At 74.0% G+C, this 115,343-nt stretch carries 93 protein-coding genes, 1 tRNA gene and 1 pseudogene (2 of these 95 running past the window's edge); 43 read left to right on the top strand and 52 right to left on the bottom strand.

Annotated features, from left to right (window positions below):
- From LV78_RS17010 to LV78_RS16980, 7 genes are all read left to right on the top strand, one after another.
- Nucleotides 1–13,242, top strand: partial view of a toxin glutamine deamidase domain-containing protein gene (locus tag LV78_RS17010; RefSeq protein WP_253846209.1) — the 3' end only. 17,991 nt of this gene lie to the left of the window's left edge; only the last 13,242 of its 31,233 coding nucleotides appear in the window; its start codon lies beyond the left edge, outside the window; the stop codon is at nt 13,240–13,242.
- Nucleotides 13,239–14,516, top strand: coding sequence for a YrhB domain-containing protein (locus tag LV78_RS17005; RefSeq protein WP_253846208.1), 1,278 nt, complete (start codon nt 13,239–13,241; stop codon nt 14,514–14,516). Before LV78_RS17010 ends, LV78_RS17005 begins: the two co-directional genes overlap by 4 nt.
- Before the next feature lie 456 nt (nt 14,517–14,972).
- Nucleotides 14,973–19,364, top strand: coding sequence for a hypothetical protein (locus tag LV78_RS17000; RefSeq protein ID WP_253846207.1), 4,392 nt, complete (start codon nt 14,973–14,975; stop codon nt 19,362–19,364).
- Between the two features lie 220 nt (nt 19,365–19,584).
- The gene (sdhC, locus tag LV78_RS16995) at nt 19,585–20,007 is read left to right on the top strand and encodes a succinate dehydrogenase, cytochrome b556 subunit (protein WP_015805146.1); all 423 of its coding nucleotides are present in this window, start codon (nt 19,585–19,587) and stop codon (nt 20,005–20,007) included.
- Between the two features lie 2 nt (nt 20,008–20,009).
- Nucleotides 20,010–20,426 (top strand): succinate dehydrogenase hydrophobic membrane anchor subunit, encoded by a 417-nt coding sequence (locus tag LV78_RS16990; RefSeq protein ID WP_253846206.1) that lies wholly within the window; start codon nt 20,010–20,012, stop codon nt 20,424–20,426.
- A gap of 22 nt (nt 20,427–20,448) precedes the next feature.
- On the top strand, nt 20,449–22,200 hold the full coding sequence (gene sdhA, locus LV78_RS16985; protein WP_253846205.1) for a succinate dehydrogenase flavoprotein subunit: 1,752 nt from the start codon (nt 20,449–20,451) through the stop codon (nt 22,198–22,200).
- Nucleotides 22,200–22,982 (top strand): succinate dehydrogenase iron-sulfur subunit, encoded by a 783-nt coding sequence (locus tag LV78_RS16980; protein WP_015805149.1) that lies wholly within the window; start codon nt 22,200–22,202, stop codon nt 22,980–22,982. The genes sdhA and LV78_RS16980 overlap by 1 nt, the downstream gene beginning before the upstream one ends.
- Before the next feature lie 235 nt (nt 22,983–23,217).
- On the opposite strand, the gene LV78_RS16975 is transcribed toward LV78_RS16980, so the two are convergent.
- Nucleotides 23,218–25,308 carry a D-alanyl-D-alanine carboxypeptidase family protein gene (locus tag LV78_RS16975; protein WP_253846204.1) on the bottom strand — a complete coding sequence of 697 codons (2,091 nt, stop codon included), beginning with the start codon at nt 25,306–25,308 and terminating at the stop codon, nt 23,218–23,220.
- Nucleotides 25,309–25,368: 60 nt separating this feature from the next.
- Between LV78_RS16975 and LV78_RS16970 the strand changes: the two genes are divergently transcribed.
- Together LV78_RS16970 and LV78_RS16965 are read left to right on the top strand one after the other, a co-directional pair.
- Complete coding sequence (locus tag LV78_RS16970; protein ID WP_253846203.1) at nt 25,369–25,596, top strand: SCO4848 family membrane protein; 228 nt, start codon at nt 25,369–25,371, stop codon at nt 25,594–25,596.
- 28 nt (nt 25,597–25,624) lie between these two features.
- A complete protein-coding gene (locus tag LV78_RS16965) occupies nt 25,625–25,972 on the top strand; it encodes a hypothetical protein (RefSeq protein ID WP_015805152.1) in 348 nt (115 codons plus the stop codon).
- 152 nt (nt 25,973–26,124) lie between these two features.
- Here LV78_RS16965 and yhjD read toward each other — a convergent pair whose 3' ends face one another.
- The 10 genes from yhjD to LV78_RS16915 all read right to left on the bottom strand — a co-directional run bounded on the left by yhjD (nt 26,125) and on the right by LV78_RS16915 (nt 35,038).
- Nucleotides 26,125–27,144: an inner membrane protein YhjD gene (gene yhjD / locus LV78_RS16960; RefSeq protein ID WP_253846202.1), complete on the bottom strand. Its 1,020-nt coding sequence runs from the start codon at nt 27,142–27,144 to the stop codon at nt 26,125–26,127.
- Nucleotides 27,145–27,287: 143 nt separating this feature from the next.
- On the bottom strand, nt 27,288–28,307 hold the full coding sequence (gene trpS / locus LV78_RS16955; protein WP_253846201.1) for a tryptophan--tRNA ligase: 1,020 nt from the start codon (nt 28,305–28,307) through the stop codon (nt 27,288–27,290).
- Nucleotides 28,308–28,328: 21 nt separating this feature from the next.
- Nucleotides 28,329–28,592: a hypothetical protein gene (locus LV78_RS16950; RefSeq protein WP_253846200.1), complete on the bottom strand. Its 264-nt coding sequence runs from the start codon at nt 28,590–28,592 to the stop codon at nt 28,329–28,331.
- Between the two features lie 186 nt (nt 28,593–28,778).
- Complete coding sequence (locus LV78_RS16945) at nt 28,779–31,295, bottom strand: bifunctional FO biosynthesis protein CofGH (RefSeq protein ID WP_253846199.1); 2,517 nt, start codon at nt 31,293–31,295, stop codon at nt 28,779–28,781.
- A gap of 146 nt (nt 31,296–31,441) precedes the next feature.
- Nucleotides 31,442–31,789, bottom strand: coding sequence for a HepT-like ribonuclease domain-containing protein (locus LV78_RS16940; protein WP_253846198.1), 348 nt, complete (start codon nt 31,787–31,789; stop codon nt 31,442–31,444).
- Nucleotides 31,779–32,087, bottom strand: coding sequence for a nucleotidyltransferase family protein (locus LV78_RS16935; protein WP_253846197.1), 309 nt, complete (start codon nt 32,085–32,087; stop codon nt 31,779–31,781). Before LV78_RS16935 ends, LV78_RS16940 begins: the two co-directional genes overlap by 11 nt.
- Nucleotides 32,088–32,128: 41 nt before the next feature.
- Nucleotides 32,129–32,923 carry an exodeoxyribonuclease III gene (locus LV78_RS16930; protein ID WP_253846196.1) on the bottom strand — a complete coding sequence of 265 codons (795 nt, stop codon included), beginning with the start codon at nt 32,921–32,923 and terminating at the stop codon, nt 32,129–32,131.
- 9 nt (nt 32,924–32,932) lie between these two features.
- A complete protein-coding gene (locus tag LV78_RS16925) occupies nt 32,933–33,148 on the bottom strand; it encodes a hypothetical protein (protein ID WP_253846195.1) in 216 nt (71 codons plus the stop codon).
- A gap of 95 nt (nt 33,149–33,243) precedes the next feature.
- On the bottom strand, nt 33,244–33,576 hold the full coding sequence (locus LV78_RS16920) for an SH3 domain-containing protein (RefSeq protein WP_253846194.1): 333 nt from the start codon (nt 33,574–33,576) through the stop codon (nt 33,244–33,246).
- A gap of 241 nt (nt 33,577–33,817) precedes the next feature.
- Nucleotides 33,818–35,038 carry an NADP-dependent isocitrate dehydrogenase gene (locus LV78_RS16915; RefSeq protein ID WP_253846193.1) on the bottom strand — a complete coding sequence of 407 codons (1,221 nt, stop codon included), beginning with the start codon at nt 35,036–35,038 and terminating at the stop codon, nt 33,818–33,820.
- A 139-nt stretch (nt 35,039–35,177) separates the two neighbouring features.
- Here LV78_RS16915 and LV78_RS16910 point away from each other — a divergent pair, with 139 nt between their 5' ends.
- Entirely contained in the window at nt 35,178–35,984 is an 807-nt protein-coding gene (locus tag LV78_RS16910; protein ID WP_253846192.1) for a metal-dependent hydrolase, read from the top strand.
- A gap of 101 nt (nt 35,985–36,085) precedes the next feature.
- On the top strand, nt 36,086–36,565 hold the full coding sequence (locus tag LV78_RS16905) for a hypothetical protein (RefSeq protein ID WP_253846191.1): 480 nt from the start codon (nt 36,086–36,088) through the stop codon (nt 36,563–36,565).
- Nucleotides 36,566–36,673: 108 nt separating this feature from the next.
- Here the strand turns inward: LV78_RS16905 and LV78_RS16900 are convergent.
- Nucleotides 36,674–36,746, bottom strand: a tRNA-OTHER gene (locus tag LV78_RS16900).
- Nucleotides 36,747–36,816: 70 nt separating this feature from the next.
- Between LV78_RS16900 and LV78_RS16895 the strand changes: the two genes are divergently transcribed.
- The 9 genes from LV78_RS16895 to LV78_RS16850 all read left to right on the top strand — a co-directional run bounded on the left by LV78_RS16895 (nt 36,817) and on the right by LV78_RS16850 (nt 44,043).
- Nucleotides 36,817–37,929 carry a J domain-containing protein gene (locus tag LV78_RS16895; RefSeq protein WP_253846190.1) on the top strand — a complete coding sequence of 371 codons (1,113 nt, stop codon included), beginning with the start codon at nt 36,817–36,819 and terminating at the stop codon, nt 37,927–37,929.
- A gap of 57 nt (nt 37,930–37,986) precedes the next feature.
- Nucleotides 37,987–39,753 (top strand): serine/threonine-protein kinase, encoded by a 1,767-nt coding sequence (locus tag LV78_RS40790; protein WP_308208725.1) that lies wholly within the window; start codon nt 37,987–37,989, stop codon nt 39,751–39,753.
- Between the two features lie 79 nt (nt 39,754–39,832).
- A complete protein-coding gene (locus tag LV78_RS16880) occupies nt 39,833–40,030 on the top strand; it encodes a hypothetical protein (RefSeq protein WP_253846189.1) in 198 nt (65 codons plus the stop codon).
- On the top strand, nt 40,027–40,458 hold the full coding sequence (locus LV78_RS16875; protein WP_015805168.1) for a hypothetical protein: 432 nt from the start codon (nt 40,027–40,029) through the stop codon (nt 40,456–40,458). Before LV78_RS16880 ends, LV78_RS16875 begins: the two co-directional genes overlap by 4 nt.
- 304 nt (nt 40,459–40,762) lie before the next feature.
- A complete protein-coding gene (locus LV78_RS16870) occupies nt 40,763–41,548 on the top strand; it encodes an ABC transporter permease (protein WP_253846188.1) in 786 nt (261 codons plus the stop codon).
- Nucleotides 41,541–42,338 (top strand): ABC transporter permease, encoded by a 798-nt coding sequence (locus LV78_RS16865; RefSeq protein ID WP_253846187.1) that lies wholly within the window; start codon nt 41,541–41,543, stop codon nt 42,336–42,338. The genes LV78_RS16870 and LV78_RS16865 overlap by 8 nt, the downstream gene beginning before the upstream one ends.
- Nucleotides 42,335–43,288 carry an ABC transporter ATP-binding protein gene (locus LV78_RS16860; protein ID WP_253846186.1) on the top strand — a complete coding sequence of 318 codons (954 nt, stop codon included), beginning with the start codon at nt 42,335–42,337 and terminating at the stop codon, nt 43,286–43,288. The genes LV78_RS16865 and LV78_RS16860 overlap by 4 nt, the downstream gene beginning before the upstream one ends.
- A gap of 39 nt (nt 43,289–43,327) precedes the next feature.
- Nucleotides 43,328–43,723 carry a bacteriophage spanin2 family protein gene (locus tag LV78_RS16855; protein ID WP_253846185.1) on the top strand — a complete coding sequence of 132 codons (396 nt, stop codon included), beginning with the start codon at nt 43,328–43,330 and terminating at the stop codon, nt 43,721–43,723.
- 128 nt (nt 43,724–43,851) lie between these two features.
- The gene (locus tag LV78_RS16850) at nt 43,852–44,043 is read left to right on the top strand and encodes a DUF1918 domain-containing protein (protein WP_253846184.1); all 192 of its coding nucleotides are present in this window, start codon (nt 43,852–43,854) and stop codon (nt 44,041–44,043) included.
- Here the strand turns inward: LV78_RS16850 and LV78_RS16845 are convergent.
- The 3 genes from LV78_RS16845 to LV78_RS16835 form a co-directional block, all read right to left on the bottom strand.
- The gene (locus tag LV78_RS16845; RefSeq protein WP_372494928.1) at nt 44,040–44,852 is read right to left on the bottom strand and encodes a TetR/AcrR family transcriptional regulator; all 813 of its coding nucleotides are present in this window, start codon (nt 44,850–44,852) and stop codon (nt 44,040–44,042) included. The two genes, LV78_RS16850 and LV78_RS16845, sit on opposite strands and share 4 nt — an antisense overlap.
- Nucleotides 44,853–45,605: 753 nt before the next feature.
- Nucleotides 45,606–46,418 (bottom strand): inositol monophosphatase family protein, encoded by an 813-nt coding sequence (locus LV78_RS16840; RefSeq protein WP_253846183.1) that lies wholly within the window; start codon nt 46,416–46,418, stop codon nt 45,606–45,608.
- 86 nt (nt 46,419–46,504) lie between these two features.
- Nucleotides 46,505–47,494 (bottom strand): malate dehydrogenase, encoded by a 990-nt coding sequence (locus LV78_RS16835; RefSeq protein WP_253846182.1) that lies wholly within the window; start codon nt 47,492–47,494, stop codon nt 46,505–46,507.
- Nucleotides 47,495–47,653: 159 nt separating this feature from the next.
- On the opposite strand from LV78_RS16835, the gene LV78_RS16830 reads away from it, so the two are divergent.
- Nucleotides 47,654–48,268: a pentapeptide repeat-containing protein gene (locus LV78_RS16830; RefSeq protein ID WP_253846181.1), complete on the top strand. Its 615-nt coding sequence runs from the start codon at nt 47,654–47,656 to the stop codon at nt 48,266–48,268.
- Between the two features lie 117 nt (nt 48,269–48,385).
- Here the strand turns inward: LV78_RS16830 and LV78_RS41625 are convergent, their stop codons facing one another.
- From LV78_RS41625 to LV78_RS16810, 3 genes are all read right to left on the bottom strand, one after another.
- Nucleotides 48,386–52,210, bottom strand: a complete 3,825-nt coding sequence (locus tag LV78_RS41625; protein WP_308208724.1) for a glycohydrolase toxin TNT-related protein — start codon at nt 52,208–52,210, stop codon at nt 48,386–48,388.
- Nucleotides 52,211–52,292: 82 nt separating this feature from the next.
- Nucleotides 52,293–53,816, bottom strand: coding sequence for a TNT domain-containing protein (locus LV78_RS16815; RefSeq protein WP_253846180.1), 1,524 nt, complete (start codon nt 53,814–53,816; stop codon nt 52,293–52,295).
- Nucleotides 53,813–54,328 (bottom strand): type 2 periplasmic-binding domain-containing protein, encoded by a 516-nt coding sequence (locus LV78_RS16810; protein ID WP_253846179.1) that lies wholly within the window; start codon nt 54,326–54,328, stop codon nt 53,813–53,815. The genes LV78_RS16815 and LV78_RS16810 overlap by 4 nt, the downstream gene beginning before the upstream one ends.
- 252 nt (nt 54,329–54,580) lie before the next feature.
- Here LV78_RS16810 and LV78_RS16805 point away from each other — a divergent pair, with 252 nt between their 5' ends.
- The 3 genes from LV78_RS16805 to LV78_RS16795 are packed head-to-tail and all read left to right on the top strand — an operon-like array spanning nt 54,581 to nt 56,761.
- Nucleotides 54,581–55,567, top strand: coding sequence for a DMT family transporter (locus LV78_RS16805; protein WP_253846178.1), 987 nt, complete (start codon nt 54,581–54,583; stop codon nt 55,565–55,567).
- Between the two features lie 16 nt (nt 55,568–55,583).
- Nucleotides 55,584–56,441 carry a bifunctional methylenetetrahydrofolate dehydrogenase/methenyltetrahydrofolate cyclohydrolase gene (locus LV78_RS16800; RefSeq protein WP_253846288.1) on the top strand — a complete coding sequence of 286 codons (858 nt, stop codon included), beginning with the start codon at nt 55,584–55,586 and terminating at the stop codon, nt 56,439–56,441.
- 20 nt (nt 56,442–56,461) lie between these two features.
- The gene (locus LV78_RS16795; RefSeq protein WP_253846177.1) at nt 56,462–56,761 is read left to right on the top strand and encodes a DUF3017 domain-containing protein; all 300 of its coding nucleotides are present in this window, start codon (nt 56,462–56,464) and stop codon (nt 56,759–56,761) included.
- A 170-nt stretch (nt 56,762–56,931) separates the two neighbouring features.
- Here LV78_RS16795 and LV78_RS16790 read toward each other — a convergent pair whose 3' ends face one another.
- The 9 genes from LV78_RS16790 to LV78_RS16750 form a co-directional block, all read right to left on the bottom strand.
- On the bottom strand, nt 56,932–57,087 hold the full coding sequence (locus tag LV78_RS16790) for a hypothetical protein (RefSeq protein ID WP_253846176.1): 156 nt from the start codon (nt 57,085–57,087) through the stop codon (nt 56,932–56,934).
- Nucleotides 57,087–57,380: a hypothetical protein gene (locus tag LV78_RS16785; protein WP_253846175.1), complete on the bottom strand. Its 294-nt coding sequence runs from the start codon at nt 57,378–57,380 to the stop codon at nt 57,087–57,089. The genes LV78_RS16790 and LV78_RS16785 overlap by 1 nt, the downstream gene beginning before the upstream one ends.
- 1,646 nt (nt 57,381–59,026) lie before the next feature.
- Nucleotides 59,027–60,598, bottom strand: a complete 1,572-nt coding sequence (gene purH, locus LV78_RS16780; RefSeq protein WP_253846174.1) for a bifunctional phosphoribosylaminoimidazolecarboxamide formyltransferase/IMP cyclohydrolase — start codon at nt 60,596–60,598, stop codon at nt 59,027–59,029.
- A complete protein-coding gene (gene purN, locus LV78_RS16775) occupies nt 60,595–61,230 on the bottom strand; it encodes a phosphoribosylglycinamide formyltransferase (RefSeq protein WP_253846287.1) in 636 nt (211 codons plus the stop codon). Before purN ends, purH begins: the two co-directional genes overlap by 4 nt.
- A 144-nt stretch (nt 61,231–61,374) precedes the next feature.
- Nucleotides 61,375–63,222, bottom strand: a complete 1,848-nt coding sequence (locus LV78_RS16770) for a cell division protein PerM (protein ID WP_253846173.1) — start codon at nt 63,220–63,222, stop codon at nt 61,375–61,377.
- 109 nt (nt 63,223–63,331) lie between these two features.
- Complete coding sequence (locus tag LV78_RS16765; RefSeq protein WP_253846172.1) at nt 63,332–64,030, bottom strand: DUF5336 domain-containing protein; 699 nt, start codon at nt 64,028–64,030, stop codon at nt 63,332–63,334.
- Nucleotides 64,031–64,213: 183 nt separating this feature from the next.
- The gene (sucD, locus tag LV78_RS16760; RefSeq protein WP_015805190.1) at nt 64,214–65,104 is read right to left on the bottom strand and encodes a succinate--CoA ligase subunit alpha; all 891 of its coding nucleotides are present in this window, start codon (nt 65,102–65,104) and stop codon (nt 64,214–64,216) included.
- Between the two features lie 5 nt (nt 65,105–65,109).
- Nucleotides 65,110–66,279 carry an ADP-forming succinate--CoA ligase subunit beta gene (gene sucC, locus LV78_RS16755; protein WP_253846171.1) on the bottom strand — a complete coding sequence of 390 codons (1,170 nt, stop codon included), beginning with the start codon at nt 66,277–66,279 and terminating at the stop codon, nt 65,110–65,112.
- A gap of 238 nt (nt 66,280–66,517) precedes the next feature.
- Nucleotides 66,518–68,164: a hypothetical protein gene (locus LV78_RS16750; RefSeq protein WP_253846170.1), complete on the bottom strand. Its 1,647-nt coding sequence runs from the start codon at nt 68,162–68,164 to the stop codon at nt 66,518–66,520.
- A gap of 2,201 nt (nt 68,165–70,365) precedes the next feature.
- Here LV78_RS16750 and LV78_RS16745 point away from each other — a divergent pair.
- The gene (locus LV78_RS16745; protein ID WP_253846286.1) at nt 70,366–71,040 is read left to right on the top strand and encodes a M23 family metallopeptidase; all 675 of its coding nucleotides are present in this window, start codon (nt 70,366–70,368) and stop codon (nt 71,038–71,040) included.
- Here LV78_RS16745 and LV78_RS16740 read toward each other — a convergent pair.
- Together LV78_RS16740 and pcrA are read right to left on the bottom strand one after the other, a co-directional pair.
- Nucleotides 71,015–71,344, bottom strand: a complete 330-nt coding sequence (locus tag LV78_RS16740) for a hypothetical protein (RefSeq protein WP_253846169.1) — start codon at nt 71,342–71,344, stop codon at nt 71,015–71,017. The two genes, LV78_RS16745 and LV78_RS16740, sit on opposite strands and share 26 nt — an antisense overlap.
- Nucleotides 71,345–72,220: 876 nt before the next feature.
- The gene (gene pcrA / locus LV78_RS16735; protein WP_253846168.1) at nt 72,221–74,563 is read right to left on the bottom strand and encodes a DNA helicase PcrA; all 2,343 of its coding nucleotides are present in this window, start codon (nt 74,561–74,563) and stop codon (nt 72,221–72,223) included.
- 235 nt (nt 74,564–74,798) lie between these two features.
- Between pcrA and LV78_RS16730 the strand changes: the two genes are divergently transcribed.
- Nucleotides 74,799–75,092: a chorismate mutase gene (locus LV78_RS16730; RefSeq protein WP_253846167.1), complete on the top strand. Its 294-nt coding sequence runs from the start codon at nt 74,799–74,801 to the stop codon at nt 75,090–75,092.
- Nucleotides 75,093–75,291: 199 nt separating this feature from the next.
- Here LV78_RS16730 and LV78_RS16725 read toward each other — a convergent pair whose 3' ends face one another.
- Entirely contained in the window at nt 75,292–76,356 is a 1,065-nt protein-coding gene (locus tag LV78_RS16725) for an arginase family protein (RefSeq protein WP_253846285.1), read from the bottom strand.
- Nucleotides 76,357–76,441: 85 nt separating this feature from the next.
- Here LV78_RS16725 and LV78_RS16720 point away from each other — a divergent pair, with 85 nt between their 5' ends.
- The 6 genes from LV78_RS16720 to LV78_RS16695 all read left to right on the top strand — a co-directional run bounded on the left by LV78_RS16720 (nt 76,442) and on the right by LV78_RS16695 (nt 83,385).
- Nucleotides 76,442–76,759, top strand: a complete 318-nt coding sequence (locus LV78_RS16720) for a hypothetical protein (RefSeq protein WP_253846166.1) — start codon at nt 76,442–76,444, stop codon at nt 76,757–76,759.
- 116 nt (nt 76,760–76,875) lie between these two features.
- Nucleotides 76,876–77,811, top strand: coding sequence for a hypothetical protein (locus LV78_RS16715; protein WP_253846165.1), 936 nt, complete (start codon nt 76,876–76,878; stop codon nt 77,809–77,811).
- A gap of 188 nt (nt 77,812–77,999) precedes the next feature.
- On the top strand, nt 78,000–78,845 hold the full coding sequence (locus LV78_RS16710; protein WP_253846164.1) for a hypothetical protein: 846 nt from the start codon (nt 78,000–78,002) through the stop codon (nt 78,843–78,845).
- A 195-nt stretch (nt 78,846–79,040) separates the two neighbouring features.
- Nucleotides 79,041–79,922 (top strand): hypothetical protein, encoded by an 882-nt coding sequence (locus LV78_RS16705; protein ID WP_253846163.1) that lies wholly within the window; start codon nt 79,041–79,043, stop codon nt 79,920–79,922.
- Between the two features lie 271 nt (nt 79,923–80,193).
- Complete coding sequence (locus tag LV78_RS16700) at nt 80,194–81,594, top strand: serine/threonine-protein kinase (RefSeq protein WP_253846162.1); 1,401 nt, start codon at nt 80,194–80,196, stop codon at nt 81,592–81,594.
- A gap of 144 nt (nt 81,595–81,738) precedes the next feature.
- Nucleotides 81,739–83,385: a serine/threonine-protein kinase gene (locus tag LV78_RS16695; RefSeq protein WP_253846161.1), complete on the top strand. Its 1,647-nt coding sequence runs from the start codon at nt 81,739–81,741 to the stop codon at nt 83,383–83,385.
- Between the two features lie 7 nt (nt 83,386–83,392).
- On the opposite strand, the gene LV78_RS16690 is transcribed toward LV78_RS16695, so the two are convergent.
- Nucleotides 83,393–84,295: a LysR family transcriptional regulator gene (locus tag LV78_RS16690; RefSeq protein WP_253846160.1), complete on the bottom strand. Its 903-nt coding sequence runs from the start codon at nt 84,293–84,295 to the stop codon at nt 83,393–83,395.
- A gap of 82 nt (nt 84,296–84,377) precedes the next feature.
- On the opposite strand from LV78_RS16690, the gene LV78_RS16685 reads away from it, so the two are divergent.
- Together LV78_RS16685 and LV78_RS16680 are read left to right on the top strand one after the other, a co-directional pair.
- Entirely contained in the window at nt 84,378–85,319 is a 942-nt protein-coding gene (locus LV78_RS16685; protein WP_253846159.1) for a DMT family transporter, read from the top strand.
- A 170-nt stretch (nt 85,320–85,489) separates the two neighbouring features.
- Nucleotides 85,490–85,900, top strand: a complete 411-nt coding sequence (locus LV78_RS16680) for an SsgA family sporulation/cell division regulator (RefSeq protein WP_253846158.1) — start codon at nt 85,490–85,492, stop codon at nt 85,898–85,900.
- A 42-nt stretch (nt 85,901–85,942) separates the two neighbouring features.
- Here the strand turns inward: LV78_RS16680 and LV78_RS16675 are convergent, their stop codons facing one another.
- Both LV78_RS16675 and LV78_RS16670 read right to left on the bottom strand, forming a co-directional pair.
- Entirely contained in the window at nt 85,943–86,593 is a 651-nt protein-coding gene (locus LV78_RS16675) for a response regulator (protein WP_253846157.1), read from the bottom strand.
- Nucleotides 86,590–87,858 (bottom strand): annotated as a pseudogene (locus tag LV78_RS16670) (PspC domain-containing protein); the annotation flags it as partial. The gene LV78_RS16675 and the pseudogene LV78_RS16670, both read right to left, overlap by 4 nt.
- A 64-nt stretch (nt 87,859–87,922) precedes the next feature.
- Here LV78_RS16670 and LV78_RS16665 point away from each other — a divergent pair.
- The gene (locus tag LV78_RS16665; protein WP_253846155.1) at nt 87,923–89,197 is read left to right on the top strand and encodes a PspC domain-containing protein; all 1,275 of its coding nucleotides are present in this window, start codon (nt 87,923–87,925) and stop codon (nt 89,195–89,197) included.
- Nucleotides 89,190–89,393: a hypothetical protein gene (locus LV78_RS16660; protein WP_253846154.1), complete on the top strand. Its 204-nt coding sequence runs from the start codon at nt 89,190–89,192 to the stop codon at nt 89,391–89,393. Before LV78_RS16665 ends, LV78_RS16660 begins: the two co-directional genes overlap by 8 nt.
- Nucleotides 89,394–89,503: 110 nt before the next feature.
- Here LV78_RS16660 and guaA read toward each other — a convergent pair whose 3' ends face one another.
- Complete coding sequence (gene guaA, locus LV78_RS16655; RefSeq protein WP_253846153.1) at nt 89,504–91,063, bottom strand: glutamine-hydrolyzing GMP synthase; 1,560 nt, start codon at nt 91,061–91,063, stop codon at nt 89,504–89,506.
- A 98-nt stretch (nt 91,064–91,161) separates the two neighbouring features.
- Here guaA and LV78_RS16650 point away from each other — a divergent pair, with 98 nt between their 5' ends.
- Both LV78_RS16650 and LV78_RS16645 read left to right on the top strand, forming a co-directional pair.
- The gene (locus LV78_RS16650) at nt 91,162–91,878 is read left to right on the top strand and encodes a phosphotransferase (RefSeq protein ID WP_253846152.1); all 717 of its coding nucleotides are present in this window, start codon (nt 91,162–91,164) and stop codon (nt 91,876–91,878) included.
- 34 nt (nt 91,879–91,912) lie between these two features.
- Nucleotides 91,913–93,358, top strand: a complete 1,446-nt coding sequence (locus LV78_RS16645) for an aldehyde dehydrogenase family protein (RefSeq protein WP_253846151.1) — start codon at nt 91,913–91,915, stop codon at nt 93,356–93,358.
- Nucleotides 93,359–93,754: 396 nt separating this feature from the next.
- Here LV78_RS16645 and LV78_RS16640 read toward each other — a convergent pair whose 3' ends face one another.
- The 4 genes from LV78_RS16640 to guaB form a co-directional block, all read right to left on the bottom strand.
- The gene (locus LV78_RS16640) at nt 93,755–95,449 is read right to left on the bottom strand and encodes an FAD-dependent oxidoreductase (RefSeq protein WP_253846150.1); all 1,695 of its coding nucleotides are present in this window, start codon (nt 95,447–95,449) and stop codon (nt 93,755–93,757) included.
- Nucleotides 95,450–95,587: 138 nt separating this feature from the next.
- Nucleotides 95,588–95,794: a hypothetical protein gene (locus LV78_RS16635; protein WP_253846149.1), complete on the bottom strand. Its 207-nt coding sequence runs from the start codon at nt 95,792–95,794 to the stop codon at nt 95,588–95,590.
- 208 nt (nt 95,795–96,002) lie between these two features.
- Nucleotides 96,003–97,136, bottom strand: a complete 1,134-nt coding sequence (locus tag LV78_RS16630; RefSeq protein ID WP_015805217.1) for a GuaB3 family IMP dehydrogenase-related protein — start codon at nt 97,134–97,136, stop codon at nt 96,003–96,005.
- Between the two features lie 31 nt (nt 97,137–97,167).
- Complete coding sequence (guaB, locus tag LV78_RS16625; protein WP_253846148.1) at nt 97,168–98,679, bottom strand: IMP dehydrogenase; 1,512 nt, start codon at nt 98,677–98,679, stop codon at nt 97,168–97,170.
- A 123-nt stretch (nt 98,680–98,802) separates the two neighbouring features.
- Here guaB and LV78_RS16620 point away from each other — a divergent pair, with 123 nt between their 5' ends.
- Nucleotides 98,803–99,198 (top strand): DUF5319 domain-containing protein, encoded by a 396-nt coding sequence (locus LV78_RS16620; protein ID WP_253846147.1) that lies wholly within the window; start codon nt 98,803–98,805, stop codon nt 99,196–99,198.
- A gap of 141 nt (nt 99,199–99,339) precedes the next feature.
- Here LV78_RS16620 and LV78_RS16615 read toward each other — a convergent pair whose 3' ends face one another.
- From LV78_RS16615 to LV78_RS40785, 5 genes are all read right to left on the bottom strand, one after another.
- Complete coding sequence (locus LV78_RS16615) at nt 99,340–100,260, bottom strand: anti-sigma-D factor RsdA (protein WP_253846146.1); 921 nt, start codon at nt 100,258–100,260, stop codon at nt 99,340–99,342.
- Nucleotides 100,261–100,833: a sigma-70 family RNA polymerase sigma factor gene (locus LV78_RS16610; protein WP_253846145.1), complete on the bottom strand. Its 573-nt coding sequence runs from the start codon at nt 100,831–100,833 to the stop codon at nt 100,261–100,263. It abuts the gene before it with no gap.
- Nucleotides 100,834–101,996: 1,163 nt separating this feature from the next.
- Nucleotides 101,997–102,593 (bottom strand): response regulator transcription factor, encoded by a 597-nt coding sequence (locus LV78_RS16605; protein ID WP_015805222.1) that lies wholly within the window; start codon nt 102,591–102,593, stop codon nt 101,997–101,999.
- 80 nt (nt 102,594–102,673) lie between these two features.
- A complete protein-coding gene (locus tag LV78_RS41620) occupies nt 102,674–104,236 on the bottom strand; it encodes a hypothetical protein (RefSeq protein ID WP_308208723.1) in 1,563 nt (520 codons plus the stop codon).
- Between the two features lie 538 nt (nt 104,237–104,774).
- Complete coding sequence (locus LV78_RS40785; protein ID WP_308208722.1) at nt 104,775–105,704, bottom strand: MerR family transcriptional regulator; 930 nt, start codon at nt 105,702–105,704, stop codon at nt 104,775–104,777.
- A 266-nt stretch (nt 105,705–105,970) separates the two neighbouring features.
- Here LV78_RS40785 and LV78_RS16590 point away from each other — a divergent pair, with 266 nt between their 5' ends.
- Nucleotides 105,971–106,267, top strand: coding sequence for a WhiB family transcriptional regulator (locus LV78_RS16590; protein ID WP_041838582.1), 297 nt, complete (start codon nt 105,971–105,973; stop codon nt 106,265–106,267).
- Between the two features lie 174 nt (nt 106,268–106,441).
- On the opposite strand, the gene groL is transcribed toward LV78_RS16590, so the two are convergent.
- The 6 genes from groL to tsaB all read right to left on the bottom strand — a co-directional run bounded on the left by groL (nt 106,442) and on the right by tsaB (nt 111,984).
- Nucleotides 106,442–108,064, bottom strand: coding sequence for a chaperonin GroEL (gene groL / locus LV78_RS16585; protein ID WP_253846144.1), 1,623 nt, complete (start codon nt 108,062–108,064; stop codon nt 106,442–106,444).
- 84 nt (nt 108,065–108,148) lie between these two features.
- Entirely contained in the window at nt 108,149–108,442 is a 294-nt protein-coding gene (gene groES / locus LV78_RS16580; protein WP_015805227.1) for a co-chaperone GroES, read from the bottom strand.
- Between the two features lie 338 nt (nt 108,443–108,780).
- Entirely contained in the window at nt 108,781–109,578 is a 798-nt protein-coding gene (locus tag LV78_RS16575; RefSeq protein ID WP_253846143.1) for a hypothetical protein, read from the bottom strand.
- Nucleotides 109,579–109,800: 222 nt separating this feature from the next.
- A complete protein-coding gene (tsaD, locus tag LV78_RS16570) occupies nt 109,801–110,853 on the bottom strand; it encodes a tRNA (adenosine(37)-N6)-threonylcarbamoyltransferase complex transferase subunit TsaD (RefSeq protein ID WP_253846142.1) in 1,053 nt (350 codons plus the stop codon).
- Nucleotides 110,846–111,289, bottom strand: coding sequence for a ribosomal protein S18-alanine N-acetyltransferase (gene rimI / locus LV78_RS16565; RefSeq protein ID WP_253846284.1), 444 nt, complete (start codon nt 111,287–111,289; stop codon nt 110,846–110,848). Before rimI ends, tsaD begins: the two co-directional genes overlap by 8 nt.
- Before the next feature lie 11 nt (nt 111,290–111,300).
- Complete coding sequence (tsaB, locus tag LV78_RS16560; protein ID WP_253846141.1) at nt 111,301–111,984, bottom strand: tRNA (adenosine(37)-N6)-threonylcarbamoyltransferase complex dimerization subunit type 1 TsaB; 684 nt, start codon at nt 111,982–111,984, stop codon at nt 111,301–111,303.
- 69 nt (nt 111,985–112,053) lie between these two features.
- On the opposite strand from tsaB, the gene LV78_RS16555 reads away from it, so the two are divergent.
- Genes LV78_RS16555 through LV78_RS16545 form a run of 3 tightly spaced genes read left to right on the top strand, consistent with a single transcriptional unit; the run spans nt 112,054 to nt 114,101 of the window.
- A complete protein-coding gene (locus LV78_RS16555) occupies nt 112,054–112,437 on the top strand; it encodes a MerR family transcriptional regulator (protein WP_253846140.1) in 384 nt (127 codons plus the stop codon).
- Complete coding sequence (locus LV78_RS16550) at nt 112,425–112,730, top strand: thioredoxin family protein (protein WP_253846139.1); 306 nt, start codon at nt 112,425–112,427, stop codon at nt 112,728–112,730. The genes LV78_RS16555 and LV78_RS16550 overlap by 13 nt, the downstream gene beginning before the upstream one ends.
- Nucleotides 112,731–112,760: 30 nt before the next feature.
- The gene (locus LV78_RS16545; protein WP_253846138.1) at nt 112,761–114,101 is read left to right on the top strand and encodes an acyl-CoA synthetase; all 1,341 of its coding nucleotides are present in this window, start codon (nt 112,761–112,763) and stop codon (nt 114,099–114,101) included.
- Nucleotides 114,102–114,173: 72 nt separating this feature from the next.
- Here LV78_RS16545 and LV78_RS16540 read toward each other — a convergent pair whose 3' ends face one another.
- The 3 genes from LV78_RS16540 to LV78_RS16530 all read right to left on the bottom strand — a co-directional run.
- Complete coding sequence (locus LV78_RS16540; protein ID WP_253846137.1) at nt 114,174–114,695, bottom strand: AMIN-like domain-containing (lipo)protein; 522 nt, start codon at nt 114,693–114,695, stop codon at nt 114,174–114,176.
- A 61-nt stretch (nt 114,696–114,756) separates the two neighbouring features.
- Entirely contained in the window at nt 114,757–115,266 is a 510-nt protein-coding gene (gene tsaE / locus LV78_RS16535; protein ID WP_253846283.1) for a tRNA (adenosine(37)-N6)-threonylcarbamoyltransferase complex ATPase subunit type 1 TsaE, read from the bottom strand.
- Nucleotides 115,266–115,343, bottom strand: partial view of an alpha/beta fold hydrolase gene (locus LV78_RS16530; RefSeq protein ID WP_253846136.1) — the 3' end only. It continues 1,023 nt past the right edge of the window; 78 of the gene's 1,101 nt are visible here — the last part of the coding sequence; its start codon lies off the right edge, out of view; it ends in the stop codon at nt 115,266–115,268. Before LV78_RS16530 ends, tsaE begins: the two co-directional genes overlap by 1 nt.

Here is a 115,343-nt window from a genome sequence, read left to right as displayed (position 1 = left end):
GGCAAGTTCGGCGGGCTCGACGTCAAGCACGCGACGGAGAGCGACGCCTCGCAGGGCGGCGGGCACGCGTCCGGCACCACCAACAACGTCAAGAACCCCGGCAACCTGACCGCGCTGGTCGACTACGACGTGGAGTACCGCGTCGTGGCGACCGTGGACGGCAAGACGTCCGTGGTGGACGTGACCGTGCCGGACTCGGTGTCGGTGCGGATGCTGGGCGTGGACGTGCCGCAGGTCCTCGGCGAGGGGATCGACCCGGCGCTGGCGGGCGCGCAGAGCAAGGTCAAGGCGGCGGCGGGCGAGTGGCGCACGGCCGAGCTGGCCGTCGAGAAGGCCAGGCACGACGCGCAGGACAAGATCAACGACGCGGCGCCGAAGATCGCCGAGCTGGCGAAGGCCCGCGACGGGGTGGACGTCCGGGGCGCGGTCGCCGAGCGCGACGCGGCGATCCGGGCGCAGGCCGAGGCGCACGCCGACGTGCCCGTCAAGCAGAAGGCCGTCGACGAGAACCAGGGGGCCGTCACCGACCTGGAGGCCGAGGTCGCGAAGGGCCCCGGTCTGGTCGAGGCCGCCGACGCGAAGGCCGGGACCGACGCGCGGGCCGCGCGCGAGGCGGCGGAGGCGACGGCGGCCAAGCAGGGCGAGCTGCGCGACGCGCAGGAGGCGCTGCGGGCCGCCGAGGTCGACATCGCGGCGAAGGCGACGGCGGCGCAGCACCCGGACAGCTCGGAGGCGTCCGTCATCGCGCTGAGCGAGGCGGTGCTGCGCAGGCCGGGCCTGCAGACCAGGGTCGACGAGCTGGGCGCCGAGGTCGAGGTGCTCCAGGGCAGGCAGACCGAGGCCGAGGGCGTCCGCGACACCAGTCAGGCCCAGGCCGACGCCGTCCGGCAGAAGCACCGGGACGACGTCGCGGCCCTGGAGACGGCTCAGCGGGACCTGGACACGGCGCGGACCGAGCTGGAGACCGCCGAGGGCCTCGCGGCCACGCGGGACTCCGAGGTCGAGACCGCCGCGAAGACCGCCGACGAGCGGGCGGCCCAGGTCGTGGCGAACGCGCTGAAGACCAACCTGCTGAAGGCGCAGATCGCCAAGGTCGAGGCCACCCTCGCCACCGAGCGCGCCAAGTCGGACGTCAAGCAGCTGGAGTGGTGGCAGGCCAAGCGGGACGTCGAGGCGAAGGTCGACGCGTACAACGACGCGCGCGCCACGCCGCCGACGACCGACGGCGGGACGCCGCCCGCTCCGCCCTCGGGCACGGCGGTGGAGACCCCGGTGCCGGTCCGCGAGTCGGAGGGCGTCGCCAAGGAGGACGCGGGCACCCCGAAGCCCACCGACCTCGGGTCCACCACGACCCGCGCCGAGGAGGGGTCGCCCCGCGCGGGCACCTCGAAGGAGCCGCACGGGAAGCCCCCCGTCTCCGCGGAGGAGCGGGCGATGGTGGAGACCGCCATCCGCGAGGCCGACCTGCGCGAGGCCACCCCCGGCGACACCAGGAGCGACGCCGAGCGCAGGGCCGATGAGATCGCGGCCAGCACCACCGACAAGGGCAAGGGCAAGGTCGACCCGGTCGCGCCCTCCGCCCCGCCGCGCGCGGGCAGGCCGGACCAGCCGGGCGCGACCCCGCCCGCCTCGGACCGCTCCGCCGACCACCGGTCCGGCCGCGAGCGCGCCTGGACCGGCGTCCCGCCCGAGGCGTCCTTCGACGTCGCCCCCGGCGGCAGGCTGGACGACGCGCAGCTCGCGAAGCTCGACGCGCTGGCCGCCGACCTGACCGAGAGCTCGGGCAAGCGCGCGGCCAACGGCTGGCTGCCGCCGGTCGTCGCCGTGGACGGCGCGCACGCCGCCGAGGTCGCGAGCAGGCTGCGCGACGGCGGCGTGGACGCCCAGGTGCTGCCTGGCGGGTCGAGGGACGGCGCGGACGTGCGGGTCGACTACGACCTGCGCCGCGCCGACGGCTGGACCCCGCCGCAGGTCCCGCGCACCGAGGTGGACCCGAGGGCCGCCCAGGTGAAGATCGACTTCCCGGACACCGAGAACGCGGCCTGGCCGACGTTCGCCAAGTCCGTGCTGGAGGACACCTCCTGGCGCAGCAGCACCGCCACGAGCGCGCCCTGGTTCGACGCGAAGGACCCGGCCACGCCCGAGCAGATCGCGCGCGGCAAGGCGACCGCGCCGATCACCTCGAAGATCCGGGGCGAGGACTCCGGCCTGATGGACAGCAGCCGGTGGGACGAGCAGGGCCTGGACGCCCGGCCGTGGCGCGCGCAGATCGCGTACGACACCCGGTCGTTCACCGTCGACGGCAAGCAGGTCCGGGACTTCGAGACCGTCATCTACCTGGACCCGTCCGGCCACCCGGCCGACGTGGTCGACGCGGTGAAGCAGCGGGCGGTCCAGGGTCTGAACAGCGTGTTCAACCACGGCAACCGGCTCCCCGGCGGCGAGCAGTTCCACGGCTCCGTGCGGTTCACCGACAACCCGGCCGACGCGCACAGCACGGTCAGGCTCGCCCCGGCGGGCACGCGGCCGAACCAGACCAGCTGGCCGGTCGACACCCCTCCCGGCGAGCTGGCGCACGAGATCGGCCACTTCTACGGGCTGCACGAGCAGTACCACACCAGCCGCGACGAGGACCCGAACGCCGAGAACCCGATCTTCAACCACCGCCCCGACGCGGCGCGGGTGCTCAAGTCCGTCGAGGACCTGCGGGCCGAGGGCGTCGTCGACGCGGAGACCAGGGGCGTCGACGGCCCGATGAACACCGGCCTGAACTCGCCGGGCGCGAAGGTCCTGCCGTCGAACCTGTGGCTGATCGAGAGCCGGATGACCGCGCTGCAGGGCGCGCCGGTCTGGACGCCGCCGGTCTCCGACGTGGCGCCGTCGCTGGACGCGCCCGCCCGCGTGGCGGACTCGTTCACCCGCGAGGTGTTCGCCGACCTGGACTCGCGCTTCCCGGCCGAGGCCACCCCGGCCGACCCGCGCAACTGGCTGGTCCCGCCGAACTACCACGACGGCGGCAAGTCGTTGTCCGCCAAGGAGCTGCGCGAGACCTACGGGATGCCCGAGGTCAACCAGCAGCGGTTCCAGCGCATGGCCGACCGGTTCGACCTGGTGTACGACGTGCGCCCGACGAACCCGACCGCCGCGCGCTGGCTGGCCGAGGGCGCGGTGCCCAAGCCGGTCGACGTCAAGGCCAAGACGATCACCCCGGTGGACGTGCCGCTGGGCGCGAAGGCCGAGCACGTGGGCCTGGTCGGCTTCTTCGAGCCGAAGCAGCCGGACGTGTCGGCGCTGAGCGCGACCGACGCGCAGGTCGTGCGCGACCGGTACGAGAGCAGGCTGGAGGAGTTCAAGCAGCTCGCCCCGGTCATGGCCAAGCACGCCGAGAACGGGAAGTTCACGGTGTCCCCGGACGGCGTCGTGCAGCAGGTGACGCCGGACGGCCCGAAGCACATCACCGGCGACCACGACGTGTACAACGTGCGCCGCCCGGACACCGGCGAGCAGCTGACCGCGTACGCGTACGACCTCGACGTGTACCGGTTGACCCACAACGACATGGGCGTCCAGCACGGCGCGCACATGTACTGGGAGCCGACCGACGCGTTCGGCCGGAAGATCTTCAGCGACATCGTGACGCGGCACCAGGGCGTCGAGCCGCTGATCCGGTTCGCGCCGGGGCAGCCGCCGGTGCTGGTGAACGCCGACCCGATCGCGCGCACCGCGACCGGGGTCGTGCCGGACGTGGAGATCACCCCGGCGCGGCGGGACAGCCTGGCCCAGGACGCCGAGTCCGCCGTCGCGGCGGTGCTCGACGCGGACGCCACCCGGCGGCCGAGCCTGGTCAACCAGGCGCCGGACTTCCCGAGGACGCGGCTCGACGCGTTCCGGAACTTCCTGTCCGCCCGCGAGGCGCACGCCGAGGCGGTGCGCACCGCCGAGCAGGCGTACGCGGACTTCGTCGCGGAGGGCTTCCAGCACCGCGAGCGGCTCGGCGCGGCGTGGGACAGCGCCGCGGTGACCTCGGTGGCGCGCGACCGCGCGGCGGCCGACCTGCGCGAGTGGGGCAACGACCCGGTGCGGACGCTGGAGGTCCTGGCGGCCACCACGCCCGAGGGCACCCCGCTGCCCAGCCGCAGGCCGTCGGAGACGCCCAGCCGGATCGCCCAGGAGTGGGCGGACTGGCGCGCGCCGGTCGACCAGGGCGGCGCCCGCACCCCCGGTTCGGCGCACTCGCCGGGCGCGCTGACCCCGGACACGGCCAGCGTCGCCGAGACCGTCGACTCGCAGGGCACCATCGACTCGGCGAGCACGGTCGACTCGCTCGGCTCGGACCGCTCGGACCGCTCGGACGCCACCGCGCAGCCCGCCACCCCGGTGGGCGGGACCCGCTCCAACCCGGAGCCGGTCGCGCCGAACGCCCCGTGGAAGCGCAGGCCCGCGGCCCCGGTGATCCCGCTGGTGCCGATGCCGCCCGCGAGCACCGGCCAGGTGCTCACCGGCCGCGACCTGCCCGCGTTCGTGCAGTCCAACGAGGCGCTGGGCTCGATCGTCGCCGGTGACGTGCGCGGCGCGGCCGACGTGGTCACCTCGCTGGGCAACGTCCGGCCGCAGGACGTCGAGGCGGTCACCAGGACGCTGGAGACCGAGTTCGAGACCTTCCTCAAGGGCGGTCGGAACTTCCAGGTCCAGATCGACGGCAAGTGGCACGAGGCGAACGTGCGGGCGCACCTGCGCCCGGCCGAGGCCCCGGCCGCGCTGCCGGTGACCGACCCGGACGCCGACGCGACCGCCGTGAAGCCGGAGGACGAGGGGAAGCCGAAGGAGACCGAGCACAAGGTCGACGTCGCCAACCAGTCCGGCCAGTCCGCGTCCACCACCAACGCGCTGACCACCGCGAACGACATCAGCGGCGGCGTGACGATGGGCGTGCTCGCCGGGCCGTACGGCTCGGTGGCGGGCAAGGCGCAGCTGGCGACGCCCGCCGTGACGCAGGGCTTCTCGGTGTCCACCGCCGACCAGCGCTCGGTGCGCTCCGGCGAGCAGGCGCAGGCCGTGCGCGCCGAGGTCGAGTACACCGTCACGCTCACCGACGCGTCGGGCAACATCTCCTCGCCGCCGTCCGTCGAGGGCAGCGTCGAGCTGATGGTGCCCGAGGACCTCGGGCTGCTCGCCTCGTCCGGCAAGACCGCGCCGCGCGTGGCGCTGACCGACCCGGACGTGGGCGCGAAGCTCGACCACCTGGTGGCCGAGGCCATCACGGGCGTGGACGCGAAGCGGGCGTTCGGCGACGTGGCGGCCAAGCTGCACCCGTCGATCACCAAGATCGGCTCGCCGGGCCGGACCGCGCTGCAGGACTTCCTGAGCGCGGGCTCGATCCGCTCCCACCTCGGCCCGATGCTGAACGGCTGGGTGACCTCGCCCGACCTGGTCAGCCCGGACGGCAGCACGGGCGGCGCGGTGCAGATGACCGCTCGCCTGCGCAGCGCCGAGCTGGTGGGGACCAACGACACGGCCTCGCTGCGGGTGCAGGAGACCACGACGACGGGCAACAGCCTGTCGGCGACCACCAAGGCGGGCTTCGACGCGACGGCGGGCCTCGGCGGGATCATCGGCCAGCCGGGCACGCTCACCGGTCAGGTCGGCGTCACCGGCACCTACTCGGCGCGCACCGCCGAGGGCTCGTCGGCGGGCGTCAGCGCGATGAACCGGGGCGGCCTGACCGTCAAGGGCGAGATCGGCCTGTACCAGGTCGAGGTGGACGTCGAGGTCCGCACGCCCAGCGGCGAGAACGTCGTCGTGCCGGTGACCGCGCACGTGCGGATGGGCCTGCCCGAGGCCGCCGCGCAGGGCCTGCCCACGCCGGGCGACACCCCGCCCGCGCTGGTCAAGCCGGACACGGCGGGCACCAGGCACGCGCCGCCGTACCTGGCGGACGCGCTGGCGGCCGGTGACGGCCGGGTCGGCTCGTTCACCGCCGCCAACCAGGTGCAGCCGCAGGTCGAGCAGGTCCTGCGGGACCTGCCGGGCTTCGCGAAGTTCCTGCCCGACTGGAACTCCGACTCGACCAGGCCGGGCGACCGCAAGGCGCACCGGTACGAGGACACCGCGCTGCGCCTGGACAACCAGCGCAAGCTCGCCCAGCTGTCGCCGACCGCGCTGCGCAGCAGCATGGACAGCCTGGTGGGGCCGGGCGTGCAGGTGCAGCTCAAGCACCAGAGCAAGACCACCGACACCTACGTCAACATCGAGGTGCGGGCCAAGGTCTCCAACACCGCGCACCTCGGCGAGGCGGCCGACCGGAACGTGCGGGCGGCCAACAGCACCAGCCCGAAGCTGGACAGCTCGACGTCGACGACGAAGGGCTTCAGCGCGGGGCTGGAGGGCCGGGTGAACGCGCCCTGGAAGGGCACGACGGCCATGGTCACCCCGACCCCGCAGGCCGGGATCAGGGGCACCTACAGCAAGACGGACAAGAACAGCGCCGGTCCCGCCGTCACCAGCTCGTCCACGGCGGGCGGCTCGCCCGACGCGCACCTGTTCGAGTCGGACGTGGAGTTCGAGATCGTGGTCTCGACCTTCACCCGGCCGAGGTCGTGGGTGCGGCGGGTGACGCCGGGCTCGCCGTTCCTGCAGGTGCCGGAGCCGAAGGTGGTCGCGCGCACCGGGACGGCGACGCCGCCCCCGGCCGCGCCGAACGCGACCGCGCCGAACGCAGCCGCGCCGAACGCGGCTGCGGGCACGACCACCGGCACGGCGCCGAACGCGACCGCCACGCCTGCCGCGACCCCGGCCACCGCGCAGCCCGCCACGTCGACCGCAGCCCCGGCGGCCACCCCGGCCGCGACGCCCGCCGCCTCCCGGCCGGGCGCCGCGCCGAAGGTGCTCACGCCGATCACGGGCAAGGTCACCACGTGGCTGCCCGACGGCGTCGTGATGAAGTCCGACCCGAAGGGCTTCACCCCCGGCCCCGTCGCGCCGAAGGCGATGGCCGAGCCGCCGTCGATCGGCGAGCTGGTCGGCCGCGCGGCGCAGGAGCGCGCCGAGGCGCCGGAGCTGCTCAGGGTCGAGGCGTTCACCGGCGCCAAGGACCTGCGCGACGAGGCGATCAAGGTCATCGACCGGGCCGCGAACGGCGACACCGCGCTCACCCAGCCAGGCACCGCCTCGCGGGCCCAGCTCGACCGGCTGTTCGCGCCGGAGAACCTGAAGGCCAACCTGCAGAAGCTCGTCGAGCAGGGCGTGCAGGAGCCCGCGCTGCGCTACGACCGGCGGATCACCGACCGGACCGGCGCGCTCGGCATGACCGTGAAGCTGGGCAAGCCGAAGCTGGTGTCGATCTCCGACACCACCCCGGCCGACCTGAGCGTCAGCGGCGGCTACAAGGCCGGCTACACCAGCAGCACGGCGAAGTCGGTGGACCTGACGGCGGGCATCGCGGTCTCCGCGCGCCCGGCGCCGGTCTCCGCTCCCCCCGGCACCGCCGCCCCGGTCTCGGGCCTCGCGGGTCCGGCCGTCACCGGCCGGTACACCGTCTGGGGCAAGTCCGAGACGCAGGGCTCGGAGCTGGCGGGCAACGTCGACCGCACCACCTCGCACCCGGACAGCGCGCGCACCGTGCTCGTGCAGTTCGACGCCGACGTGGCGCTGGTCGCCGAGAGCCAGAAGGCCAACGTGATCGCGGACGGGCGGCTGCGCACGGCGGGCGTCGACGTCTCGCTGCCCGGCGCGGTGTTCGCCAGGGTCACCGAGGCCGAGGCGCGCAAGCTGGGCGTGCTGCCCGAGCCCACCACGCGCGACCTGCCCACCGTGGACCGGCACCTCGCGCCGCCGAGGACGCTGGCCGCCGGTGAGCCGGGCGCGCTGGGCCTGAGCACGCTGGAGACCCCGCCGGACCTGTCCGCCGAGGTGAAGGCGCTCGTCGACGCGGTCAACGCGAAGACCGGCAGGTTCGTCGGCGACGCGCTCGTGCCGGACTCGGTGCTGCGCGACTCGATGAACAACCTCCAGCGCCTCGCCGACTTCACCTCGCCGACGAGCGTGAAGGCGCTCATCGACGGCGCGCTCGACGGCGGCGTGCCGCTGCTGCTGCACCAGCCGGGCGTGTTCGGCAAGGACACCTACCAGGTGACGCTGAAGGCGAAGGCGGGCACGCCGAAGTTCGTCGACGTGGTCAACGACGGCGTCGGCATCGACCACTCGGTCGGCGGCTCCAGCAAGACCTCGTCCGGCTTCGGCCGGGACAGCGGGTGGGGCGTCGGCGTGCGCACCAACGGCACCGTGATCCCCGGCAGCGCGCACCCGACGGTGTCCGGCAACACGGGCGCGTTCGTCTCGGCGAACATCGGGCAGTCCAAGAGCACCTCGGTCAACACCTCGCTGACCACCCAGTTCAGCGCCTCGCACAGCGGCGGCGGACCGGCGGCGCGCTACGACGTGCCGGTCGAGTTCGAGCTGGTCGTGGAGAAGGGCGACCAGGTCGTCGCGACCGCCGCCGGGCAGCCGCAGGACCTCAGGCTGCGGGCGTTCGCGGACAACCAGCGGATCGCGGGCGGTCCGGCCGCCGCGCCGTACTCGTCGACCACGACCAAGCGCCCGGCGAGCCAGGGCGCGGCGGACGCGGTCGCGGCGTGGCAGAAGGAGGGCGGCGCGGTCGCGCTGCCGCCGACCGCCACGGTCGAGAGCCTGCGGGGCGCGCGGGACCTGCGCGAGGCGGCGCTGACCGCGCTGCGGGACGCGGGCGCCAAGGACGGCATCACCGGCAAGGGCACCGGCACGCTGAACACGCTGCACTCCGCGCTGGCCTCGGAGACCCTGCAGCCGCACCTGCCCGGCATGACCGGCGGGGCGCTGGAGGTCCCGGCGCTGCACGAGGCGGCGCTGCTGCTGAGCCAGCACGCGGACGTGAAGGTCTACGCGCGGGTCGTCAACCCGACCCTGGGCAGCGTCAGCGACGGCGTGGGCATGGGCGGCTCGAAGGGGCAGGCGTACGCCAGCACCGGGGACGCGAAGGTCGCGATGGCGGCCGACGTGTCGGTCGGGGCGGCGGCGGGCACCGTGCTGATCAAGCAGGGGGCCGATCGCGGCGACACGATGAACCCGTCGTTCAGCGGCGTCGAGGTGAAGCGGTCCGCCGAGGACTCGCAGGCGCTGTCCGGCGGCCCGACCGACACCAGGACCGCCGACCGCAAGCCGCAGGGCACGTCCGGCCTGGTGGACCTCGACGTGGAGTACCGCGTCGTGGCCACCGTGGACGGGCGCACGTCCGTGGTGGACCTGTCGGTGCCGGGGTCGGCGTCGCTGCGGGTGCCCGCGGCCGAGGCCGAGGTGCTGCTGGGCCAGCGGTTCGGCGACGGGCTGGACAGCGCGCAGGCCGAGGTCAAGAAGGCCGACGAGGCGTGGCGCGAGGCCGAGAAGGCGGTCGAGAAGGCCAGGCACGACGCGCAGGACAAGATCAACGAGGCGGCTCCGGTGCTGGCGGAGGCCCGCGCCGACCAGGAGGCCGCGCGGATCAGGCAGGTCGGCGCAGGGACGCGGCTGCGGAACGAGGGCGCGGTGCTCTCGCGGGTCGAGCAGGCCGAGGCGGACGTGCGGGCCGTGCGGGACGCCGAGGCCGAGCGGGTGGCCGGGCTGCGAGAGCGGGCGGAGTCCGAGCGGGCGCTGGCCGTCGAGGCGGCGGGCGCGCGGGCGCGGGCCGAGGCCGAGCTGGTCGAGGCGAACCGGTCGCTGGCGGACCTCGGCCACGCGGCCGACCTGTCCAGGCCTGCGGGCGAGGTGGTCGCGCGGCTGCGCGGCACCCTGGACGTCGTCGGGCCGACCCCCGAGCGGACCGGCGCGGCAGTGGATGCCGCGCGGGCGCGTGGCGAGGACGTGTCGGCCCTGGAGGCCGCGCACGCCCTGGCGGAGCGCCGGGTGCGGCTCGTGGAGGCGGCGCTGGACCGCGCCGAGGCCGCGCAGCGGGCGGAGCGGGAGGCCCGCGCCGCCGGGGACCGGGCGGAGGTCGCCGAGATCGCGCTGGCCGAGGGTCGCGGGGTGCTGGACGCGCGGTCCGACGCACTGGCAGAGGCCGAGCGGGCGACCGCCGAGCGCCGGGAGGCGATCACGCGCGTCGAGGAGCAGCGGGACGCCGAGGGCGCCGCGATGGTGGCCCAGCTGGCGAAGCAGGTCGCGCAGCAGGCCCTGATCCGCGAGGTCGAGGCCGAGCTGCACGAGAAGCGGGCCGAGGCCGCGCTGAAGCGCGACGAGTGGTGGGCGGCGAAGGTCGCGGTGGAGCAGCAGGTGGACGCGTACAACGCCGCCCGCACCGCCCCCGTGGCCCCGGCCCTGCCGCCGACCGCGACGACCGCGCCCACCCCGCCGAACGGCGGCACGCCGCCGGGCGACGGGACCACGGGCGGCGGGACCACGGGCGACCGGGCGACCGGCGACGGGACCCCGGCGGTCGTGACGGCGGAGCCGAACGGGACGGTGGTTACCAACGGCACTGCGGCTACCAATGGGGCGGCGGTTACCACTGGGGCAGCGGTTACCACTGGGGCAGCGGTCACCACTGGGGCAGCGGTCACCACTGGGGCAGCGGTCACCAACGGCACCGCGGCTACCAACGGGGCAGCGGTCACCAACGGAACGCCTGCCACCAACGGGATGGCGACCACCAATGGCACGCCCGCTTCCAACGGGACGCCCGTCTCCAACGGCGCGGTGGTGTCCGACGGCGCGGCGGTGTCCAACGGCGCGGCGGTGTCCAACGGGACGCTGACGCCCGCCCCGCAGGTGTCCAACGGCGAGATCCCGAGCACCGCGCTGACGGCCGACGTCACGCCGGTGAGCGGTCCGCTCACCCCGGTGGCCGCCGAGCCCCTGGCCCAGCCCCAGGCGGAGCGCTCCCCGAGCGCCGAGCGCGCGGCGACGGGCTTCACCCCGATGGCGACCATCCGGGAGGAGTTCGACACCGAGTTCGCCGAGTTCGAGACCACCCACGCGGGCACCACGCAGGTGGAGACTCGCGAAGCGGCTGTCACCAGCGAGGTCGCCGCCACCAGCGAGGTGAGCGCCGATCTTCGCGAGGGCGACGGCCTCGACGCGGCGAACCAGCTGCCCGAGCGGTCGTTCGCGGTCGAGCCCGATGGCGGCTTCGACCCGGCGCGGGTGACCGCGCTGGCGGCCGACCTGCGGGAGACCAACGCCGTGCGCGAGCGGCAGGGGTACGAGCCGGTCGCGGTCACCGTGTCCGGGGCGCAGGCGGCCGACGTGGCCGACGCGCTGGCGCTGCACGGGATTCGGGTCACCGGGGTCGGGGGTGGCCGCGCGAACGGCACCGACGTGCACGTCGACTGGGAGTTGAGCGACGCGGTGTCCACCCCGGACCCGGTCGTCGCGGACACGACCACCCCGGACGCAGTTTCCACGGACCCGGTTGCCACGGACGCGGTTGTCGCGGACGCGGTTGCCACGGACGCGGCCGTCGTCGAACCGGCCGTCGTCGAACCGGCGACCACCGAACCTGCGACCACCGAACCGGCGACCACCGGGCCCACCGACGCCGAACCGGCCGTCGAGGGCGCGACCGTCGCGAGCTCGGTCGTCGAGGACTCGGGCGTCGAGACCGCCGCCGACGACCGGGCGACCGGCGCCCCGGCCACCGAGACCCCCTCGGCGGTCGACCCGGCCGCCGAGACGCCCGCGGTCGCGCCGGTCGCGGTCCCGCGCGGGCCGGTGGAACCGTTCACCGCGCCGCGCAGCCCCCGGTTGTCCCCGTCCGCGTTCGGCTCGCTGAACCTGCTCCCGCCGTCCTGGGCGGACCAGCAGGCCCTCTCCGACCCGATGGACCTCGACACCACGCCCGCCAGCCCGGTCAAGGACCAGGCCGACCCCGACGCGATGGACGTCGACCCCGCCCCGACCGCCGCCGAGCGGAAGGCCGAGCGCAACCGGGCCGCCGTCGCGCTCGCCGCCCAGCTCAACGCCGAGCAGGTCGCCGAGCAGGCCGCGCTGGAGCAGCGGCTCACCGCCGAGGCGGCCACGGCGGTCGCCGAGCTGGACGCCAGGCTCGCCCAGCAGCGGGGCGCCGCCCTCGCCGAGCTGGACGCCAGGCACGCCAACGAGATCCGGCAGGCCGAGCAGGCGGTGCTCGCGGGGCAGCAGCAGGAGCTGGCCAACGCGGTCGCCGCGTTCACCGCCCGCCAGTCCGCCGACTACCAGCGGGCGAGCCAGGAGCTGGGCAACCGGCAGCAGGCCCACCGCCAGCAGGCCGCCGCCGAGCTGGGGCGTCACCAGCAGGACGACGCGCAGCGGGCCCGGATGTGGATCCAGCAGCAGGTCACGCAGGCGCCTCCGGGGATGTTCGACCCGAACCGGGCGTGGAACGACGTGATGCAGCGCCACACCATGGAGCGGCAGCAGCTCGAGCAGCGGTTGAACGCCGAGCAGCACGCCGAGCGCCAGGAGGCCGAGCGGCAGGTGCTGGTGGGCCAGGCCGGTGAGCGGCAGCGGTTCGAGCAGGACACGCAGCAGGCGCAGGAGGCGCACCGGCAGCGGCTCGGCCAGGAGATCCAGGCCAGGCACGCCGCCGAGCGCGCCCAGGCCGAGCAGACCGCCGACCACGCGTCGGCGGACGAGCGCAAGCTCCTGCAGGACACCCGGGCCGCCGAGCACAAGGCGGCGAGGGACGCGCTCAAGAACGACCTGAACGCGCGGCACGAGCCGAGGCACCAGGCCGAGCTGGCCAAGTGGCTGCCGAAGAACGTGGTGCACATGGGCGCGTTCCCCGACCCGGTCGCGGCGCGCGCCTGGGCCGACCAGAACGTGCCCGGCCTGGCGGTGGTGAACCGGGACCCGTACGACGCGGGCACCCCCGGCCACAACTACAACTGCACCCGCTGCGTGGTGGCCGTGGACAAGACCCTGCGCGGCGTGCCGACGTCGGCGACGCCGCTGTCGGCGTCGACCCTGGACCCGTACGTGCAGCGGCACGCGGGCGCCGAGCTGGTGACCGTGGAGAGCTTCCACGACCTGATCGACTACCTGGAGGGCGGGGAGGGCAGGCACATCACGGTCGCGGTCAGCCGGTACGACGGCACCGGGCACGTGACGAACGCCTGGAACGCGGGTGGTTCGATCGTCATGTACGACGGGCAGAGCCACCGGCCGGGCCGGATCGACCGGGACGCGAGGCTGATCCAGTACATCCCGCTGCCGGACCTGCCGGTCCAGGGCGGCCAGAGCGCGACGGGGCAGGCGTGACAGAGGTGCGGAGCACGGCCGAGCGGTGGCTCGACCACGTGTACGGCGGCGCGGTGGCGCCAGCGGGCGACGCCCTGCTGGTGACACCCGCCTACACCGTGTTCGGGTGCCGCTACACCGGCTCGGACGAGCCGATGCTGGCCGCCGCGCTGGCGGTGCCCAACGACGGCGGGCAGCCGTTCCCGCTGCCGAACGACGACCCGTTCTCGGTGCTGGACCTGGTCGACGGGCAGCCGGTGGCGCGCGCGCTGACCGACCCGGCGGACTGGGTGTGGCGGCTCAACGCGCGCGGCGCGGTGGTGGCGGTGGACGCGCTGGTGGACCGCAGGCCCGCGTCGGTGGTGCCGTGGCGGCCGGAGCACGAGCTGCCCGGCTGGTGGGACCGGTTGCGCGCCTGGCACTTCCCGCACGCGGAGGTGTCGGCGGTCCCGGACTGGGAGAGCGCCATGGCCGCGCTGCGCGAGGGCGGCGAGGACACCAGGGGCGTGCTGTGGGTGCGCCGGGAGCTGGCGGGCGTCGAGGTGACCGGGCACCTGCTGTACGCGCACCACGGGCCGGACGGCGTGGTGGTGCTGGACGGGATGCGCGGCGGCCCGGCGGACCTGGAGGTGGTGGCGGTCAAGGAGCTGGTGCTGGCCCGCTTCCACCGCCCGCGCCCGCCGGTGGAGCTGCTGGGGTTCGAGGCGGCGGTGCGGCGCGCCGAGGAGCACCTGGCGCGGACGTACGGCGAGGGCGAGGTCGTGCTGGTGGACCCGTCGCCGGAGGACGAGCTGAGCCGGGGCTGGTTGTTCGCCTGCACGACGGCCGCCTACCGGGACAGCGACGACCTGCGGTACCAGATGCTGGACGCCGCGCTGGTGGTCCCGAAGGAGTCGGACCGGATGCCGTTCGCGCTGCCGAACGCGGACCCGTGGCCGTGGCTGGAGCGCTGGGACGCCGGTGACGCGGCGGGCCTGGACGCGCCGCCCGCGCCGCCCGCGCCGTCGCACGCGGCCTGGATCGGGCACACGGCGGCGGAGCTGGGCCAGGTGACCGGGGTGAGCACGCACCTGGGCTGGGCCGGGGTGTTCGGCGAGTTCGCGGGCATGGAGGTCGGGCGGACCGCGCTGGTGTGGGTGCGCCGCCGGGACCGGCGCGGCCGGGAGACGGTGGGGCACCTGCTGAACGGGCGGCGCGCGGAGGGCGGGGTGCAGCTCGCGGACGGGACGCGGTCGGAGCGGCCGGTGCTGACGGACGAGGGGTTGCTGGGGCTCCACGTGATCCACTACCGCTAGTCGCGGGCCTTCCCCGCCTCGTGGGAAAAATTGTCTCGTTCGAGCGACTAGCATGGGTGCAGATCCAGTACTACCTCCGTACCTCCGGTGCCGCCTGGAAAAGCTCGGGCGCCCGTGAGGACGGCGCTAGGCGACCCGGCAGGCGTGGTGGGGACCGAGACCAACAGCACATCCACTTCCCGGTTCATCGAAGGCAAAATGCCCCCGGTGACCGACGCCCACGGCTCGCGCCGCCGCACGGCGGACGCGGGCGCGACGACGCAGGCGGGACGGGCCGCACCCTCCCGCCAGCCGTGGGCGCCCGCGAACGCGGGCGTTGACGCTGAGTCACCGACTCAGCATCTGGCGTCATCCGGACAGGGTGAACGCCCCGCGGCGGGCCGTCAGGCTGCCGGAAGCCGAACCCCTATGCCCGGCGCGCAGCAGGCCACGACGCACCTGCCGAGGTCGGGCCAGGTGACCCAGAGCGCGACCGGCCGCGCCGCGCTCCAGTCCGCCGCCCGCCAGTCCACCGCCGCCCCGTCCGCCGCCTCCCCGTCACCCTCGGACGCGCGGACCTCGTCCCAGCACGCGGTCCCCCCGGCCACCGCCCACCCGGCGCCCGCCGCCGCCTCGGCCCCCACCGCCGCCTTCCCCGCGCAGCACCCCGCCAAGGCCCCCGCCCCGAGCGCCGCCTGGTTCGACCCGGACTCCCCCGCGCAGCCCGACTCCATCGCCGAGGTCCGCGCCGCCACCCCCGCCACCGCCTGGGTGCGCGGCGACGGCGACGGCCCGCAGGAGGTCCCGGTCACCACCCCGGACGGCACCACCTACCCGTGGCGCGGCCCGATCGCCTGCGACATCAGGGACTTCACCGCCGACGGCTCCCCGGTGCGCGACTTCACCGTGCGGCTGCACCTGGACACCCTGGCCCCCGACCTGGAGGCCCGCGCCTGCCTGGGCGTGGAGGAGCTGTTCAACCGGGGCAACCGGCTGCCCGGCGGCGAGCAGTTCCACGTCACCGTCGAGTTCACCGACAGCCCGACGTCCGCGCACGCCAGCGTCGTGGTCACCGGCAGCGGTCGCCCCGGCCAGCTGACCTGGCCGTCCGGCACCGGCAGCCGCAGGCTCGCGCACGAGGTGGGCCACTTCCTCGGCCTGCCGGACACGGCGGGCACCGCGCCCAGCGCGGTCGGCGAGCTGCGCCCGGCCGACCTGTGGCTGGTCGACCACCTGACCCGCGCGACCGCGACCGCCACCGAGCCGGTCAAGGGCGGCTGGGGCACCGGGGACGAGCCGCAGGAGCAGCGGCTCACCCCGCAGCGGCTGCGGGACGAGTTCGGCGTGCCGCCGGTGGACCAGCTGCGGTTGCAGGCGCTGGCGAAGAACACCTCGCTCAGCTTCGACGTGCCCACCGCGAACCCGGACGCGCTGGCCTGGCTGTTCCAGGGCGCCGTGGTGCGCCCGGAGGGCCTCGGCGGGCGGACCGTCACGGACCTGGACCTGCACCTGGGCGCGCGCCCCGAGATGATCGGCCTGCTCGCGCACTTCGCGCCCGCCCAGCCGGGTGAGCTGTCCGGGCTGGACCCGGCGACCGTGGAGCGGGTGCGGCAGCGGCACAGCACGCGGGTGGAGGAGCACGCGGCGCAGGAGGCCGAGTTCGCCGACCAGATCGCGTCCGGCTGGGTGCGGCTGCGCGAGGGCGGGGTCGTCGAGGTCGCCACGACCGAGGGCTTCCGGCCCGCCGTCGACCTGAACGACGCGTTCCACCTGCACCTGGCGGGCAGCGCCGACACGCTCGTGGTGGACGACCGGGAGCTGGCCGCGCTGGTCCCCGGCAGGCACCAGCGCGGCGCGTACCGGGTGGACGACCGGGGCACCGCGACGCCCGTGCTGCCCGCGACCGTGGCGCAGAACCCGATGCTGCGGTTCCGGCCGAACGCGCACCCGACGCTGGTGCCGCCCGGCGAGGAGCTGGTGGTGACGGCGGAGCGGCTGCGCGCCGAGGGCGGCGAGCTGAGCCTGGCGGTGCTGGAGCTGCCGCTGGCCCCGCACCGGCTGGCGACGCTGCTGCACGAGGCGCACGGCATGGCGGTCCGGTTCGGCGGCCCCGGCTCGGCGCCCGCCGTGCCGGACGTGGCGCACCTGGCGCTGGTGCTGCACGACCAGGGCGGCACGGCCGCCGAGGCGGCGGCTCGGGCGCTGGCGACGACCGCCGAGGACCGGGACGTGCCGCTGGTGAGCACGGGCCTGATCGGCGCGGTCGGCGGCTCGGGGCGGCCCGCGAACAGCGAGGACGGCAACCTGGCCGAGGTGCGCCCGGTGTCGGTGGCGTTCCCGAGGGGCTCGGCGGTGCCGGAGCTGGGCGCGGAGGCCGCGATGGAGCCGATCGCGCTGCGCCTGGCGCACTCGGCGGTGTGGCGGCACGCGAACGGGCTGGCGCCCGCGCGGATCACCGTGACCGGCTACGGCAACACCATGCCCGGCGTGTTCGGCAACGCGCTGGAGACCGGCCAGGCCCGCGCGGACGCGGTGACGAACCTGCTGCGGCTGCTGGTGTCCCGGCAGCTGCGCAGGCTGGTCGGCACCGGGTCGGCGGCGCCGCTGCCGGAGATCAGCGCGGTGTCCGGCGGGACCGACCTGTCCGGGGCGGTGCACGACGAGGGCGCGCCGGAGCTGGAGCGCCGCCGCCGCGCGGTGATCGCGGTGGCCCCCGCGCCGGTGGCGCCGAAGGAGTCGACCGAGTCGGTCGACATCCGGCACGCGATCAGCGCGACCGAGCGGCGGCTGGTGGTGGCCAGGGCGCTGCTGGCGACCGGCCGCCGGGAGCTGGCGCTGCTGGACACGACGCTGCGCGCGCGGGTGGAGACGCTGCTGGTGGCGGGCGCCGGTCGGCACAGCGCCGACCTGAGCGGGCCCGGCGCGGAGCGGGTCGTGCTGGCCGAGCGGGTCTCCGGGCTGGAGCACGGGCTGGAGCGGGAGAACGCGCTGCTGGGCGTGTGGCGCAGGCTGCTGGAGCAGGCCCGCTCCGGCGCGCTGGGGCTGCCGCGCGGCCCGTCGGCGGCGCACCGGGTGCTGGAGTGGGCGCAGCGGGTCGGCGCGGTGCGGGACGCGCTGGTCGACCAGGACGCGCGCGGGCACCGGGACCAGACCGTGGGGCAGCACCTGGGGCGGGTCGCCGACGTGCTCGACGGCAGGCCCCGGTTGTCGCCGGGCGGCAGGCTGATCCCGGCCGCGTCCGGGGTGGACCGCCTGACGCCGCCGCAGCGCGACGCGGTGGCGCTGGCCGCCGCCGTGGACAGCGCGGCGGCGGACATGGCGGCGGCGTGGCGGGACCTGCCGCTCAAGCCGGTGCTGGCCAGGCAGGTGCTGCGGGCGGGCGTGCCGAGGCTGCTGGAGGGCGACGGGTCGCCCGCGGGCAAGGAGGTCGTGCGGCTGGCCGTGGCATTGGTGTCGGACGACCCGCTGCGCGCGCACCTGGCCGGGGCGCTGGACGCGACCACGGCGGCCACCAGGGTGGTCGCGGTGGCCGAGCAGGCGGGCATCGCGCCGGTGGAGGCGTTCGACCTGCTGCGGCTGCGCTGCGAGGCGGAGCTGCTGGCCGAGGCGTGGGGCGAGGTGTACGCGGGCGTGCTGCGCCCGGAGGCGGGCGCGCGCGGCGGGTTCGCGCTGGCCGCCGACGTGGACCCCGGTCCACGGCCGGAGCGGCTGCGCAGGCTGGTGCACGTGGTGCGGGACGCGCTGGGCGCGGGCGGCGAGAACGGGCTGCTGGCGCTGTCGCCGTCCTCGGCGGAGGTGCTGCGGGAGCTGCGCGAGGCGCTGCCGACCGCCTCGTCGGCGCAGCCGCGCGAGAACGGCGCGCCGAGGCGGCCGTCGACCGACCCGGACGTGGTGCCGTTCCCCGGCTCGCCCGCCGCGGGCGCGCTGACGCCCCGGCAGCACCTGCTGCTGCGGTCGGTGCGGCTGCGCAGCGAGGCGGGCGCGGAGGCGCTGCGGCAGGAGGTGCTGGCGCGGTTGTCGCCGTTGTGCGGCAACCAGTTCCCGGAGGCGGTGCTGGAGCGGGTCGAGGACTGGTTCGCGACCGCGCCGATCACCGTGACGCTGCGGGCGCGCGACGTGCTGGCGGCGGACGCGGGCGGGGCGCTGCGGTTGCGCGGGGCCCGGTTGCCGGTGCCCGCCGAGGCCGGGCTGCGCCGGGTGGACCGCAAGAGCCTGGAGGGCTTGCGGGAGACCGGGTTCGACCTGTCCGGGCCGCAGGCGACGGCGGAGCGGGCGCGGCGGCAGGCGGCGCACCTTGAGCAGCTGCTGGCCGGTGACCACGCGTTCGCGTTCTGGACCGCGCCGGGCGGGTCGGTGGGCCCGGTGGGGCGCTACGAGTGGGACGCGCAGTGCGTCGACCGGCGGGAGCTGGGGCCGCTGGTGGGCGAGGTGACCGGGCTGGTGCACCCCGACCACTCGCACGCGCTGCGGCTGCGGGCTGACCCGCGCCGGGGCGAGGCGCACCTGCTGCTGAAGCTGGAGGCGAGGCGGCGGGCGTACTTCAGCCACACGGGGCGGGGCGCGCCGACGTCGAGCCCGGTCGAGCTGCTGCACGCGCTGCTGTCCGAGGGCGGGGTGGGCGAGCGGCACGCGCGCGCGGTGCTGGCGGCGGCCACCGGTCAGCGGCCGGAGGGGTCGCACGACGCGGTCTGGCAGGCGACCGCGCCGGTGATCGCGGCGCACGTGTGCGGCGGGATCGACCTGTCCCGCGACGTCGAGCGGCTGGCCCTGCCCGCCAGTGGTCTGGACAAGTCGACGACCACGAAGCTGCGGTCGGTGGCGGGCGCGCACGGCGTCCCCGTGGTGGAATACGACCCGGAGGGCCGGTAGGTCCCTCGCCCCCGCGTGACGACCCGCTCCTCGTTGAGGTGAGGGTCACCCGCCGAAGGGGTGCACGGGAACACGGACAGCCATCAAGCCGTGTCTCGTCAGTCACAGACAGGTCCGACTATTGGGACGCTTGCCTCTTGCGCGACTAGCATCCCGTGCGTCAAGGTCCCGCCCACCTCGGCTCACGGGACCAATCCACCACTGACGCTGGAGGCCGTGAATGGCCGGCACCACCGCAACCGGGCGGGCGGGCAGCTCCCGTGGAGGCGGAACGCTCTACCGAGGCGACTTGGGCATGTGGTCCTGGGTCGCCCACCGCATCACCGGCGTTCTGACCTTCTTCTTCTTGTTCGTGCACGTTCTGGACACCGCGCTCGTCCGGGTGTCCCCGAACGACTACGACGCGGTCATCGAGACCTACAAGACCCCGCTGGTGAACCTCTTCGAGGTCGGCCTGGTCGGCGCGGTCCTCTACCACGCCCTCAACGGCGTCCGGGTCATGCTGGTCGACTTCTGGGCCAAGGGCCCGAAGCACCAGCGCGCGATGCTGTGGACCATCCTCGGCATCTGGGTCGCGGTCATGATCCCCGGCACGTACTTCATGATGGTCCGCACGGTCACCGAGATGTTCGGGGGTCACTGATCATGAGCGAACTGGCTCTCGACCGCCCCCGCTCCCCGCGCAGGCCCGCGGCGCGGCGCAGCAACTTCGAGCTCTACAGCTGGTTGTTCATGCGCCTGTCCGGCGTGGCGCTGCTCGTGCTGGTGCTCGGCCACCTGTTCATCATGAACATCCTCGACGGCGGCGTGCACCGGATCAACTTCGGCTTCGTCGCCGGTCGCTGGGCTTCCCCGTTCTGGCAGATCTGGGACCTGGCCATGCTGTGGCTGGCCCAGATCCACGGCGGCAACGGCCTGCGGACGGTCATCAACGACTACGCCCGCAAGGACGCCACCCGCTTCTGGCTGAAGATGCTGCTCTACGTGTCGATGGTCCTGATCATCGTGACGGGGACGTACGTGGTGTTCACGTTCGATCCCGGCATCGCCACCACCAACTGACCCGGCGCGGGAGCACACCGACATGCAGTTCCACAAGTACGACGTCGTGATCATCGGGGCTGGTGGCGCGGGTATGCGCGCCGCCATCGAGTCGGGCCAGCGCGCCCGCACCGCGGTGCTCACCAAGCTCTACCCCACCCGGTCCCACACGGGCGCCGCGCAGGGCGGCATGTGCGCCGCGCTGGCGAACGTGGAGGAGGACAACTGGGAGTGGCACACCTTCGACACGATCAAGGGCGGTGACTACCTGGTCGACCAGGACGCCGCCGAGATCATGGCGAAGGAGGCCATCGACGCGGTCCTCGACCTGGAGAAGATGGGCCTGCCGTTCAACCGGACGCCCGAGGGCAAGATCGACCAGCGCCGGTTCGGCGGGCACACCCGCAACCACGGCGAGGCCGCGGTGCGCCGCGCCTGCTACGCCGCCGACCGCACCGGTCACATGATCCTGCAGACGCTGTACCAGAACTGCGTCAAGCACGGCATCGAGTTCTACAACGAGTTCTACGTCCTCGACATCTGCATGACCGAGACCGAGGACGGCCCGGTCTGCACCGGCGCCGTGGCGTACGAGCTGGCGACCGGCGAGATCCACGTGTTCCAGGCCAAGTCGGTCGTGTTCGCGACCGGCGGGTTCGGCAAGGTCTTCAAGACCACCTCGAACGCGCACACCCTGACCGGCGACGGCATGGGCATCGTGTTCCGCAAGGGCCTGCCGCTGGAGGACATGGAGTTCTACCAGTTCCACCCGACCGGTCTCGCGGGCCTGGGCATCCTGCTCACCGAGGGCGCGCGCGGCGAGGGCGCGATCCTGCGCAACGCCTCCGGCGAGCGGTTCATGGAGCGCTACGCCCCCACCATCAAGGACCTCGCGCCGCGCGACATCGTCGCCCGGTCGATGGCCCTGGAGGTGCTGGAGGGCCGGGGCGCGGGTCCGAACAAGGACTACGTGCTGCTGGACTGCACGCACCTGGGCGCCGAGGTCCTGGAGACCAAGCTGCCCGACATCACCGAGTTCGCCCGCACCTACCTGGCGGTCGACCCGGTGACCGAGCCGGTGCCGGTGTACCCGACCGCGCACTACGCGATGGGCGGCATCCCCACGAACGTGCTGGGCGAGGTGCTGCGGGACAACGACAACGTGATCCCCGGCCTGTACGCCGCCGGTGAGTGCGCGTGCGTGTCGGTGCACGGCGCGAACCGCCTCGGCACCAACTCGCTGCTGGACATCAACGTGTTCGGCCGCCGCGCGGGCATCGCCGCCGCCGAGTACGCCTTGGCGCACGAGCACGTCGACCTGCCGGAGAACCCGGCGGCGAACGTCGAGGCCCAGGTGGCGCTGGCGCTGTCCGAGCACGGCCACGAGCGCGTCGCGGACATCCGCACCGAGCTCCAGGCCACGATGGACGCGAACGCGTCGGTGTACCGCACCGAGGACACGCTCAAGCAGGCGCTGAACGACGTGCAGGCGCTGAAGGAGCGGTACCAGCGGATCACCGTGCAGGACAAGGGCAAGCGGTTCAACACGGACCTGCTGGAAGCCGTCGAGCTGGGCTTCCTGCTGGAGCTGGCCGAGGTTCTGGTCGTGGGCGCGCTCGCGCGCAAGGAGTCCAGGGGCGGGCACGCCCGCGAGGACTACCCGACCCGCGACGACACGAACTTCATGCGCCACAGCATGTACTACAAGCAGGGTGAGGGCCTGTCCGCCGAGATCAGGCTGGACTACAAGCCCGTCACGTTCACCCGGTACCAGCCGATGGAGCGCAAGTACTGATGACCGCTACCGCTGAGGTTTCCACGGGTTCGCGCGGCTCCCAGCCCCCGGTGCCGGACGGCGCGATCACCGTCACGCTGAAGGTCCGCCGGTTCAACCCGGAGTTCGACGACGAGCCGCGCTGGGACTCCTTCGAGATCCCCGCGCTCCCGTCCGACCGGGTGCTGAACCTGCTGCACTACGTCAAGTGGTACATCGACGGGACGCTCACGTTCCGCCGGTCGTGCGCGCACGGCATCTGCGGCTCGGACGCGATGCGGATCAACGGCGTGAACCGCCTGGCGTGCAAGGTCCTGCTGAAGGACCTCATGCCGTCGGGCGGCAAGCCGACCACGATCACCATCGAGCCCATCAAGGGCCTGCCGGTCCACAAGGACCTGCTGGTCGACATGGAGCCGTTCTTCGAGGCGTTCAAGGCGGTCAAGCCGTACCTGGTGACGTACGGGAACGAGCCGACCCGCGAGCGCATCCAGTCCATCGCGGACCGGGAGCGGTTCGACGACACGACCAAGTGCATCCTGTGCGCCTGCTGCACCACGTCGTGCCCGGTGTACTGGACCGAGGGCACGTACTTCGGCCCGGCGGCGATCGTGAACGCCCACCGCTTCATCTTCGACTCGCGCGACGAGGGCGCGGAGGAGCGGCTGGACATCCTGAACGACATCGACGGCGTGTGGCGCTGCCGCACGACCTTCAACTGCACCGACGCCTGCCCGCGCGGCATCCAGGTGACGAAGGCGATCCAGGAGGTGAAGCGCGCGCTGCTGTTCAAGCGCGTGTGACGCCCGAGGCGCGCGAGCGCCGGAGGAGCTTCCAGGGGGCGGCCCCGGTCCGATTCGGACCGGGGCCGCCCCCTTCGCCCGTTCAGGGCGCTGCGGGGCGCTGAGGGGGTGGTGCGGGAGCGCGGGCGGTGGCCGGGCCGGGACCCCACGACCACGAAGGCCCCGGAGCGGGTGCTCCGGGGCCTTCGTGGTCGTGGGGCCGCCCCGGCTGCGCGCCGGAGCGGCCCGCGCTCGGTCAGTCCTGCTTCGGGTCCTGCTCGGCGCCCGGTTCCCGGCCCGGCTCGGGGGCCGTGGCCCGGCGGGGCGGCTCGTCCTGGTCGAACTGCTCGGCAGGCCAGCCGGGCACCTGGACGGAGCCCTCGCGCCGCACCGGCATGGTCCGGCCGCCCGGCGGCACGACCGGGGGCTGCGGCACGACCGGGGGCTGGGCGCTCGGGGGCTGCTGCTCGGCCGGGGGCTTGGGCAGCTGCTCCACCTCGCGGGTGGCGGGCTCCGACCTCGGCAGCACCGGGCGCGACTGGGTCAGCTCGCGCGTGGCGTCGGACGGCGGCGAGAGCTCGACCTCGCGGGTGGCGTCCGACGGCGGCGACAGCCGCACCTCGCGGGTGACGGCCTCCGACCTCGGCTGCGCGGGCGCGTCCTGCGGGGCGGCCGGGGTCCCCTGGTCGGGCGTGCCCGGCGCGGCGGTCGGACCGGTCTGGATCTTCGCCGGCTGCGGGCCCTGGGTGCGCACCAGCTGGGTCGGCGCGGACGGGCCGGTCGGGACCTGGCCCGCCGGGATCTCCCGGCTCGCCCTGCTCGGCTGCCCCGCCGGGCCCTGGCCCGCGAAGGCCTGCCCCGCCGGGCCGTGAGCCTGCGGAGGCCTGCCGCCGGGAGCCTGCCCGGTCGGGGACTGGCCCGCAGCGCCGTGGCCTCCGGCGGGCTGGGCGGTCGGGAACTCGCCGGGCGGCGGTGGGCCCGTGACGCCCGCCCCGCCGCCCGCGCCCGCCGGGGACGTGCCCGCGCCGGTCGGACCAGCACCCGCCGAACCGCCGCCGGTCCCGCCCGTCGCCGCAGCCGCCGCGGCGGCCCGCTTGGCGCGCGCCGCGCGTGCCCGCTTCGCCCGCAGGTACATCACCAGCCCGCCGAGCACCCCCAGCCCGGCGAGCGCCGTGAGCGGCCCGCCGACGTTGCCGAAGGCCTTGCCCATCGTGGACGTCGGCTCCTGGGCGTCCACCTGGGCCACGGCCTGGCCCGCCCCCGCCGTGAGGGTCGGGTTGGCCGCCGTGGTCTTCCGCTTGGCCTGCGGGGCGCCGTCGACCAGCTTGCCGACGCTGGTGCTCGCGGGCAGCGAGAAGCCGTAGTCGAGCAGCCTGGCCGCCTGGTCGGTGGTGCGCAGGGGCTGCTGCTGGGCGCGCAGCAGCACGGCCACGAGCCGCCTGCCGTCGCGCTCGGCCGCGCCCACGTACGTGTGCTGGGCGTCGTCGGTGAACCCGGTCTTGCCGCCGAGCGCGCCCGCGTAGGAGGTCATCAGCCGGTTGTCGTTGATGACCGGCTTGGTGCCGCCCTCCTCCGCCGGGAACTCGATGCGCTGGGTGGCGATCGCCCTGGCGAAGTCGGGGTACTTCATGGCGGCGCGGAAGATCAGCGCCACGTCGTAGGCGGAGGTGCTGGTGCCGGGGGCGTCGAGCCCGGACGGGGTGATGGCCCTGGTGTCGCGGGCGCCCAGCTCGGTGGCCAGCGCGTTCATCTTGCGGATGGCGCTGGGCAGGCCGCCGAGCCGCCTGGCCAGCGCGTTGGCGACGTCGTTGCCGGACGCCATGACCAGCGACTGGAGCAGCTGCTCGACGGTGTAGGTGTTGCCCGCCTTGAGCCCGATGCAGGTGCACTCCTGCTCGGTGTCCTCCTCGATCGCGGTCATCTGCGAGTCGAGCGGCAGCTCCTTGGCCGCCACCATCGCCAGCAGGACCTTGATCACCGAGGCGGGCCGCTGCCTGCCGTGCGGGTCGTTGGCCGCGAGCACGGCGCCGCTGTCCATGTCCGCGACGAGCCAGGTCTTGGCCGTGATGCCGCTGGGCGCCCTGCTGGTCCCCTCGGGCAGCACGGCGCCGCACTCGCCCATCCGGTCACCCCCGATGGGCGGGGAGGGGACCTCCAGCGGCTCCGGTGGGCGGGCGCCGTCGGGGACGTCCTCGGACGTGTCCACCGCCGGGGGCGGCGACACCCTGTTCTCGCACGTGGTCTGCTGCGCGCCCGCCTGCGGCGCGACGAGCGCGGCGTTGGCGAGCAGCGCGCACGCAGCCAGCACGAAGGCTGCTGCGGACCTTCGGGACGCGGGGTAACGCACCCGCCCAGGCTATCCACCCCGGTTGCGGGCGTCGCACCCACCACGTCCGATACTGAACGGGTGAAGCTCTCCCGAGGCATGTCCGCGTTCCTGCTGGCCTTCGGGATCTGGTCGTGGGTCATCTGGCCGAACTTCCTGCGCAACATCTGGAAGGACGAGCGCGCCTGGGACCCGGGGCCGACCGCGTTCTTCACCGTGCACCTGGTGCTCGTCATCGCGTCGCTGGTCTTCGGCACGATCATCGGCGTGCTCGGCGCGCGCGGCCTGCTGGCAGCCCGCCGCCGCTAACCCCACCACCACACCTGGAGGCTCCACCGTGGACTTCGTCCGCCTGCTGCTGGTGTTCCTGCACCTGCTCGGCATGGGAATGCTCGTGGCCATGTTCTTCATCCAGCGGCGCGTCGGCGCGAACGGGCCGCTGAACAAGGGCTGGCTGCACGGCAGCGGGCTCCAGCTGGTCACCGGCGTCGCGCTGATCGGCCTGGCGCCGCTGACCGGGCGCGACTACGACGTCGTGAAGATGGGCGTGAAGCTGGCGCTGCTGGTGGTGCTGGCGGGCCTGGTCGCGGTGAACCTCAGCAAGAAGCAGGTCGCGACGTGGCTGGCCCCGACCCTGGGCGGCCTGGTCGTGCTGGAGACCGCCGTCGCGGTCTTCTGGCGCTGATCCCACCCCGGCGCCGGTCCTCGCGGCGCCGACCTCCCACCGGGCGCGCGTGGCACCCCCACCGCGCCCGGTCCGCAGGCCCGCCCCGCCTCACGTCCGGCGCCTCACGTCCGGGCTCCCCACCTTCGGGCCCCCACGTCCGGCGCCCCAGCTCAGCGCTTGCGCCGGAACAGCGCCCCGATCAGCACCCCGGCCCCGAGCAGCCCGACCGTCGCGCCGGGCGTCGGCGCCTTCCGCACCTCGACCACCGGCCGGATCACCGCCGGTGGCGGCGGCTGCGGCGGGTCGCGCAGCACGTTCTCCTTCGCCGTCGCGGTCCACGCGGCCATGAACAGCATGAACTGCGCCAGCAGGTTCGCGAACACCAGGACGCCGAGCAGCGGCCCGAACGCGAGCCCGGTCGGCGAGGTGCCCACGATCCCCAGGTAGATCGACCCGCCCTGCTTGAGCACCTCGAACCCGACCGAGGTCACCGCGGCCCCGCGCATGGCGCTGCGCCACGACACCGGCTTGCGCGGCAGCTTCGCCAGCACCCAGAGGAACACCAGCCAGTTCGCGGCCAGGCCGAGCACGATCGTGCCCGCCCGCAGCACCGCCTCGGCCCACCACACGCCGTCCAGCCCGACCGCCCGCAGCACCAGGTGCGCGAAGCCGCTGCCGAGCGCGGTGATGCCGACCGACACGACCAGCGCGACCCCGAGCCCGATCAGCGCGAACAGGTCCCGCACGGCGGTCTTGACGATCGGCAGGTCGGCCTTCGGGTAGCCCCACTGGGCGGTGAGCGCGTCCCGCAGGTTCGTGATCCAGCCGATCCCGGAGTAGGCCGCGCCGAGCAGGCCGAACACGCCGACCGTGCCCTTGGAGTCGATGGCCTGCCCGACGACCTCGTTGAGGGTGTCGCCGAGCGAGCCGGGCACCGCCTCGGTGATCGCGGCGCGCAGGTCGTCCAGCAGGGCGGGCTGGGAGGTCAGCACGATGCCCGCGACGGCGAAGCCGATCATCAGCAGGGGGACCAGCGACAGGACGCTGAAGTAGGTGACGGCGGCGGCGTAGTGGGTGCCGTACCGCTCGGTGTAGCGGACGCCCGCCCTGACCACGTGGTCGAGCCACGGGTACCGGGCGCGCAACCGGTCGATCTTCGACTCCGCCGCGTCCGGCTTCGATTCCGCCACGTCCGAAAGCTAGTCGGCGCTCTGACCAGCCGCCACTCGGCATCCAGGTGATGTGCGCGCGATCTCCGGCGGGGCCGCAGAACGGCGGCGAGGCCGGCCCCCGAGCGGGGACCGGCCTCGTGCGCGGGGCGTCGCCGGGGGCGTCAGCCCGCCAGGAAGCCGACCTTCTCGTACGCGCGCGCCAGCGTCTTGGACGCGACCTCGCGGGCCCGCTCGGAACCGCGCGCCAGCACCTTGTCGAGCTCGGCGGGGTCGGCCAGGTACTCGGCGACCTTGGCCTGCACGGGCGTCACGAACTCGGTGAACACCTCGCCGAGGTCCTTCTTGAGGTCCCCGTAGCCCTTGCCGTCGTAGTCGGCGACCAGCTCGTCCACCGACCGCCCGGTCAGCGCGGAGTAGATCACCAGCAGGTTGGACACGCCCGCCTTGTTCTCCGGGTCGTACACGATGTCGCGACCGGTGTCGGTGACCGCCGAGCGGATCTTCTTGGCGGACCGCTTCGGGTCCTCCAGCAGCTCGACCACGCCCGCGGGCACGGACTTGCTCATCTTCGACGTCGGGTCCTGGAGGTCGAAGATCTTCGCGGTGTCCTTGACGATGTACGGGTCGGGCAGCCGGAAGGTCTTGCCGAACCGGCTGTTGAAGCGCTGCGCCAGGTCGCGGGTCAGCTCCAGGTGCTGGCGCTGGTCCTCGCCGACCGGCACGTGGTGCGCCTGGTACAGCAGGATGTCGGCGGCCTGCAGGATCGGGTAGGTGAACAGGCCGACGCCGATCGCCGACTCGGCGCGCGCCGACTTGTCCTTGAACTGGGTCATCCGGCTGGCCTCGCCGAACCCGGTCAGGCACTGCATCACCCAGCCGAGCTGGGCGTGCTCGGGCACGTGCGACTGGACGAACAGCGCGGACCGGTCGGGATCGATGCCGAGCGCGAGGAGCTGGGCCGCCGAGACGCGGGTGTTGGCCCGCAGCACCTTGGGGTCCTGCTCGACGGTGATGGCGTGCAGGTCGACCACGCAGTAGAACGCCTCGTGCGTGTCCTGCAGCGCGACCCACTGCCGCAGCGCGCCGAGGTAGTTGCCGAGGTGGAACGAGCCCGCCGTCGGCTGGATGCCGGACAGGACTCGGGGACGGCTGGCCGGTGCGGCTGCGGTTGCTTCGGACACGGGTGAAGTGTCCCAGCCGGGTCAGGCCGCCTTGGGAGCGGGCCTCACGTCGCCGGGGAGCGGCTCGACCGCTGTCGGCTGGACCTGGACCGGCACCGGCACGGGCGCCGGGACCTCGCGCTTGCGGAAGAAGCGGATGACGCCGAGCACCATGCCCACCGCACCCAGCCCCACCGCGCCGAACGCGACGGGGGCGTCGAGCGGGCCCGCCGCGACCACGGCGTCGGCCGCCAGGGCGGTGCCCTGACCCGCGAGCACCGTCAGCGCGCTGACCGCCACACCCACTGCTGCTGCACCACGACCGCGCACAGCCGTGCCTCCTCACCCACACCGCGTCACCGTTACGGGCGAACTTCGTTGACGGACGGCCGTGAACCTACAGAAGCTGTTGGGCTGCTGTGTTCCCTTCGGGTAAAACCCCGGCCAGCCGCAGACCCTAGCCACGGCTGACCAGGCGCTCGCACCCGGGGTCTACCCGGCGACCCCCACTGGGCCGTACGTCGTAGTGCGCTGGCGGGCGGGCCTGCCCGCGAGGGCGGCGGTGGCGGCGAGCTCGGCGGTGCTGCGCGCGGAGCCGTGCTCGGAGCCCGCCATGCGGCTGATGGTCTCCTCCATGAGCGTGCCGCCCAGGTCGTTGGCGCCGCCGCGCAGCACCTCGGCGGTGCCCTCGTCGCCGAGCTTGACCCACGAGCACTGGATGTTCGGGATTCGGCCGTGCAGGGCGATGCGGGCGAACGCGTGCACGGCGCGGTTGTCGCGGCGGCTGGGGCCGGGCCGGGCGACGCCCGCCAGGTAGATGGGGGCGTTGCGGTGCACGAACGGCAGGCCGACGAACTCGGTGAGGCCGCCGGTGCGGTCCTGCAGGCCCGCGAGGACGCGGAAGTGGCCGAGCCAGTGGCCGGGGTGGTCGACGTGGCCGTACATCATCGTGGACGAGGAGCGGATGCCCAGCTCGTGCGCGGTGCCGACGACGTCGAGCCAGGTCGCGGTGGGCAGCTTGCCCTTGGTGAGCACCCAGCGGACGTCGTCGTCGAGGATCTCGGCGGCGGTGCCGGGGATGGTGTCCAGGCCCGCCTCGCGCAGCTCGGTGAGCCAGTCGCGGACGCTGGCGCCCGCCTTGGCGGCGGCGCTGACGATCTCCATGGGGCTGAAGGCGTGCACGTGCATCCCCGGAACGCGGCGCTTGATGGCGCGCACCGCGTCGGCGTAGTACGTCACCGGCAGTCGCGGGTCGATGCCGCCCTGCATGCAGATCTCGGTCGCGCCCTCCAGCCAGGCCTCGTGGGCGCGCTCGGCGACCTCGTCGGTGGACAGCCGGAACGCGTCCGCGTCGCGCTCGCGCTGGGCGAAGGCGCAGAAGCGGCAGCCGACGTAGCAGACGTTGGAGAAGTTGATGTTGCGGTTGACCACGTAGGTCACGTCGTCGCCCACGGCGTCGGCGCGCAGGTCGTCGGCGAGGCGGGTCATGGCCTCCAGCGCGGGCCCGTCGGCGGTGAGCAGGGCCATGGCGGCGTCGGTGTCGTCGAGCAGCCGGTGCGGGGCGTCGGCGGCCAGGCGCAGGGCGCGGGCGGTGTCCTCGGGCAGGCGCAGGGCCGCCTTGGGCACGCTCAGCGCCGACCAGTCGCCGTAGACGCTGTCGAAGTCGCCGCGCCGGTCGCCGGTGCGGCCCTCGGTGTCGACGGCGGTGTGCAGGTCGGCGCGCCCGGTGGTGTCGGCGGCGTCGGGCTCCTGCCACTCGCGGCCGACCACGGGCGCGCCCGGCTGGGCCAGCCCGTCCTCGCCCGCGAGGGCGGCGACGTGCGCGGTGAGCCGGGTGTCGATCCACTGGCCGGGGGTGGCGCGGGTGTACCGGGGGTAGGCGGCCAGCCGCTCGCGCAGCTCGAACCCGGCCTCGCGGGTCACCTCGACGAGCCGGTCGACCTGCGGCCACGGCCGCTCGGGGTTGACGTGGTCGGGCGTGACCGGCGACACGCCGCCCCAGTCGTCGATCCCGGCGCGGAGCATGAGCCCGAACTCGTCGCCGACCAGGTTCGGCGGGGCCTGGACGCTGGTGGTGGACGGCATGACCAGCCGGGCGACGGCGATGGTGGCGGCCAGCTCGCTCAGGTCGGCGTCGGGCGTGGAGCGCATGGCGGTGTCGGACTTGGCCCGGAAGTTCTGGATGATCACCTCCTGCACGTGCCCGTACTGGCGCGCGACGGCCCGCATGGCCAGCAGCGACTCGGCCCGCTCGGCGATGGTCTCGCCGATGCCGATGAGGATGCCCGTGGTGAACGGCACGTTCACCCGCCCCGCGTCCGTGAGCACCCGCAACCGGACGGCGGGCTCCTTGTCGGGACTGCCGTAGTGCGGCTGCCCCTTCTCGCTCCAGAGCCGCTCGGAGGTGGTCTCCAGCATCATCCCCATGCTGGCCGCGACCGGCCGCAACCGCTGGAACTCCTCCCAGCTGAGCACGCCGGGGTTCAGGTGCGGCAGCAGCCCGGTCTCCTCCAGCACCGCGATGGCGCACGAGCGCAGGTAGTCGAGCGTGGACGAGTAGCCGCGCGCGTCGAGCCACTCCTTGGCCTGGTGCCACCGGTCCTCGGGCCGGTCGCCGAGGGTGAAGAGCGCTTCCTTGCACCCGGCGGCGGCGGCCTCGCGGGCGATGGCGACGACCTCGTCGCGCTCCAGGAAGGGCGCGTCGAGCTTGTGCGGCGCCGTGGCGAACGTGCAGTAGTGGCACCGGTCCCGGCAGAGCCGGGTGAGCGGGATGAACGCGTTGCGGCTGTAGGTGACGACACCGGGCCGCCCCTCGGCGAGCAGGTGGGCGTCCCGCACCTTGGCGGCGGAGGCCAGCAACGAGTCGAGGTCGTCGCCGCGCGCGTGCAGCAGCACGGCGGCCTCGGTGGCGTCGAGCACGGCCCCGTCAGCGGCCCGCCGCAGGGCGCGCCGCATGGCGGCGGCGCCAGGCGCCGGGGAGGGCGGGGTGATCGGGATGTCCACGGGCACGTCAACGAGCCTAGGCGGAGGGTATTCCCCGGCGGGCGCGGAGCGTGATGATCGCCGCAGGCGGTTTGAACCGGGGCGCGCTGGTCAAGGCGGGGCCGCAGAACGGCGGTGACGGAGCGGAGTCACCCGGTCGCAGCAGTCGCCGGTCAGCCACCGGCCCCGTCGAGGAGGTCGCGCAGCGCGGCCTCCAGGACCGGGACCTTGTCGGTGAGGGTCTGCCACACCAGCGCGTCGTCGACCGAGGCGTAGCCGTGGATCAGGATGTTGCGGAACGCGACGATCCGGTTGAGGTCGGGGACGCGCGCCGCGAGCTCGGCGTCGACCTTGCGGAGCTGGTTCAGCGCCTCACCGGTGATCTCGAACTGCCGCTCGACGGCCGACCGCAGCATGGGGTCGTCCCGGTAGTCGGCGAACGTCTTCCCGGCGCCGAACCGCAGCAGCAGGCCGACGGCCTGCCGCGCGTCCCAGAGGTAGGTGCGGGGGTCACGCGGCATAGACCTGCTCCCGGCTCTCCATCACCCGCTGCCGGAAGTACGGGTTGCGGATGCTCGCGCTGCTCACCAGGTCGACCGGCCGCCCGAAGAGCCGCTCCAGCCCCTCCTTCAGGGTGAAGTAGCTGCCGAAGTGGTCGAACCCCGGCCGGGCGTCGAACTCCACGAGGAGGTCGACGTCGCTGGACTCGGGGTCGAACGAGTCGCCGAGCGCGGAGCCGAACACGTCGAGGCGGCGGACCCCGAGCGCGCGGCACAGCTCGCGCACCTCGGCCAGCCTGGTCGCGATAGCCTCGTGCACGGCGCCACCTCCCACCCTCGATTGTGCCCGATCCGCCCGGCTCAGTCCCGGTACTCCACCGTCACCGGAGCGTGGTCCGACCACCGCTCCGCGTACGTCGCCGCCCGCTCCACCACGGCCGTCTCGGCACGGGCCGCCAACCCCTCGGTCGCCACCTGGTAGTCGATCCGCCACCCGGAGTCGTTGTCGAACGCCTTCCCCCGGTACGACCACCACGAGTAAGGCCCTTCCACGTCCGGGTGCAGGGCCCGCACCACGTCCGAGTAGCCGCTCGCGAAGACCGACCCGAGCCACTCCCGCTCGTACGGCAGGAACCCCGCCGACTTCTGGTTCGTCTTCCACGACTTCAGGTCCGCCTTCTCGTGCGCGATGTTCCAGTCACCGCACACCAGCACCTCGCGCCCGTCCGCCGCCGCCTTCTCCCGCAGCTCGACCAGGTACGGCAGGAACGCCGCCATGAACCGGTCCTTCTCGTCCTGCCGCTCGGTGCCCGCCTCCCCGCTGGGCAGGTACAGCGACCCGACCACCAGCCCGGTCAGCTCCACCTCCACGTACCGCCCGGAGCGCTCGAACTCCTCGACCCCGAACCCGACCCGGACGGCCGTCGGCTGCTCCCTGGTCAGCACGGCCACGCCGCTGCGGCCCTTGACCGCCGAGTGCGCGTGCGCCGAGTGCCACCCCTCGGGGTCGCGCACCTCGTCGGCCAGCTGCCCCGGTTCGGCCCGCACCTCCTGGAGGCACACCACATCGGCCCCGGTGGCGGCGAGCCACTCCAGGTAGCCCTTCTTGGCGGCGGCGCGCAGGCCGTTGACGTTGACGGTGGAGACGGTCAGCACCGGCCCAGCCTAGTCAGCCACCGTCCACCCGTGCGGGTAGCGCGCGCCGCAGCGGGCGCACTTCGCCACCAGACCCAGCATCAGCACCATCGGGCTGGACCCGTCCGGCGACGGCAGCCCGCGCACCGGGTGCCCGTCGAGGTCGGAGACCAGCTCGGGCCAGTCCGGCTCGCACGAGCAGGTGATGATCTCGTCGCGCTTGCCGCGCCGCCAGCTCAGGAACACCGGACAATCAGAGCACACCGGACGCTCGACCGGGGCCGCTCACCCCGAGTCAGCCGGTCACCCCCAGGGCAGCCGGTCACCCCGAGGCAGCCACCTCACCCGCAGTCCGCGCCCGCCGCCGTCGCCACGCCCCGCTGCGCGACCCACCGGTCGTCCGCCAGCAGCCGGAACCCGTTCTGCACGACCCGCTGCGCGTCCAGCACCGCCCCCCTCGGCGCGGTCGACAGCACCGGCAGCGCCGCGTCCGGCCCACCGCGCACCTCCAGCACCTCCACGGCCACCTCGACCCGGCACGGGTCGGGCGCGCCCGTGCCGAACCGCTGCCCGCCGCTGATCACGTACATCCCGACCGCGACCACGACGACCCCGAGCACGACCAGCCCGCGCAACCCGCGGAACGGCGCGTCCACGCGCATGGGCATGGGCATGGGACACCTCCTCACCCTGGGGTATAGCCACGCCCGCCCCCGCGCGGAACGCCCGAGCGCGCGAACCACCCGCCACGACCACCGGCCGGGCGTACCCCGGCGACCCTGCGTGACCGAACCCCGCCGCCCCGCGCCGGGAGACCCGCGGCCCGAACAGCCCCAACAGCCCCGGAACAGCCCCCGGAAAACCCAACGGGCCCGGCCGCCGAAGCGTCCGGGCCCGCCGAGAAGACGTGCGGCCTCAGCCCGCCATCTTCTTCTGGAGGTTCTCGTCCAGCGTGGCGAGGAAGTCCTCCGTGGTCTGCCACTCCTGCTCGCGGCTCACCAGCAGCGCGAGGTCCTTGGTCATCTTGCCGCTCTCGACGGTCTCGATGATGACCTTCTCCAGCGTCTCCGCGAACCCGGTGACCTCGGGGGTCCCGTCGAGCTTGCCGCGGTGCTTGAGGCCACCGGTCCAGGCGAAGATCGACGCGATCGGGTTGGTGGAGGTCGGCTTGCCCGCCTGGTGCTGGCGGAAGTGCCGGGTGACGGTGCCGTGCGCGGCCTCGGCCTCGACGGTCTTGCCGTCCGGGGTCATCAGCACGGAGGTCATCAGGCCGAGCGACCCGAAGCCCTGCGCGACGGTGTCGGACTGCACGTCGCCGTCGTAGTTCTTGCACGCCCAGACGTAGCCGCCCTCCCACTTCATGGCCGCGGCGACCATGTCGTCGATGAGGCGGTGCTCGTAGGTGAGCCCCTTGGCGTCGAACTCGGCCTTGAACTCGGCCTCGAACACCTGCTGGAAGATGTCCTTGAAGGCGCCGTCGTACGCCTTGAGGATGGTGTTCTTGGTCGACATGTACACCGGGTAGTTCCGCTGCAGGCCGTACGAGAACGAGGCCCGCGCGAAGTCCTCGATGGACTTGTTGAAGTTGTACATGCCCATGGCCACGCCGCCGTCGGCGCCGTAGTTGGCGACCACGTGCTCGATCGGCGCGGAGCCGTCCTCGGGCGTGAAGGTCACGGTCAGCTTGCCCGCGCCGGGGACCTTGAAGTTCGTGGCCTTGTACTGGTCGCCGTGGGCGTGGCGGCCGATGATGATCGGCTTGGTCCAGCCGGGGACGAGCCGGGGGATGTTCGAGATGATGATCGGCTCGCGGAAGACCACGCCGCCGAGGATGTTGCGGATCGTGCCGTTGGGCGAGACCCACATCTTCTTGAGGCCGAACTCCTCCACCCGCGCCTCGTCCGGCGTGATGGTGGCGCACTTCACGCCGACGTTGTGCTTCTTGATCGCGTTGGCCGCGTCGATGGTGACCTGGTCGTCGGTGGCGTCCCGGTGCTCGATGCCCAGGTCGTAGTACTCGAGGTTGACGTCCAGGTACGGGTGGACCAGCTTGTCCTTGATGAACTGCCAGATGATCCTGGTCATCTCGTCGCCGTCGAGCTCGACGACAGTCCCCTGAACCTTGATCTTGCCCATACTCGGGTGCGCTCCTCTCGCGGCAATGCAAGCAGGACAAGCGTACTGCTATGTCATGCTGCGTGCGCCACTCACGGGTGAAAAAGGGATCGGGCACCACAATGCCTTAACCTCCAGTCACGATCTTGGAGGGGGCACCATGTCGACCGGACCCACGCACGCCATGAGCGGTCTGCTGGCTTGGGCGGCGGTGACCGCGCTCGCCGAGAACCATCCCATCGGACAGCTCTCGCCGCAGAGCTGGACGGTCGGCGCGGTGCTCGCCACCGGCGCCGCGCTGATGCCCGACATCGACCACCCGTCGTCCACGATCGCCCGCGCGTTCGGCCCGATCAGCCAGGGGCTGTCCGGGGCGCTGAACACCCTCAGCAGCTGGGTCTACAAGCTGACCAGGACCAAGCGCGACTCCAACCGGGAGGGCGGGCACCGGGCGCTGACCCACACGTTCGTGTTCGCGCTGCTGTGCGCGCTCGGCACGACGGCGGTGGTGCAGCAGTCCCAGAAGTGGGCGCTGCCGCTGCTGATGTTCGCGTTCGCGGGCCTGGCGGTGCGCGGGATCATGAAGGACTGGTCGAACAAGCACGACGCGCTGCTGATCACCGTGGTGTCGGCGGGCATCACCGCGCTGTGCGTGATGTGGACCGCGCAGACCGCCGCGAACGCCGCCGCGCTGGGCATCGCGGTGGCCGTGGGCTGCGTGGCGCACTACATCGGCGACGCGATCACCGAGCAGGGCTGCCCGATGGCGTGGCCGATCCCGATCGCGGGCAAGACCTGGTACCCGATCGCGCCGCCGAAGATCATGCGGATGAAGACCGGCGGCGCCGTGGAGATGCGGATCGTCGGCCCCGCCGTGACGGTCGGCGCGGTGTGGCTGTCACTGGCCGCGCTGCAGAACATCGGGATGCTGCCGTTCCTCGGCTCGTTCGACCTGCTGCCGGTCTAGCGCCCCCTGGTCCGGGCGGGCCGGTCGAACCCGCCCGGAAGGGGAATTTCGGCCATTCGTCGGATATCTGAACGTCACCCGATCGGACTAATCTGCGACGCATGACCACGTGGCTCGGGGTGAACGCGGGACACGAGGACCCGGCGAGCGCCGAAAGCGCGGCGCTCGCGCTGCACGGATCGCTGCTCTACGAGGCGGCGGTGGTGTGCGTGCACGACGTCGGGCCGCACTGGGCGCTGTCGTTCCGGCTGCCGAAGGCGCCGTCGGGGAACGTGGTGTCCACGCTGGTGGAGCGCGGGTCCGGGATCGCGCTGCACGAGGGCGGGGTGGAGCGGCTCGCCGGGCCGTCCGAGCTGGTGGCCGGGGCGCTGCGGGCCGCGCTGGCGCACCGGGACCGGGTCGAGGGGGTCGCGCTGCGGTTCCCCGGCCAGCGGGCGCTGCACGGGCGGTACGGGGTGGCGGACGTGCTGGCGTTCAGCGCGATCGACGAGGTCCGGCCGCACGACGTGCGCAGCATCGAGGCGCGGGGGGACCTGCGACCCCGGTTCAGCGGCGGGCGGCTGGTGCTGGACTGCTCGTGAGGTGGAGCCCGCGAACCCCCGGCGCGGACCGGGGGTTCACGGGATTCGGCGGCTCGGGCGGCTCCACCACCGTGCGAGCTGCCCGATGTCGCGAAGCGACATCAGCAGCGAGCCGGACCGGATTCGAACCGGCGTCCTCCCCGCCGGGGCGGGGCGCGTCAACCGCTGCGCTACCAGGCTCTCACCGCACACCCTAGCCACGAGACGGACCTGTGGACACGGGATCGGCGCGGCGCAATAAGGTCTGCCCCGTGCGCGGGGTGGACTACTACGAGCTGCTGGGCGTGGAGCGCGAGGCCTCCTCGGCCGAGATCCGGTCCGCCTACCGATCGCTGGCGAAGGTCATGCACCCGGACGCCGGTGGATCTTCAGGGGGCTTCCGAGCGCTGCAGGAGGCATATGACACCCTGCGCGACCCGGCTCGGCGGCGGGCCTACGACCGGGGGTGGGCGCACCCGCGCTCCGGGCCCCGGTCCGGTTCCGCGAACCGGCCGCCAAGATCGGGAAGGCCCCCGTGGAACCGCCCGTTCGGCGACGATCCCGACTTCGTACCTCCGAAGCCCGACCTCGACCCGGACGACCTCGGCTGGTGGCGGCTGGTCGATCCGGGGCAGCGGGTCCGGTACGCCCCGGTCGCCTCGCCGGGCCACGCGCCCGCCCTCACCGCGCTGTGCGCCTGGTTCTTCCTGCTGCTCCCGGTGTTCGCGCTCGACCTGTCCCCGCTGGGCCTGGTGGTGTGGCTGGCGATGGTCGCCAGCGTGGCCGCGTGGGCGTTCCGGCTGGTGCGCCGCTACCTGGCCGCGACCCGCACGGACCGGGCGTTCGCGGCCGAGGTCGACACCGAGGTGGTGCGCGGCGAGGTGGACGACGAGCGGGTGTGCGAGCGGCTGACCGCCGACCTGCTGGCCGAGTACCTGACCCGGCTGCCGGGCGCGCGCGTGTTCCACGGCCTGGCCTGGCCGGACTCGGTGTTCGTCGACGTCGACCACGCCGTGCTGTGCGGGCGGCGGCTGGTGCTGATCGAGTCGAAGTCCTGGCTGCCCGGCCACTACCAGACCGGCGACGACGGCTCGCTGTGGCGCAACGGCCACCCGTTCCGGGGCGGCGGCACGCGGCTGCCCCGAGGGCTGGCCGAGTACCGGGACCTGCTGCCGCACCTGGAGGTGCGGGCGGTGCTGCTGGTGTACCCGAGCCGGGAGGGCGAGGTCACCACCGACCCGACCGACGGGGTGCTGGTGCCGCCGATGACGCCCGAGGCGTTCGTGGACGAGGTCGGCGCGTGGCTGGCCGAGGACCCTGCGGTGGTGGACCGGGAGGCGCTGCGCGCGATCGTCGACCTGGTGTGCGAGTCGGCCGACGACTGACCCCCGTGGCCGTCCGAACCCTCCGTGGCTGTCGGACCTCCGGGTTACAGTCCGCCCGTGCAGTTGCCGGGACTGACCGACATGACCCCGCTGGGCCAGGGCGGCTTCGCCACCGTCTACCGGGCGCGCCAGGTGCAGCTCGACCGCGAGGTGGCGGTCAAGGTGGACCACCGCGTCCTGCGGACCGAGCGCGACCGGCGGCGCTTCCTGCGGGAGGCGCACGCCGCCGCGCGGCTGTCCGGGCACCCGCACGTGGTGTCCGTGCACGACGCGAACTTCACCGCCGAGGGCACCCCGTACCTGGTGATGGAGCTGTGCACCGGCGGCACGCTCGGCGACCTGCTGCGCTCGAACGGCCCGCTGGACGGCGACCGGGTGCGCAGGCTGGGCGTGCAGCTCGCGGACGCGCTGGCCGCCGCGCACGGCGAGGGCGTGCTGCACCGCGACCTGAAGCCGGGCAACGTGCTGCTCGACCGGTACGGCACCGCCAAGATCGCGGACTTCGGGCTGGCCGCGCTGCTGGACGCCGACGGCGCGTCGTCGGTGACGCGGGACGCGCTGAGCCCCAGCTACGCGCCGCCGGAGGCGTTCGCGATGGTGCCGCCCACGGCGGCGGGCGACGTGTACTCGCTGGCGGCGACCCTGTACGACCTGCTGGCGGGCAAGCCGCCGAGGCCGGTGCCGTGGCCGATCGAGTCGTTCGACCACCTCGGCGAGGTGCTGCGCACGCCGGTCGAGCGGGCGCCCGGCTGCCCGGACGACCTGCACGCGGCGCTGGTGCGCGCGCTGGAGCCGGACGCGGCCTACCGGACCTCCAGCGCGGCCCAGTTCCGCGACGAGCTGGACCGGGGCCCGCTGCCGTCGCCGTTCTCGGCGCCGACCGCGCTCGCGGGCGGCCAGGCCCCGGCGAGCGGCCCGCTGCCCGCGCAGGACCCGCACGGCACGCCGCAGCTCTCGTGGCCGCGCGGCTCGGGACCGGGGCAGGTCCCCCTCCCGCCCGGCGCGACGCCGCCCGGCGGTGTCCCGCAGCCCGCGGGCGCACCGGGCCAGGGCACGCCCCCGCACGGCTCGCAGCCCCCGCAGCCGACCCCGCCCGGCGGCTTCCCGCACGGCCAGGGCCCCGGCCAGCAGGGCTCGTTCCCACCCGGCTTCTTCCCACCCGGCCAGGTGCTGTCCCCGCTCCCCCACGGCGGTCAGCCCGGCCAGCAGCACCCCGGTCCCCAGCACCCCGGCCAGCAGCACTCCGGCCCGCCCCAGTACGTCGTCATCCAGCAACCGCCCCGCCGCGCCTGGCCGCTGGTGCTGGGCGTCGTGCTGGCGCTGGTCCTGGTCTCCGGCGGCACCTGGCTGATCGCCTCCCAGCGGACCGGGCCCACCACCAGCACCGGTCAGGGCGACCAGGTCGGCGCCCCGTCCAGCAGCGCCCCCGAGGAGGACCTGCCACCGCCGAGGACGAAGGCCTGCGACACGGGCTTCTGCATCGCCGAGCAGACCTGCTACGCCGGGCTGGTGCAGATCGGCGGCATGGCGGCCACCGCCCGGATGCTCGGCGACTGCGCGAACGAGCACTACTGGGAGGCGTTCGCGGGCACCTGGTTGTCCGGGTCGATCCCGCAGGTCACCTCGGAGGAGCTGCTCCAGGCCCCCGAGGTCGCGAGCGTGTGCACCGAGGCGGCGATGCGGGCCAACACGCGCGCGGGCGTGGACACCACCGGCTGGGAGATCTCGGCGGTGGCCAAGTCCGACGGCGATCGCAACTACGTGCACTGCCTGGCGGGCAGGCAGGAGGGTGGCGTGGTCACCACCAGCGCGTTCGGCTCCTGAGCGCGACCGCCCCACCCGGCCCCCTCCCCGCTGGGCCGGGTGGATCATCGGGTTGCGCCCGCTCTCGTAGGCTTGGCCCATGAAGACCGTCCTGCCCCACCCGGCGCGGGGGGAGAACCGGAACGCGGCGCGGCGAGCGCCCGCAGGTCCGGTGCGCCCGCGCACAGCCCGCCGAACCGACTGGCGCGCGGACGGGGCCCCCGGCGGGTCGGCGGGCTCGCCCGCGACGGCGTTCACACACCCCGCGCCCACCACCCCCGTGGCGGTGCGGCCGTGAGCGACGCGAACGACTGGACCTGGATCAGGCTGGTGGCGCTCCAGCACGTCTCCGACGGCGCGCTGCCCGCCCGCCGCAGGATCGCCTGGGGCGCGGTCGGCCTGGCCGCCTCCTACGGCGCCGAGCGGTACAGCCACCGCCGCACCCCCTCCGTGGTGGAGCGCTTCACCCTGCGCGGCCACCTGCTGGAGCTGGGCGCGGAGACCCCGGACCACCTGGCAGCCGACGTGCTGTCGGAGACCGCGATGACCGCCGAGGAGGCCGCCGAGCGCGCGGCGACGGCCGCGCTGCCGAGGTCCGAGGTGAAGGTGCTGCGCGAGCACCGGAGCATCACCGCCGTGCTCGACGCGGTGGCACCGCTGGTCGACGACGCCGACCTGCGCGAGCGCGCCCGGCGCTGGGTCGAGGTGCGGGCCGCGCTGCCGTAGGCGCGACCGCCCCGGCTCCGGTTCGCTCGGGGAGCGCTCCCGACCGAACCGGAGCCGGCTACAACTTCCGATTGCAACCTCACCCGTACGGGACTCACCCGTCAGGTGGACTAATCCCCCGCGTGTTCACACCGCGTCGTCACCTCACCTGTCCCAGCGCGGAACACTGCGGTTCCCCACACCCCGCACAGGCATCATCACCCGTCTCCCGCAAGGCTTTTCACAGATATCGCTCATCCCGTCCCCGGTTCGGAGCAAGCGGCGGCTGTTCCACCCCAAAGGGGGCCGGCGAGTGCATAGGGTCATGAGGGTGCGCGCTTACGCCCGATTAGCGCTGGCCGGTTTCCGCCGCTACTCCACCTACCGGCGAGCAACCTTCGCGGGGATCGCCGCGAACGTGATGTTCGGCCTGCTCAGAACCGCCGTGCTCACGGCGGCGATCGCCCCCGTCGGCCATGGCGGGGGCTACGACACGACGGCGACTACGACGTACGTGTGGCTCGGGCAGGGCCTGATGGCGTTCGTGGTCCTGTGGGGCGACAGCACGCTCTCCGACCGCATCCGCACCGGCAACATCGTGGTCGACCTGTACCGCCCGTGGCACCTGCAGGCGGCGCTGTTCGCCCAGGACGTCGGCCGAGCCTGCCACGCCGCGCTGGCCCGGCTGCTGCCGCCGGTCGCGGTGGGCGCGCTGTTCTTCCCGTTCCGCTGGCCCGCCCCGGAACTGCTGCCGGTGTTCGCGGTCAGCGCGGCGCTGGGCCTGGTGGTGAGCTTCAACATCCGGTTCATGATCAACTGCACCGCGTTCTGGCTGCTGGACAACCGGGGCCTGCTCAGCGTCTACGGCGTGGTCATCCCGCTGCTGTCCGGCCTGGCCGTCCCGCTGGCCTTCCTGCCCGAGTGGGGCAGGGACCTGCTGTGGTCGACCCCCTTCCCGGCGATCCTCCAGGCCCCCGTGGACGTCTTCCTCGGCGTCGGGTCCCCGTGGCTGCTGCTGAGCCACCAGGTCGTGTCCGCGATCGGCACGAGCGCGCTGGGGCACCTCGTGCTGCGCAGCGCCGTGCACCGGGTGGTGGTGCAGGGTGGCTGAGCCGATCTACCCCAGGCTGGTGGGCGCCCGGCTGCGCGGGCAGATGTCCTACCGGGTCTCGTTCGCGCTGGAGTGCGTCGCCCAGGCGGGCGGGCAACTGGTCGAGCTGGTCGTGATCCTGGTGCTGTTCACCAGGCTCACCGACCTCGGCGGGTTCACCGTGCACGAGGTGCTGCTGGTGTACGCCCTGTCCAGCACGGCCTTCGGCATCGCCGACCTGACCGCGGGCCAGCTCGACGAGCTGCCGGTCTACCTGCGGGACGGCACGTTCGACGCGCTGCTCACCAGACCGCTGGGCACGCTGCCGCAGCTGATGGTGTCCGACATCCGGCTGCGCAGGTTCGGCCGGGTCGCGAGCGGCGTGGGGGTGACGGTGTACGCGCTGCTGCACAACGACATCGACTGGACGCCGTGGCTCCTGCTGCTGGCCGTCACCACCCCGCTGTGCGGTGCGGTGATCTTCGGTTCGGTGTGGGTGGCGGCGAGCACCGTGTCGTTCTGGTTCATCGAGGGCCAGGAGGTCGCGAACACCGTCACGCACGGCGGCAACGCCTTCGCCGCCTACCCCATCACCATCTACGGCCCCGCGCTGCGCAGGGCGATGGCGTTCGCGCTGCCGTTCGCGTTCATCGCCTACTACCCGGCCCTGGCGCTGCTGGGCCGCCCCGACCCGCTGGGCGGCCCCGGCTGGCTCGGCTGGATCTCACCGCTGATCGCGGTCGCGAGCGCCTGCGCCGCCGGGCTGGTGTGGCGCTTCGCGGTCCGCCACTACCGGGGAACAGGATCATGATCGAGGCGCGCGAGCTGTGCCGGGAGTTCACGCTCTCCCGCAAGATCGGCCGGTTCCGGCGGGAGCGGCGGGTCGTCACCGCCGTGGCCGGGGTCAGCTTCGACATCGCCGAGGGCGAGGCCGTCGGCTACGTCGGGCCCAACGGGGCGGGCAAGTCCACCACCATCAAGATGATCACCGGCATCCTGGTGCCGACGTCCGGCCGGGTGCTGGTGTCCGGGTTGGACCCGACCAGGAGCAGGCGCGAGGTGGCCAGGCGGCTGGGCGTGGTGTTCGGGCAGCGCACCCAGCTGTGGTGGGACCTGCCGCTGGTGGACAGCTTCGAGCTGCTGCGGGCCATCTACCGGGTGTCCGAGCGCAGCTACGCGCGGCGGCTGGCCGAGTGCGCCGACCTGCTGGAACTGGGGCCGTTCCTGGACACGCCGGTGCGGCAGCTCTCGCTCGGGCAGCGGATGCGCGGCGAGATCACCGCGGCGCTGCTGCACGACCCGGAGCTGCTGGTGCTGGACGAGCCGACGATCGGGCTGGACCTGGAGTCGAAGGAGCGGCTGCGCGAGTTCCTGGCCGAGCTGAACACCAGGCGCGGCACGACGCTGCTGCTGACCACGCACGACCTGGACGACATCGAGCGGCTGTGCCACCGGCTGGTGGTGATCGACCGGGGCACGGTGCTGGCCGACGGGCCGCTGAAGTACCTGCGGCACGAGGTCAGCCCGGAGCGGGTGCTGGTGGTGGAGCTGGCCGCGCCCGCCGACCTGGCCGGGCTGCCCGGCGTGGCGTCGGTGTCGGTCGAGCAGGGCGGGCTGCGGCAGCGGCTGGCGTTCCGGCGCGCGGACACCACGGCGGCGGCGCTGATCGCCGAGGTCGCGACGCGGGCCGAGGTGCACGACCTGGTCGTGGAGGAGCCGGAGATCGGCGAGGTGGTCCGGCGGCTCTACGCGCGCCGGTAGAGTCGGACGAAACGGACGAGCCTGAGACGGGGTACCACCATGCGCGCACGACGCACCGCCGTGACGTTCCTGCTGGCGCTCGGCGTGGTCGGGTCGGTGACGGCCTGCGAGACCGTGCAGCAGGCCAACGAGGCCGTGAACGACGCGAGCCAGGCCTTGGACAAGGTGACCCTGTGCACCGAGGCGCTGGCGCTGGCCGGGTTCACCCCGGACGCGACCGACCCGCAGAAGGCGCTGGAGGAGACCCAGAAGAAGGCCGAGGAGCTGGGCGCGCTCGCCGACAAGTCGGCGGACACCACGCTGCGCGAGGCCATCGAGGGCGTGTCCTCGACGATGGACCAGGTCACGCTGGAGGACCTGAGCCCGGCGTCGATCGCCGAGTGGTCGCAGGAGAAGCTGGACCGGGTGGCGAAGCTGACGTCCGCCTGCGCGTGAGCCGGTGAGGCCGGTCGGCGGCCCGGCCGCGTGCCGCCGGGGTGCGCCGAGAGGCCTGTGACCAGCGGGATCTTGTGCTTGGCGGTACTTTCGGGAGCTGTCCGATCGGATGGCGCCGGAGGTGCGGAGTGCACGCGACAGTGGGCGACGAGCTGCAGGTCCAAGGACACGTGGTCGGGATCCAGGAGCGGATCGGCGAGATCGTGGAGGTGCGGGGGCCCGAGGGGACCCCGCCCTACCTGGTCCGCTTCGAGGACGGGCACGAGGGGCTCGTGTACCCCGGCCCCGACTGCCTGGTCCGGCCCCGGCCCGGCGACTAGCCGCCCGAGACCAGCGACTCGACCTCGGCCCGGTAGAGCAGGGCCGGGTCGAACCCCATCAGCCCGAACTGGCCGGAGACCTCCAGGCTGAGCACGCCGTGCAGCCGGGTCCAGGCCCGCAGGGCGGTGAGCGGCACGGCCGGGGGCAGCACGCCCTCACCGCGCGCCGCGACCCAGCCCGCCAGTTGGACGTCCAGTTCGGACGGTTCCCCGGCGGGCGTCGAGCCGTCCCCCGCTCCGGGCGCGCTCTCCACTCCCGGTGGGCCTGCGGGGCCGCCGTTCGCCTGATCGGGCCGCACCCGGTCGACGGTAGTGGCGCTCGGGTTTTTCACGGTCCGGTCCGGTGCGGCGCGGTCCTGCGCGGCGGTCCGCTCGGCGTGGAGCTGCCCGAACACCAGCAGGAAGGCCCGCATGGCCCGGTGCGCGGTGGTCAGGGTGTCCTCGGGGGCCCGGTAGCCGGGGATTGGCGTGCCGTGCAGCAGCAGGTACCGGTGCGGCTGGGCCAGCGCCCACGCGCGCAGCCGGTCGGCGAAGTGCCGGACGCGCGCGGCCCCGTCCAGCTCCCCGGTGGCCGCGACGGCGGCGTCGGCGAGGGCGGCGAGGTCCGCGTAGGCGTCCCGGATGAGGTCGGTGAGCAGGTCGTCGCGGCTGCTGAAGTAGCGGTAGAGCGCGGGTCCGGTGATGCCCATGCGCTTGGCGATGGCGTTGACCGACACGCCCTCGACGCCCAGCCCGGCGAGCTGCTCCAACGCGATCCGCTTGGCCTCTTCCCTGGTCTCGGCGCGGTAGCGCTCACGACGGGCCTGCACCAAGGGGACCACCTCCTTCCACCCGGCGGGCCGCCGACCGGCCCCGCTCCTCGCGCACCCCCTCCACCCGGTTGGATGCTATAGCGGCGACGGAGACCCGAACGGCACGCGGATGCCCCGCCCGACGGCCCCCGAACCCCAGCCCGCCCGCCCGGAGGGGCAGGACCGGGACGATCGGCAGACGCCCCCCGAGCGGCCCTGAACGCCGCACGGGGCCGCGTGGGGACGGGGAAGGCCGACCGGCGCGATCCGATCGCCTGGAACGCGCCTCAAGGCCCGCAGGCGGCTCTCCCGCACGGGTGAACGAACCCGCCGACAGGCCCCGCGCGGCAGACCCGGCTTGGCAGGACCGGCGCGGGCACACCTCGCTCGGGCAGGCGGCGTCGAGGCGAGCGGCCTGCCGAGGCGGGCCGCAGCTCCGAGGGCGACCGCCGCGCCCCGGAAGGCCGTCTGGCTCACCGCACGCCCGCACCACATCCCGCCCCTGGCCCGGCGTCCTCGGCCCAGACACTCCCCCACCACGGCCACTCCCGGCCCAGCGCACCCGTCCCGGCCCAGTGCACCCGTCCCGGCCCAGCGCCCCGGACCGGGCGGGGCGGGTAGGTCGGCGGGTCGGGCAGGTGGGGCAGGTCGGCGGGTCGAATAGGTCTCGGGCGGGTCGGGCAGGGCGGCGGATCAGGCAGGCCGAGGCCCAGCGCCGCTGCGACGGCCCGCCCCAGCGCCCGGCCCCCGCCCCCGTCTCCGCCCCCCGGTTCAGCCGAGGATCGTCGTGATCAGCTCGTCCGCCAGCGCGGGCGTCGCGGCGGCGATGCCCGACCAGCGGCGGGACAGGTCCAGGTCGAACTCCAGCGGCCTGCCGCGCAGGTCCAGCAGGGCGCCGCCCGCGGCGGGCACGGTCACCAGGGCCGCGATCAGGTCCATCAGCCGGTGGGTGTCCGAGCCGGGGTCGGCGAACGCGTCCACCGAGCCCTCGGCGACGAACGCCGTCTCCAGGCAGGTCGTGCACAGCACCCGGATCCGGTCCGCCCGGTTCGCGACCCGCATCCAGGCCTCCTCCGTGCCCCGCTTGGGCCGCAGCAGGCACACCGACGCCCCGTCCAGGGCGGTGCGCCCGGTGGTGCGGAACGGGGTCGGCTCGCCGACCCTGGCCGCCCACGAGCGGCCGGTGTCGAACCACACCGTCAGCGCCTCCACGGGCTGGTCGTCGAGCACCAGCGCGCCCGCGTAGCAGGACAGCGGCACGCCCAGCGCGGCGTTGGCCGAGCCGTCCACGGGATCGACGCACAGCGTCGCCGCCGAGCCGTTGTCGACGAACCCGGCCTCCTCGGACAGCAGGTTCACCCCCGACTCGGCGCAGGCCTGGAGGATCGCGTCCTCCACGATCCGGTCGACGCGCATGGTCGGCGTCCCGTCGGCGCCGAGCGCGACCTCCTCGCGCAGCTCCAAGCGGGTGTGCCTGGCGCGCGCCTCGCCGTAGGCGCGCGCGGCGGCCCGCGCGGTCGCGGCCAGCGCGGGGTGGGTGTCGGCGGGGATCTGCGGCTGCGGCACGGGCCAGGGAGTCGTCACACCCCCAACATGCCACGGGGAGGGGCCGCCGCAGCGACCCCTCCCCGGAAGAGCACCGCGCCCGTGTCGGGGCGCGACCCGCGAACTCAGATCAGGCCGAGGGCCTTCACCGCGTCGCGCTCCTCGACCAGCTCGGCCACGGAGGCGTCGATGCGGGCGCGGGAGAACTCGTTGATCTCCAGGCCCTGGACGATCGAGTACTCGCCGTCCTTCACCGTCACCGGGAACGAGGAGATGATCCCCTCGGGCACCCCGTACGAGCCGTCGGACGGGATGGCCATCGACACCCAGTCGCCCTCGGCGGTGCCGTTCACCCAGTCGTGGATGTGGTTGAGGGCGGCGTTGGCGGCCGACGCGGCGGAGGACGCGCCCCGCGCCTCGATGATCGCGGCGCCGCGCTTGGCCACGGTCGGGATGAAGTCGTTCTCCAGCCACGCCTGGTCGTTCACGGCCTCGGCGGCGTTCTTGCCCGCCACCTCCGCGTTGAACAGGTCGGGGTACTGGGTGGCCGAGTGGTTGCCCCAGATCGTGAGCTTCTTGATGTCGTCGACCGACACGCCGAGCTTCTTCGCGAGCTGCGAGAGCGCCCGGTTGTGGTCGAGGCGGGTCATGGCGGTGAACCGACCGGCCGGGACGTCCGGCGCGTGCTGCTGGGCGATCAGGGCGTTGGTGTTGGCCGGGTTGCCGACCACCAGGACGCGCACGTCGTCCGCCGCGCCCGCGTTGATCGCCTGGCCCTGGGGCTTGAAGATGCCGCCGTTGGCCTGGAGCAGGTCGCCGCGCTCCATGCCCTTGGTGCGGGGGCGGGCGCCGACGAGCAGGGCGACGTTGACGCCGTCGAACGCCTTGGTGGCGTCGTCGGTGATGTCGATGCCGTCCAGCAGCGGGAACGCGCAGTCGTCCAGCTCCATCGCGGTGCCCTCGGCGGCCTTCACGGCCTGCGGGATCTCCAGCAGCCGCAGCCGCACCGGGACGTCGGGACCCAGCAGGTGGCCGGAGGCGATGCGGAACAGCAGGGCGTAGCCGATCTGGCCGGCCGCGCCGGTAACGGTGACGTTCACGGGCGTGCGGGTCATGGAGCCTTCCCGAAAGACGGATGCGGGCTTCAGTCCTCGGGGTCGACCACTAGGCAGGCAGGCCTGTCAGCGGCGGTCTCTACTCCGGGACCGCGCACCGGGCGGGGTTGCCCGGTGGTCCGGAGGTTACCAACCAACGGGCCGTGCGAGGGTGTGACAGTGGACAACCCGGAGATCGAACTGGAGCAGGTCGTCGGCGAGGACTACGCCGACGCCGTGCTGTACGAGCAGGTGTGGGAGCGGAAGTCGTTCGTGGGCTGCGACTTCTCCGAGGCGGACATGCGCGGCCTGGTGACCAGGGGCTGCACGTTCACCGACTGCAAGTTCACCCGCACCGACCTGGGCGACTCCCGGCACACCACCTCGGCGTTCCGCTCCTGCCGCTTCGACCGCGCGGTGCTCGGCGGGGCGGTGTTCACGTCCTGCTCGCTGCTCGGGTCGATGTTCGTGGACTGCTCGATGCGGCCGATCACCATCACCGAGACCGACCTGACCCTGGTCAGCCTGAGCGGCGCGGTGCTGCCGAAGGCGGTGCTGGCGGGGCTGCGGATGCGCGAGGCGAACCTGGAGTCGGCCGACCTGACCGGCGCCGACCTGCGCGGGGTCGACCTGACCGGGGCGCGGATGCTCGGGGCGAAGCTGGTGGACACCGACCTGCGCGGGGCGCGGTTGGACGCGAACGGCCTGGTGCAGGGGGTGCTGCGCGGGGCGAAGGTGGACCTGGACACGGCGGTGGCGTTCGCGGCGGCGCACGGGCTGGTCGTCCAGTCCTGACCGGACGGGCCCGGCGCGCGGCGTTCGGCGTTCGGTGTTCGGCGCCGAGACGCTGAGACGCCGAGGGGCCGGGACCGCTGTTCCGGTCCCGGCCCCTCGGCCGCTCTCGCGCTCCCGTCAGTGGACGGGCGCCTCCTGGTCGGCGACCTCGACCAGCGCGCCGTCCGCGAGCATGTCGTCGATCGTCTTGGGCAGCAGGTAGGCCGTGCCGCCGCCGGGCTGCTCGAACCACGCCACGGCGGTCCCGGTCAGCACCTCGACGCTGCGCCGCAGCCGGTACGCCCGGTACGGCCGGTTGATCCACGACGGCACCAGCGACCGGTGCGGGAACGGCGTCCCGATCTGGTAGACCAGGTTGCCCTCCCCGCTGCCGTAGCGGTCGACCTCGGTGCCCGCGGGCAGCTCGATCATCTGCTTGTGCCGGAACAGGGTCAGCGGCGGCTCGCCGTTCATCGGGCTGATCGGCCAGGCGCGGACCGCCGGGGCCGGAGCCGGGGACGCGGCGGGCGCGGGCTTGGGCGGGGTCGCCTCGGCCTGCGGCTCGACCGGCCGGGGGGCCTGCGGGCCGGGCCGGAACCCGTTGCCCCCCATCGGCGGGCGGGGCTGCTGCGGCGGCTGCTGGCGACCGGGCGGCGGCATCGGCGGGCGCGGCGCGCGCAGGCCCGCCATCACCAGCTTGCCGATCAGGAACGACCCGGCGTCCTCGACCTTGTCGAACGTGGACGGGTGCGCGAGGCCCTGCTCGGACCAGCCGACCAGCCAGCGGCGACCGTCGAACCGGAGCACCCAGGTGCGGTCGACCTGGTCGTCGCCGATCAGGTAGGCCGTGGGCGGCACGCCCAGGTCGGCCAGGGTCTTGCGCAGGCCGCGCAGGTGGTCGTTCTCCTCCGGCGTGACGCCCCGCGCCGGGGTCGACGGCCCGGAGGCCGACGGCCCCGGAGCAGGTGCCCCTGAGGTGGACGGCGCGGGGTCGGGCGCCTGCGCGGCGGCCGGGACGGGCGGTTCGGCCCGCCGCTCCTCGCGGTCCACCTCGAACTCGGGGGTGGGGTCGAGCGGGGTGGGGGTGGTGCGGGAGTCGTCCTCGAACGGCCTCGGCTCGCCCGCGCGCTCCTCGGCGAGGACGACGGGGTCCATGTGCTGGGTGGCCTGCGGCCCGTCCAGCGGCTTCTCCGGCCGGGACTGCTCGGAACGGGACTGCTCGGGGCGGGACTGCTCGGCGCGAGCGGGTTCGGGGCGGGCGGGTTCCTGGCGGGCCGGTTCGGGACGGGACGGCTCGGCGTCGAACCCGCTGTCCTCGGCCTCGAACCGCTCCGACCCGGTCGCCGCGAAGCGCTCGGGCCCGGAGTCCTCGAACCGGTCCGGGTTCGTGGCCTCGAACCGCTCGGGGCGGGTCGCCTCGAACCGATCCGGCGGGGCGGCGTCGAACCGGTCGGGCTCGGGCGCGTCGAACCGGTCGGGGTTCGTGGCCTCGAAGCGCTCGGGACGGGTCGCCTCGAACCGGTCCGGCTCCGCCGCGTCGAAGCGCTCGGGCTCGGCGGGCTCGAACCGGTCGGACTCCGCCCGGTCGAAGCGCTCCGGGCCGGTCGCGTCGAAGCGGTCGGGCTCGGTCGCCGAGAACGGCTCGGGACGCTCGTCCTCGAACCGGTCCTCGTGCCGCCGCTCGTCCTCCCGGTCGCCGTCGAACCGCGCCGCGCCGTCGAACCGGTCGGAGTCGTCGAACCGGTCCGGCTCGACGTCACCGGGCTCGGCGGCGGAACGGTCGGCGTCGAACCGCGCCGCGTCGTCGAACCGGTCGTCCCGCTCGTCCTCGTGGTCCCGCGCGTGGTCCTCGTCCCGGACCTGCGCCCGGTCCCGGTCGCGCGGGTCGTCACCGGGGCCGCCGCCCAGGACGGCGGGCTCCATGTACTGGGTGGCCTGGGCCGACTCGTAGCGCGCGGCGGCCTCGGAGGCGCGCGGCTCCGGCTCGTCGTCCTCGACCGGGCGGGCGGCGGGCTCCTCGGGCTCCTCGGCCGCCGCGCCCCGGATGTCGCTCGGCTTCAGCGCGCCGATCCCCAGCCCGTCGGCCTCGCGCTCGTGCGCCCGGTCGTCGTGCCGGTCGTCGTGCCGCTGGTCGTCGTGCCGGTCGTCGTCCCGGTGATCATCGTCCCGGTGGTCGTGCTGGTCATCGGGCTCGTCGGCGTGCGCCTCGGAGTCGTCCCGCGCGTCACGCCCGAGCGGGGCGTCGTCCTCGGGCTCCTCGGTCCGGGCCGCGCCCGCACCGGCGGCGGGCCGCTCGGGCTCGTCGACGGGCTCCTCGCCGAACGGGTTCCAGGCCTTGGTGCTCTCCTCGGCCTTCTCCCGCTCGTAGGAACCGGGCGCGAACAGGTCCATGCCGTCCACGTAGGACTCGCGCTGGTGCCGGTCGTCTATGACCGGCCCCTCCTCCTCGAACGTGACCCGGTAGGGCGGCCCGCCCGTCCCGTAGTTGATGTTCTGCTGCTTGACCTCCTCGAAGGTCAGCACACGATCACCACCGGCCCCCGCGCCTCCGCGCGGACCCGGCTGCCCCGCCCCGGACTGGGCCGCGGCGGGCTGGGCGGGACCGGACTGCCCGGACCCGGCCTGACCCGCGCCGGGCTGGCCCGCGCCGAGCGGTCCGGGACCGGCCTGCGCCGCGCCCTGCTGACCGGCGCCCGGCTGCCCCGGCCCCTGCTGACCGGCGCCCGGCTGCCCAGGTCCGCCACGCCCGGCGTCCCGGTGTCCGCTGTCCTGCGCGCCACCACCGCGAAGCGCGGCGGTCTCGCGGCCCGAGTCCTGGCCCGCCGAGTCCCGTCCGGCAGCATCCCGACCGGCAGCGTCCCGTCCGGCAGCGTCCCGACCGCCGTCGCCCGCCCCGCCGTCCTTGCCCTGCGCGCCGAGCGCGTCGGGCCGGGGCGCGACCGTCGTGGCCTGCTCCTGCAGCGCGGACGCCACCGGCTTGACCTGCACCGGCGTCTTGGGCAGCGGGGTGCCCTGCGGCGCGGCGGCGGCCCCGAGGGTCACCGCGGCGGCCTGCCTGGTCTCCTCCGCCACCTCCGGCAGCACGAAGTCGTGCGAGCGCACCCACGACACCAGCTCCGCCTCGGGCGGGACGCCGTAGCCGCGCAGGTAGTAGGCGACCGCCGCGGGCCAGATCCAGGTGCCGTCCGTCTGGAACGCCACCGGCACGACCTGCGGCACGTCCGGATCGAGCACGTCCGCGTCGAACCCGCGCCCGGCCACCACCACGGGCGCCCGGTCGAGGTAGTTCAGCAGCAGCTCGCGGTCCGCGTCGGACACCGGGGGCCGGTTGACCGTGGGCCGCCCGCCCGCGCCCGCGCCGTCGAACACGCGGGTGCTGCGGAACCGCTGCCCACCGGACCTGGCCTCGCCGCCTGCGGGTCCCCGGTCACCACCGGGAGCGGCGGGCGCGCTCGGCGCGCCGCCCGGCTTGGCCGCGCCCTGCGGTCCGCCGGGGGCGCCCTGCGGCGCGACCTGCCCGCCCGCGTCCTTGACCCTGCGCCGCAGCCACTCCGGGGTGTTCTCGTCGGTGCGCGGGAAGAAGCGCACCTCGTCCAGGTAGGCCTGCTGCGGCGGCGGGTTCTGCCAGGAGGGCTCGGCGCGGTCGAAGTCGAGGTTGTAGCTCGACGGGTGGTCGAGCTGGTAGCGCGCGTTGGACCAGCTCCCCCGGCCCTCCCGGTACATGCCCGCGCGCAGGCGCGCGAAGAGCTGCGCCACCTCCTGCGGCGGCGACCAGGTGCGCGCGGAACCGTCGGCCGCGCGGACCTCGGCGGCCAGCTCGAAGTACCGACCGGTCGCGCGGTAGTCCGCGGTGACGTGCCTCCACTCCTCCGGCGCGGCGCGCATCAGGGTGAGGCCGATCTGCTTGACCAGCGCGTCCTGCTCGGTCGGGTTCAACGGCTTGGGCTCGGACACGTGCACCATCTTCCCCCGCGACTCCCGGTGCGCGCACGGCCCCCCGTTGCACCGAACGGAGTAACCCGCGCGGTGCCGGGGGCCCGAGGACTCACGACGAGGGTGGCGCGGCGGTCGGTCCGAACACCTCCACGAGGCTCCCGTCGTGCAAGAAGTCCCGCACCGATCGGGCGAGGAAGAAGCCCGAGCCGCCGCCGACCTGCTCGAACCACGGCACCGCCGTGCCCTTGAGCGCCGGGACCGGCCGCTGCACCCGGTACACGTGGTACTGCCGCTCGTAGAACTCCTTGGGCAACGAGCGGTTCACCTTCGGGGTCCTGGCCGCGTAGACCAGGTTCCCGTTCTCGGCCCCGTGCCGGTCCAGCTCGGTCCCAGGGGGCAGCAGCACCGGCTCGTGGTCGCGGAACAGCGACAGCGGCGGCTCGTCCGCCATCGGCTGGATGCCCACGACCGTCCGGACCGGACCGGTGGCGGGACCCTGCGCGTCGCGGAGCCTGGCCTCGCGCACCGCGTCCTGCCCGTCGTCCCACAGCAGCCTGCCGAGCAGCTCCCGCGCCGCGTCGACGGCGCGCTCGTGCACGACCGGCCTGCCCTGCGGTCCGCGCGAGGAGTCCCAGTGCTGGACCTGCCAGCCCCGGTCGCCGGGCGCGGGCTCGATCACCAGCGCGCCCGGCTTGGGCTCGACGATCGCGTACTCGCCCGGCGCGACCCCGTAGTGCTCCAGCCGGGCGCGCAGGTGCTCCAGCGCGCGCTGGTCGTCGTCCGAGATGCCCTTCGGGCGGTGCGGCGGCAGCGGGGCCGAGGGCTCCCGGCCGCTCGCCACGGCGGTGGCCCGCTCGCGCGCGGCCTCGCCCACCTCGGGCACCCGGTAGCCGTTGTCCCTGATGTGCTGCGCGAGCTGCGGCAGCACCGGCACGCCGTGCTCGCGCAGGTAGTACGCGGCCCCTGCGGGCCACACCCACGCGCCGTCGCTGTGGAAGCCCATCGGGACCGGGGCCGTGCGGGCCGGGTCGAGCGCGTCCGACCCGTCGCCGGGCGCGGGCAGCACGACCGGCGCGGACTCCAGGTAGGCGAGCACGTCGGCGCGCTCCTGCGGGTGCACGGCGGGCCTGCGCTCGTAGGTCGGCGTGCCCTGCGCGTCGACCCCGTCGAACAGCGGCGCGACGTGCACCGGCGCGGGCTCGGGCAGCCCGGCCCGCTCGCGCAGCCAGCCGGGGATCTCCGAGTCGGCGCGCGGGTGCAGCGCCAGCTCCTCCACGTGGCGGCGCTCCGGCGGGCGGTGCGTCCAGGCGGGCTCGGCGTCCCAGTCCTGCTCGGCCGAGTACTCGCCGGGGTGGGTCAGCCGCAGGCGCAGCGAGAACCAGGCGCCGTGGACCGGGTCGGCCATGCCCTCGCGCAGGTGCAGCAGGAGCGGCAGGGCCTCCTCGGGCAGCTCCCACTCGGACTCGCGGCCGTGCAGGTCCAGCAGCGAGGTGGCCGACTCGACGTGGCCGCCCATCACCCGCACCTCCACCAGCAGCCGCTCCCAGTCGCCGGGGAGCCGGTGGACGAGCAGCGCGGCCACCGAGTCGAGCACCGCGCTCTGGTCGTCGGCCGTGAACAGCGGGCCGGTCATGCTCTCTGCTCCTCGTCGTGGGACTGGGCGCCGTGGGGCTGGGCGCCGTGGGACTGGGCGTCACGGGCCGACGCGACCCGGTCGCGCAGCCAGTCCGGCAGGTACGCCTCGGCGCGGGGGAAGGCCTCCAGGTCGCGGGCGAAGTGCGCGGCCGGGACCTCCGGGTCCCACCTGGGGTCGTGGTCGAAGTTGTAACCGACGTCGATGCTCGCGGGCGCGGTCACCGCGCAGCGGGCCGAGAACCAGGCGCCCCGGCCGGGGACGTGGGTGAGCTGCCTCAGCTCGGCGAACGCGTCGGCCAGCCCCTCCGGCACGGCGAGCCCGAGCGAGCGGCCGTCCGGCAAGTAGGCGGTGGCGGTCAGGTCGCGCGCGGCGACGCTGATCCGCACGACCAGGTCGACGCGCAGGAACCCCTCGGGCGCGACGCCCAGCAGCGCCTCGCCGATCACCTGCACCAGCTCCCGATGCCGCTCCTCGATCCCGTCCGGATCGGAGGACTGCGTCGTGGTCATTCGGGCGACTCCCGTAAGCGCGACAGTGGCGATCACCCGACCGTACCCAAGACACCGCCGTCGCAGGTGGACATCCGCACCACGACACCTACTGCGACACCTACCGCGACACCCGCTGCGACGCGTGCTGCGGCATCCAGCACGACATCCGCCACGACACCTACCGCCGCGCCGCCCGTCCCGCGCACACTGCCCCCGGCTCTTCCCCGCCTTCCGCACCCGTTCCCCGACCCGAGCAGCAGAGGACCACCAGTGCCAGCACCAGACCACCGCTCACCCACCGAGGCCAAGGCGTCCGCCCCCGAACCCGCGCGCGCCGGTCTGCGGGCGCTGGGGGCGCTGATCTCGTTCGCGGGCGGCCTGTTCCTCGCGGTCCAGGGCCGGATCAACGGCGAGCTGGGCCGGGCGCTCGCCGACGGCTTCCTGGCCGCGCTGGTCTCGTTCGGCGGCGGGCTGCTGCTGCTCCTGCTCGCGGTCCCCACGACCCGCCGGGGCCGGGAGGGCCTGGCCAGGCTCCGCACGGCGCTGCGCGAGGGCCGCATCCGGTGGTGGCAGTGCGTGGGCGGCGCGTGCGGCGCGTTCCTGGTGTCCACCCAGGGCCTGACCGTGAGCGTGCTCGGCGTCGCCCTGTTCACCGTGGCCGTGGTCGCCGCGCAGACCGTGAGCAGCCTGTTCGTCGACCGCGCGGGCATCGGCCCTGCCGGTCCGCGCCCGCTGACGGCGCCCAGGGTGGCGGGCGCGGCGCTGGCCGTGGCGGCCGTGGTGGTCGCCGTGTCGGACGACCTCGGCACGCCCGCGAACCTGTGGCCCGCGCTGCTCCCGGCGCTGGCGGGCATCGGGCTCGGCTGGCAGCAGGCGGTCAACGGCCTGGTGCGCGAGGCGTCGCGGAGCACCCCGGTGACCACGATGGTGAACTTCCTGACCGGCACGGTGGTGCTGCTCGTGGTGTGCGCGGTGGACGTGGCGCTGAACGGCCTGCCCACCGCCGCGCCGGGTGAGCCGTGGCTGTACGTCGGCGGGCTGCTGGGCATCGTGACGATCAGCACGGCGGTGCTCGCGGTGCGCTGGACCGGCGTGCTGCTGCTCGGGATGTCCCAGGTGGCGGGGCAGCTGGTGGGGGCGCTCGCGGTCGACGTGGTGGTCCCCACCGCAGGTCAGCCGCTCGCGGCGGTGACCGTCGTCGGCACCGCGCTCACCCTGCTGGCGGTGGTGGTCGCCGCGCTCCCGAGCCGGGGGTGATGCGAAGATGGGCGGTGTGACGGCGACGACCCTCAACGGCAGGGCAACCAGGGATGCGATCTTCGAAGACCTGCGCACGCGGGTGGCCGCGCTGGCCGAACGCGGTGTGACGCCCGGCCTGGCGACCGTGCTCGTCGGCGACGACCCCGGCTCGCACTCCTACGTGAAGGGCAAGCACTCGGCGTGCGCGAAGGTCGGCATCACGTCGATCCGGCGCGACCTGCCCGAGGACACCACGCAGGAGCAGCTCGAAGCGGTCATCGACGAGCTGAACGCCGACCCGGCCTGCACCGCGTACATCGTGCAGCTGCCTCTCCCCAAGCACCTGAACGCGAACGCGATCCTGGAGCGGATCGACCCGGCGAAGGACGGCGACGGCCTGCACCCGGTCAACCTGGGCAAGCTCGTGCTCGGCGACGAGGCCCCGCTGCCCGCCACCCCGCGCGGCGTGGTGGAGCTGCTGCGGCGCTACGACGTGCCGCTGGCGGGCGCGAACGTCACGGTGGTCGGGCGCGGCGTCACGGTCGGCAGGCCGATCGGGCTGCTGCTGACCAGGCGCAGCGAGAACGCCACGGTGACCCTGTGCCACACCGGCACGAAGGACCTGGCGGCCGAGGTGCGGCGCGCCGACGTGGTCGTCGCGGGTGCGGGCAGCCCCGGTCTGATCACCGCTGACATGATCAAGCCGGGTGCCGCCGTGGTCGACGTCGGCATCACCCGCACCGAGCAGGGGCTCGTGGGCGACGTCCACCCGGACGTCGCCGAGGTGGCCGGCTTCCTGGCGCCCATCCCCGGCGGTGCGGGTCCGATGACCATCGCGATGTTGCTGACCAACACGGTCGAGGCGGCCGAGCGCGGCCTCGACGCGGTCTGAATGGTGGAACGGTGGAGCTGATGCCGCAACAGGGCTGGCGGGGGGCGGCGGGCCAGCACCTGCCGTTCGCGCTGGTGCTCGGGGTGACGCTGGTCGGGCTGGTCCGCATCCTGCAGTACAACTGGCGCGAGGGCGTGGTGCTGATCGGCGTCGCGCTGCTGATCGCGGCGCTCCTGCGGGTGCTCGTGAGCGACGCGCAGGCGGGCCTGATCGCGATCCGGGGGCGCGGCGTGGACGCGCTGCTGTACTCGGCGATGGGGATCGCGGTGATAGTCGTGGCGATGACCATCACGGGCGGGCCGCTGGACCGGGCCTGGTAGTGGTGGTGCGGGCGCGGCCCTGGGACGCGCCCGGCGGGAGTCCTTCCGGTGGCGGGGCGGATCTTGGATCCGTCCCGCCATCGGCGTCGTGGGGGGTCGCTGACGGCCTCGGGGGGCGACGACCTCGGGGCGCCGACGACCTCGGGCTGGCGACGACCTCGGATCGGCGGTCACGCCAGGTCGTCCGGCGCTCTGCGGGGCAGGGGGACGAGCAGCGGGGTCCAGCCGAAGCTGTGGTGGTACGCGGGTTCGCCGTCCTTCTCGTCCACCTCGTGGGCGGCCCACCAGTCGGCGAGACCGCGGAAGTCGTCGGAGGAAGCCGACATCAGCCGCACACCCCTTCCACTGCCCACTTTCCGCCGGTGCGGATCAGCAGGAACGCCAGTCGTGCCCCGTCGGCCGCCACGCCGACGACTCGCAGGTGGGCCGCGCGAACGACGGCCTGCTCGTCCCACCACCGCTCCCCGGCGGGCCAGGGACCGGCCCAGGAGACGACCTCGCACACCGTCCCCCCGTGCACGAGGCGGCTCGGTGGCACGGTCAGCTCGGCGTCCCCGGTGATCCCGACGTCACCGCCTGCCCGGTCGACGAGCGCCGCGGGCTCCGGTTCCGAGAGCACCGTCGCCGGTGACGCCGAGGGTAGCCAGACGGGACTGCGCGGTCCGCGTTCTGAGACGAAGGTCCGATCGCGCGCGAGCACCCGGTCCGCGCGGGCCAGGGCTCGGGGACGCGCCGGATCGACGCGGCACGAGCCCGGAGCACCCGACCGGTCGCCGGGGAACGGGTAGGCATGAGCCCGGTCGCCGGGAATCGGACCGGCGTGGGCCCGATCGCCGCAGGCCGGACCGGCATGGGCCGAACCGGCACGAGCAGGGCCGGCATGGGGCGGGCTGACGTGGGTCGAACCGGTGTGAGTCGGACCGGCATGGAGCGGGCCAGCGGAGGCCGGACCGGCGTGGGGCAGACCGACGGAGGTCGGATCGACGGAGGTCTGGCCAGCGTGGACCGGCCCGGTGGGAGTCAGGCCGGTGGAGGGCTGGCCGGGGGCGTGTCGTGGTGGGGCCTGGCGCGGAGCGCCGAGCTGAGTTGAGGTGAGCACCGTGTTCCTCTCCTGCGCGGCTAGGACGTGCGCGATCGCCGGGACTTCCCGCTTCTCCAACCCCGTCGCGATCCTGGTGCGCGACGGCGCGCCGAGCCGGGAGCCAAGCCTGAGCAGCAGCAACTTTCACCGGGTCGGGTTGGGCTTGAGTCACCCCTACGGGGATCACCGTTCCCACCACGCCCGCAGGCGCACGGCGCGGCCGGGACCAGCCACCCGAGAAGTGCGGCCCGCACCCGGACCGATGTTGATCGCGACGGCGGTGGCACCCAGCGCCCTGCGGTGGACAAGCGGACGGACACGCCCTCACCCGACCCTGACCTGAGCGGAACCAGAACCAGAACCGGGAACGGGACCGGGACCGGGACCGGGACTGAGGCCGAGACCAGGGCCGGAATCAGGGCAAGAACCGGGAACGAACCGAACCTGGGCCTCGGTCGCGCGCTGGCCCGATGCGCGATCTCCGGCAACACGGGCGTTGGCCGTGCGAATCCCGGCCACGCAAGTCCCGGCCACACGACCATCAGCCGCGCGACCATCAGCCGCGCGTCTCCCGACAGCGCCAACCCCCAGCGCGCCCCGAACAACCCCCGCGCACCGCCCGCCCCCGCGAGCCGCCGCCCGAACACCCCCGCGCCGCAGCGAGAGCAGCAACGGTGCCAACCCGCGCATGGGCACCGTGCTGCTCCGCCTCAGGTCGCCCCACGGGAGGAGGCCTGCCGATTCCCCGCGAACCGGCAAGTGCCGGGCCCGCGCCGGAGTCGACTCGCCCGCCGCACCTACCCCGAGTGCGGCCTGCGTCGCCGTTGTCGACCTCGGCACCTGCCCCCTCCTCCACGAAGTCCGCGCGCACCCCTGTGCGCGGACCGCCGTGGGAAGTCCGGCGACCTGACGTGTCGAACATGTGTTCGAACAACGCCATGATCTTATCCCGCCGCGCGGGCAGGCTGTCAACGCCAGACCCCCGAGATCACCTGTTGGTGGGCCCACCCCCGACCGACAACAGCAACACCCCCGCCACCCCGAACCCCGTTGCCCCACAAGCGGACCCACGAGCGGCACCGCCTGCGGACCCGCACGAAAAAAGCCGAGGCGGGCCCCCGTGAGGGGTCCCGCCTCGGCTCTCGTCCGAACCACCGCGACCCCGCCGGGGGCCACCAGGGGAACTAGTGCGCGAAGTGCCGCGTCCCGGTCAGGTACACCGTCGCCCCGGCCGCCTCAGCAGCCGCGATCACCTCGGCGTCGCGGACCGACCCGCCGGGCTGCACGACCGCCCGCACGCCCGCCTGGAGCAGCACCTCCAGCCCGTCCGGGAACGGGAAGAACGCGTCCGAGGCCGCCACCGCGCCGGAGGCCCGCTCGCCCGCCCTGGACACCGCCAGGCGCGCCGCGTCGACCCGGTTGACCTGTCCCATGCCCGCGCCCACCGTCGCCCCGTCGTGGGCCAGCAGGATCGCGTTCGACTTCACCGCGCGGCACGCCCGCCAGGCGAACGCCAGGTCCGCGAGACCCCGCTCGTCCAGCGCCTCGCCGCACGCCAGGGTCCAGTTGGCCGGGTCGTCGCCCTCGGCCTCGATGGTGTCGGTCGCCTGGAGCAGCACCCCGCCGGACACCGCCCGGAACTCCGCACCGCCGCGCGCGGGCACCGGCGCGACCAGGATGCGCACGTTCTTCTTCCTGGTCAGCACGTCCACCGCCCCGTCGGCGTACGACGGCGCGATCACCACCTCGGTGAAGATCTCCGCGACCTGCTCGGCCAGCTCGACGGTCACCTCGCGGTTGGCCGCGATGACCCCGCCGAACGCGCTCACCGGGTCGCACGCGTGCGCCTTCCGGTGGGCGTCCGCGATCGCGCTCTCACCGGGCAGCGGCGAGACCGCGATGCCGCACGGGTTGGCGTGCTTGATGATCGCCACGCAGGGCAGCTCGTGGTCCCACGCCGCCCGCCACGCGGCGTCCGCGTCGACGTAGTTGTTGTACGACATCTCCTTGCCGTGCAGCTGCTCGGCGGTCGCCAGGCCCTCGGCGCCCCCGGTGTACAGGGCCGCGCCCTGGTGCGGGTTCTCGCCGTAGCGCAGCACCTGCTTGCGCTGCCAGGTCGCGCCGAACCACTCGGGGAACCCGGTCTCGTCCGGCACCAGCTCGCCGCCCATCCAGGACGCCACGGCGACGTCGTAGGACGCGGTGTGCCGGAACGCGTCGACGGCCAGCCGCTGCCGGTCGCCGAGCGTGAAGCCGCCCTCGCGGACCTGCTCCAGCACCCACGAGTACCGCGACGGGTCGACCACGACGGCGACGCTGGCGTGGTTCTTCGCGGAGGCGCGCACCATCGCGGGCCCGCCGATGTCGATCTGCTCGACGCACTCGTCGGCCGACGCGCCGGACGCCACGGTCTGCGCGAACGGGTAGAGGTTCACCACGAGCAGGTCGAACGCGGCGATGCCCAGCTCGTCGAGCTTCTCCACGTGGGCGGGCTTGCGCATGTCGGCGAGCAGGCCCGCGTGGACGCGCGGGTGCAGGGTCTTGACCCGGCCGTCCAGCGCCTCCGGGAAGCCGGTCACCTGCTCGACCGTCGTCACCGGGACCCCGGCGTTCGCCAGCGTCTTCGCGGTGCCGCCGGTGGAGACGATCTCGACCCCGGCCGCGTGCAGGCCGGTGGCGAGTTCCAGCAGGCCCGACTTGTCGGAGACCCCGATCAGGGCCCGACGAACCGGTCGCCGCTCGGCAGGAGTGGTCACGGGATGCTCACCTTTCGTCCGTTCACGGTGCAGCCCTCTCGGGCGAGTCGGGCGACCACGTCGACGAGAAGCCGCCGCTCCACCACCTTGATGCGCTCGTGCAGGCTGTCGACGTCGTCCTCGGGGAGGACCTCGACCGCCTCCTGGGCCAGGATCGGCCCGGTGTCCACCCCGCCGTCCACCAGGTGCACGGTGGCACCGGTGACCTTGACGCCGTAGTCGACGGCGTCGCGGACGCCGTGCGCGCCGGGGAAGGCGGGCAGCAGCGCGGGGTGGGTGTTGACCATCCGGCCGCCGAAGCGGGCCAGGACGGCCGGTCCCAGGATCTTCATGAACCCGGCGGAGACCACCAGGTCCGGCTCGTGCGCCTGGACCGCGTCGGCGAGGGCGGTGTCCCACTCCTCGCGGGTGGCGTGGTCGCGCAGCCGCACGGCGAATCCGGGGACGCCCGCGCGCTCGGCGCGGGCCAGGCCCTCGATGCCGGTGCGGTCCGCGCCGACCGCGACCACCCGGATGGGGTAGTCGGGGGAGGCGGCGGCGTCCAGCAGCGCCTGCAGCAGGGTGCCGGAGCCGGAGACGAGGACGACGACCCTCGCGGGGACGGGAAGCCGGAGTGTGGTCGCGGCGCTCAGCGTGCTTCTCCTTGCTGGGGACTGTCACAGCTCGGCAGCAGCCTAGGCGCTGGCCGCGCGGCAGCGTCCGCCAGGGCCGGTTGAGACCCTGGTCAGGGGATGTGCGGGGTCCGGGCGCGGACCGGTGCGGCCCGCGCCCGGTGGTCAGCGCCGGGGCGCGGGGCCGGGTCCCGCCGGGTCGTCGGGGAGGTCGCCGTCCAGGTCCTCCAGCTCGCGGAACTCCGCCAGGTGGCTGAACTCGGACTCGTCCACCTCCTCGTAGCCGTCGGGGGCGCGGCGCTCGGCGGGGGCCTCGGGGACCTCGTCGGCGAGGTCGGCGCCCGCGAGGTCGTCCGCCGTCCGCTCGGCCTCGGCGAGCTCGTCCTCGGACAGCTCGTCGGCGAACCCGTCGTCCGGCTCGTCCTCCAGCTCGTCGGACAGCTCGTCGTCCGGGTCGTCGTCGAGCCCGTCGTCCGGGTACTCGTCGTCCAGCTCCCGCTCGGCCAGCTCCTCGGCGCGCTCGTCCTCCGCCAGCTCGGCCGCGAGCTCCTCCTCCGACAGCTCCTCGTCGGCGAGCTCGTCCTCGGACAGCTCGTCGTCCAGCAGCTCGTCGTCGGCCAGCTCCTCGTCCAGGTACTCGGCGTCCTCGTCGTACTCGTACCCGTCCTCGTCGTACTCGGCGTCCGGGTCGACCACGTCAGCCTCGTCGTCATCGGCGTCGGTGTCGTCGTCGGCGTCGTCCGCGCCCGCCACGACCGCCGCGCCCGCGACCCCTGCGGCGGCTGCGGCAGCGGCCTCACCGCCCTTGCCCCGCTTGACCTTCTCCTTCTTCACCCTCGGCGGCCGAGGACCGGTCAACCAGGCGATCAGCGCGCCGGGCACCCCGACCCACCCCAGCACGAGCAGCGCGGCGAGCCCGGCGGGCACGGTCACCGGGCTGAACGACCCGCCGCCCAGGTCCCCGCCCGCGACGGCGGCGAGCACGAGCATCCCCACCCCGGCCGTCAGCGCGGCCACTAGGGCGGCCCTGATCCGCAGCACCGGCGTCTCCGCCGCGTTGCGCAGGTACAGCCCCACGACCACGCCGATCACCGCCGGGAGCACCAGCACCGCCGACAGGAACGTGCTGTGGTGGTCCGGCATGGCCGCCAGCAGCGGGACGGCGGGCACCGGCCCGCCGACGAACTCCAGCGGCGTCACCAGCACCGAGCCGAACGAGAACCCGGCGCCCACCAGGTACGCCACGGTCGCGACGACCGCGTTCGGCAGGTACCCGACGCACAGCAGCCAGATGCCCAGCCCGCTGCCCACCGTGCCGCCGAGGTCCTCGAACAGGCCGCTGGTGACCGGCCACTCCAGCGCGAGCCCGACCGCCAGCAGCAGCGACCCGGCGGCGGTGAGCGCGAACAGCGCCAGCGCGCCGCCCCACAGCCCCCGCCGCACCACCGGGTCGACCCGCTCGAACAGCACCTCGATCAGCCCGCACCGCTCCGCGACCCCGGCGACGGCCGCGATCCCGGACACCGCCGCCGAGCCGAAGAACGCCACGGCGGGCGTCGCCTGGACCGGTCCGCTGTCGCCCATCAGGAACGCGATGAGCCCTCCGGTGGCCGCGTGCGCGCCCGCGATGCTGAGCACCACCGAGCGGGCCTGGAGGGGCTCGAAGAGGCCGAGCCGGTCGGCCGCGCTGGCCGCCGCCCGGTACACCAGCAGCATCACCAGCGCGGTCGGCAGCAGGGGCAGCACGCCGAGGTCGCCGCCGCCGACGCGCAGCGGCACGTGGTGCGCGGCCAGCCAGCCGGGGGCCGCCGCCGCGAGCACGCCCGTCGTGGAGAAGGAGGCGTGCGCGGCCGTCGAGGAGATGAGGGCGAGGAGCGCGGCCACGGCCGCGTAGCCGAGGACCACGGAGCCCGCGGCGGTCATGGTGAGCACGCGCGCGTGCTCGGCGCGGGAGAACTCCGGTGGGCGGACCGAGTCGGCCACGCCGTGCGAGGTGGATTGCAGCACCGCCATCGCTCCACTGTGTCAGCCCGGCGCCCTGCTCCTCACGGCGGCGCGCCGGACATGGCAGGAGGGGTGGCGCCGGTCGCCCGGCGCCACCCCTCCCGTGGTCTTCCCCGACTCAGCCCTGGGGCTGGCCGTAACCGCCTGCGGGCGGCTGGCCGGGCTGCTGGCCCGGCTGGCCGAACTGGCCCGGCTGCGACAGGTAGGACGTCGGCTGCGGGGCGTTCGGCTGCTGCTGCGGAGCCGGGCTCTGCTGCGGGAACGACCCGGAGGGCACGCCGTACTGCTGGGCGGGCTGGGCGGGCTGGGCGGGCTGGGCCTGCGGCTGGCCGGGCTGCGCGGGCTGCCCCGGCTGCTGCGGGAACGCCCCGGACTGCGGGTTCCAGCCGCCGGGCTGGCCCTGGCCGTACGGGGAGGCGGGCTTCGGCTCCATCTTGACGACGCCGAGCTCCAGCAGCAGCGCGAAGACGATCGCGGCGGCCTGGAGCAGCGCGATGATCAGCACGATGATCTGCATGGCGGAGACGCTCAGCGGCGTCTTCACCGTGGCCTGCAGGACCTGCAGCGTCGCGACCACGGACAGGATCGCCGCCACCGGCAGCGACTTGAACGTGGGCACCAGCAGCGGCAGCGCGGCGAGCGCGCCCGCGATCAGTAGGTAGTCGCTGCTCGCGTACACGCCGTCGGCGAACGCGAGCAGGTACGCGACGACCGCGAGGCCGACGGCGGCCAGCGGGAGGATCAGCTTCAGGTTGGGCCCCGACGCAGGCTGCGCCGGAGACGGCTGCTGCTGCGGGGCGCCGTACGGCACGGACATGGTTGAGGTCTCCTCGTCGACCGAGCGGGAGCTAGCGGCGGGATGCACGCTAGCCGATGCGCACTCTCCGACGGCGACCGCCGCACGGCGGTTCCCCTGGTTGCGCTATTCCAGAGTGCCCGAAAAGCGACGAGGGTCACCCCCAAGTTAGGGGTGACCCTCGTCGCTCGTCCGATCGGGCTATCAGCCGATGGTGGACATGATCTCGCGCATGAGCGCGGCGGTCTCGCTCGGCGTCTTGCCGACCTTGACGCCCGCGGCCTCCAGCGCCTCCTTCTTGGCCTGGGCGGTGCCCGCCGAGCCGGAGACGATCGCGCCCGCGTGGCCCATGGTCTTGCCCTCGGGCGCGGTGAAGCCCGCGACGTAGCCGACGACCGGCTTGGTCACGTTGTCCTTGATGTAGGCCGCCGCGCGCTCCTCGGCGTCGCCGCCGATCTCGCCGATCATCACGATCGCCGCGGTCTCCGGGTCGGCCTCGAAGGCCTCCAGCGCGTCGATGTGGGTGGTGCCGATGATCGGGTCGCCGCCGATGCCGATGGCGGTGGAGAAGCCGAAGTCCCGCAGCTCGTACATCATCTGGTAGGTCAGGGTGCCGGACTTCGACACCAGACCGATCTTGCCCGCGCCGGAGATGTTGGCCGGGATGATGCCCGCGTTCGACTGTCCGGGGCTGATCAGGCCGGGGCAGTTCGGACCGATGATCCGGGTCTTGTTGCCGGTGGCGACGGCGTGCGCCCAGAACACGGCGGTGTCGTGCACCGGGATGCCCTCGGTGATCACGACGGCCAGGCCGATGCCCGCGTCGATCGCCTCGATGACCGCGGCCTTGGCGAAGGCCGGGGGCACGAAGATGACGGTGACGTCGGCGCCGGTGGCCTCCATGGCGTCCGCGACGCTGCCGAAGACCGGCAGGACGGTGCCGTCGAAGTCGACCTTCTCGCCCGCCTTGCGCGGGTTCACGCCGCCGACGATGGTGGTGCCGGAGGCCAGCATCCGCTTGGTGTGCTTGGTCCCCTCGGCGCCGGTCATGCCCTGGACGATGACCTTGCTGTCCTTGGTGATGAAGATCGCCATCGTCGTCAGACCCCCGCAGCCGCGAGCTCGGCGGCCTTGTCGGCCGCGTTGTCCATAGTGTCCACCACGGTCACGAGCGGGTGGTTCGCCTCGGCCAGGATGCGGCGGCCCTCTTCGACGTTGTTGCCGTCGAGGCGGACGACCAGCGGCTTGGTGGCCTCGTCGCCCAGGATCTCCAGGGCCTTGACGATGCCGTTGGCGACGGCGTCGCACGAGGTGATGCCGCCGAAGACGTTCACGAAGACGCTGCGCACGTCCGCGTCGCCCAGGATGATCTCCAGGCCGTTGGCCATGACCTCGGCGGACGCGCCGCCGCCGATGTCGAGGAAGTTCGCGGGCTTGACGCCCTTGTGCTTCTCACCGGCGTAGGCGACGACGTCGAGCGTCGACATGACCAGCCCGGCGCCGTTGCCGATGATGCCGACCTGGCCGTCGAGCTTGACGTAGTTGAGGTCCTTCTCCTTGGCCTTGGCCTCCAGGGGGTCCTCGGCCTGCTTGTCGACCAGCTCGGCGTGCGCCGGGTGGCGGAAGGAGGCGTTGTCGTCCAGGGTGACCTTGCCGTCGAGGGCGACGATCTTGCCCTCGGGGTCGCGGACCAGCGGGTTCACCTCGACCAGCGTGGCGTCCTCCGCGACGAAGGTCTCCCACAGCTTGACGATGGTGTCGGCGACCTGGTCGGCCACCTCCGCCGGGAACTTGGCGGCGGCGACGATCTCGTCGGCCTTCGCCCGGTCCACGCCCTTGACCGCGTCGATCGCGATCTTGGCGAGGGCCTCGGGGTTCTTGACCGCGACCTCTTCGATCTCCATGCCGCCCTCGACGGAGGCCATGGCGAGGAAGGTGCGGTTCGCGCGGTCCAGCAGGAACGAGAAGTAGTACTCCTCGGCGATGTCGGACGCGGGGGTCACCAGCACGCGGTGCACGGTGTGGCCCTTGATGTCCAGGCCGAGGATGCCGGTGGCCTTCTCCTCGGTCTCGGCCGGGGTCGTGGCCAGCTTGACGCCGCCCGCCTTGCCCCGGCCGCCCGTCTTGACCTGGGCCTTGACGACGACGGTGGTGCCGAGCTGCTCGGCGATGGCCTTGGCCTCGGCGGCGGTGCTCGCCACTTCGCCCGGCAGCACCGGGACTCCGTGGGCGGCGAAGAGGTCCTTCGCCTGGTACTCGTACAGGTCCACTCGGGTCTCCTGCGACGTCGGTGTCGGACACCGCGTCCCGGTGCGGTCCCGGTGTGTCCGGCGCTCCAGGCGTGAGCCTGGTGCCCTCACGCCCAGGCGTCACCTGGAACGCCGGCATAGCCGTGGGGGGACCGGCTCGACGCGGCTGCGGAAGACACTATCGACCAGCGCGGACCGGACCGCATCCGCTGCAAGTGAAGTCGGTCATAGCGGCGGTGAAGTAGATCACCGGACCGGTTCAGCGGTTGCGAGCGACGCTCGCGACCGCCGCGACGACGGCGGTGGCCGTGGCGACCGCCGCCAGCCACAGGCCGGGACCGGGCGCGGCCTCCTCGGCGCGGGCGGAGGTGAGCGGGTACTCCAGGACGCGGGTGAGCAGCACCAGGGCGATGCCGCTGAGCAGCGCGGCGCCCGCCGCGGCGCGGGCCTTCCCGGCCACGGCGAGCCCGACCAGGACGGTGGCCAGCGCGGCCATCAGGCCCCACGAGCCCAGCCGCAGGTCAAGGAGCGGGACGGGGGTGAGTTCGGGAGCTTTGATCACCGGGAGCGCGAACGCGCCGACGGCCAGCAGGCCCGTGGTCACCAGCGCCCCGACCAGCGGCAAGGACCGCCCGGTCGGGGGTTCCTCCTCGGTCTCGTCGCGCTCGGCCGCGCCCGCGAGGAGGACGAGGACGGCGGCGACCGCCGCGAGGACGACGGCGACGGCGGTCAACCACGCGCCCGGTCCCGGCTCGATCCGGCCGAGGGAGACCGCGAGCTGGCTGCCCGAGGTGACCTGGGTGGCGGCGTGGGCGGAGTCGAGGGCGCCGAAGCCCGCGAGCGGCACGGTCGCCAGCGCGGCGGCCAGCGCCGGGCGCGCGCGGGGCGTGAAGCGGACGGCGGCGCCCAGCGCGAGCACGAGCAGGCCCGAGGGCCACAGCAGGCGCGCGGAGTAGCCGTCGGGCGCGGTCAGGGCGGGCGGCAGCGCCAGCTGCGGCAGGAGCGCGCCCGCGAGGGCCGCGACGCCCGCGAGCACGGCGAGCGCGGCGGTGGCCAGGTGCAGCCTGCGCGGGCCGGGCAGGGCGACCACGTCGTCGCGGGGCGGGTTGGTCGGGATGATCGCGCCGAGGGCGATGACCGCGCCGATCAGCACCTGGATCGGGCCGAGGGTGGGCAGGAGCACGTCGGTGGCGCGGGGGGCGACCACCCACGGGGTCGCGGCGGCGGCGAAGGTGAGGGCGGTCGCCAGCAGGACGGCGCGGCGCGTCTCCGCGCCGAGCGCCCCCGCGAGGAGGCAGAGCAGGAGGGCGGCGGCGCAGCGCAGCAGGCCGCCCGCCAGCTCGAAGCCCTGGGTGTCGAGGACGGCCTTGGGCTTGAGGAAGATGTCCCGCGAGGCGAACGGGGCGGAGAACAGGCCTGCGGCGGCGAGCGCGCCCGCGAGCCCGGAGAGGGCGAACCGGGGGCGCTCGGGGAACTCGTCGCGCAGCGCGGGCAGCGCGAGCAGGCCCGCCACGACCAGCAGGGCGCGCCCGACCAGCAGGACCCACAGGCCTGCGCCGGGGACGGGCTCGGCGATGGTCGTGACGTACAGCTCGGGGCGCGACGCCCGACCGGGGTCGGTGGCGATCTGGAGGTCGGAGACCAGGCCCGCGAACGCGAACGCGGCGGGCGGCACCAGCGCGGCGGCTGCTGCCCCGAGGCGGCGGCGGGCCAGCAGCACCCCGGCGGGGACCACCACGAGCACCGCGAGCACCGCGAGCAGCGGGGCGGCGTTCCACGCGGGGGTCGCGTCGGTCACGCCCAGGAAGGGGGCGACGGCCACCAGGAGGGCGCCCGCGCCACCCAGGCCGAGCGCCGCGCGGAGCCTGATCGCGGCAGGGGGCGCCTGCTCAGCGGTTCCGATCACCGGCCCGACGCTAGCAAAAGCGCGGTGCGTGACGGGGGGCGCGCGGAGGGTCGCGGGATCGGCGCGGGGATCGGCGCTGGAACGGCGCGGGGAGCGGTGCGGGAACGGCGAGGCAAGCGGTGCGGGATCGGCGCAGGATCGGCCTGGGGAGCGGTGCGGGATCGGCACGGCGAGCGGCACGGGATCGGCGCGGGGGCCGCCTCAGGAACCGGCCAGGAGATCAGCCCGGAAATCGGCGCGAAGATCGGCGGCGGAAGCGGGAATCAACCGGGCACGGCTCCGGTTGTGCCGGGTGCGGGGCGTAGGGGTCGCCTCGCACGGGGAGCGGGACTCGGGGCACGAGGGCAGGGGACAACGGGGAGGACCGCGTTCGACGCGGGTAGTGGAGCAGCAGCGGGGCAGGCCGGGAGCAGCGGCTGGCGGCGCGAAGAGCAGCAGCCGGGCAGGTCGGAGAGCAAGAGCAGGACGACCTGGGAAGCACCGTCCGGACGCTCTGGAAAGCACCAGCCGGACGACACTGGGAGCAGTGGCCAGGCGGCGCGAAAAGCAGCATCCGGGCGATGCGGGAAGCAGCGGCCGGACGGCGTGGGAAGCAGCGGTCAGGCAGCGCGGGTTGGCGGGCGCGGGTCGATGCGGGAAGCAGTAGCCAGGCAGCGCGAGGCGCAGCGGCCAGGCGATACGGGAGCAGCGGCCAGGCGATGCGGGGCGCAGCAGCCGGGCGACGCGGAAGCAGCGGCCAAGCAGCGCGGGTCGGCGGGCGCGGGTCGGTGCGGGAAGCAGTAGCCGGGCAGCGTGGGGCGCAGCGGCCGGGCGATGCGGGTTTGCGGGCGCGGGCCGGTTGTTCTCGCTGGTAGTCGGCCTGGAACAGGGGTCGCGCCGGGAATCGGGGGACGAGCGCGGCGGCGGATGATCTTCACCCACCTGTGCGATTCCACAAAAGTCCGCGACCAGGTCGTTTGGTGTCCGATCCTCCGGGAACCCGATTTGTGCCGGTTGTGCCGCGTTCGGGGACGAGGCCCGTCGGCGAAGGGGATCGGAACAGCAGGACCGAGGTGGGCAGGACCGGTCGGCGAGGGCGCTTCGGGGGCGTCGGACCGACCGGGAGGCGTTGACCGGGACACCGGGCAGCGCGGAGCCGAGGCTCGACGACGTCTCACGGCCGGCCATGACCAGGCCCCGGCCGGAAGACGTCGGGAACTCGGCGACAGCCCGCCCGGCGGCGGCCAGCGGCCCACCGGGCGCGCGGCGACAGCCCGCCGGGCAGCCACGTCCCGGTTCCGCTTGCTCGCGCTCGCGCGTGTGACGCGCGCCCGTGCGTGACGCCCGCGTGTGACGCACGCGTGCGTTCAGCAGGCTCCGCGCGAATCACCCGGACCGGGAGGCGCCCGGTCGACCGGTGAGCGGCAGGCCCACGAGCACTCGCCGGAATCGCGCGGAACGCCCCGCGATCGGGCGGTGACATAACGCGCGTGATGGTTCCGAGATCGGTCACAGCGGGTCGCCGAGGGCTCCGAGCGCCTTCCCGAACCCCGTGGAGCGGACATAGGGGTCGACCGCGCGCCCATGTGATTCGGAATCGTCCGAGGTCACAGGACCCCCTCAACACCGGCCGCCACTTTCCGCATTCGCGCGGTCACAAAGGGTTGCGCAGATCACTCCGAAGGACGAAGTGCGACCGAAGTGGGCCCTGTTGCATCCCACGGCGCGGGGGATACGTGATTCGGGTCACCAACTTTTGACCATTGACATGAGGGCGATTCACGTGTCGGTGGGTCCATTCACCCAAAAAGGGGACATAAAGGCTCGCCCTATCGTGCCTGCAAGCGCCAGGTTTGCTCACTCTCCAGTCACCGGCCGTCACAGATCCGTATTCCTGTCCACCGCTCGGCCGCAATTCGGTGGACAGGGGGACGGGGGATTGCCCTCGAGGCTCCGGCCCCGTTACTGTCCCCCGGTCCGTTGTCACAGTCTGGTCACGACCAGGACAAGGAGTCGGTTCCCCGACCGGCTCACCGGGATCCCCCGCCCGGAGTCCTCGACCCGACTCCCCGAAGACGGAAGGCCTGGTCTTGTCTCGACACCGCTCCCCCGGCGGCAGTACTGACAGCGCAGTGCTCGACGAAGCCGTCGACCGTGCGTCCACCCGAGAGGTGAGCACGCACCGGTTGCCGCCGCCGCCGTCCTCGCTGCGCGGTCGCGTCGTGGTCGCCGCCGTCGCGGTCGGCGCGTTCGCCGCCGCAGGCGCCGCGCAGACCGTGCAGGCGCTCGGCGGCCCCACGCAGTCCGCCTCCGACGAGATCACCCCGCTGGCCGCCTCGGCGCCCGACGGCGCCGCCGCGTTCGGCGTCGGCGGCGACGAGGCCCCGGCCGCGCCGCAGATCATCCCGGTCGCGAAGACGATCGATGCCGCCTCCGAGGCGCAGAAGCTCGCGAAGAGCCAGCAGATCGTCGAGCAGCGCGAGGCCGCCGAGGCCGAGCGCCTGCGCCCCAAGTTCGTCTCCCCCGCCCAGGGCGTCTTCACCTCCGGTTACGGCGGTCGCTGGGGCACCGTGCACTACGGCATCGACATCGCGGGCCCCACGGGCACCCCGATCCTGTCGGCCGCCGACGGCACCGTCCTGGAGGCGGGCACCGCGAGCGGCTTCGGCCTGTGGGTGCGCGTGCTGCACGACACCGGCGAGGTCACCGTCTACGGCCACGTCGACAGCTACAGCGTGTCCAAGGGCCAGCGGGTCAAGGCGGGCGAGCAGATCGCGCGCATGGGCAACCGCGGCGTCTCCACCGGCACCCACCTGCACTTCGAGGTCTGGGAGTCGGACGGCGGGCTCAAGCTGAACCCGCAGACCTGGCTCAACGCGCGCGGAATCGTGGTCTGACCGAAGGTCGACCGGCGGGCCGCGAGGCCCGCTCGGCCCTGGCGGGCACCATCCCGACCAGGGCGGAGCACCCGAGCACGGGCCAGGCCGCGGGGCGACCGCTGTGGTGGAGAACCGCGCCGTCGCCCCTGAGCACCCGGAGCCCCGCTCCCGGCACGCCCTCGCGCGCGTCGCGCTGCACCGGCACCAGCGGCGGCAGGGCGGGCGCGTCCTGGACCTGGCCGTGCTCCGAGCCCGCCTGCTCCGCCGAGGAGCGGGAGCCGCCCGAGGCCCGCTGGGACTGCTCGGCTGCGCGCTGTTCCACTGAAGAACTCCTTCGCTCGCGTGCTCGTTCACCAAGATCGACGCGCGGGGGCATCACCCGGTTGCCCTCGGTGACCCCGCCGATCTCGCCCCTGCCGATCGTGCCCCCACCGATCCCCCGCGCGACGCGCCCACCGCCTCAGACCGTCCAGGAGCCCCCCGAGCGCCCGTCCGGCCCTCGGCGACCGGAACGGCGTTCTCACCCCGCTGCGCGGCCCTCACGGGCCTCGAACGGGCTTCCTCCGCCGAACGGGTGACCTGACGGCGCACGGCCCCTCCCGCGCCCCGCCCGAACCAGTGCGCTCAGCTAAGCAGAGGGGTCCGACAATTCCGGGCCGCGCGAGGTGGCAGGACGGGTGCGGAACGGGTGCGCGGCCCCCGACCTGCGGCGGAACCGGCCCGAACGCCTCGTGCGGGCGGTGGACCAGGTAGCCCGGTGGTCCGGGCGAGCGCGAGACCCTCGTAAAGCCCGGCCCGGTGACGCCCGAGCCCGTGGAGCGCGGCGACCCCGGAAAGCACGGCGGCCGGGTCGCGAAGCGCGACCCGGCCGTTCCCCGACTGCCCCCGTGCACATCCCCCGACGCGCCCGGCGGTCCGCTCCCCCGCGAACCCCCGGAGCCACCAGCGGGCCCCCGTCGACCGGCGCCGAACCCGCGCTGCGCAGCAGTGCGAGACCACCGACCGCTGCACCACAGCCCCCGCTGCGGCCCAGTTGGTTCGGCTCTTCCGCCTCACCCGGTCGTCCCGCCCCGGTCATCCCGCTCGTGACACCTAGGAAGACGCCCGTGCCCGAACGTGGTTGCGCGCGCGCCCGGAACAAACCCGAAAAAAGCGGGGACCCGGCCGCCGAGGCGACCGGGTCCACGAGAAGCGCAGGTCAGAGCTTCGTCATCGGCACGCTGCCGATCAGCATCAACCGGACCTTGCCCGAGGCGCCGCCGAAGTCGATGGTGGCCGTCGCGCGCGGTCCGCCCACGCCGTCCACGGACACCACGCTGCCCAGCCCGTACTTGTCGTGCGTGACCCGGTCGCCGACCTCCAGCTTGAGCGAGGGCCCGCTCTGCATCCCCTTGGCCGTCCCGGACCGGGCGCCGAAGGTGCTCGTCGCGCCGCCCCTGCTGCCGCTCCACGTGGTCGGCGCGGACGGCGCCGACCGGCGCGGCTCGGCGCGCTTCCACTCCAGCAGGTCGGCCGGGATCTCGTCCAGGAACCGCGACGCCGGGTTGGCCGCGGGCTGGCCCCAGGCCGAGCGCACCAGCGCCCGCGACAGGTACAGCCGCTGCTGGGCGCGCGTGATGCCCACGTACGCGAGCCTGCGCTCCTCGGACAGCTCGGCCGGGTCGCCCAGCGCGCGGGTGTGCGGGAAGACGCCGTCCTCCCAGCCCGTGCAGAACACGACCGGGTACTCCAGGCCCTTCGCGGTGTGCAGCGTCATCAGGGTGACCACGCCGTCGCTCTCCGCGTCCGGCAACTGGTCGGCGTCGGCGACCAGCGACACCCGCTCCAGGAAGGCGTCCAGCGACCCGGCGACCGGCTGCCCCTCCTCGGGCGCGACCGGCTCGCCATCGGGCTCCACGGCGCTCAGCTCGCCGAACTCGCGGGCCACGGTCACCAGCTCGTTCAGGTTCTCCACGCGGGTGTGGTCCTGCGGGTCGTCGCTGGCCTCCAGCTCGGCCCGGTAGGCGGTGCGGTCCAGCACCTCCTCCAGCACGGACGCCACGTCGTCGCCGCGCTCGACCCCGGCCCGCAGCTCGTCCAGCAGCTCGACGAACCCGGCGATGGCCCGCTGGGAGCGCGGGTTGAGCAGCGGCACCTCGCCTGCGACGGCGGCGCGCAGCGCGGTGGCGAAGCCGACCCGCTCCCGCTCGGCGTAGGTGGCCACGCACGCCTCGGCCCGGTCGCCGATGCCGCGCTTGGGCACGTTCAGCACCCGGCGCAGCGACACCGCGTCGTCCGGGTTGGCCAGCACCCGCAGGTAGGCCAGGGCGTCGCGCACCTCGCGCCGCTCGTAGAACCGGACGCCGCCGACGACCTTGTAGGGCAGGCCGAGGCGGATGAAGATCTCCTCGAACACGCGCGACTGGTTGTTGGTCCGGTAGAACACGGCGATCTCGCCGTTGTTCGCGTCGCCGCCGTCGACCAGCCGGTCGATCTCGCGGGCCACGAACGCGGCCTCGTCGTGCTCGTTGTCCGCGACGTAGCCGACGATCTTCTCGCCGTCGCCGAGGTCGCTCCACAGCCGCTTGTCGCGCCGGTCCGGGTTGCGCGAGATGACCGCGTTCGCGGCGGTCAGGATGGTCTGGGTCGAGCGGTAGTTCTGCTCCAGCAGGACCGTGGTGGCCTGCGGGTAGTCGCGCTCGAACTCCACGATGTTGCGGATCGTGGCGCCCCGGAAGGCGTAGATGGACTGGTCGGCGTCGCCGACCACGCACAGCTCGGCGGGCGGCACGCCGTCCGAGCCGGTGCCGACCAGCTCGCGCACCAGCGTGTACTGGGCGTGGTTGGTGTCCTGGTACTCGTCGACCAGCACGTGCCGGAACCGGCGGTGGTAGTGCTCGGCGACGGCCGGGTTGTTCTGGAGCAGCTCGACCGTGCGCATGATCAGGTCGTCGAAGTCCATCGAGTTCGACTCGACCAGCCTGCGCTGGTAGGCGCCGTACACCTCGGCGACGCGGCGCTCCAGGTCGTTGCCCGCCACCTCGGCGGCGTGCGCCGGGCCGACCAGCTCGTTCTTCAGGTTCGAGATGTGGATGGCCAGCGTGCGCGCCGGGTAGCGCTTGGGGTCGAGGTCCAGGTCGCGGGCGACCAGGGTGATGAGGCGGCGGGTGTCGTCCGAGTCGTAGATCGAGAAGCTGGACGAGATGCCGAGGGCCTTGTGCTCCCGGCGCACCAGGCGCACGCACATCGAGTGGAAGGTCGACACCCACATCGAGCGGGCGCGCGGGCCGACCAGGTCGGCGACGCGCTCCTTCATCTCGGCGGCGGCCTTGTTGGTGAAGGTGATGGCCATGATCTCGCCGGGGTGCGCGCCGCGCTCGGCGAGCAGGTGGGCGATGCGGCGGGTGAGCACGCGCGTCTTCCCCGACCCCGCGCCCGCGACGACGAGGAGGGGGGAACCCGCGTGCTCAACCGCCCTGCGCTGCGCCGGGTTGAGCCCGTCGAGCAGCGACGCGGAGCCGGAGGAGGGGGGACTTGAGGGCAAGTCGAACAAGGCGCTCATCGTGGACCCACGGTACCGCCTGCCCGCGTCACACCCCGGTCCCGCGCCGCTGTGGCATGATGGCGTTGTGCTCGCGGCTGCATTCTCCTTTTACTACGGGACCCGGACTCCGGCTCCCGTGGACCGCTAGCGCGCTCAATCCACCACGAAGCCCCGGAGTCCACAGGACTCCGGGGCTTCGTCGTTCCGGGGCCAGGACGCCGAGGCGGCGAACCCCGAGTCGAGAGGTCTTGAGATGAACAGCACCGACACCGCAGAGCAGGGCGCGGCGGGGCAGGGCGCGGCCGAGCAGGACGTCGACGCGCTGCGGCGGGAGATCGACCACCTGGACGCCGAGCTGCTGCGGCTGGTCAAGCGCCGGGTGGAGGTGTCCAAGGTGATCGGCGCGGCGCGGATGGCCGCGGGCGGGACCAAGATCGTGCACAACCGGGAGATCGACGTCATCAACCGGTACCGGGAGCTCGGGCCGGAGGGCCGCGACCTGGCGATGATCCTGCTGCGGCTGGGCCGGGGCGCGCTGGGGCGCTGACCCGGCGCCGCGCGCTTCACCCGGACGGGTGGAGTCGAGGCCTCGGACGAGCGGTGTCGGGAGGGCGGGCCCGCCGGGAGCACCCGGCGGGCCGCCCCGTCCCGCGCACCCGGTCCCGCGCACCCGGCCTGAGCGGGTGCGGCGGGACCGGCGGCTGACCGACCGGCCCGCCTGCGGCCCTGGGCGGGCCCGGCCCGGTTCAGCGGGCGAACTCCCAGCGGTCCGCGAGGGCGGCCCTGACCAGGGCGAGGTCGGCGTCCACCAGCTGGGTGTCGTCGGGCACGTAGGCCAGCGGGTCCTCCAGCAGGTCGAGCCCGAGCAGGCCCTCCACCAGCGCGTGCAGGCACAGCGCGGCGTACCCGCGCAGGTAGCCGCCCTCCTGGGTGAGCACCGTCGGCAGCCCCTCGGCCGCCACCCCGGCGCCGATCGCCCGGTAGCCGGCGGCGGTGAGGTTGTGCCTGCCGTTGGGGTCGAAGGCGGAGCCGTCGAAGCCGGAGGCGCACACCAGGAAGTCCGCGCCGAACTCGCGGACCGCCGGGAGCACCACCTCGTCCATCGCGCGCGCGTACGCGCGATCACCCGCGCCCAGGGACAGCTCGACGTTGACGTTGCCGAGCGCGGGCTCGTCCGGCGCGCCGGTCTGCCGGTGGTTCGCGCCCCACGGACCGTGCCGCATGTGGATCGACGCGGTCAGCACGTCCTCGGTGCCCGCGAACACCTCCTGGGTGCCGTTCCCGTGGTGCACGTCCCAGTCGAGCACGGCCACCCGCCGCCCGGCGCGGCGCGCGGTCTCGGCGACCAGCGCGGCGTTGTTGACCAGGCAGTAGCCGTCGGCGAGCCCCGGCTGGGCGTGGTGGCCGGGCGGGCGGACGAGCGCGTAGGCCAGCCGGGTGCGGCCGGAGGCGACCGCCTCGTACGCGGCGAGCGAGGTGCCCGCCGCCGCCAGCACGGCCGCCCATGAACCGGGTCCGACCAGCGTGTTCACCTCCAGCGCGACCCGCTCCGGCCCGGCGCAGGCGGCCCGCAGCGCGGCCAGGTAGCCGGGTTCGTGCACGCGCGCCAGCTCCTCCCCGGTGGCGGCGCGGCCGGTCGACCAGGTCAGGTGGCCCGCGACCGGGCCGTGCCGCAGCGCGTGCCGGAAGGTGCGCAGCCGGGCGGCGCTCTCCGGGTGCGGCTCGGGCTCGTCGAGCCAGTCCCACTCGCCGGGCAGCTCCCACAGGCCGGAGCCCGCGTCGTGCTCGAGGCAGGCGTCGTGCCAGAACATCTCCACGGCACCGGGGATATCAGACCGGAGGTATCAGGGCGATCACGGATGGTCCACCGCGAAAATCCGCGTGCACACTGGTCGCATGGACGTCATCGGCCTGATCACCGGTCTCATCGCCATCCTCGGCCTGCTCGCCACCCTCGCGCACGGCGGGTACCTCGCCGCGCTGAACTCCGCCGCCAAGAGCAAGGGCGCCTCGGGCGCGCCGATCGCCAACTACGTGCGCGGTCGCTGGAGCGTGGCGGGCGTGACCGTGGCCGCCGCCGCGGTCGGTCTGATCATCAACGGCGGTTCGAGCATCCCCGCGGACGTCATCGGCGCGGTCATCGCCGGTGGCGCGGGCCTCGCCGCGACGAACTCGCTGCAGGGCGCCCGGAAGCGGCTGAACAGCGGCAGCTGAACAGCGGCGGTCGATCCTTCACCTGAAGGTGTGCTGCTGCGCCACGCAGGGATGATGCGAGCCGCCGTCCGGTGCCCTCCCGCCTAGCCTGTGCCAGGCGGGAGGGGCTATCCACCATGAACTCCAGGGCGGACGAGCAGCGGCAGGGCAGGCACCGGCTTCCGGACGACGCGGCCGAGTGGGCCTCGATGGGCGGTCAGCTGCCCGTCGACGCGCCCGTGCCGCGCGACCCGCTGCACGACAGCGACGCGGTCGGGCTGAGCAAGTTCAACATCGGGATGGTGCCCGCATCGGTGACACCGCCCAAGACGTGGCGGCGCGCCGCGTGGTTCACGGTGATCTCGTCGGCGAGCGTGCTGGTGGGGTTGGCCGTGGCCGCGGTGGAGCTGGTCGGGCCGCCGAGGCCGGACGAGCCGTTCGCGCTGCCCTCCTACCCGGCGACCGGGCCGAGGCTGCCGGTGCTGACCACGACCGCGCCCCCGCCGGAGGCCCGGCCGGAGGAGCCGGAGGTCGAGGTGCTGGCCGACGCCGCGCCGAACCGGGTGGGCGGGGCGGTCGAGGGCCGCGCCGCCGCGCCCGCGCCGGGCGCCGCAGGCCAGGGCCCTGGGACCGGCGAGGGCGGCTGGACCGGCGAGCAGCGGGTGACCGCGCCGCAGGCCGGTCGGGCGAGCGCGCTGCCCGCACCGCCGCCGCAGGTGTGGGCGCCGGTGACGACCGTGGCGGGCGGGAGCGCCGCGCACGCGGACGTGCTGGCGATCGCCTCGCGCACCGAGGAGTTCTACCGGCAGGTGGCGCGGAGCGCGGACGCCGCGCTGGAGCTGGTGTCCGAGACCGTGCGGGGCGTGGTGGGGGCGCTGGTCGCCGAGCGCTTCGGCGAAGCCTCGGAGGTGCTGGTGACCGGGATCAGCGTGGACGCGGTGCGCGGGCTCAGCACCAGCACGCTGCTGGTGACGAACCGGGACGGCACGACCTCGACCGAGCAGCGGGAGCTGCTGTTCACCGTGGTGGGCGAACCGCTGATCAGCGGGGAGCGCCCGGTCCGCGAGCGCTGAGCGGCGTCCCGGCGGCCCGTCGGCGGACGCACCGCGAGTCTGCGCGGGCCCGCCGCTCCTGGGCCGTCCGGGGTGGTCCGCACGGCGCTGAACGCCACGAAGGGGTGAACTAGCGGGACGCGCTCTGGCTTTCCGCTGCTCTTGCACGGTAGTTCTGGCGGCCACCCAGGTAGATCGAGGAGCCGCCCGTGGAACGCGCCACCGCCACCGGTCGCAGGCACGCCCGCACTGGCTCGGTCAGCGTGGCCGAGCTGATCGGGAAGCAGCCGAACCGGTCGGGGCCCGCCGCGAACCGGGCACCCGCCATCTCCGTTGAGCTGATCGGCGAGGGGCGGCCCTGCGGCGGGCGGATCCAGGGCGGGCCGCTCGGCGGCGGGCGGTTCGGCCACGGCCCCGGCGGCTCCCTCGCGGACGGCCCCCTCGGCGGCGGGCCGGCGCCCCGGCCGGAGCACCCGGCGCGCCGGGCCGCGCGGGTGGTCGGCTGGATCACCGGGGCGCTGGTCCTGCTCGCGTCGGTGGTGTCGGCCGCGGTGCTGGCCGATCGGCGCGGGATCGGTCCCGCGCACCTGGGCGTCGAGGCCCCGCTGGTGATGACCGGGTCGTCCGCGCTGCGGCCGGACCTGCTGAGCGCGGAGCTGGGCGGGACGGTGGTGGTGGACTCGGGCCTGGTGGTCGACGGGCCGCTGCCGGTGCCGCAGCCCGCGTCGCCGGAGGTCGTGGTCGGGCCGAGGCCCCAGGTGGACGTGGTGCGGCGGTTCTTCGAGCTGCTGCCGACCCGGCCCGCCTCCGCGTCGGCGCTGCTGTCGCCGGACCTGGTGGGCGCGAGCCCGGCGGACTTCGTGGAGTCCTGGTCGCTGATCTCCGCGATCGCGGTGGAGTCGGTGGCTCCCAGGCCGGACGGGGCGGTGCTGGCCGTGGTGTCGATGCGGGAGCGGGACGGCGGCCTGCTGCGCGTGGAGCAGCTGTTCCGGCTGACCGGGGCCTCCGCGCCGAGGATCGTCGGCGCCGAGGTCATCTCGGCGCAGCGGAGCTGATCGCGGGCCGCCGCCGCACGCGCTGATCAACCTTGACGCTGAGTGACGGGAAGGTGAACCAGTTGGACGCACCGTCACCTGTCACTGTGATTGCCAGGGGAAAATCGGCCAAAGGGGTTACATAAAGGGTCACGATTCGGTATCCATGTTCCCGGCAAGGGTGTGTCGCACCCCTCCGGGAAAGGGTGGCTCGCGGTGTCGAACGAGGACAATCGCCGTCGACGTGACTACTCGGACGACCGCCTCTCGGTCGCCGAGCTGATCGCTCGCAGCGAGGCCGAGACCGTGCGCTTCACTCCGGTCTCCGCGCCCGTCGCCCCCCGCGCCGAGCAGACCGCCCGGCTGCCGCAGAAGCCGAAGTCCAGGCTCAACCTGTCCGGCCGCGAGCTGCACGTCACCGAGCTGCTGCGCCGCGAGGGCCGCCCCTCCGACGACAGCGCCACCGGTCGCGGCGTCTCGGTGCCCAAGCTGGTCGCGATGGCCAGCGGCGGCGTCGTGCTGACCGGCGCGGTCGCGTTCAGCGCCTCGCAGTGGATGTCGGCGCCGGACGAGCGCCCGCTGGCCGAGGTCCGCTTCGACGACCGCCAGGCCGCGCGCAGCCCCGGCAGCCTCACCGCGGACCTGGTCGGCGCGGCCCGCGACAGCCGGGACCAGGCCGAGGAGACCGAGACCGAGGCCCCGGCCACCACCGAGACCACGCAGCAGAGCACCGCGCAGGAGAAGCCGCGCCAGCAGCAGACCCAGCGCCAGCAGCAGCAGCAGCAGACCCAGCAGCGCTCGGGCGGCGGCAACCAGCAGCAGCAGCCGACCACCCCCGCGACGAAGACCCCGGAGCAGACGAGCGCGCCGACCACCCCGGTCACCCAGCCCTCGCAGCCCTCCACCCAGCCGTCGACGTCCACCCCCGCGCCGCCGCCCACCAGCGGGACCACGCCCCCGCCGTCGTCCTCGACCAACCCGCCCCCGGCGTCCGGCAGCGCGACCCCGGCCCCCACCAGCGGCGTCGACCTCGGCATCGACCTCGGCAAGGTGCTGGAGCCCGTCGGCGGCTTCGACTTCTTCGCCCCGGCCCCCTGACGGCCCGGCCGTGGGCGGCGCGACGGCCCTCCCGCCCCGGATCTTCACCCGATAAGGTGCTCTGCGATTGGGGCGTCCGGCGCGGGCCCCTGATCGGCACGCGACTCGCCTGCGAGCGCCACGGGCCCGAAGCGCGCACCCCGTCCGGGGTAGGCTCTGCGGGCGTGCGGTGGCCCACGCCGAACCCCGCGCACCGATCCGCACGACGAGGAGTCCCGAGCGTGAGAGCAGCCGTTGCCTCGGTCGCGCAGCGCTTCAGCGAGGTGGCCCGGTGAGCGAGGACGCTCGGGTGATCGCCGATCGCTACCGCATCCTCGACCGGATCGGCAGCGGCGCGATGGGCGTCGTGTGGCGCGCGCACGACGAGCGCCTCGGTCGGGTCGTGGCGGTCAAGCAGCTGCTGCTCCAGCCGAGCCTGGACGCGCGCGAGCAGGACGAGGCCATCCAGCGCGCCATGCGCGAGGGCCGGATCGCCGCCAAGCTGCACCACCCCAACGCCATCGCGGTCTACGACGTGGTGGAGGAGGACGGCGCTCCGTGCCTGGTCATGGAGTACCTGCCCTCGTACAGCATGGCCGACACGATGTCCGAGCACGGCGTGCTGGACCCGGTCGAGGTGGCCCACATCGGCACCCAGGCCGCGGCGGCGCTGTCGGCGGCGCACGCGGCGGGCATCGTGCACCGCGACGTGAAGCCGGGCAACGTGCTGCTGGCCGAGAACGGCCTGGTGAAGATCACCGACTTCGGCATCTCGCGGGCCAGCGACGACGTCACGGTGACCAAGACCGGCCTGATCGCGGGCACGCCCGCCTACCTGGCGCCGGAGATCGCGCGCGGCCAGGACCCGTCGCCCGCGTCCGACGTGTTCTCCCTCGGCTCGACGCTGTTCGCGGCGTCCGAGGGCGAGCCGCCGTTCGGGCTGAGCGAGAACACCCTGGGCGTGCTGCACGCGGTGGCGGCGGGGCGGATCAACCCGCCGACGGTCGACCACCCGCTGACCGACGTGCTGCTGCACATGCTCAACTACGACCCGGCCGACCGCCCGACCATGAGCCAGGTCCGGGACATGCTCAACGCCGTCTCGCGCGGGCGCTCGCCGAACCTGGGCGGGATGCGGCCCGCGACGGCCACCACGATCGCGCCGGTCGCCGACGCCACCACGGTGGTCGGCCCGGACCGGACCCGCGTGGTGCGCCCCGGCGGTCCGCGCACCGGCACGGGCAACCGCCCGGCGGGCTCGCGCACGACCGGGGTCCAGCCCACCGGGCTGCACCCGGACCCGAAGCCGGGCAGCAACCGGCCGCTCGCGATCACCGCGGTCGTGCTGGGCGTCATCCTGCTGCTGGGCACGCTCCTGGTGGCGCTGGACGTCTTCGACGACACCGTGCCGCAGTCGCCGCCCGCGTCCTCGACCTCCGAGACGCCGCCGACGACGACCTCCACGACCACCACCACGTCGACGACGACGCGGACGGTCACCCAGGAGGAGCCGGAGCCGACGACGCAGCAGCCGACGACGACCTCGCAGCAGCCGACGACGACCAGCGAGCCGCCGCCCAAGCCGTCGACCCCGACGACGACCTCGCAGCAGCCGCCGACGACGACACAGCCGTCGCCGCCCGCGTCCTCCGCCGGGAACCCCCCTCCGGTGGGCCAGGAGGGCTCCCCGTAGGGCGATCGGGACCCCAGGCGCTCAACAAAGGAACCCTTAACCCGTAAGGTGAGCACTACCCAATCGGGTGAGGGACTGTTCACGTCATGGTGACGGCGGAATGCGGTCGTCACTGAAGAAGCGATAGCAGCACTGGGAGCAGCCGTGACCGACGAGGGCCGCCTGGTCGCCGGCCGCTACCGACTCGGGCAGCGGATCGGCAGCGGGGCGATGGGCGTGGTGTGGCAGGCCCACGACGGGCGCCTGCACCGCACCGTCGCGGTGAAGCAGTTGCTGCTCCAACCGGGACTGGCCGAGTCGGACACGGACGAGGCGAAGCGCAGGGCGATGCGCGAGGGCCGGATCGCGGCGCGCTTGCAGCACCCGCACGCGATCGCGGTCTACGACGTGGCCGAGGACGACGGGCAACCGTGGCTGGTGATGGAGTACCTGCCGTCGAGCAGCCTCTCCACCGTGCTGTCCGAGCGGGGCACGCTGCCCCCTCGCGAGGTTGCCGCGATCGGGTCCCAGGTGGCCTCGGCGCTGGCCGCCGCGCACGACGCGGGCATCACGCACCGCGACATCAAGCCGGGCAACATCCTGCTGGGCAACGACGGCACGGTGAAGATCACCGACTTCGGCATCTCGCGGGCGACCGGCGACGTGACGGTGACCGCGACCGGGATGCTGGCGGGCACGCCCGCCTACCTGGCCCCCGAGGTCGCCAAGGGCTACGACCCCGGTTCGCCGTCCGACGTGTTCTCGCTGGGCTCGACGCTGTACGCGGCGATCGAGGGGATGCCCCCGTTCGGCCTGAACGAGAACACCATCGCGCTGCTGCACCAGGTCGCGTCGGGCAAGGTGACGCCGCCGAAGCAGGCCGGTCCGCTGACCGCCCTGCTGATGCGCCTGCTGCGCGCCGAGCCGGAGGACCGGCCGACGATGGCGGAGGCGCGCGAGGCGCTGGCGGCGGTGGCCGCCGGGCGGACCGCGCCCGAGTTCCCCATGCAGATGCCGAGGTCGCACCCGCCGTCGTGGCAGGGCGCCCCGGTGACGGTGCCCGCGACGGGCATCTCGACCCGCGCGATCGCCCCGGTGCACAACCAGGGCCCCGCGCCGCTGCCCCACGCGCCCCAGCAGCACGTGCAGCAGCCGCAGCAGCACCACCAGTCGCCGCCGAACGCGACCCGGATCGACCAGCGCCCCGCGTCGGGCCACTCGCTGCCGCCCTCGGCGGTGAGCAGACCGCCCGCCGCACGGCCCCGCGCCGCGCGGCAGCAGTCCGGCGGCGGGAGCGGCGGCAACAACCGCTCCACCATGATCACCACGCTGGCCATCGTGGGCGCGGCGGTGCTCGGCATCCTGCTGGCCAGCATCTTCACCGGCGACGACAAGGGCAGCAACGCGAACACCCCGGACCCGACGGTGACCGTCTCCCGGTCCGGTGACGCGGGCGCGAACGAGACCAACGCCCAGGTGCCGGAGCGCCCGAAGGTCAGCGGCAGCGGCGCCACGGAGGCCCAGCAGAAGCAGTTCATCGAGGCCTACTACGGCACCGCTCCGGTGGACGCGGACGCCGGGTGGGACATGGTCGCCCCCGGTGGCGCCTTGCACGGGCAGGGCCGGAGCAGCTACGACTCCTTCTGGAAGAACGTCAAGTCGGTGTCGGTCGACTCGGTGACCATGCAGTCGGAGTACTTCTGGGTCGCCAAGGTCACCTACACGATGGCCGACGGCTCCACCGAGACGAAGACCAAGTCGATCGTGGTCAAGTGGCAGGGCACCGACCTGTACATCCAGAGCGAGTCCTGATCCACCGCTAGTCCGCGGCGACGACGGCCCGGAGTGCGTCGAGCAGGCTCGCCACGGCGGGCGTGCCGACGGCTCCGGGCCGCACCGCTGTGCAGACCGTCCTGGTCGGCTCGGGGTGGCGCAGCCTGCGGACCACGACGCCGGGGTTGACCACGCCGAGCCCGAGGTCCGGGATGACGCTGACGCCGAGCCCGGCCGCCACGAAGCCCTGCGCGGTGGGGAAGTCGGCGGCGTCGACCACGAAGTCCGGGGTGAACCCGGCGGCGGCGCAGGCCGCGAGCACCGCGTCCTTGCACGCGCCCGGCTCGGGCACCGAGTCGACCCAGCGCTCCCCGGCCAGCTCGGCGAGGTCGAGCACGTCCCGGTCGGCCAGCGGGTGCCCGGCGGGCAGCACGGCCGCGTAGGGCTCGTCGAACAGCGGCTCCAGGTGGACGTCCGGGTAGCGGGCGTGGTCGAGCTCGGTGACGACGGCGAGCGCGACGTCGGCCCTCCCCTCCGCGACCTCGGTGATCGGGTCGCCGGGGTCGACCAGGCGCAGTTCGAGGCGCACGTCGGGGTGCTCGGCGCGGAAGGCGGCGACGGCGGGCGGGAGCAGGGCGGCGCCCGCCGTGGAGAAGTAGCGCACGCGCAGCCGCCCGGCGCGGCCCTCGCGCAGGTCGGCGAGGGCGGTCTCGGCCTCGGTGATCCGGTCGGCGATGCGGGCGGCGTGCTCGGTGAGGACCCGGCCCGCGTGGGTGGGGCGCACGCCCCGGCCGACCCGCTCCAGCAGGGCCAGCCCGGCCTGCCGCTCCAGGGCGGTGATCTGCTGGCTGACCGCCGACGGCGTGTAGCCGAGGTTGGTCGCGGCGGCGGTGATGGAGCCGGTGGTGACCACGGCGCGGAGGACCTGCATCCTGCGGACGTCCAACATGGCTCGACCTTACAACTCTGCTTAATCAAAGTGTATGGATATTAAATTGTGCTAAGACTTCGCTTGGCGCACTGTAAGGGCCATGAACAACCCCGGCTCGCTGGTCAGGATGGGCGTGCTCGCCCTGGTGTGGGGCTCCAGCTTCCTGTGGATCAAGGTGGCGCTGACCGGGCTGTCCCCGGTGCAGATCGCGCTGGCGCGGACCGCGCTCGGCGCGCTCACCCTCGTGGCGGTGCTGCTGGCCAGCGGGCAGCGGCTGCCGCGCGGGAAGGCGCTGTGGGGGCACCTGGCGGTGGCGGCGCTGTTCAACAACACCGTGCCGTTCGTGCTGTTCGCGGTCGGCGAGCAGACCGTGGACTCGGGCGTGGCCGGGGTGCTCAACGCCACCACGCCGCTGTGGACGCTGCTGCTGGGGCTGGCGCTGGGCACCGAGCGGGGCGGGAGCCGGGCGCGGCTGGTCGGGCTGGGGCTGGGCTTCGCCGGGGTGCTGCTGATCTTCGCGCCGTGGCAGCGCGGCGGGTTGGCCAGCTGGGGCGCGCTGGCCTGCCTGGTGGCGGCGGCCTCGTACGCGGTGGCCTACACCTACATCGGCCGGACGGTGTCCGGGCGCGGGGCCAGCTCGATGCAGCTGTCCTCGGCGCAGCTGGTGGTGGGCAGCGGGCTGACCGCCCTCGCGCTGCCCGCGGGCGGGCTGGAGCGGCCCCACATGTCCTGGCAGCCGCTGCTGGCGGTGGCGGTGCTGGGGGTGCTGGGCACCGGCCTGGCGTTCCTGCTGAACTACCGGTTGATCGAGGACGAGGGCCCGACGAACGCCACCGTGGTCGGCTACCTGCTGCCGGTGGTCTCGGTGCTGCTGGGCGCGGTGTTCCTCGGCGAGGCGCTGAACCTGCGGGTCGTGGCGGGCATGGTCGTCGTTCTCGCCGGGGTCGCCATGACCCGCCGCAGGAGGGCCCCGAGGGCCCTCCCGGAGGTCCGCGAGGCGGTCGTGGCGGCGGCCTCCGGGGAGCCGGCTACGCTCAAGTGACCTGCGGTAACGCATGGTTACCGGCCAGTTGAGACGGGTCGTGGGCAGAACGGGTGGACCTGCGGCCCACGTCTCCCCCGATCGCGTGGTGTTGGCCGGAACCACGTCCCGATCGGCCTTCCCGGACGTCTCCTCACATGAGACCGGGACAAGACGGGAAGGTTAGACACATGAGCGCCGAGAGCATCACGACGACGACCACGTTCCACCTGCTGGTTCCAGGGGCCGCGCCCGCGCCGGTCGAGGCCGAGCTGCACTACGAGCCCGAGGACCCGTACGCGGTGGCCGTCCTGTTCCACACCGGCCAGGGCAAGGTGGAGTGGATCTTCGCCCGCGACCTGCTGGCCGACGGCCTGCTGACCCCGTCCGGCGAGGGCGACATCCTCGTCCGCCCGGCGAGCGACGACCCGGAGCGCGTCCTGCTGGAGCTGAACGCGCCGACCGGGTTCGCCATCCTGTCCGCCGTGGCGGAGCACATCGCCGAGTTCCTGGACCTGACCTACGACGTGGTCCAGCCCGGCGAGGAGGACCTGTGGATCGACTTCGACCGGGAGCTCGCCAAGCTGGTCTCCACCAACTGACCGCTCCCCCGAAGTCCCCAGGACGCCCGCGGGGCCCGACTGCTAGACCAACCTCCGGTCGGAGGCCCAGCGGGAGAGTTCGTACCGGTTCGAGAGCTGCGTCTTCCGCAAGACGCTCGACACGTGAGTTTCCACCGTCTTCACGGAGATGAACAGCTCTGAAGCGATTTCCTTGTACGCGTACCCCCGCGCCAGCAGGCGGAGCACGTCGCGCTCGCGGGGCGTCAGCAGATCCAGCTCGGGATCGCTGATGGGGGCCGCGCCGGGTCGGTCCGCGAAAGCGTCCAGCACGAACCCGGCCAGCCGGGGCGAGAACACCGCGTCGCCCTCGGCCACCCGCACCACGGCGCGCACCAGCTCCTGGCTGGAGATCGTCTTGGTCACGTACCCCCGCGCGCCCGCGCGGATCACCGCGATCACGTCCTCGGCCGCGTCGGACACCGACAGGGCGAGGAACACCACCTCGGGCAGCGCCTTGCGCACCTGGCGGAGCACCTCGGCTCCGCCGCCGTCGGGCATGTGCACGTCCAGCAGGACCACGTCGGGCCGGTGCTTGCCGATGCCCGCGACGGCCTCGCCGACCGAGCCCGCCTCCCCGACCACCTCGACGTCGTCGGTGATCGACTCCAGCTCGGCGCGGACGCCCGCCCTGAACAGCGCGTGGTCGTCGACCAGGAACACCCGTACCGTCACGTGCGGGCCTCCGTTCTCCTCGGCATCAGCAGCTGCACCTCGGTACCCTCACCCGGCGCCGTGCGCAGGCGGGTCTCACCGCCGTGCCGCTCCATCCTCCCCCGGATCGAGTCCGCGAGGCCATGCCGGTCCCCAGGAACGCCGTCGGGGTCGAACCCCTTGCCCCGGTCGCGCACGAACACCGCGACCTGGTCCGGCTCGACCTCCCCGTACACGCTCACCTCGGCCACCCCGGCGTGCTTGCCCGCGTTGACCACGGCCTCGCGGGCGGCGGCCACCAGCGCCAGCAGGTTGGGGTCCAGCTCGCAGTCGCCGACGACGACCTGCTGCACGTTGAGCGCGAAGGTGTCCTCCACCTCGCCGCAGGCCTGCGCGATGGCCGCCGACAGCGTCCTGGGCTGCCCGTTCTCCCCCGCCTTGCCGTACAGCCACTCGCGCAGCTGCCGCTCCTGGCCCCTGGCGAGCCTGCGGACCTCGCGGGGCTGCTCGGCCTGCTTCTGGATCAGCGCGAGGGTCTGGAGCACCGAGTCGTGCAGGTGGGCGGCGATCTCGGCGCGCTCCTCGGTGCGGATGCGGACCCGGCGCTCCTCGCCGAGGTCGTTGATCAGCTTGAGCCACAGCGGCACGGTGAGCACGCCCACGCCGCACAGGGTGGCGACCACGGCCAGCAGGGCGAACCTGAGCTGGTTGAGCCCGTAGCTGTTGACCAGGACCGCGCCGACGCCGATGGCGACCAGCGCCACGCCCGCCATGACCCGGACGATCGCGGTGCGCCCGCCGCCGAGCAGGCCGGTGCGGGCCCCGTCGACCCAGCGCCTGCGCTGCGCCTCGTCGGCCTCGCGCCACACCACGGCCGCGCCGACCAGGGAGACCGCGAGCGGGCCGGTGATCCAGCCGCTGAACGGCCCGGACGTGAGCCCGGTGACCACGGCGGCGGCGATGCCGAGGGCGACTAAACCGAGCGCCTGCTGGCGCTCCCGGCCGCTCGGCGCGGCCTCCTCCTCGCCCGTCGGCCGCTGCGGCACGAGCAGCCACAGCAGGCCGTACGCGACGACCCCGATGAAGTTCAGGGCGGTCAGCATGGCGAACGCGGCGCGCACCCAGAAGACGTCCACGCCCAGGTGCTCGGCCACGCCTCCGGCGACCCCGGCGACGACCCGGCCGGTGCGCCGCCTGCGCACGGGGTCGGGCGTCTTCTTCGGGGCGGTCTCCACCTGCGCGCTCACCCCCTGATCGTCACACGCGCGCGGGGCGGGGACATCAGGGTCCTACCCCGAGACCGGGTTCAGGGTGGCTCCCGGATGTGCCCGGCGGGGCCGGGGCAGCACCATGGTCGTCGTGAGCGGGAACGTGAGCGCGGCGGGTGTCGAGGAGACGCTCAAGGACTTCTGGGTCAGCAGGCCCAGGCGGTCCCTGGGCGCGCGGAAGGTCGCCGGCGTCGCCGCCGGTGTCGCCGAGCGGTACCAGCTGGACCCGGTGATCGTCCGGGTCGCCTTCGTGGCGCTGGCGCTGTGCGACGGGGCGGGGCTGCTGGTCTACCTGGCCGGGTGGCTGCTGCTGGCCCAGGAGGGCGACGAGGTGTCGCCGCTGGAGGCGCTGGTCGGCCGGGGGCGCAGCTCGACGCCGACCGCGCTGACGGTGCTGCTGGGGCTGGCGGTGCCGCCCACGTCGGGGCTGCTGTTCAACGGCGGGTTCGCGCTGGTGGCAGGCCTGGCGCTGTCGGCGGGCGCGGTCTACCTGCTGCACAGCTCGCGGGGCGCGGAGAACCGCCCGGTGCCGACGGCGCCGGGGCGCAAGGACTTGGGGGCCGCGCGAGCGGCGGGCACCGACCAGGAGGCAGGTGTGGACGAGCGGGGGACGGAACCGGTCAGGCCGCCCGCGTGGGACCCGCTGGGCGCGGCTCCCTTCGCGTGGGACCTCCCGGAGCCGGGGGCGGCGCCTTCGGCGGCGACCGTGGAGCAGCGGCCCGAGGCGGTGGTGGCGTGCAGGCGCAAGCGCTCGCGGGTGGGCCCGCTGACGTTCGGCGCGGCGATGGTGGTGCTGGCCGGGTCGATCGTGGCCGCCGAGCACGACCCGTGGTTCACGCTGCCGCACATCGCGGGCCTGCTGGTGGGCGTGCTGGGGCTGGGGATGCTGATCGGCGCGCTGACCGGGGGCGGCGGCAAGGGCCTGATGTGGCTGGCGGTGCCGCTGAGCGCCGTGGGCGTGCTCGCCTCGGTGGCGGGCTTCCAGGACTTCCGCGACTTCGACGGCCCGGCGGGCTCGATCAAGGCGGTGCCGGTCTCGGTGGGCGAGCTGGAGCCGAGCTACGAGTTCGGCGCGGGTGAGGTCGACCTGGACCTGGTGGGCCTGCCCGAGGGGGAGACGGCGCGCACGACCGTGCGGTTGGGCGCGGGCACCATCCGGGTGCGGGTGCCGAGGAACGCGGACGTGGTGGCGACCTGCCACACCAACGTTGGCGCCGTGTCGTGCCTGGACCAGGAGCGCCAGGGCAGGCAGCAATCGGTCACCGTGGACGAGAACGGCCCGGACGGTCCGGGCGGCCTGAAGGTCGAGCTGGACCTGCGGACGAGCTTGGGAGAGGTGGTGGTGACCCGTGGGTGAGCACGAGGTGCGCGATCGGAAGCCGGGGATCGACGTGGTGAGCCTGGTCTTCGGGGTCACCGCCCTGATCGCCTCCGCCTACATGCTGACGGACGGCTCGGCGCTGCCCGGCCTCGACCTGCGCTGGCTGCTCGCGGGGGGCGCGCTGGTGATCGGCCTGGGGCTGCTGGGCGGCTCGGTCAGGAGGCGCCGGTAGACCGGGGGTCGGAGGGGCTCCACCGGGTCGGGGGACGCGGCGGGGAAGCGAAGAGGGGCCGTCCGAACCGGACGGCCCCTCTTCGCTGCTTCAGGGGGAGCGGTGACGGCTCACTCCCACTCGATGGTGCCCGGCGGCTTGCTCGTCACGTCCAGCACGACCCGGTTGACCTCGGCCACCTCGTTGGTGATGCGGGTGGACACCCGCTCCAGCACCTCGTAGGGCAGGCGGGTCCAGTCGGCGGTCATGGCGTCCTCGCTGGACACCGGCCGCAGCACGATCGGGTGACCGTAGGTGCGGCCGTCGCCCTGGACGCCGACGCTGCGCACGTCGGCCAGCAGCACGACCGGGCACTGCCAGATCGTCCGGTCCAGACCGGCCGCCGTCAGCTCCTCGCGGGCGATGGCGTCGGCCTTGCGCAGGATCTCCAGGCGCTCGGCGGTCACCTCGCCGATGATGCGGATGCCCAGGCCGGGGCCGGGGAACGGCTGGCGCTGCACGATCGTCTCGGGCAGGCCCAGCTCGGTGCCGACCTTGCGCACCTCGTCCTTGAACAGCGCGCGCAGCGGCTCGACCAGCTCGAACTCCAGGTCGTCCGGCAGGCCGCCGACGTTGTGGTGGCTCTTGATGTTCGCGGTGCCCGCGCCGCCGCCGGACTCGACCACGTCCGGGTAGAGCGTGCCCTGGACGAGGAAGCCGTAGTCGCCCTCGGCCTTGAGGTCGCGCTCGGCCTGCTCGAAGACCCGGATGAACTCCCGGCCGATGATCTTGCGCTTCTCCTCGGGGTCGGTCACGCCCGCGAGCGCGTCGAGGAACCGCTGCTTCGCGTCGACGGTGACCAGCTTGACCCCGGTGGACGCGACGAAGTCGCGCTCGACCTGGGTGCGCTCGCCCGCGCGCAGCAGGCCGTGGTCGACGAACACGCAGGTGAGCCGGTCGCCGATGGCGCGCTGCACGAGCGCCGCGGCCACCGCCGAGTCCACGCCGCCGGACAGGCCGCAGATGGCGCGCCCCTCGCCGACCTGGGCGCGGATGCGCTCGACCTGCTCCTCCACGATGGACGCGGTGGTCCACTGCGGCCGGATGCCCGCGATCTCGTGCAGGAACCGGCGCAGCACCTCCTGGCCGTGCGGGGAGTGCCCGACCTCCGGGTGGTACTGGACGCCCGCGAAGCGGCGCTCGCGGTCCTCGAAGGCGGCCACGGGGGCGCCGTCGCTGGACGCGGTCACCGTGAAGCCCTCGGGGGCTCCGGTGACGCAGTCGCCGTGGCTCATCCACACCGGGTGGGTGCCGGGCAGGTCGTCGTGCAGGACGCCGCCCGCGTCGGGCAGGACCAGCTCGGTGCGGCCGTACTCGCGGGTGCCGGTGTGCTCGACGGTGCCGCCGAGGACGCCCGCCATCGCCTGGAAGCCGTAGCAGATGCCGAACACCGGGACACCGGCCTCGAACAGGGCGGGGTCCACCTGGGGCGCGCCGGGCTCGTACACGCTGGACGGGCCGCCGGACAGCACGATGGCCGCGGGGTCCTTCGCCAGCAGCTCGGCCACCGGGGTGGTGTGCGGGACGACCTCCGAGTACACCTGGGCCTCGCGGACCCGGCGTGCGATCAACTGCGCGTACTGCGCGCCGAAGTCCACCACCAGGACGGGGCGGTTGCTGCTGTCGGCCACTGGGCCAAGACCTCCTGCGACTGGTCGGGCTCGGTCTGCTTCGGGATCGGGAACCCACCGGGAAAACCGCTTCGCCCTCGGGTTCGCGCAGGTGAAGGATGTCAGATGTGGACGAGGAGCTGCTCACCGGAGGCGGGATGACGGCCGTGTCGCGGGTCGGGGCGACCGTGCGGCGGACCGCAGGACCGTGGACGCCGACCGTGCACCGCCTGCTGGAACGCCTCGCGCCGCTCGGCCTCTCGCCCGCGCCGCAGGGGGTCGACGAGCGCGGTCGCGAGGTGCTGTCCTACCTGGAGGGCGAGGTCGCGCACCCACCGGTCCCCGAGCACCTGCGCGGGGACGACGTGCTGGTCGCGGTGGGCCGCCTGGTGCGACGGCTGCACGACGCGTCGACCGACCTGGTCGCCGAGACCGGCTGGCGACGCCCCGCGCTGGAGCCCGCCGAGGTGGTCTGCCACGGCGACCTCGCGCCGTACAACGTGGTGTTCCGCGACGGCGCCCCGGTCGGGTTGATCGACTTCGACTGGGCCAGACCCGGCCCGCGCGCCTGGGACCTCGCCTACACCGCCTACGCCCTGGCGCCGCTGTCACCCGAGTGGGGCGAGCCGGACGAGCAGTGGCGACGGGCCCTGCTGCTGTTCGAGGCGTACGGAATCCCCGCCACCAACTTGGCCGACCTGGTCCTGGAGCGCCTGTCCGACATGGTGCGGATGATCCGCGAGCTGCCCGAGTTCGAGAAGCAGCGCGCCGAGGGCCACGACCACCTCTACCTGGGCCACTCGGGCTACGTGCGGCGACACTTTCAAGATCGTTAGCGCTGGGGGCCCCGCGCGGGCCTACGGTGGTGGCATGGAAGCGTTCACCCCGGAGCCGCGCCCCTGCTGGATCGCAGGCCGCCCAGAGCAGGGCGCAGAGACGCTGGCGGTCCTCCACCCCTTCGACGGCACCGAGGTGGCCACGGTCGCCGTGCCAGGCCCGGAGCAGGTCGAGCGCGCCGTCGCCGCAGCCGCCGCCGTCGCCAAGGACTTCCGCCGCACCCCCGCGCACGTGCGGGCAGAGGCCCTGCTGCGGGTCTCACGCGGCCTGGCCGAGCGCGCGGAGGAGATCTCCGAGACCATCACCGCCGAGAACGGCAAGCCGCTCAAGTGGGCCGAGGTCGAGGTGACCCGCGCGGTCAACGTCTTCCGGTTCGCAGCCGAGGAGGCCCGCCGCTTCTCCGGCACCCTGCAGCGCCTGGACACCGACGCGGGCGGCGAGGGCCGCATGGCACTGGTCCGCAGGGCCCCGCGCGGCCCGGTGCTGGCGGTGTCCCCGTTCAACTTCCCGCTGAACCTGGTGGCCCACAAGGTCGCCCCCGCACTGGCGGTGGGCGCCCCCGTGGTGGTCAAGCCCGCCTCGGCCACCCCCATGTCCGCCCTGCTGCTGGGCGAGGTCCTGGCCGAGGCGGGCTTCCCCGAGGGCGCGTTCTCCGTGCTCCCCGTCCGGGGCCGCGACATGAAGACCCTGATCACCGACGAGCGCCTGCCGGTGATCTCGTTCACCGGCTCCACCGGCGTCGGCTGGGACATCACCGAGGCAGCACCGCGCAAGCACGTGGTGATGGAGCTGGGCAGCAACAGCGCGGCCGTGATCCTGCCGGACTGGCCGGACCTGGCAGGCGCGGCCCAGCGGATCGCCACGTTCGGCAACTACCAGGCGGGCCAGTCCTGCATCGCGGTCCAGCGCGTGATCGTGCACCGCGACGCCGCCGACGAGTTCGTCCCCCTCCTCGTGGAGGCCGTCCGCGACCTGATCACCGGCGACCCGCACGACCCGGCGGTCGAGGTGGGCCCCCTAGTCGACGAGGACAACGCGAAGCGCGTCGAGTCCTGGATCCAGGAGGCCGTGGACGCGGGCGCCGAACTGCTCACCGGCGGCGAGCGCATCGGCTCCTCCCTGGAACCGACCGTGGTCCTGAACGCCCCACGCGACGCCAAGCTGTGGCGCGAGGAGGCCTTCGGCCCGGTCCTGGCGGTCTCCGTGGCGGACAGCGTGGAAGACGCCTTCACCCAGGTCAACGACACCGACTACGGCCTCCAGGCGGGCATCTTCACCCGCGACGTGACCGTGGCCTTCGAGGCAGCGGCAGAACTGGAGGTAGGCGGCCTGATCGTGGGAGACGTCCCGTCCTACCGCGCGGACCAGATGCCGTACGGCGGCGTGAAGGGCTCCGGCACCGGCCGCGAGGGCGTCCGCTCAGCGATGGAGGACTTCACCGAGGAGCGCACCGTAGTCCTGACAGGCATCGCCCTCTAACCCAACACCCGCAAGCCAACCGCACCCCAGCCCGCAGGCCACCCTCCTCGCGGGCTGCGGGGCGAGCGCAGCGAGCCCACGCAGCCCCACTCCCGCGTCCCTCTTTCCCGTTTGGCCTGGCGAAGCCCGAGCACGCTCGTCAAGATGCCGCCGCACTGCCCGGAAGACCGCACAGTCATACGGCGTCTTGACGAGTGTGCTTGCCTGAAAGGAGGCCAAACGGGAAAGAGGGACCCGGACCACCGCAGTGGTAAACGGGACCACAAGACCAACGACCACCGGCCGGCAGAGCTCGTGTCCCTCTTTTTTGGAGGCCTGCCCCGCCGGCGAGGCGAGCTTTTCAGCTCTTGCCCTTCATCTCTCTCCCCCCTCCCCTCCCTCCCCTCCCCTCCCCCCTCACCGCAACGCCCCCACCGCCCCCTCAGGCACCACCGGAGCCCGAGGCCGCACCGCCCGCACCCTCCGATACCCCTCCCCCTGCTCAGGCCGGGGATCCACTTCCCCCATATTCGGCCACAACGAAAACGCCCGCTCCGCCTGAGCCGCGATCGTCAACGACGGGTTGACCCCAAGATTCGCCGACACCGCCGCACCATCCACCACCGACAACCCCGGATACCCGTGCACCCGCAGGTACGGGTCCACCACCCCACTCCCCCAGTCCTCCCCGATCACGCACCCGCCCAGGAAATGCGCCGTCATCGGCACGTCGAACAGCTCCCCGACCGACCCGCCCGCGATCCCGCCGATCTCCTCGGCAACCAGCTCGCTCGCCCGCGCCCCGGCCGCGATGTACGACGGGTTGGGCGCCCCGTGCCCCTGCCTGCTCCCGAGCTTCCACCGCCCGAGCCCGAACACCCCCCGCTTCCCGAACGTGGTCAACGAGTTGTCCAAGCTCTGCATCACCAACAAGATCACCGTCCGCTCGCTCCACCTCCGCACGGACAGCAACCTCACCGCCCGCACCGGGTTCCGCACCACCGCGGCCAGGAACTGCGCGAACCGGGGCGTCGAACTCCCCCCGTCCGTCGCCAGGGTCTGCAACAGCCCCATCACATTGCTCCCCCGCCCGAACCGCACCGCTTCCACGTGCGTGTCCGCGTCCGGGTGCATCGAGGACGTGATCGCCACCCCGGTGCTGAAGTCCCGTTCCGGGTCGACCCGGAACCTTCCGGCCCCCGTGATCGCCTCCGAGTTCGTCCTGGTCAGCTCACCCAGCCTCGGCGACAACCCCGGCAGGACCCCCTCGTCCCGCATCCGGTGCAGCAACCGCTGGGTCCCCCAGGTCCCCGCCGCGAGCACCACCTGCCGCGCCGTCAGCACCCGCTCCGCCGACCTCGGCCCACCCGTGCGCCTGATCCGCACCGCCCAGGTCCCGTCCCCCCGTGGCCGCACCTCGGTCACCGTGCTCATCGGCAGCACCCGCGCACCCGCCGACTCCGCCAGGTGCAAGTAGTTCTTGACCAGCGTGTTCTTGGCCCCCACCCGGCACCCGGTCATGCACGCCCCGCACCGCGTGCACCCGGCCCGCGAAGGCCCCGCCCCACCGAAGTACGGATCGTCGACGACCTCCCCCGGCCGCCCGAAGTGCACCCCAACCGGCGTCGGCCGGTAGCTCCCGCCGACGCCCATCCGCTCGGCGACCCGCTCCAGAACCACATCGCCGGGCGTGCGATCGGGGTTGGTCACCACCCCCAGCACCCGGCTCGCCTGGTCGTAGTGCGGCGCGAGCTCCGACTCCCAGTCGGTGATGTGCGCCCACTGCCGGTCCAGGAAGAACGCGCTGGGCGGCCGGTAGAGCGTGTTCGCGTACACCAGCGACCCGCCACCGACCCCGGCTCCGGCCAGCACCACCACGTCCCGCAGGACGTGCACCCGCTGAATGCCGTAGCACCCGAGCGCGGGCGCCCACAGGTACCGCCGCAAATCCCACGAGGTCTTCGCGAACTCGTCGTCGGCGAACCTCCGCCCGGCCTCGACGACCGCGACGCGGTACCCCTTCTCGGTCAGCCGCAGCGCCGCGACGCTGCCGCCGAACCCCGACCCCACCACCACGACGTCGTGGTCGACGTCCCCACCGGGTTCCGCCATGAGCCGACAGTACGTGCGACTCCGGGTAACGCCCAGTGCTCAACCGGTTCAGCGGGCGCCACGGCTTCGGGTGACGCCCAGCCGCCGGTCGACTCCCCCCTTGCTTGAAGGACGCCCCCGATCGGTCCGGAACCGCGCCTAGTCGGTCCAGAACCGCAGGGTGGTCGCGCTGTACCCGCTCAGGTCCCCCACCAGCAAGGACCCGACGACGACCAGCAGCACGACGAGCGCCACGACCACGGCGAGGATGACCAGGACGTGGCGCCTGCGGGCGAACGGCGGTCTGCGCGCGGGTTCGACTTCCCGCTGGTCATCGGCCGTTCCGGAGAAGAGGTCATCGATCACGGGGCACAAGCCTACGGATCTCGGGGTGATCCACTTCCGGTTAGGGGGCGGCCCGAGCCTCACCCGCACGGGGTAAGGCCCCCACCCCACCACCCCACCCCCGCCTCGCCCCACCCCTGCCTCGCCCCCACCACCCCACCCCGAACGCGAAGAGCCCCGCCGAACCCCTGACGGGGCCCGAGCGGGGCTCGGCGCGCACGACCGGTGATCAACCCCGGATCGTCAGCCCGACCTTCTGGAACTCCTTCAGGTCCGAGTAGCCGGTCTTCGCCATCGCCCGCCGCAGCGACCCGAACAGGTTCGTCACGCCGCGCGGGTCCACCGACGGCCCGAACAGCAGACTCCGCAGGTCCACGACCTGGTCGACCCCGGTCGACACGTGGCTGCGCGGCACCGACGGGTGCGCGGAGGCCGCCGTCCAGTACAGCCCCTGCCCCGGCGCTTCCGCGGCACCGGCGAGCGGCTCGCCCAGCATGACCGCGTCCGCCCCGCAGGCGATCGACTTGGCCACGTCACCGCTGGTCAGCACGCCACCATCCGCGATGACGTGCACGTACCGACCACCGGTCTCGTCCAGGTAGTCGCGCCGCGCCGCCGCCGCGTCCGCGATGGCGGTCGCCATCGGCACGCCGATGCCCAGCACCGAGTCGCTCGTCGTGACACCCGGCGTGTAGCCGTAGCCGACGATGACGCCCGCCGCGCCGGTGCGCATGAGGTGCATCGCGGTCCGGTAGTCGCCGACGCCGCCCGCGATGACCGGGATGTCCAGGTCCGCGATGAACGACTTCAGGTTCAGCGGCTCACCATCGCGCGACACGTGCTCGGCGGAGATGATCGTGCCCTGCACGACCAGGATCTCCACGCCCGCAGCGAGCAGGTCCGGGGTGAACTCGGCCGCGTGCTGCGGGCTGACCCGCACCGCGACCGTGACGCCGGAGTCGCGCACCTGCTTGATCGCCTGGGCGACCAGGTCCATCCGGACCGGGGCGGCGTGCAGCTCCTGGAGCACCTTCACCGGCGCGGCCGGGTCGTCGGTGTCCTCCACCGACTGGACCAGGCGGAACAGCGCCTCGTCCACGTCGGCGTGCCGGGCCCACAGGCCCTCGGCGTTGAGCACGCCCAGACCGCCCAGCTCGCCGACCGCGACGGCCGTGCCCGGCGACACGATGGCGTCGGTGGGGTGGGTGATCAGGGGGATCTCGAACCGGTAGGCGTCGATCTGCCACGCCGTCGAGACGTCCTTGGAGGACCTGGTCCGCCGGGACGGGATGATCTCGATGTCGTCCAGCTCGTAGGCCCGCCGGGCGGTCCTGCCCATGCCGATCTCGACCAGATCGCGCACTGTTGTCCTCTTCTCCGCGAGATCCGCCTGGTCAGCGGGTGGTGTAGTTCGGGGCTTCGACGGTCATGGTGATGTCGTGCGGGTGGCTCTCCTTGAGCCCGGCCGCCGTGATCCGCACCAGCTGCGCGTCCTGCAGCTGGGGGATCGACTGGGAACCGGTGTAGCCCATCGCCGCCCGCAGACCGCCCGCGAGCTGGTGCACCACCTGCGACAGCGGCCCCCGGAAGGGGGTCCGGCCCTCGATGCCCTCGGGGACGAGCTTGTCCTCGGACAGCACGTCGTCCTGGAAGTACCGGTCCTTCGAGTACGACTTGCCCTCGCCGCGACCGCGCAGCGCGGCCAGCGAGCCCATGCCCCGGTAGGTCTTGAACTGCTTGCCGTTGACCAGCACCAGCTCGCCGGGCGACTCGGCGGTGCCCGCGAGCAGGCTGCCGAGCATGACCGTGCTGGCGCCCGCCGCGATGGCCTTGGCGATGTCGCCGGAGTACTGGATGCCGCCGTCGCCGATGACCGGCACGCCCGCCGGGCGGCACGCCAGCGCCGCCTCGTAGATGGCGGTGATCTGCGGCACGCCCACGCCCGCGACGACGCGGGTGGTGCAGATGGAGCCGGGGCCGACGCCGACCTTCACGCCGTCCGCGCCCGCGTCGACCAGCGCCTGCGCGCCCGCGCGGGTGGCGACGTTGCCGCCGACGATGTCGACCGCCTCGCCGACCTCCTTCTTGATCCGCGCGACCATCTCCAGCACGTTGCGCTGGTGGCCGTGCGCGGTGTCGACCATGATCGCGTCGACCCCCGCGTCGGCCAGCGCCATCGCGCGGGTGAAGCTGTCCTCGCCGACGCCCACCGCGGCGGCGCACAGCAGCCTGCCGTCGGGGTCCTTGGAGGCGTTGGGGTACTGCTCGGTCTTGACGAAGTCCTTGACCGTGATCAGGCCGCGCAGCTTGTTGTCGCCGTCGACGATCGGCAGCTTCTCGATCTTGTGGCGGCGCAGCAGGCCCAGCGCGGCGTCGGCCGACACGCCGACCTGGGCGGTGATCAGCGGCCCCTTGGTCATGACCTCGGCGACCTTGCGGCTGTAGTCGACCTCGAACCGGATGTCCCGGTTGGTGATGATGCCGACGAGCTTGCCCGCCTCGTCCGTGACCGGGACGCCGGAGATGCGGTAGCGGGCGCACAGGTCGTCGACGTGCTTGATCGTGTCGTCCGGGGAGCAGGTCACCGGGTCGCTGACCATGCCCGCCTCGGAGCGCTTCACGGTCTCGACCTGCCGGGCCTGCTCCTCGACGGAGAGGTTGCGGTGCAGCACGCCGATGCCGCCCTGCCGGGCCATCGCGATGGCCATGCGGCCCTCGGTGACGGTGTCCATGGCCGCGGAGGCCAGTGGCACGCGCAGGACGATGTTCCTCGACAGGCGGGTGCTGGTGTCGACCCCGCTCGGCACGATCTCCGACTGGGCGGGCAGCAGCAGTACGTCGTCGAAGGTCAGTCCCAGCATGGCGAACTTGCTCGGGACACCGTCAGCGTTCAGCTCGCTGGTCATGGCTGCTGGCTTGCCTTCCGTCGTGCGCTGAGTCCCGCCGCCCGAGGAGTGGGTTTTCCGCAGGCGGCGACGGGTTCGACCCATGGTATCCGGACCGGTTCGACGGTCGGCCCGGTACCGTGCGTGGTCGTGCCGCACGACGCTTTGCCACCAGACCCGTTCGCGGGAGACCCGGAGGACCCGGCGCGGTCCCTGGGCGACCCGGCCGAGGAGCACGACCACCCGCCGATGGACGACGCCGAGCGCGCCGAGCTGATCGGCGACCTGAGCGACCTCGCGGTCTACCAGGCGCTGCTCGAACCCAAGGGGGTGCGCGGCATCGTGGTCGACTGCGGCGAGTGCGACGAGCCGCACTACCACGACTGGGCGCTGCTGCGGTCGAGCCTGGAGCAGCTGCTGGCGGACGGCCGGATGCGCCCGCACGAACCGGCCTACGACCCGGACCCGGCGGACTACGTGAGCTGGGAGTACTGCCGCGGGTACGCCGACGGGGCGACCGCGTCGGAGAGCGCCCGCTGAGCCAGTCCCGGCCGATCCCGGCCGGTCCGGCCGCCGTCCTGACCCGCTCGCGCGACCTCCAACTCAGACGTCCCCGCGAACGCCCGGAGCCCGCCTTCCCCCGAGGGGGAGGCGGGCTCCGGTGTCCGTCGCCCGAACGGGCTAGGGGGTGGTCTGCTCCTTGACGGGCGACTGCTCCCCGTTGCGCTCGCTGGAGGTCGAGTTGCCGCCGTTCGGGTCGCTCGCGGGCGGCGGCGCGGGCTGCGTCTCGCCGGACGGGCTGGGCGGCTCGGCCGTCGTGCTGGACGAGGACGGCGGGTTGGATGTGCTGGACGTCACGGGCTGCGAGGTCGGCAGCGGGTCCTGGGTGGACGTCGGCGCCTGCGCGGTCGAGCCGGGGTTCGGCGGCACGACGGCCGTCGAGGAGGACGGCGCGGGCCCGGTGCTGGTGAGGCGGTCCATCAGCGAGGAGTGGGTCTGCACCAGCTCCTCCTTGCCGTCGGAGGCGAGGATGGACGGCAGGTGCGCGCCCGCGTTGGCCAGCGCGGCGCGGGCGTCGCCGAGGTTGCCCAGGCGCAGCGCGGCGCGCGCGGTGTCCAGGTCGGACTTGACCGTCACCGCGGCCTCGACGGACTTCGCGTGGTCGGAGTACAGGACCCTGGTCAGGCCCCACAGGGAATCGCCGGGGAGCGCGTCGCGGGCGACCAGGCTGACCCCGGTGAAGGCGATCGCCACGATCGCCGCGGCGCTGGCCAGCGGGATCAGGAAGCGGTGCCTGCTCGGCGGGGAGGGTCGCGCGGCGGCGATCGTCGCCACGGCTGTGTCGGTGTCCACGAGCTCACCCACCGGACTGCTGTCGACCTCGTCCCGCCAGGCCATGAGCAGCGCGTTCAACTCGTCGTCGACGAGCGAGTCCGGCCGATCGCCGTCCCGCCCGCCGAGCGCGTCGAGGAGCGCGTCGTCGGCTCGGATGCCTGCCAGGTCGTCGCCCGGTTCGACCACCGGATCGTCAGGGGTGAGCGGGGTTCTCTCGTCCTGTCCGCGCACGACTTCTCCGTTGCCCTTCTCGTGCTGGTCGGCCACTCAGACCACCTCCTCCGCGGCGAGCGCTTTGCGGAGGCGTGCGAGGGCGCGGTGCTGCGCCACCCGTACCGCGCCCGGCGTGGAGCCGACCGCGGCCGCGGTCTCCTCGGCCGACAGGCCGACGACCACGCGAAGCAGCAGGATCTCCCGCTGCTTCTCCGGCAGGATCTTCAGCAGTTGCGCCATCCGCCCCGACAGCTCGCCCTGCATGGCCCGCTGCTCGGGGCCCGCCTCCGTTTCCGGGGCGTCGGGGACCTCGGGGACCGGCTCGGACCGGTTCCTGGCGGCCGACCGGTGCGCGTCGGCCACCTTGTGGGCGGCGATCCCGTAGACGAACGCGAGGAAAGGCCGTCCCTGGTCCCGATAGCTGGGCAACGCCGTCAGCACGGCGAGACACACCTCCTGGGCCACGTCGTCCGCCGAGGCGAACGACCTCTCCTGCCTGCCGACACGGGCGCGGCAGTACCGCACCACGAGGGGCCGGATCGACGCCAGCAGTCGCTCGATCGCGTGGCGGTCACCATCGACGGCTGCGCCCACTTCGGCGTCCAGTCCGTCCCCCAAGTTGGTCATCGCAGACAACAGCCCTGGTGTTACGAGTAGGCGTACCGACAACGAACAGCACGGGCGCACGTGTCGCCCGTACCGGTGAGGCCCTACCGTACCGCTCCGACGTCCGAATGGTCGACAACAGGGGTACGAACAGTGGCCTGCTCCCGCTGAGCCGCGCCGGGCGCCCCGACCGGCCCCGGAGGACTGGTGGTCCGACCTGGCCGGATTCCCCCGGCGGACCGGTGGAACCGGCTCGGTTCCCGAGCCGAGGCCACCCGGATCAGCCCGGTTTCCCGAGCCACCCGAAAGCGGCACCCGGCCCCGGACGACCACGCCCCTGGGCGCCGACGCCGCCGGTTCCCCGGCAGCGGTGACGCCCGAGAGCGCGACCCCCGGCGGTCCGACCCTCCGGGGGAGAGTCCCCGGAGGCTCGATCCCGCTGCGGCCCGATCCCCCGCCCCGGCGGCCCGAACCTCCCGGCGGTCCACCCCTCCGTGGGTGTGCCCCTCCGGTGGCGCGTCCCCCGGTGGTCGATCCCTCCGGTGGCGCGGTCACCCGACAGCGCTGTCGCCCGGAAGCGCGCTCCCCCGGCGGCGCGGTCGCCCCGCGTCCGGGACGCGGACCGCCTCCACCCCGGCTGCGCGCGGGCTTCAGCGGTCGACGTCCTGGTCGCCTGGCGGTCACCCCGCCCCGTTCCAGGGCCGACGACCGGGACCAGCGAACCGGTTCACCGGATCGCGCGTCCCGGACCGAGGGAACCCGGAACGGGTGGCGTCCCCGGAACGAGCGACGGGGGTTCAGCCCAGTCGTCCGGTCCGAGGTGTGCCGGGCCGCGCGACCGGGTAGTCCGGTGGCGGCCGAGAGGCGGGGTGCGTCGTGGCGCCCGGTGGAGCGGGCGCCACGGCGGACGTGCTGCCGGGTGATCGCGCTTCCGGGTGACCGCCGCTCGTCGGCCGCGCTGGCGCGCGCGACCTCGTGCCCCGCCTCGCCGCGCGGCCTGGACATCGGCCGGGGGCTTGCGGGTGCGGCGCCGGGTGGCGCGTGGTTCCGACGGCCGCAGCGCGCGGCCGTCTGCTCAGCGGTGCGGGTGACCCTGCTCCGGCCGCGGTGCGCCCGTCGCCGGGTGGGCACCTGCGGCCAGGGCGGAGCCACCCGCCTGGCGGTCTTGCTCCTCCGCGCCGCCCCTAGGACACGAGACCGCGGCGGAAGCCGTGCGCGACGGCCTGAGCGCGGTCCCGGACCCCGAGCTTGCGGAACAACCTGCGGGCGTGCGTCTTCACGGTGTCCTCGGACAGGTAGAGCTCGCGGCCGATCTGGCCGTTGCTCTTGCCCTGGCTCATGCCGCGCAGCACCTGGAGCTCCCGCTCGGTGAGCTGGACCCCCGGATCGGAGGGCTGACGCGGTGCGGGCACCGAGGTGCTCGCGAGCGTGTGGGCGAGCGCGGCCACCAGCTCGGGGCGCGAGGCGTCCCAGCGGAGGTAGCCACGAGCCCCACCGGCGATCGCGGCAGCGATGCTGCCCGCGTCGTCGGGGGCGCCGAAGACTATGACGTTTGCCTGCGGATTGGCCGAGACGAGTCGCCGGGTCGCTTCCACCCCGGTGGGGACGGCGCGCTGCGTGCCAACCAGGACGACGTCCACCGGCTGACGGGAGAAGCGTGCCAACAACTCGTCACCGTGCGCTACGCAGTCGATGCGGCTAACCCCTGGGACAGCCGACATCACGCGGGTGAGACCCTCCCGCACACTGCGCCGGTCGTCGCAAATAAGGACCGTGGTCACGGGGACTCCTTCCTGCAGCCGAGTGACGTTCCATATCCCCTATCGGACGCTAAGCCGGGAACCTTGACACGATCCGGTGCTTAATCCGTCAAGAACTTCGTCTCAGGGTCTGCGTTCGGGGGTTCCCCGGAACGGAGCAGCGCCGTCGGCATCCAGGGAGACGCCTCGGCCACCCGGCGGCTCTCGGACGTGGAACGCAGCAACACGCAGCTCAGAGCGTTGGCGGCCCGATCGAGGTCCGCGCGGCGTTCCGCAGTAGTGCGGACTGGGGAGTTCGTGGCGAGGACGAGAGCTGTCGGCCAGGACAACGAGAACAAGAGAAGTCGGGCAGTGTGATTTAGGTCACAGGACAGTATTTCGGTGCCCCGGCGGACGCTTTCGGGGGTCGCCCACACCACCAGAGCGGCGCCCAGGACCAGGCGGGATTTGAGGATGTGTCGCATCCCGCCACGCGCCTGGGCGAGCGCGAGCGCGGCCTCGGCGGGCGGCACCGCCTCGGCGGGCGCGCCGGAGGCCAGGGCGATCTCGGCGGCGATCCAGTGGTGACGGACGAGGGTGCGCCAGGAGTGGGCGGGTTCGCCGGGAGCGGGGGCTGGCAAGGGCGCGGCGGCGGGCGGGGTTTCACCGGGCGCGGCAGCAGGTGGGGTCACGACGGTGGCGGCAGTCGGGGCCACGGCTGTGGGCGCGGGCAGGGCCTCGCTGAGGGCGACTGCGGGTGTGGACACGGCAGTGGGCGCGGGCGGGACTTCACCAGAGGTGGCGGCAGGCGGGGGCACAACGGCTGACACGGGCACGGTCTCGCCAGGGGCAACGGACAGGGGCGCAGCGGCGGACGCAGGTGAGGCTTCGCCGGGGCTGGGCGCAGCGACGAGCGGGGTTCCCGGTTGGGCGGGGAACTGGAGCGCGGCGGCGTGGAGGCGGCGGGCTTCGGTGAGCCTGCCCGCGCCGATGGCGTCGGCGGCCAGGCCGAGCAGGGCGTCCGCCCTGGCGCCGAGGGCGTCGATCCCGTCCGGGTCGGCGGTGCGGGGATCGGCCTCGGCGGAAGCACGGGCCTTGGCGCCCGCGAGCGCGCCGCCAGCGGAAGTGGCGGCGGAGGAGGTGGCGGCGGCGGGCGCGGTGGCCAGGGCGAGGGAGTCCAGACGGCGGGCGGTTCGGTGGTCGCCGAGCTGGCGGTGGTGGGAGGCGAGGGTGCTGGCCGCCAGCGAGGTGAAGAGGTCGGGCGCCGGGCGGTGGATCAGCGCGGTGAGGGCGGCCGACGCGGCGGCGTAGTGGCCTTGGCCGCCGAGGACGACCGCAGCCAGCCAGGCGTCCGCCGGGGAACCGCGCAGGGCGCGCCACACCTCGGCGTCGGGGCGGGAGCCGAAGGCCGCGTCGCGCAGCTCCGGGTCGACAGCCCCTCTGCGAGCGGACCTCTCGTGCGCCGCCGAACCCGGCGCGGATGGGGCGAGCGCCGTTCCCCCCGGCACGGATAGGCCGGGCGCGACGGGCAGGCCGGGCGGGACCTGCGAGGCAGGCGAGGCAGGCGGGGCGAGTGGAGCAGGCGGAACGGGCAGGCCGGGCGACGCGAGCGGGGCGGGCGTTCCACCCGCGTCGGGGCGGGGTGCGGCGGTCGGGTGCGGGCGAACCGGGTGGGCGGGTGTCACCCAGCCATCTTCCGGGGACCAGGTCCCGGCCGGGGCACGTCGCCGTCCGTCGGACTCCTCCCGCTGGGCAGTCCTCCCGCCGGACAGCCCCCGCTGGACAGTCCTCGCTGGACAGTCCTCCCGCCAGGCAGCCCCTCGCTGGACGCTTCTCCCGCTGGGCGCTTCTCCCGCCGGGTGGTCGTGCGGCAATCGGGCCAAACGGACGACAATAAGGTGGTGCGCGCCCCATCGGGCCGTCGCGGGCGATGAATCGGGCAGGAATCGGGCAGGAAACGTTCGACTGGGCAGTTCGCCGCATGATCACGACCGCCACGACCACGGCATCAGCACACCGCCACCGCGGCTCCGGCACCAACTTTCCCAGTGCCACCGCGCCCAGCCCCAGGTCAGCCCCAGCGCCGAGTCAACCCCAGCCCCAGGTCAGCCACCCCGCCCGAGTCCGCCCCGCCGGCGACAGCTCCCCCGCAAGCCGCCCACCACCGAACCACCCCGTCAGCCCACCGCTCGCCAGCCCACCGCTCGCCAGCACACCGCCCCATCAGCACACCGCGCGCTCGATCGCCGCCACCGCCACCGGCAGGTCGTCGATGCGCTCCGCGGGCGCGGGCACCACGCCCCGCTGCCAGCCGGGCCCGCCAGCGAAGACCCTGACCTGCTGCCTCGTCCTCGGCAGGGCCGTGACCACTCCCGGATCGGCGTAGCGCGGCAGGTGCGCCCACAGGACCACCGCGGCGGGCGCGGTCCTGCGGATGGCCGACGCCAGTGCCGCCGCGGGCAGGGACGCGCCCAGCTGCATCACGCCCAACCCACGCCTGGCCAGCTCCGCCGCCAGCGGGCGCAGGGGGAGGCTGTGGCGCTCGTCCGGCACGCACGCCAGCAGCACCGGCCGGTGGTTGCGCGGGTCCGCCACCAGCGGGGTCGCCCTGGTCATCGCCGCCGCCACGCACTCCTCCAGCAGGTGCGACACCTCGACGCCCGCGCCCGAGTGCTCCCACTTCGCGGCGATCGCGGTCAGCACCGGCACGACCACCCCGACCCAGGTCGCGACCACGCCGTCCGCGTCGATCGCGTCCGCCAGGATGGTCTGCGCGGCCACCGAGTCCATCGCCAGCGCCGCCCGCCCCAGGCCCCGCGCCTGCCTGCCCGCGCCGGGCATCCGCAGGCCGCGCACCCCGGCGGGTGACGGCGCGCTCGCGTCCAGCTCGCCGATCGCGAGCGGCGCGGGCTGGGCGTCCGGGGCGGGCACCGGGGTGCTCAGCGCGTACTTGGCGGCCTCCGCCGAGGTGGCCCCGCGCAGCAGCGCCCGCTGCATCAGCTCCAACCGGGCCACGTCGAGCGGCGCGTACTTCCGGTGTCGCCCTGTCGTGTGATCACTGGGTCCCAGTCCGTACCGCCGGTCCCAGGTGCGCAAGGTCGCGGGGGCCACCCCGAGCCTGCGGGCCGCCGCGGCGACCGACAGGGTCACCACCTGCGCAGGATCACCTTGGCCGGCAACGACTTCCCGCGCGTCGCCGACCGGCGGCGACGTCGAGCGGGTGGGCGGGTTCACCCCGTAATCGTCGGTTCACCAGCCGTTACGAGCAAATCCGGAGTTCAAACCCGGTGATCACCCATCGGCTGAATTGCGGTCCCACAAGCCCGGACGGGCTTGAACAACCATTGGCGCGGTTCTACGGTGGATCACTGTTACGCCAAATGGAGCAGTTCCCGTCCGTGGCCAAGGAGGCGGTCTCGATGGCGGACACCCGAAGGCTCCCCGGTCCCAACGCCGATCTCTGGGACTGGCAGATGCGCGGCTCCTGCCGCGGGATGGACAGCGCGTTCTTCTTCCACCCCGACGGGGAACGCGGACCGGCACGAGCCAGACGGGAGGCACGGGCGAAGGCCGTCTGCCTGTCCTGCCCCGTGCTGGAGATGTGCCGCAGGCACGCCCTTGCCGTGCAGGAGCCGTACGGCATCTGGGGCGGCCTCTCGGAATCCGAGAGGGACGGGATCATCAAGGCGAGGAAGCGCAGGCTCACCCTCACCTGATGACCCGTGCGGGAAAGGGGCGACACCGCCAGGTGCCGCCCCTTTCGCGCGTCCGGGGGGTGGAACGCGCCGAAGCGGAACCGGCGGGCGCCCGAGTGGGGCGCCCGCCGGTTCGGCGTCGAGCTGGGCGGGCCGCCCGGCCGGTCGTGGGACCGAGCCGGGTGACCCTGGGGATCAGTGCCCGTGGCCGTGCCCGTGGCCGTGGCCACCGGCGGCGGGCTCCTCTTCCTTCTTCTCCACGACGGCGCTCTCCGTGGTGAGCACCATGCGGGCGATCGAGGCGGCGTTGGTGACCGCGGAGCGGGTCACCTTCACCGGGTCGATGATGCCCGCTTCGAGCAGGTCGCCGTAGGTCAGCGTGGCGGCGTTGAGGCCGAAGCCCCAGTCCGCCTCGCGGACCTTGTTGACCGCGACCGCGCCCTCCTGGCCGCCGTTCGCGGCGATCCAGAACAGCGGGGAGCCCAGGGCCTCGCGGACCAGGGCGACACCGGTGGCCTCGTCGCCGGTCAGGCCGAGCCCGCCGTCGAGCACCTTCGACGCGTGGATCAGCGCCGAGCCGCCGCCGGGGACGATGCCCTCCTCGACCGCTGCCTTGGTGGCGGCGACCGCGTCCTCGATGCGGTGCTTGCGCTCCTTGAGCTCGGTCTCGGTGGCCGCGCCGACCTTGATCACGGCGATGCCGCCGGACAGCTTGGCCAGCCGCTCCTGCAGCTTCTCGCGGTCCCAGTCGGAGTCGCTGGCCTCGATCTCGCGGCGCAGCTGCTCCGCGCGACCGGCGACGTCCGCCTTGGTGCCCGCGCCGTCCACGATCGTGGTGTTGTCCTTGGAGACCACGACGCGGCGGGCGGAGCCCAGCACGTCGAGACCGGCCTCGGACAGCTTCAGGCCCACCTCGGCGGCGATGACCTGGCCGCCGGTGACGACCGCGAGGTCGTCCAGGAACGCCTTGCGGCGGTCGCCGAAGAACGGCGCCTTGACCGCGACCACGCGCAGCGTCTTGCGCAGGGCGTTGACCACCAGGGTGGACAGCGCCTCGCCCTCGACGTCCTCGGCGACGATGACGAGCGGCTTGCCCGCCTCGGCGACCTTCTCCAGCAGCGGGAGCAGGTCGGCCAGCGCCGAGATCTTCTCGCGGTGCAGCAGGATGCGGGCGTCCTCGAACACCGTCTCCTGGGCCTCCAGGTCGGTGGCGAAGTGCGCCGACACGTAGCCCTTGTCGAACTGCACGCCCTCGGTGATGTGCAGCTCGGTCGCCATCGTCGAGGACTCCTCGACGGTGATGACGCCGTCCTCGCCGACCTTCTCGATGGCCTCGCCGAGCAGCGCGCCGATCGACTCGTCGCGGGAGGACACGGTGCCGACCTGGGCGATGTTGTCGCGGCCCTTGACCGGGGTGGCCTTGGCCTTGAGCGCGTCCACGACGGCGTCGGCGGCGGCCTGGATGCCCTTGCCGAGCGCGGTCGGGTTGGCGCCCGCCGCCACGTTCCGCATGCCGACGCGGACCATCGCCTGCGCCAGCACGGTCGCGGTCGTGGTGCCGTCACCGGCGATGTCGTTGGTCTTGGTCGCGACGCTCTTGGCGAGCTGCGCGCCCAGGTTCTCGAACGGGTCGTCCAGCTCGATCTCGCGAGCGATGGTGACGCCGTCGTTGGTGACCGTGGGGCCACCGAACTTCTTGTCCAGCACGACGTGGCGACCACGCGGGCCAAGGGTGACCTTGACCGTGTCCGCCAGCTTGTTCACGCCGCGCTCGAGCGCCCGACGAGCGTCCTCGTCGAAGCTGATCTGCTTGGGCATTGCCTAGCCTCTCTCAGTGCGAAACGCCCCGGTGGCCCCGGAAGGGGTCGCCGGGGCGCCTTGCGTGGACGGTGCGGTCGGACGTCAGTTGATGACGGCCAGCACGTCGCGGGAGGAGAGGATCAGGTACTCCTCGCCGTTGTACTTGACCTCGGTGCCGCCGTACTTGGAGTAGAGGACGACGTCGCCGACAGCCACGTCCACGGGGATGCGGTTGCCCTTGTCGTCGATCCGGCCGGGGCCGACCGCGAGGACCTTGCCCTCCTGGGGCTTCTCCTTCGCGGTGTCCGGGATCACGAGGCCGGAAGCCGTCGTGGTCTCGGCCTCGCTGGCCTGGACGACGATCTTGTCCTCGAGCGGCTTGATGTTCACGCTCACCGGGCTGACCTCCACGGTCGTCGAAAGCGTTGGCAGGTTGCGTTTACGGCTCCTGCCACCCCGCCGTCGCGGGGGTCGGGGCGGTTGCCGGTGCCGTACGGCTAGCACTCTACCCATTCGAGTGCCAACGGTTCAACGACCCCCCGACCCTCTCGTGTCGCCCGATCAGGTGGCGACGCCCATCCTGCCCGGAATCCGTGGTCGACGGCGAGCGCGGAGCGCCGCGGCACCGGGCCGGACGCAGCGGTAACGCGGGTGGGGCGGTCCGGGTTCCCGAAGGGTGGACGGATCGACGGGCGGGCGGCTCGGCGAGCGGGCGACTCGGGGGCGGGTGGGCCTCAGACCCGCCGGGACTGGGCGGTCTCCTCCGGCACGACCGACGCCGCCCACCAGCCGTCCTCGCCGGGGCCGCGCACGAGCGCCGTGGTCACCACGCCGTTGTCGGGGACCAGCCGGACGTCGAGCTGGGTGGGGATGCGGTCGGCGGGCGGCAGCACGTCGACCAGCGCCGCCAGCCGCACCACCTGGCCCGCGCCGTGCTCGGGCGCCGTCGCGGTGCCCGCCCCGACCACGCCGGTGACGTGCAGGAACTCCGACTTCCCGATCTTGACCGGGGTGATCCGGTTGACCGCGAGCGCGAACCGCTCGGCCGCCGCGTCGGGGTCGAAGGCGCGCAGCCGGGCGGTGCGGAGCACCCCGCCGAAGCTGATCCACGCCCACAGCCCGGCGACCAGGGTCAGCACCGCGAGGAGCACCCAGGTCGCGGTGGCCACGGTCGGGACCGCGAGCCGGACCTCGCCGGTCTCCCCGTCCACGAACACCGGGAACCGGTCCCCCACGACCCGGTCGCCCGCGACGACGACGTCCTCGCGCCGCTCCCCCGCGTGCTCGAACTCGACCCGCAGCGCCGGGACCTGCTCGATCGCCCGGTTGCGGCGGCTCCCCGTGGTCTGGGAGGTGGTGGTCTCGGCGACGGCGGTCGCGGTGACCTCGGTGTGCTCGGCGGTGAGCGTGCCCAGGGCGGAGCCGCCGAGGAGCACGATGCCGCTGACGAGCACCGCCCACAGCAGCAGGGACGTGGTGGACCTTCGCATCCGCTGGGCGAAGTACTTCTTCAGGTGCGGTGAAGCGGACATCTCTCCCCGTGGCAACGTCTCGCCGGAGGCGGCCATCACCCCTGGTCAGGGGGCGCGCAACCGGTTGCGCCGAATGCTAGGGAGGGATCAAGCCCGGTGGTGTGGGCTGAACGCACCACACCACCGGGTGAACTCGGGACGGGGGGGCTTGAGCGGCCCGCGCGGGCGGCCCCGGCGTTGGTCGACCCGGTGGTGGTCGACCCTGTGTTGGTCGACCCGGTGTCAGCGGACCTGGACCACGTCGACCGGCAGGCCGGGGTTGGTGGACAGCGCCAGGTCCGAGGGCTTCGCGCCCGCCGCGACCAGGTGCGCGCCCAGCGCGGCGATCATCGCGCCGTTGTCGGTGCACAGCCGGGGCCTCGGCACGCGCAGGGTGATCCCGGCGTCCGCGCACCGCTCGGCGGCGAGCCCGGACAGCCGCGAGTTCGCCGCGACCCCGCCGGAGATAACCAGGGTGTCCACGTCGAGGTCCCGGCAGGCCCGGATCGCCTTGGCGGTGAGCACGTCGGCCACCGCCTCCTGGAACGACGCGGCGACGTCGGCCAGCGGGACCTCCTCGCCCGCCGCCTCCCTGCGCTCGACCCAGCGGGCCACGGAGGTCTTCAGGCCGGAGAACGAGAAGTCGTACTTGGCGTCGCGCGGCCCGGTCAGCCCCCTGGGGAAGGCGATGGCGCACCCGTCGCCCTGCTTGGCGAGCTTGTCGATCGGCGGACCGCCGGGGTAGGGCAGGTCGAGCAGCCGGGCGACCTTGTCGTAGGCCTCCCCCGCCGCGTCGTCCACGGTGGAGCCCAGCTCGGTGATGCTCGACGCCAGGCCCTCCACGAGCAGCAGCTGGGAGTGCCCGCCGGACACCAGCAGCGCCAGGCACCGCTCGGGCAGCGGCCCGTGCTGGAGGGTGTCGGCGGCGACGTGGCCCGCCAGGTGGTTGACGCCGTACAGCGGCTTGTTCAGCGCGGCGGCGTAGGCCTTCGCGGCGGAGACGCCGACCAGCAGCGCGCCCGCGAGGCCGGGACCGGCGGTGACGGCGATGGCGTCGATCTGCGCGAGGTCGACGTCGGCCGTCTCCAGCGCCCGCCGCATCGACGGGACCATGGCCTCCAGGTGCGCCCTGGACGCGACCTCGGGGACGACGCCGCCGAACCGGGCGTGCTGCTCGACGCTGGAGGCGACCTCGTCGGCCAGCAGCTCCATGCCACCGTCCGCGCCGAGGCGGACGATGCCCGCGCCGGTCTCGTCGCAGCTGCTCTCGATGCCGAGGATGAGCCGGTCAGTCACGGTTCGCGGGCCTTCCCATGGTGTAGGCGTCGGCCCCGGAGGGCTGGTAGTAGCGGCGGCGCAGGCCGAGGTGCTCGAAGCCGTGCGCGAGGTAGAGGGCGATGGCGGGCTCGTTGTCGGTGCGGACCTCCAGGAACACCGGCAGGCCGTCCCGGTCGGCCCGCGCCAGCAGCGCGCGGAGCAGGGCCTTGCCGATGCCCCTGCCCTGCCAGGCGGTCTCGACGGCGATCGTGTGGACGCTGCTCTCGAAGTCGGTCAGGCCGAGGCCCGCGTAGCCGACCAGCTCGCCGTCCGCGTGGGCGCCGAGGTAGAAGTTGCCCGCCCTCAGCTCGCTGAGGAACGAGTTCTCGCTCCACGGGTCGTCGCCGGGGAACAGCCGGTGCTCGATCTCGGAGCAGCGCGGGACGTCCTCGGGGCGCAGCGGCGAGAGCACCACCGTGCCGGTGTTCACGGGCGGGTCACCCGCTTGCGGCCGGTGGGCTCGACGGCGTCCGGTCGGCGCAGGTAGAGCGGGGTGAGCGGGGCGGGCTCGGCGCCGGAGAGCAGCGCGTCGGCCGCCGCGGCGACCAGGCCTGCCGGGGACGGGTGCGCGTGGCCGTCGAGCACCGGCAGGCCGAGCACGTCGGCGTAGAGCGCGGCGCCCTCGCCGACGGCCTGCGCGAGCCCGAGGTCTGCCAGCTTCCCGGCCAGCTCGGCGGGGCGCTCGACGTCCGGGCCGTGCGTGCGGCGGCCGTCCGCGTCGTAGGCGGCCCAGTAGACCTCGCGGCGGCGGGCGTCGGTGGCGACCAGCAGCGGCGCGCCCGTCGCGGCGTCGTGCGCGAGGGCGTCGGTGGTGGCGACCGGGTGCACCGGGCGGTCGAGGGCGTGGCCGAGCGCGGCGGCGGTGACCAGGCCGACCCGCAGCCCGGTGAACGGTCCGGGACCGGCGCCGACCACGATCGCGTCCACGTCGGAGAGCGCGCGGCCCGCCTCGGCCAGCGCCTCGGTCAGGTGCGGGGTGAGGAGTTCGCCGTGCGCCTTGGCGTTGACCGTGACCCGCTGGGCGAGGGTCCTCGGCGGCGATCCGGCTTCGAGTTCCACGACCCCTGCGGTCACTGCGGGCGTGGCGGTGTCCAAGGCGAGCACTAGCACCGGGTCACCATACGGGTGCGCGGCGGCGGGACTGGACTTGACGTCCACGTCAACGCCGATGATGCACCGGTGCGCATCGGGGAACTGGCTCAGCGCTGCGGAACGACGACGCGGGCGCTGCGCTACTACGAGTCACTGGGGCTGCTGCCGGACCGGCGCGGGCCGAACGGCAGGCGCGAGTACGAGGAGTCGGACCTGCGGCTGGTGACCGAGATCAGGTCGCTCACGAGCATCGGGTTCGCGCTGGAGGACACCCGCCCGTTCGTGGAGTGCCTGCTGGGCGGCAGCGCGAGCGGCGGGTCGTGCCCGGCTTCGGTGGCGGTGTACCGGCGCAAGCTCGCCGAGATCGAGGAGTGCATCGCGGGCTTGGAGGTGGCCAGGGAACGGGTGCGCGACCAGCTCGCCTCGGCGGAGGCCGAGGCCAGGCGGAAGGGGAAGTCGTGCGGGAGCTGACCGACGGGACGTTCGGGGCCGGGATCGCCGAGGGGCTGCACCTGGTGGAGTTCGGGGCGACGTGGTGCCCGCCGTGCCGGGTGCTGGAGCCGGTGCTGGCGGAGCTGGACCGGGAGCTGCCGGGGGTGGTGGTGAGCCGGGTGGACGTGGACGCGAGCCCGGCGGTGGCGCGGGACGCGCGGATCATGTCGGCGCCGACGCTGAACCTGTACCGGGACGGGGAGCTGGTCGCGCAGTCGGTCGGCGCGAGGCCGAAGTCGCGGTTGGTGGCGTGGCTCGAACCGCACTTGTGACGGATGGCGGGCGGCGGCACGGTGTAGCCCATGCTGCTGCCCGCGCTGGCCGATGCCGACGTCGCCGACAAGACCGCACTGCGCTTCCCCGACGGGGAGCTGGACTACCGGGAGCTGGGTGAGCGGGCCCGCGCCGTCGCGCACGGGCTCGTGGGAAGGCGGCTGGTGGCGGTGTGGGCCAGGCCGACCCTGGAGACGTGCGTGGTCGTGGTCGGCGCGCTGCTGGCCGGGGTGCCGGTGGTGCCGCTGAACCCGAGGATCGGCGAGCGGGAGCTGCGGCACGTGCTGGACGACAGCGCGCCCGACCTGGTGGTCGACGGGGAGCTGCCGACCGGGCCGGTGGTGGAGCTCCCGGAGCCGGACGCCGAGGCGCCCGCGCTGGTGATCTACACGTCCGGCACGACCGGGCCGCCCAAGGGCGTGGTGCTGCCGAGGCGGGCGCTGGCGGCGAACCTGGACGCGCTGGCCGCCGCGTGGGAGTGGACCGGGGACGACGTGGTGGTGCACGGGCTGCCGCTGTTCCACGTGCACGGGCTGTGCCTCGGCGTGCTGGGGCCGCTGCGGCGGGGTGGGACGGCGCACCACCTGGGGTCGTTCACCGCGGAGGCCGCCGCCGAGGCGCTGGCCGGGGACGGGACGGTGCTGTTCGGCGTGCCGACGATGTACCACCGACTCGCGCAGGCCCCGGAGCACGCGGAGGCGTTCGGGAAGGCGCGGCTGCTGGTGTCCGGGTCGGCGGCGCTGCCCTCGGCGGTGCACGAGCGGATCAGCGCGCTGACCGGGCAGCGGGTGGTGGAGCGGTACGGGATGACCGAGACGCTGATCATCACGAGCGTGCGGGCGTCGGGCGACCGCAGGCCGGGCGCGGTCGGGCGGGCGCTGGACGGCACCACCGTGCGGGTGGTGGGCGAGCCCGGTGAGATCGGCGAGGTGGAGGTGCGCGGGCCGGGGCTGTTCACCGAGTACCTGAACCGGCCGGACGCGACCCGCGAGGCGTTCCGCGACGGGTGGTTCCGGACCGGTGACCTGGCGGTGCTGGAGCCGGACGGGTACCTGCGGATCGTGGGGCGGCGGGCCACGGACCTGATCAAGAGCGGCGGGTACAAGATCGGCGCGGGCGAGATCGAGAACGCGCTGCTGGAGCACCCGGACGTGGCCGAGGTGGCGGTGGTCGGCGAGCCGGACGAGGACCTGGGCGAGCGGGTCGTGGCGTGGGTGGTGGCAGGCGGTCGGGAGCCGACGCTGGAGGAGCTGGCCGACCACGTGGCCGGGCTGCTGGCCCCGCACAAGCGACCGCGCGCGCTGGTGCTCGTGGACTCGTTGCCGCGCAACGACCTCGGCAAGGTGCTCAAGCGGGAGCTGCGGCGGTGAGCGACCCGCTCGGGTGGGGGTGGGGGTGGGGGTGGGGTGTGGGCCGCCGCCACGGCCCGCACCCCGTCAGCCCTACGAGTGCGCCACGTCCACCACGAGCTTGCCGTCACCCGAGGTCACCCGGAACGGCAGCTCGGCGGGCGTGCCGACGCCCAGCTTGACCTGGCCCTCGAACGAGCCCGCCCACCTGACCTGCTGGAACGTCCGGTACCCGGTCACGTCGACCACCTCGGCCGGGTTCACCGGCTGGTAGCCCTGGCCGGGCACGTCCGCCAGGACCACGAGCGTGCCGTCGCCGCGCAGCGGCAGCACCTGGTCCTTCGCGATGTGCCCCAGCTCGTCCCGGTACCCGACGTGGAACCCGGCCGCGTCCGCCGCGCCCAGGTCAAGCACCAGCCGGTCGAAGCACTCGTGCTGCCCGGACCGGACGCCGGTCAGCGAGCCCTCGGCCGCGCCGCCCCAGACGTCCCGGTCACCGGTTCCCCAGTTCGTGTCGCACGCGACGTCGGCGTCGGGCGAGGCCCCGGCGACCGCCACCGGTGCGAGGGCCACCCCAGCCAGTGCCGCGAACAGCACCGCAACCCTGCGAAGCATCGGTTCCTCCTCACGACGGAGCCCCCATGACCCCGTCACGTGGAATGGGACCGATGCCCGCTCAGCCGTTGCGGTCGACGGCCTCCGGGCTGCGGGACCCCGCAGCGGGCAGCGCCGAACCGGGCAGCGCGGAACCCGGCAGCTCCCGCCCGACCCACGCCCCGCTCGGCTCCAGGGTCGCCACGCGCACGTCGTCGTCCCGCCGCTCCAACCGCACCAGCAGGTGGTCCTCGGACAGCCGCGCCGCGCCCTCGCCCCACTCGACGGCCACCACCGCGTCCACCAGGTCGGTGTCCAGGTCGAGGTCGTCCAGCTGGTCCAGGTCGCCGCCCAGCCGGTACGCGTCCACGTGCACCAGCGCCACGCCGCGCTCACCGGCGTCGTGCACGCGCGCGATCACGAACGTCGGCGAGCTCACCCGCCCCCGCACGCCCAGCCCGGCCGCGAGGCCGCGCACCAGCGCCGTCTTGCCCGCGCCCAGCGGCCCGGCGAGCAGGATCAGGTCGCCCGCCCGCGCCGACTCGCCCAGCGCCCTGCCGAACCCCTCGGTGTCCGCCACCGTCGGCAGCATCACGCTCGCCACCACCGTCGCCCGTCCTCGTCCTCGACGGCCGCGCTGCGGCGCACCAGGTCCACCAGGTGCGCGGT

Origin of the sequence: Actinosynnema pretiosum, assembly GCF_024171695.1 — a bacterium.
Taxonomy (GTDB): domain Bacteria; phylum Actinomycetota; class Actinomycetes; order Mycobacteriales; family Pseudonocardiaceae; genus Actinosynnema; species Actinosynnema pretiosum.
This window is presented reverse-complemented; position numbering and strand designations above follow the sequence as displayed.

Excerpts from the sequence above, each read along its gene's own strand:
- LV78_RS16765 (WP_253846172.1), bottom strand. The coding sequence starts at position 64,030 with ATGTCCGTGCCGTACGGCGCCCCGCAGCAGCAGCCGTCTCCGGCGCAG.
- LV78_RS16810 (WP_253846179.1), bottom strand. The coding sequence starts at position 54,328 with ATGACCACGACGCAGTCCTCCGATCCGGACGGGATCGAGGAGCGGCAT.
- LV78_RS16575 (WP_253846143.1), bottom strand. The coding sequence starts at position 109,578 with ATGTCCGCTTCACCGCACCTGAAGAAGTACTTCGCCCAGCGGATGCGA.
- LV78_RS16920 (WP_253846194.1), bottom strand. The coding sequence starts at position 33,576 with ATGCCCATGCCCATGCGCGTGGACGCGCCGTTCCGCGGGTTGCGCGGG.
- pcrA (WP_253846168.1), bottom strand. The coding sequence starts at position 74,563 with ATGAGCGCCTTGTTCGACTTGCCCTCAAGTCCCCCCTCCTCCGGCTCC.
- LV78_RS16715 (WP_253846165.1), top strand. The coding sequence starts at position 76,876 with ATGAACTCCAGGGCGGACGAGCAGCGGCAGGGCAGGCACCGGCTTCCG.
- LV78_RS16685 (WP_253846159.1), top strand. The coding sequence starts at position 84,378 with ATGAACAACCCCGGCTCGCTGGTCAGGATGGGCGTGCTCGCCCTGGTG.
- LV78_RS16870 (WP_253846188.1), top strand. The coding sequence starts at position 40,763 with ATGAGGGTGCGCGCTTACGCCCGATTAGCGCTGGCCGGTTTCCGCCGC.
- LV78_RS16725 (WP_253846285.1), bottom strand. The coding sequence starts at position 76,356 with ATGTTCTGGCACGACGCCTGCCTCGAGCACGACGCGGGCTCCGGCCTG.
- LV78_RS16680 (WP_253846158.1), top strand. The coding sequence starts at position 85,490 with ATGAGCGCCGAGAGCATCACGACGACGACCACGTTCCACCTGCTGGTT.
- LV78_RS16860 (WP_253846186.1), top strand. The coding sequence starts at position 42,335 with ATGATCGAGGCGCGCGAGCTGTGCCGGGAGTTCACGCTCTCCCGCAAG.
- LV78_RS16855 (WP_253846185.1), top strand. The coding sequence starts at position 43,328 with ATGCGCGCACGACGCACCGCCGTGACGTTCCTGCTGGCGCTCGGCGTG.
- LV78_RS16910 (WP_253846192.1), top strand. The coding sequence starts at position 35,178 with ATGTCGACCGGACCCACGCACGCCATGAGCGGTCTGCTGGCTTGGGCG.
- guaB (WP_253846148.1), bottom strand. The coding sequence starts at position 98,679 with ATGACCAGCGAGCTGAACGCTGACGGTGTCCCGAGCAAGTTCGCCATG.
- LV78_RS16790 (WP_253846176.1), bottom strand. The coding sequence starts at position 57,087 with ATGTCGGCTTCCTCCGACGACTTCCGCGGTCTCGCCGACTGGTGGGCC.
- LV78_RS16770 (WP_253846173.1), bottom strand. The coding sequence starts at position 63,222 with ATGGCGGTGCTGCAATCCACCTCGCACGGCGTGGCCGACTCGGTCCGC.
- LV78_RS16720 (WP_253846166.1), top strand. The coding sequence starts at position 76,442 with ATGGACGTCATCGGCCTGATCACCGGTCTCATCGCCATCCTCGGCCTG.
- LV78_RS16590 (WP_041838582.1), top strand. The coding sequence starts at position 105,971 with ATGGCGGACACCCGAAGGCTCCCCGGTCCCAACGCCGATCTCTGGGAC.
- sdhC (WP_015805146.1), top strand. The coding sequence starts at position 19,585 with ATGGCCGGCACCACCGCAACCGGGCGGGCGGGCAGCTCCCGTGGAGGC.
- LV78_RS16730 (WP_253846167.1), top strand. The coding sequence starts at position 74,799 with ATGAACAGCACCGACACCGCAGAGCAGGGCGCGGCGGGGCAGGGCGCG.
- LV78_RS16545 (WP_253846138.1), top strand. The coding sequence starts at position 112,761 with ATGCTGCTGCCCGCGCTGGCCGATGCCGACGTCGCCGACAAGACCGCA.
- LV78_RS16690 (WP_253846160.1), bottom strand. The coding sequence starts at position 84,295 with ATGTTGGACGTCCGCAGGATGCAGGTCCTCCGCGCCGTGGTCACCACC.
- LV78_RS16795 (WP_253846177.1), top strand. The coding sequence starts at position 56,462 with ATGCCGCAACAGGGCTGGCGGGGGGCGGCGGGCCAGCACCTGCCGTTC.
- LV78_RS16980 (WP_015805149.1), top strand. The coding sequence starts at position 22,200 with ATGACCGCTACCGCTGAGGTTTCCACGGGTTCGCGCGGCTCCCAGCCC.
- LV78_RS16815 (WP_253846180.1), bottom strand. The coding sequence starts at position 53,816 with ATGACCGGCCCGCTGTTCACGGCCGACGACCAGAGCGCGGTGCTCGAC.
- LV78_RS16540 (WP_253846137.1), bottom strand. The coding sequence starts at position 114,695 with ATGCTTCGCAGGGTTGCGGTGCTGTTCGCGGCACTGGCTGGGGTGGCC.
- LV78_RS16990 (WP_253846206.1), top strand. The coding sequence starts at position 20,010 with ATGAGCGAACTGGCTCTCGACCGCCCCCGCTCCCCGCGCAGGCCCGCG.
- sucD (WP_015805190.1), bottom strand. The coding sequence starts at position 65,104 with ATGGCGATCTTCATCACCAAGGACAGCAAGGTCATCGTCCAGGGCATG.
- groL (WP_253846144.1), bottom strand. The coding sequence starts at position 108,064 with ATGCCCAAGCAGATCAGCTTCGACGAGGACGCTCGTCGGGCGCTCGAG.
- LV78_RS16905 (WP_253846191.1), top strand. The coding sequence starts at position 36,086 with ATGACCACGTGGCTCGGGGTGAACGCGGGACACGAGGACCCGGCGAGC.
- LV78_RS16640 (WP_253846150.1), bottom strand. The coding sequence starts at position 95,449 with ATGGCGGAACCCGGTGGGGACGTCGACCACGACGTCGTGGTGGTGGGG.
- LV78_RS16645 (WP_253846151.1), top strand. The coding sequence starts at position 91,913 with ATGGAAGCGTTCACCCCGGAGCCGCGCCCCTGCTGGATCGCAGGCCGC.
- LV78_RS16665 (WP_253846155.1), top strand. The coding sequence starts at position 87,923 with ATGGTCGTCGTGAGCGGGAACGTGAGCGCGGCGGGTGTCGAGGAGACG.
- sdhA (WP_253846205.1), top strand. The coding sequence starts at position 20,449 with ATGCAGTTCCACAAGTACGACGTCGTGATCATCGGGGCTGGTGGCGCG.
- LV78_RS16650 (WP_253846152.1), top strand. The coding sequence starts at position 91,162 with ATGTCAGATGTGGACGAGGAGCTGCTCACCGGAGGCGGGATGACGGCC.
- LV78_RS16610 (WP_253846145.1), bottom strand. The coding sequence starts at position 100,833 with ATGACCAACTTGGGGGACGGACTGGACGCCGAAGTGGGCGCAGCCGTC.
- LV78_RS16835 (WP_253846182.1), bottom strand. The coding sequence starts at position 47,494 with ATGACCCGCACGCCCGTGAACGTCACCGTTACCGGCGCGGCCGGCCAG.
- LV78_RS16880 (WP_253846189.1), top strand. The coding sequence starts at position 39,833 with ATGAAGACCGTCCTGCCCCACCCGGCGCGGGGGGAGAACCGGAACGCG.
- tsaE (WP_253846283.1), bottom strand. The coding sequence starts at position 115,266 with ATGCTGCCGACGGTGGCGGACACCGAGGGGTTCGGCAGGGCGCTGGGC.
- LV78_RS16915 (WP_253846193.1), bottom strand. The coding sequence starts at position 35,038 with ATGGGCAAGATCAAGGTTCAGGGGACTGTCGTCGAGCTCGACGGCGAC.
- LV78_RS41625 (WP_308208724.1), bottom strand. The coding sequence starts at position 52,210 with ATGGTGCACGTGTCCGAGCCCAAGCCGTTGAACCCGACCGAGCAGGAC.
- LV78_RS16940 (WP_253846198.1), bottom strand. The coding sequence starts at position 31,789 with ATGCCGCGTGACCCCCGCACCTACCTCTGGGACGCGCGGCAGGCCGTC.